101 protein-coding genes, 1 tRNA gene, 1 other RNA gene and 3 pseudogenes are annotated in these 115,343 nt (G+C 42.5%); 50 read left to right on the top strand and 56 right to left on the bottom strand.

The annotated features are described in order from the left end of the window. Window positions 1–140 precede the first annotated feature (140 nt). Window positions 141–857 carry an aspartate/glutamate racemase family protein gene (locus tag BM100_RS09270; RefSeq protein ID WP_092510182.1) on the top strand — a complete coding sequence of 239 codons (717 nt, stop codon included), beginning with the start codon at window positions 141–143 and terminating at the stop codon, window positions 855–857. Between the two features lie 218 nt (window positions 858–1,075). On the opposite strand, the gene BM100_RS09265 is transcribed toward BM100_RS09270, so the two are convergent. The 8 genes from BM100_RS09265 to xseB form a co-directional block, all read right to left on the bottom strand. Next, entirely contained in the window at window positions 1,076–1,756 is a 681-nt protein-coding gene (locus BM100_RS09265; protein ID WP_092510180.1) for a helix-turn-helix transcriptional regulator, read from the bottom strand. 993 nt (window positions 1,757–2,749) lie between these two features. Beyond that, on the bottom strand, window positions 2,750–4,204 hold the full coding sequence (gene nhaC / locus BM100_RS09260; RefSeq protein ID WP_092510178.1) for a Na+/H+ antiporter NhaC: 1,455 nt from the start codon (window positions 4,202–4,204) through the stop codon (window positions 2,750–2,752). A 34-nt stretch (window positions 4,205–4,238) separates the two neighbouring features. Beyond that, complete coding sequence (locus BM100_RS09255) at window positions 4,239–5,240, bottom strand: LacI family DNA-binding transcriptional regulator (RefSeq protein ID WP_092510176.1); 1,002 nt, start codon at window positions 5,238–5,240, stop codon at window positions 4,239–4,241. Continuing rightward, entirely contained in the window at window positions 5,228–5,974 is a 747-nt protein-coding gene (locus BM100_RS09250; protein WP_092510174.1) for a helix-turn-helix transcriptional regulator, read from the bottom strand. The genes BM100_RS09255 and BM100_RS09250 overlap by 13 nt, the downstream gene beginning before the upstream one ends. A gap of 283 nt (window positions 5,975–6,257) precedes the next feature. Then, complete coding sequence (locus tag BM100_RS09245; RefSeq protein WP_092510172.1) at window positions 6,258–7,484, bottom strand: MFS transporter; 1,227 nt, start codon at window positions 7,482–7,484, stop codon at window positions 6,258–6,260. Between the two features lie 325 nt (window positions 7,485–7,809). Beyond that, window positions 7,810–9,675 (bottom strand): 1-deoxy-D-xylulose-5-phosphate synthase, encoded by a 1,866-nt coding sequence (gene dxs / locus BM100_RS09240; protein ID WP_092510170.1) that lies wholly within the window; start codon window positions 9,673–9,675, stop codon window positions 7,810–7,812. A gap of 185 nt (window positions 9,676–9,860) precedes the next feature. Beyond that, window positions 9,861–10,778, bottom strand: a complete 918-nt coding sequence (ispA, locus tag BM100_RS09235; protein WP_092510168.1) for a (2E,6E)-farnesyl diphosphate synthase — start codon at window positions 10,776–10,778, stop codon at window positions 9,861–9,863. A gap of 4 nt (window positions 10,779–10,782) precedes the next feature. After that, on the bottom strand, window positions 10,783–11,040 hold the full coding sequence (gene xseB, locus BM100_RS09230; RefSeq protein ID WP_092510166.1) for an exodeoxyribonuclease VII small subunit: 258 nt from the start codon (window positions 11,038–11,040) through the stop codon (window positions 10,783–10,785). A 256-nt stretch (window positions 11,041–11,296) separates the two neighbouring features. Between xseB and thiI the strand changes: the two genes are divergently transcribed. Further along, entirely contained in the window at window positions 11,297–12,745 is a 1,449-nt protein-coding gene (gene thiI / locus BM100_RS09225) for a tRNA uracil 4-sulfurtransferase ThiI (RefSeq protein ID WP_092510165.1), read from the top strand. A gap of 66 nt (window positions 12,746–12,811) precedes the next feature. Here thiI and yajL read toward each other — a convergent pair whose 3' ends face one another. Further along, a complete protein-coding gene (gene yajL / locus BM100_RS09220; protein WP_092510163.1) occupies window positions 12,812–13,405 on the bottom strand; it encodes a protein deglycase YajL in 594 nt (197 codons plus the stop codon). Further along, window positions 13,365–14,276, bottom strand: a complete 912-nt coding sequence (gene panE / locus BM100_RS09215; RefSeq protein ID WP_092510161.1) for a 2-dehydropantoate 2-reductase — start codon at window positions 14,274–14,276, stop codon at window positions 13,365–13,367. Before panE ends, yajL begins: the two co-directional genes overlap by 41 nt. A gap of 174 nt (window positions 14,277–14,450) precedes the next feature. Here panE and BM100_RS09210 point away from each other — a divergent pair, with 174 nt between their 5' ends. Both BM100_RS09210 and BM100_RS09205 read left to right on the top strand, forming a co-directional pair. Further along, window positions 14,451–14,942, top strand: coding sequence for a YajQ family cyclic di-GMP-binding protein (locus BM100_RS09210; protein ID WP_092510159.1), 492 nt, complete (start codon window positions 14,451–14,453; stop codon window positions 14,940–14,942). 535 nt (window positions 14,943–15,477) lie between these two features. Beyond that, window positions 15,478–16,974 (top strand): glycoside hydrolase family 18 protein, encoded by a 1,497-nt coding sequence (locus BM100_RS09205; protein ID WP_092510157.1) that lies wholly within the window; start codon window positions 15,478–15,480, stop codon window positions 16,972–16,974. Between the two features lie 194 nt (window positions 16,975–17,168). Here the strand turns inward: BM100_RS09205 and BM100_RS09200 are convergent, their stop codons facing one another. From BM100_RS09200 to BM100_RS09160, 9 genes are all read right to left on the bottom strand, one after another. Next, window positions 17,169–18,536 carry an MFS transporter gene (locus BM100_RS09200; RefSeq protein ID WP_092510389.1) on the bottom strand — a complete coding sequence of 456 codons (1,368 nt, stop codon included), beginning with the start codon at window positions 18,534–18,536 and terminating at the stop codon, window positions 17,169–17,171. 146 nt (window positions 18,537–18,682) lie between these two features. Next, a complete protein-coding gene (gene cyoE, locus BM100_RS09195) occupies window positions 18,683–19,567 on the bottom strand; it encodes a heme o synthase (RefSeq protein ID WP_092510155.1) in 885 nt (294 codons plus the stop codon). Between the two features lie 12 nt (window positions 19,568–19,579). After that, window positions 19,580–19,912, bottom strand: coding sequence for a cytochrome o ubiquinol oxidase subunit IV (locus BM100_RS09190; RefSeq protein ID WP_092510153.1), 333 nt, complete (start codon window positions 19,910–19,912; stop codon window positions 19,580–19,582). Continuing rightward, window positions 19,912–20,523, bottom strand: a complete 612-nt coding sequence (locus BM100_RS09185; RefSeq protein WP_092510151.1) for a cytochrome o ubiquinol oxidase subunit III — start codon at window positions 20,521–20,523, stop codon at window positions 19,912–19,914. The genes BM100_RS09190 and BM100_RS09185 overlap by 1 nt, the downstream gene beginning before the upstream one ends. After that, on the bottom strand, window positions 20,523–22,505 hold the full coding sequence (cyoB, locus tag BM100_RS09180; RefSeq protein ID WP_092510149.1) for a cytochrome o ubiquinol oxidase subunit I: 1,983 nt from the start codon (window positions 22,503–22,505) through the stop codon (window positions 20,523–20,525). The genes BM100_RS09185 and cyoB overlap by 1 nt, the downstream gene beginning before the upstream one ends. A gap of 4 nt (window positions 22,506–22,509) precedes the next feature. After that, on the bottom strand, window positions 22,510–23,475 hold the full coding sequence (gene cyoA, locus BM100_RS09175) for a cytochrome o ubiquinol oxidase subunit II (protein WP_092510147.1): 966 nt from the start codon (window positions 23,473–23,475) through the stop codon (window positions 22,510–22,512). A 351-nt stretch (window positions 23,476–23,826) separates the two neighbouring features. Next, on the bottom strand, window positions 23,827–24,594 hold the full coding sequence (locus tag BM100_RS09170) for a nucleoside-specific channel-forming Tsx family protein (protein ID WP_092510145.1): 768 nt from the start codon (window positions 24,592–24,594) through the stop codon (window positions 23,827–23,829). 252 nt (window positions 24,595–24,846) lie between these two features. Further along, on the bottom strand, window positions 24,847–26,364 hold the full coding sequence (gene ampG, locus BM100_RS09165; RefSeq protein WP_092510143.1) for a muropeptide MFS transporter AmpG: 1,518 nt from the start codon (window positions 26,362–26,364) through the stop codon (window positions 24,847–24,849). Between the two features lie 70 nt (window positions 26,365–26,434). Further along, complete coding sequence (locus BM100_RS09160; RefSeq protein WP_092510141.1) at window positions 26,435–27,022, bottom strand: lipoprotein; 588 nt, start codon at window positions 27,020–27,022, stop codon at window positions 26,435–26,437. Between the two features lie 239 nt (window positions 27,023–27,261). Here BM100_RS09160 and bolA point away from each other — a divergent pair, with 239 nt between their 5' ends. From bolA to BM100_RS09110, 9 genes are all read left to right on the top strand, one after another. After that, complete coding sequence (gene bolA / locus BM100_RS09155; RefSeq protein ID WP_092510139.1) at window positions 27,262–27,585, top strand: transcriptional regulator BolA; 324 nt, start codon at window positions 27,262–27,264, stop codon at window positions 27,583–27,585. A gap of 386 nt (window positions 27,586–27,971) precedes the next feature. Continuing rightward, on the top strand, window positions 27,972–29,276 hold the full coding sequence (tig, locus tag BM100_RS09145; RefSeq protein ID WP_092510137.1) for a trigger factor: 1,305 nt from the start codon (window positions 27,972–27,974) through the stop codon (window positions 29,274–29,276). Window positions 29,277–29,537: 261 nt separating this feature from the next. Continuing rightward, window positions 29,538–30,161, top strand: a complete 624-nt coding sequence (gene clpP / locus BM100_RS09140; RefSeq protein WP_092510135.1) for an ATP-dependent Clp endopeptidase proteolytic subunit ClpP — start codon at window positions 29,538–29,540, stop codon at window positions 30,159–30,161. A gap of 141 nt (window positions 30,162–30,302) precedes the next feature. Next, the gene (clpX, locus tag BM100_RS09135) at window positions 30,303–31,574 is read left to right on the top strand and encodes an ATP-dependent protease ATP-binding subunit ClpX (RefSeq protein ID WP_092510133.1); all 1,272 of its coding nucleotides are present in this window, start codon (window positions 30,303–30,305) and stop codon (window positions 31,572–31,574) included. A gap of 331 nt (window positions 31,575–31,905) precedes the next feature. Then, a complete protein-coding gene (gene lon, locus BM100_RS09130) occupies window positions 31,906–34,260 on the top strand; it encodes an endopeptidase La (RefSeq protein ID WP_092510387.1) in 2,355 nt (784 codons plus the stop codon). Between the two features lie 248 nt (window positions 34,261–34,508). Beyond that, window positions 34,509–34,784, top strand: coding sequence for a nucleoid-associated protein HU-beta (gene hupB / locus BM100_RS09125; protein ID WP_169924704.1), 276 nt, complete (start codon window positions 34,509–34,511; stop codon window positions 34,782–34,784). A 174-nt stretch (window positions 34,785–34,958) separates the two neighbouring features. Beyond that, complete coding sequence (gene ppiD, locus BM100_RS09120; protein WP_092510129.1) at window positions 34,959–36,839, top strand: peptidylprolyl isomerase; 1,881 nt, start codon at window positions 34,959–34,961, stop codon at window positions 36,837–36,839. Window positions 36,840–36,987: 148 nt separating this feature from the next. After that, window positions 36,988–37,380 (top strand): ComEA family DNA-binding protein, encoded by a 393-nt coding sequence (locus BM100_RS09115; RefSeq protein ID WP_092510127.1) that lies wholly within the window; start codon window positions 36,988–36,990, stop codon window positions 37,378–37,380. 160 nt (window positions 37,381–37,540) lie between these two features. Then, a complete protein-coding gene (locus BM100_RS09110; protein ID WP_092510125.1) occupies window positions 37,541–37,939 on the top strand; it encodes an acyl-CoA thioesterase in 399 nt (132 codons plus the stop codon). Window positions 37,940–38,017: 78 nt separating this feature from the next. On the opposite strand, the gene queC is transcribed toward BM100_RS09110, so the two are convergent. Further along, complete coding sequence (gene queC / locus BM100_RS09105; RefSeq protein WP_092510123.1) at window positions 38,018–38,716, bottom strand: 7-cyano-7-deazaguanine synthase QueC; 699 nt, start codon at window positions 38,714–38,716, stop codon at window positions 38,018–38,020. Window positions 38,717–38,748: 32 nt separating this feature from the next. Then, window positions 38,749–39,801 (bottom strand): PLP-dependent cysteine synthase family protein, encoded by a 1,053-nt coding sequence (locus BM100_RS09100; RefSeq protein WP_092510121.1) that lies wholly within the window; start codon window positions 39,799–39,801, stop codon window positions 38,749–38,751. Window positions 39,802–39,923: 122 nt separating this feature from the next. On the opposite strand from BM100_RS09100, the gene BM100_RS09095 reads away from it, so the two are divergent. The 5 genes from BM100_RS09095 to amtB all read left to right on the top strand — a co-directional run bounded on the left by BM100_RS09095 (window position 39,924) and on the right by amtB (window position 45,765). Further along, complete coding sequence (locus BM100_RS09095; protein ID WP_092510119.1) at window positions 39,924–40,394, top strand: Lrp/AsnC family transcriptional regulator; 471 nt, start codon at window positions 39,924–39,926, stop codon at window positions 40,392–40,394. Between the two features lie 56 nt (window positions 40,395–40,450). After that, window positions 40,451–42,199, top strand: coding sequence for a SmdA family multidrug ABC transporter permease/ATP-binding protein (locus BM100_RS09090; RefSeq protein WP_092510117.1), 1,749 nt, complete (start codon window positions 40,451–40,453; stop codon window positions 42,197–42,199). Then, a complete protein-coding gene (locus BM100_RS09085) occupies window positions 42,183–43,961 on the top strand; it encodes a SmdB family multidrug efflux ABC transporter permease/ATP-binding protein (protein ID WP_092510116.1) in 1,779 nt (592 codons plus the stop codon). Before BM100_RS09090 ends, BM100_RS09085 begins: the two co-directional genes overlap by 17 nt. Window positions 43,962–44,131: 170 nt before the next feature. After that, window positions 44,132–44,470: a P-II family nitrogen regulator gene (gene glnK / locus BM100_RS09080; protein ID WP_092510114.1), complete on the top strand. Its 339-nt coding sequence runs from the start codon at window positions 44,132–44,134 to the stop codon at window positions 44,468–44,470. A 14-nt stretch (window positions 44,471–44,484) separates the two neighbouring features. Next, on the top strand, window positions 44,485–45,765 hold the full coding sequence (gene amtB / locus BM100_RS09075; protein ID WP_092510112.1) for an ammonium transporter AmtB: 1,281 nt from the start codon (window positions 44,485–44,487) through the stop codon (window positions 45,763–45,765). Window positions 45,766–45,925: 160 nt separating this feature from the next. Here the strand turns inward: amtB and tesB are convergent, their stop codons facing one another. Continuing rightward, on the bottom strand, window positions 45,926–46,783 hold the full coding sequence (gene tesB / locus BM100_RS09070; protein WP_092510110.1) for an acyl-CoA thioesterase II: 858 nt from the start codon (window positions 46,781–46,783) through the stop codon (window positions 45,926–45,928). Between the two features lie 703 nt (window positions 46,784–47,486). Here tesB and ffs point away from each other — a divergent pair. After that, an RNA gene (gene ffs / locus BM100_RS09065) (signal recognition particle sRNA small type) lies at window positions 47,487–47,583 on the top strand. Window positions 47,584–47,671: 88 nt separating this feature from the next. On the opposite strand, the gene BM100_RS09060 is transcribed toward ffs, so the two are convergent. The 4 genes from BM100_RS09060 to BM100_RS09045 form a co-directional block, all read right to left on the bottom strand. Beyond that, window positions 47,672–47,875, bottom strand: a complete 204-nt coding sequence (locus BM100_RS09060; protein WP_010845060.1) for an HHA domain-containing protein — start codon at window positions 47,873–47,875, stop codon at window positions 47,672–47,674. 47 nt (window positions 47,876–47,922) lie between these two features. Next, window positions 47,923–48,291 carry an Hha toxicity modulator TomB gene (gene tomB / locus BM100_RS09055; protein WP_092510108.1) on the bottom strand — a complete coding sequence of 123 codons (369 nt, stop codon included), beginning with the start codon at window positions 48,289–48,291 and terminating at the stop codon, window positions 47,923–47,925. A gap of 669 nt (window positions 48,292–48,960) precedes the next feature. Next, entirely contained in the window at window positions 48,961–52,110 is a 3,150-nt protein-coding gene (locus BM100_RS09050) for an efflux RND transporter permease subunit (RefSeq protein ID WP_092510106.1), read from the bottom strand. A gap of 14 nt (window positions 52,111–52,124) precedes the next feature. Next, window positions 52,125–53,324, bottom strand: coding sequence for an efflux RND transporter periplasmic adaptor subunit (locus BM100_RS09045; protein ID WP_092510104.1), 1,200 nt, complete (start codon window positions 53,322–53,324; stop codon window positions 52,125–52,127). A gap of 141 nt (window positions 53,325–53,465) precedes the next feature. Here BM100_RS09045 and acrR point away from each other — a divergent pair, with 141 nt between their 5' ends. The 3 genes from acrR to mscK all read left to right on the top strand — a co-directional run bounded on the left by acrR (window position 53,466) and on the right by mscK (window position 58,063). Further along, on the top strand, window positions 53,466–54,116 hold the full coding sequence (acrR, locus tag BM100_RS09040) for a multidrug efflux transporter transcriptional repressor AcrR (protein ID WP_139216948.1): 651 nt from the start codon (window positions 53,466–53,468) through the stop codon (window positions 54,114–54,116). A 19-nt stretch (window positions 54,117–54,135) separates the two neighbouring features. Further along, window positions 54,136–54,489: a DsrE/DsrF/TusD sulfur relay family protein gene (locus tag BM100_RS09035; protein WP_092510100.1), complete on the top strand. Its 354-nt coding sequence runs from the start codon at window positions 54,136–54,138 to the stop codon at window positions 54,487–54,489. Window positions 54,490–54,631: 142 nt separating this feature from the next. After that, the gene (gene mscK, locus BM100_RS09030; protein ID WP_092510098.1) at window positions 54,632–58,063 is read left to right on the top strand and encodes a mechanosensitive channel MscK; all 3,432 of its coding nucleotides are present in this window, start codon (window positions 54,632–54,634) and stop codon (window positions 58,061–58,063) included. Between the two features lie 35 nt (window positions 58,064–58,098). On the opposite strand, the gene rsmS is transcribed toward mscK, so the two are convergent. After that, on the bottom strand, window positions 58,099–58,263 hold the full coding sequence (gene rsmS / locus BM100_RS09025; RefSeq protein ID WP_092510096.1) for a pleiotropic regulatory protein RsmS: 165 nt from the start codon (window positions 58,261–58,263) through the stop codon (window positions 58,099–58,101). Window positions 58,264–58,284: 21 nt separating this feature from the next. Then, a complete protein-coding gene (gene priC, locus BM100_RS09020) occupies window positions 58,285–58,827 on the bottom strand; it encodes a primosomal replication protein PriC (RefSeq protein ID WP_092510385.1) in 543 nt (180 codons plus the stop codon). A 208-nt stretch (window positions 58,828–59,035) separates the two neighbouring features. Here priC and apt point away from each other — a divergent pair, with 208 nt between their 5' ends. From apt to BM100_RS08975, 9 genes are all read left to right on the top strand, one after another. After that, entirely contained in the window at window positions 59,036–59,587 is a 552-nt protein-coding gene (apt, locus tag BM100_RS09015) for an adenine phosphoribosyltransferase (RefSeq protein ID WP_092510094.1), read from the top strand. Between the two features lie 121 nt (window positions 59,588–59,708). After that, window positions 59,709–61,721, top strand: a complete 2,013-nt coding sequence (gene dnaX / locus BM100_RS09010; RefSeq protein WP_092510092.1) for a DNA polymerase III subunit gamma/tau — start codon at window positions 59,709–59,711, stop codon at window positions 61,719–61,721. 48 nt (window positions 61,722–61,769) lie between these two features. Beyond that, complete coding sequence (locus tag BM100_RS09005) at window positions 61,770–62,099, top strand: YbaB/EbfC family nucleoid-associated protein (protein WP_092510090.1); 330 nt, start codon at window positions 61,770–61,772, stop codon at window positions 62,097–62,099. Then, on the top strand, window positions 62,099–62,707 hold the full coding sequence (gene recR, locus BM100_RS09000) for a recombination mediator RecR (protein ID WP_092510088.1): 609 nt from the start codon (window positions 62,099–62,101) through the stop codon (window positions 62,705–62,707). The genes BM100_RS09005 and recR overlap by 1 nt, the downstream gene beginning before the upstream one ends. A 306-nt stretch (window positions 62,708–63,013) precedes the next feature. Next, window positions 63,014–64,903, top strand: a complete 1,890-nt coding sequence (gene htpG, locus BM100_RS08995; RefSeq protein ID WP_175494936.1) for a molecular chaperone HtpG — start codon at window positions 63,014–63,016, stop codon at window positions 64,901–64,903. Window positions 64,904–65,072: 169 nt separating this feature from the next. Continuing rightward, window positions 65,073–65,720 carry an adenylate kinase gene (adk, locus tag BM100_RS08990; protein ID WP_092510084.1) on the top strand — a complete coding sequence of 216 codons (648 nt, stop codon included), beginning with the start codon at window positions 65,073–65,075 and terminating at the stop codon, window positions 65,718–65,720. Window positions 65,721–65,909: 189 nt separating this feature from the next. Continuing rightward, a complete protein-coding gene (hemH, locus tag BM100_RS08985) occupies window positions 65,910–66,875 on the top strand; it encodes a ferrochelatase (protein ID WP_092510082.1) in 966 nt (321 codons plus the stop codon). 164 nt (window positions 66,876–67,039) lie between these two features. Continuing rightward, entirely contained in the window at window positions 67,040–68,143 is a 1,104-nt protein-coding gene (wzz(fepE), locus tag BM100_RS08980; RefSeq protein WP_092510080.1) for an LPS O-antigen length regulator Wzz(fepE), read from the top strand. A 162-nt stretch (window positions 68,144–68,305) separates the two neighbouring features. Then, entirely contained in the window at window positions 68,306–69,616 is a 1,311-nt protein-coding gene (locus BM100_RS08975) for an inosine/guanosine kinase (RefSeq protein WP_092510383.1), read from the top strand. A 100-nt stretch (window positions 69,617–69,716) separates the two neighbouring features. Here the strand turns inward: BM100_RS08975 and ybaL are convergent, their stop codons facing one another. Together ybaL and BM100_RS08965 are read right to left on the bottom strand one after the other, a co-directional pair. After that, window positions 69,717–71,435: a YbaL family putative K(+) efflux transporter gene (gene ybaL / locus BM100_RS08970; RefSeq protein ID WP_092510078.1), complete on the bottom strand. Its 1,719-nt coding sequence runs from the start codon at window positions 71,433–71,435 to the stop codon at window positions 69,717–69,719. 229 nt (window positions 71,436–71,664) lie between these two features. After that, window positions 71,665–72,894: an MFS transporter gene (locus tag BM100_RS08965; RefSeq protein ID WP_092510076.1), complete on the bottom strand. Its 1,230-nt coding sequence runs from the start codon at window positions 72,892–72,894 to the stop codon at window positions 71,665–71,667. A gap of 305 nt (window positions 72,895–73,199) precedes the next feature. On the opposite strand from BM100_RS08965, the gene ushA reads away from it, so the two are divergent. Then, complete coding sequence (gene ushA, locus BM100_RS08960) at window positions 73,200–74,858, top strand: bifunctional UDP-sugar hydrolase/5'-nucleotidase UshA (protein WP_092510074.1); 1,659 nt, start codon at window positions 73,200–73,202, stop codon at window positions 74,856–74,858. 540 nt (window positions 74,859–75,398) lie between these two features. Here the strand turns inward: ushA and ybaK are convergent. Next, window positions 75,399–75,875: a Cys-tRNA(Pro)/Cys-tRNA(Cys) deacylase YbaK gene (gene ybaK / locus BM100_RS08950; protein WP_092510070.1), complete on the bottom strand. Its 477-nt coding sequence runs from the start codon at window positions 75,873–75,875 to the stop codon at window positions 75,399–75,401. A gap of 399 nt (window positions 75,876–76,274) precedes the next feature. Between ybaK and BM100_RS08945 the strand changes: the two genes are divergently transcribed. Continuing rightward, window positions 76,275–77,222, top strand: a complete 948-nt coding sequence (locus BM100_RS08945) for a hypothetical protein (RefSeq protein WP_092510068.1) — start codon at window positions 76,275–76,277, stop codon at window positions 77,220–77,222. 54 nt (window positions 77,223–77,276) lie between these two features. Here BM100_RS08945 and BM100_RS08940 read toward each other — a convergent pair whose 3' ends face one another. Then, complete coding sequence (locus tag BM100_RS08940) at window positions 77,277–78,092, bottom strand: TraB/GumN family protein (RefSeq protein ID WP_092510066.1); 816 nt, start codon at window positions 78,090–78,092, stop codon at window positions 77,277–77,279. Window positions 78,093–78,158: 66 nt separating this feature from the next. Further along, window positions 78,159–80,930, bottom strand: coding sequence for a copper-exporting P-type ATPase CopA (gene copA, locus BM100_RS08935; RefSeq protein ID WP_092510064.1), 2,772 nt, complete (start codon window positions 80,928–80,930; stop codon window positions 78,159–78,161). A 79-nt stretch (window positions 80,931–81,009) separates the two neighbouring features. On the opposite strand from copA, the gene cueR reads away from it, so the two are divergent. Beyond that, complete coding sequence (gene cueR, locus BM100_RS08930; protein WP_092510062.1) at window positions 81,010–81,414, top strand: Cu(I)-responsive transcriptional regulator; 405 nt, start codon at window positions 81,010–81,012, stop codon at window positions 81,412–81,414. Here the strand turns inward: cueR and BM100_RS08925 are convergent. The 5 genes from BM100_RS08925 to tesA all read right to left on the bottom strand — a co-directional run bounded on the left by BM100_RS08925 (window position 81,411) and on the right by tesA (window position 85,282). Further along, complete coding sequence (locus tag BM100_RS08925) at window positions 81,411–81,866, bottom strand: NfeD family protein (protein ID WP_092510060.1); 456 nt, start codon at window positions 81,864–81,866, stop codon at window positions 81,411–81,413. The genes cueR and BM100_RS08925 overlap by 4 nt on opposite strands. A 2-nt stretch (window positions 81,867–81,868) precedes the next feature. Then, complete coding sequence (locus BM100_RS08920; RefSeq protein WP_092510058.1) at window positions 81,869–82,798, bottom strand: SPFH domain-containing protein; 930 nt, start codon at window positions 82,796–82,798, stop codon at window positions 81,869–81,871. A 47-nt stretch (window positions 82,799–82,845) separates the two neighbouring features. Beyond that, window positions 82,846–83,724: a co-chaperone YbbN gene (locus BM100_RS08915; protein WP_092510056.1), complete on the bottom strand. Its 879-nt coding sequence runs from the start codon at window positions 83,722–83,724 to the stop codon at window positions 82,846–82,848. Window positions 83,725–83,809: 85 nt separating this feature from the next. Next, complete coding sequence (locus tag BM100_RS08910) at window positions 83,810–84,586, bottom strand: SDR family oxidoreductase (RefSeq protein WP_092510381.1); 777 nt, start codon at window positions 84,584–84,586, stop codon at window positions 83,810–83,812. Between the two features lie 63 nt (window positions 84,587–84,649). Next, window positions 84,650–85,282, bottom strand: a complete 633-nt coding sequence (tesA, locus tag BM100_RS08905; RefSeq protein WP_175494934.1) for a multifunctional acyl-CoA thioesterase I/protease I/lysophospholipase L1 — start codon at window positions 85,280–85,282, stop codon at window positions 84,650–84,652. Between tesA and ybbA the strand changes: the two genes are divergently transcribed. Beyond that, window positions 85,253–85,939, top strand: a complete 687-nt coding sequence (gene ybbA / locus BM100_RS08900) for a putative ABC transporter ATP-binding protein YbbA (RefSeq protein WP_092510052.1) — start codon at window positions 85,253–85,255, stop codon at window positions 85,937–85,939. The two genes, tesA and ybbA, sit on opposite strands and share 30 nt — an antisense overlap. Beyond that, window positions 85,936–88,368, top strand: coding sequence for a putative ABC transporter permease subunit YbbP (gene ybbP / locus BM100_RS08895; protein ID WP_092510050.1), 2,433 nt, complete (start codon window positions 85,936–85,938; stop codon window positions 88,366–88,368). The genes ybbA and ybbP overlap by 4 nt, the downstream gene beginning before the upstream one ends. Window positions 88,369–88,421: 53 nt before the next feature. Here the strand turns inward: ybbP and BM100_RS08890 are convergent, their stop codons facing one another. The 8 genes from BM100_RS08890 to ppiB form a co-directional block, all read right to left on the bottom strand. Further along, the gene (locus BM100_RS08890; RefSeq protein WP_092510048.1) at window positions 88,422–89,489 is read right to left on the bottom strand and encodes an LLM class flavin-dependent oxidoreductase; all 1,068 of its coding nucleotides are present in this window, start codon (window positions 89,487–89,489) and stop codon (window positions 88,422–88,424) included. Window positions 89,490–89,557: 68 nt separating this feature from the next. Next, the gene (locus BM100_RS08885) at window positions 89,558–90,811 is read right to left on the bottom strand and encodes an MFS transporter (RefSeq protein ID WP_092510046.1); all 1,254 of its coding nucleotides are present in this window, start codon (window positions 90,809–90,811) and stop codon (window positions 89,558–89,560) included. Between the two features lie 46 nt (window positions 90,812–90,857). Next, window positions 90,858–91,670, bottom strand: coding sequence for an outer membrane protein OmpK (locus BM100_RS08880; RefSeq protein WP_244590623.1), 813 nt, complete (start codon window positions 91,668–91,670; stop codon window positions 90,858–90,860). A 276-nt stretch (window positions 91,671–91,946) separates the two neighbouring features. Beyond that, a complete protein-coding gene (locus tag BM100_RS08875; protein ID WP_139216944.1) occupies window positions 91,947–92,276 on the bottom strand; it encodes a hypothetical protein in 330 nt (109 codons plus the stop codon). A 617-nt stretch (window positions 92,277–92,893) separates the two neighbouring features. Next, the gene (gene purK / locus BM100_RS08870) at window positions 92,894–93,961 is read right to left on the bottom strand and encodes a 5-(carboxyamino)imidazole ribonucleotide synthase (RefSeq protein ID WP_092510042.1); all 1,068 of its coding nucleotides are present in this window, start codon (window positions 93,959–93,961) and stop codon (window positions 92,894–92,896) included. Then, on the bottom strand, window positions 93,958–94,482 hold the full coding sequence (gene purE / locus BM100_RS08865; RefSeq protein WP_175494933.1) for a 5-(carboxyamino)imidazole ribonucleotide mutase: 525 nt from the start codon (window positions 94,480–94,482) through the stop codon (window positions 93,958–93,960). The genes purK and purE overlap by 4 nt, the downstream gene beginning before the upstream one ends. Window positions 94,483–94,670: 188 nt before the next feature. Next, a complete protein-coding gene (gene lpxH / locus BM100_RS08860; RefSeq protein ID WP_092510038.1) occupies window positions 94,671–95,393 on the bottom strand; it encodes a UDP-2,3-diacylglucosamine diphosphatase in 723 nt (240 codons plus the stop codon). A gap of 29 nt (window positions 95,394–95,422) precedes the next feature. Beyond that, on the bottom strand, window positions 95,423–95,917 hold the full coding sequence (gene ppiB, locus BM100_RS08855; protein ID WP_092510036.1) for a peptidylprolyl isomerase B: 495 nt from the start codon (window positions 95,915–95,917) through the stop codon (window positions 95,423–95,425). Window positions 95,918–96,189: 272 nt separating this feature from the next. On the opposite strand from ppiB, the gene cysS reads away from it, so the two are divergent. After that, window positions 96,190–97,578, top strand: a complete 1,389-nt coding sequence (gene cysS, locus BM100_RS08850) for a cysteine--tRNA ligase (RefSeq protein ID WP_092510034.1) — start codon at window positions 96,190–96,192, stop codon at window positions 97,576–97,578. A 143-nt stretch (window positions 97,579–97,721) separates the two neighbouring features. Here cysS and sra read toward each other — a convergent pair whose 3' ends face one another. From sra to folD, 4 genes are all read right to left on the bottom strand, one after another. Next, entirely contained in the window at window positions 97,722–97,952 is a 231-nt protein-coding gene (gene sra / locus BM100_RS08845) for a stationary-phase-induced ribosome-associated protein (RefSeq protein WP_092510032.1), read from the bottom strand. A gap of 201 nt (window positions 97,953–98,153) precedes the next feature. Then, window positions 98,154–98,759 carry a hypothetical protein gene (locus tag BM100_RS08840; RefSeq protein WP_092510030.1) on the bottom strand — a complete coding sequence of 202 codons (606 nt, stop codon included), beginning with the start codon at window positions 98,757–98,759 and terminating at the stop codon, window positions 98,154–98,156. A gap of 147 nt (window positions 98,760–98,906) precedes the next feature. Continuing rightward, a complete protein-coding gene (ybcJ, locus tag BM100_RS08835) occupies window positions 98,907–99,119 on the bottom strand; it encodes a ribosome-associated protein YbcJ (RefSeq protein WP_092510028.1) in 213 nt (70 codons plus the stop codon). Then, window positions 99,119–99,994, bottom strand: a complete 876-nt coding sequence (gene folD / locus BM100_RS08830) for a bifunctional methylenetetrahydrofolate dehydrogenase/methenyltetrahydrofolate cyclohydrolase FolD (RefSeq protein ID WP_092510026.1) — start codon at window positions 99,992–99,994, stop codon at window positions 99,119–99,121. The genes ybcJ and folD overlap by 1 nt, the downstream gene beginning before the upstream one ends. A 190-nt stretch (window positions 99,995–100,184) precedes the next feature. Here folD and BM100_RS08825 point away from each other — a divergent pair. The 13 genes and pseudogenes from BM100_RS08825 (at window position 100,185) to BM100_RS08770 (ending at window position 112,475) form a co-directional block, all read left to right on the top strand. Beyond that, window positions 100,185–100,261 (top strand) — tRNA-Arg (locus BM100_RS08825). Between the two features lie 175 nt (window positions 100,262–100,436). Then, a pseudogene (locus BM100_RS08820) lies at window positions 100,437–101,633 on the top strand (tyrosine-type recombinase/integrase); the annotation flags it as partial. Window positions 101,634–101,983: 350 nt separating this feature from the next. Beyond that, window positions 101,984–102,190 carry a helix-turn-helix transcriptional regulator gene (locus tag BM100_RS08815; RefSeq protein WP_086955681.1) on the top strand — a complete coding sequence of 69 codons (207 nt, stop codon included), beginning with the start codon at window positions 101,984–101,986 and terminating at the stop codon, window positions 102,188–102,190. 108 nt (window positions 102,191–102,298) lie between these two features. Next, window positions 102,299–104,737 carry a toprim domain-containing protein gene (locus BM100_RS08810; protein WP_092510377.1) on the top strand — a complete coding sequence of 813 codons (2,439 nt, stop codon included), beginning with the start codon at window positions 102,299–102,301 and terminating at the stop codon, window positions 104,735–104,737. Between the two features lie 647 nt (window positions 104,738–105,384). Further along, window positions 105,385–107,391, top strand: a complete 2,007-nt coding sequence (locus tag BM100_RS08805; RefSeq protein ID WP_244590624.1) for a type VI secretion system Vgr family protein — start codon at window positions 105,385–105,387, stop codon at window positions 107,389–107,391. Then, window positions 107,388–108,197, top strand: a complete 810-nt coding sequence (locus BM100_RS08800) for a DUF4123 domain-containing protein (RefSeq protein WP_092510024.1) — start codon at window positions 107,388–107,390, stop codon at window positions 108,195–108,197. Before BM100_RS08805 ends, BM100_RS08800 begins: the two co-directional genes overlap by 4 nt. Before the next feature lie 45 nt (window positions 108,198–108,242). Then, entirely contained in the window at window positions 108,243–108,512 is a 270-nt protein-coding gene (locus BM100_RS08795) for a PAAR domain-containing protein (protein WP_092510022.1), read from the top strand. Between the two features lie 123 nt (window positions 108,513–108,635). Beyond that, the gene (locus BM100_RS08790; protein ID WP_092510020.1) at window positions 108,636–109,427 is read left to right on the top strand and encodes a peptidoglycan recognition protein family protein; all 792 of its coding nucleotides are present in this window, start codon (window positions 108,636–108,638) and stop codon (window positions 109,425–109,427) included. Then, on the top strand, window positions 109,399–109,785 hold the full coding sequence (locus tag BM100_RS08785) for a hypothetical protein (protein WP_169924705.1): 387 nt from the start codon (window positions 109,399–109,401) through the stop codon (window positions 109,783–109,785). Before BM100_RS08790 ends, BM100_RS08785 begins: the two co-directional genes overlap by 29 nt. 459 nt (window positions 109,786–110,244) lie before the next feature. After that, the gene (locus BM100_RS23015; RefSeq protein WP_169924706.1) at window positions 110,245–110,421 is read left to right on the top strand and encodes a hypothetical protein; all 177 of its coding nucleotides are present in this window, start codon (window positions 110,245–110,247) and stop codon (window positions 110,419–110,421) included. 232 nt (window positions 110,422–110,653) lie between these two features. Further along, window positions 110,654–111,529, top strand: coding sequence for an integrase domain-containing protein (locus tag BM100_RS08780; RefSeq protein ID WP_092510016.1), 876 nt, complete (start codon window positions 110,654–110,656; stop codon window positions 111,527–111,529). A 255-nt stretch (window positions 111,530–111,784) separates the two neighbouring features. Next, complete coding sequence (locus BM100_RS08775) at window positions 111,785–112,051, top strand: helix-turn-helix domain-containing protein (RefSeq protein ID WP_092510014.1); 267 nt, start codon at window positions 111,785–111,787, stop codon at window positions 112,049–112,051. A 94-nt stretch (window positions 112,052–112,145) separates the two neighbouring features. Further along, entirely contained in the window at window positions 112,146–112,475 is a 330-nt protein-coding gene (locus BM100_RS08770; RefSeq protein ID WP_092510012.1) for a hypothetical protein, read from the top strand. Between the two features lie 416 nt (window positions 112,476–112,891). Here BM100_RS08770 and BM100_RS08765 read toward each other — a convergent pair whose 3' ends face one another. The 6 genes and pseudogenes from BM100_RS08765 to BM100_RS08750 form a co-directional block, all read right to left on the bottom strand. Further along, window positions 112,892–113,167 (bottom strand): DUF6966 domain-containing protein, encoded by a 276-nt coding sequence (locus tag BM100_RS08765; protein WP_092510010.1) that lies wholly within the window; start codon window positions 113,165–113,167, stop codon window positions 112,892–112,894. Between the two features lie 447 nt (window positions 113,168–113,614). Further along, window positions 113,615–113,713 (bottom strand): annotated as a pseudogene (locus BM100_RS24055) (RHS repeat-associated core domain-containing protein); the annotation flags it as partial. A 94-nt stretch (window positions 113,714–113,807) separates the two neighbouring features. Continuing rightward, window positions 113,808–114,200: a hypothetical protein gene (locus BM100_RS08755; RefSeq protein WP_092510005.1), complete on the bottom strand. Its 393-nt coding sequence runs from the start codon at window positions 114,198–114,200 to the stop codon at window positions 113,808–113,810. A gap of 10 nt (window positions 114,201–114,210) precedes the next feature. Next, window positions 114,211–114,606, bottom strand: coding sequence for a hypothetical protein (locus BM100_RS24050; RefSeq protein ID WP_338066830.1), 396 nt, complete (start codon window positions 114,604–114,606; stop codon window positions 114,211–114,213). Window positions 114,607–114,627: 21 nt separating this feature from the next. Then, window positions 114,628–114,720 (bottom strand): annotated as a pseudogene (locus BM100_RS24045) (RHS repeat-associated core domain-containing protein); the annotation flags it as partial. Next, on the bottom strand, window positions 114,695–115,343 hold a 649-nt coding region (locus BM100_RS08750), incomplete at its 5' end, for an RHS repeat domain-containing protein (protein WP_422645739.1). The pseudogene BM100_RS24045 and the gene BM100_RS08750, both read right to left, overlap by 26 nt.

Below are 115,343 nucleotides of genomic sequence, written 5' to 3'. Positions count from 1 at the left end.
GTAATATGGGGGGGTTAGTATATTTTAAATATAGTTATAGAATGCTTTATTTAATATTTTTGTTGCTATTTTAGTTATCTCTTTTATTCTTTTGATATCATGTCTGGCTAATTGGTGTGTCAAAATAGATAGGTATTTTAATGTATTATTCAATTGGTGTACTTGCTGGTATGGGGCCAAGATCTACTGCACCTTTTGTCAATATGCTGGTGGATGCTTCTCAGTCTCTGTATGGCGCAAAATATGATATGGATTTTCCTAAAATGCATATACTTTCTTTGCCTACCCCTTTTTATCCGGGGCAGACCATTGATGATGTTCAAATGATACAGGCATTACAGGACGGTATTGCAGATTTAGTCAGAGCAAAGGTCAGTTTGATTGTCGTTCCATGTAATCTTGCCCACAGGTATTACTCTTATATGATCCAAGCCAGTGCAGGTATACCGCTCTTACACATAGCTGATTGCGCCCTAACAAAAATCCCTTTTGATTATACAAAAATAGCGGTTGTCGGCACTGAGCCTACAATTGACGCAGGATTTTATCAGGAACGCATTTATGCGGCAGGCAAAGAGCCTGTTTTATCTGTAGAGTTGCGCAATCGTACAACAGAGTTAATTACACTAATTAAAGAAAAGGGATTTGACAATAATGAGGTGTTGAAGAGTTGGAATTCAGTATTGTCATGTACTGAGGATTTAAAAGCCGAAGTGTTACTCATAGCTTGTACAGATATCAGCCCCTTGATAAAGCACAGTGTGATAAATCGGCCATTGGAGATAGTGGATGCAGCGTTAAGTTTAGCTGAGGAGGCAATTCATATGTTTTATCAGTTGAGATCTATATCTAAATAATGAATGATTGTTAATCAGAAGACAGCTAAGCAATCATTTTATTTTTTTTATTTAGGTATCCGGTTTTGTAAAAGTGCAACAAATTTATCGACGGGAAAAATCAGCTTCTCAACGTTGTATTTTAATCGAAGCTGATTATTCAATTTTATCATAGTAATGCAGTGGCTAATATATCAGGCAATTCAAGTTTCATAATATTGAACAAAAGGTTTTTTGTATTAACCTAAAAGATGACTTCCTCGGCGTAGAAATCGTTCTGGAACATAGAGATCATAATTATTAAATCGACAATAATCTTCTAATTGTTGAGCAGAACTGACGCCAACCTTTTTATATATTTGCGCTGTATAGTTCTCTACGGTACGATAGGAAATATTTAATATTCTGCCAATTTGCTTACTGGAATATTTATGTAAAGAAAGAAAAATAATATCCCACTCTCTTTGAGTAAATAAATTAGTTGGGGGCTGAAACATAATGGAAGCAGGAAGTTTTCCATGATAAAGGCGGGTTAATGAATAATCCTGAGCCTTCCATAGATGATATATAATACCTATGCAATCGCCATTCTCTTGATAAATAGGTGTTTTTTCACAAAAGTAAGATGATAGTGTTTTCTCTTCTCCCCAAATATGTGTTTCAAGTGAAACATATGATCTTTCTTCATTCATTACCTTTTGGTCATGGTGAATATATTCTTTTGCAAACTCAGCGCCATTCCAAGGTAATTCGTCATCATAATATCCTTCAAAATCAAATGACTTAGAAAACCCCTTAATGGTACTCAATGCTTCATTTCCATAAATAAAGCACGAATCTTTGTCTTTTATGCCCCAGGGATCATTACTTACTGCTAGAGTATTAATTATTTGAGGTGAAATGATAAGTTTATTACTCATGTTATTATTCCTTGAGGAAATATATCAGATCCATATAACTAAACGTTTTAAATTTTTATGAATTTATTATACCTGAAAGATAAAAAAATATTGGTGGAAATATGTTGGATTGACAATATTTTTATTCATATATTAATGATGTTCAAACGCAAAAATTAGTTTCAATTTAATATTGTTTTATATGCTATATTTTACATGTGAATTATCTTTTAGGTAATTGGTGATGAAGGGTTATAGTATTTTAATTTTTTAAAGATATCCTAAAAAACATGGATTGGATAGTGAAGTTGGATGTGTTTAATAATTTTAATATGATATATTTTAATATAAAATATTACTTATTTTTTTTGGTCATGGAATTGACGGAATAAAATTTGTATGAATTAAAATTGGTGAGTGGTTGATTATTGATATTTCGTGTGATTGTATTGTTTACGCCCCTAAAAAAATAATAAATTAAAGTATTTTTTACGCTTCCAATACTTACAAAAATTAATAAAATTATAAGTGGGTCATCATCGTAAAACATCTTTTTTGAATTTTGTTATTAGCAGGTTAACTAACTTTAAATAGCCAAGTGTGTAATTCTCGTATAAAAGCGCTGGCATCAGGGAAAATAATTATTAGAATATAATTCTAATACGATAAAAATATAATAGTTGATATTTATTTCATTAACTTAGAGTCTTTTTTAGGAAAAGAGTGTACTCATCAAAAGCATAGAGCACTATATGCTTATAACATTGGTGACTAGGTGAGAAAGTATAGCCAGTAAGCATGTGGTTGGAAATATAGCGTATATACCCAAATTTAATTTGTTGAATAAACCATCGATTCTATTTTTAGAATCAAAGATATATGGAGCCGGAGTGCTAAAGAGGCTCGAACTAATAATAGTTTTCAGGCAAATAATTTGTGTTTAAGTTTAAATAACAGCCTAAAAAACTCCACTGAATAAAGCCGACACTTTGGCGGCTTATTCTCAAAGCGAACCTAGGTAATTTTATGGTTGATATTTTTTTCATTCGGGAAAGTTTTCGATGTAGATTTTGCTATACCGAAACCAGTAAAACCATAAATAAGGGCCAGAAAAGCAGCGGCGTAGCACTGGATTGCCCAAGGCAATAAATCAAGTGTACTGACACCTAATGTAGTAGCCATGTAAATTCCAGCGGAAGTCCAAGGAATCAGAGGTTCGATGACAGTACAACCATCTTCAATGGTTCGTGAGAGATTTTTATTATCCAGCCCCATCTTACGATAAGCCTCCTTGAACAGTTCTGCCGGGATTAGAAGAGCTAATCTTCCATCACAAGTTGTTCCGGTTAGAAGAATCGTTGTACCAAGAGTGGTTGCGATGAGTTTTCCGGTTGTATGGACAGCTTTAAGGAGTTGACTAATGATAATAGTCAAAGCGCCTGTGAGTACTAAAGGACCGGCAAATGCGAATGCACAAAATATAAGTAATGTAGTCCCCATCATTGAGAGCATACCGCCGCGGTTAAGTAAGCGGGGAACATCACTAACAATGCCTGCAGTGCTGTGTCCCTGTTCAGAGAACATTGAGAGATTGAAACCATCAATTAATACATTAAATCCTTGTTTAAGTGTGAATCCTTGAAGAGTGATACCGATTACAATCGCCAATACACACGCAGCCAATATGGTCGGAATTACGGGGCGTTTTGTCACCGTACTCCATAAAATCAGTATTGGTGGTAAAATCAGCAATGCGTTGAAGTGATACAAATTTTCAAGAGAAGTTATGATTTCGGTTATTTTCTCAGGTGTTGCCACATTGCCCGTGAAGCTTGTATATCCCGCAATAAAATAGACAATAGCGGCTAAAATGAAGCTTGGGATAGTGGTATACAGTAAATGTTGAATATGATTGTTAAGATCAGTATCAGCAACGATAGCTGCGAAATTGGTTGTGTCAGATAGGGGCGAAATTTTATCACCAAAATACGCACCTGAAACAACGGCACCAGCTGCTGCAGGCAAAGAGACATCAAGACTAACAGCAACCCCCATAAGGGCAACGCCGACAGTACCGGCCGATCCCCATGAGGTTCCAGTACAAACAGAAATAATACTTGTGATAAAGAAAGCAGTTATGAGTATATATTGAGGGCTAATAAGTTTTAACCCCCAATAAACCATATAAGGTATTGTACCGCTGAACATCCAGGTGCCAATTAACCCCCCGACACAAATCAGAATTATGGTTACTGGCATCGCCTTGGTAAGTTTTGACACAATCGAATCAATAATGTCATCCCAACGGTAGCCTTGCCAGTATGTAAGGGCCGCGGTGATGCCTGCTGATATGAGCAACAAAGATTCAATGCGTAATCCCAATTGACCATAGCCAATAATTAGCAGGGGGAGCATCGCTGCAAGCGGTAATATAGCGAGCCCTAGATTGAGTTTTTTCTTACCATACATATACAAATCCAGTCTTAAGTCATTTATTGAAAAATTATTTTATTAAACAGACAGAATCCCTAACGATAAGCTCAGCGGAAAACATATTCATTTGTGGGGCTATTTCTTTTGTTGAGCTGAGTTGTAATGCCAGATTTGCCGCGCGTTGAGCCATCTGTTCTATTGGGTTGTGTACGGTAGTTAGGGAGGGATAAAGATATTGGGCTGTAACAATATCATCAAATCCCACGATAGAAAGCTGTTCTGGCAAGTTAATTTTTCTCCGATGCAGGGAGCGCATCATCCCCGCCGCCATAACATCATTGAATGTTAATGCTGCAGTAAAATCGATACCGCTTTCTAAGAGCTTTTCTGCTGCTTGCTCTCCGCCTTTTTCATTGAATGGAGCACTGATAATCCAATTACTAGGCACTGTAATCCCGGCATCAGCCATTGCAGTGTAATATCCCTCCAGACGGAGCTTTCTATCATCGATTGGTATGTCTGCTGTGATATAAGCAATTTTCCGATGCCCATTCTGGAGAAGATAATTAGTTGCAATGTGAGAAGCTCTGACATTGTCTAACCAGATACATCGGTTGGCGATGGCGGGTAAATATCGATTGATGATAACTAATCCAGGCATATGGGCTGCATAGCGTAATATATCTGCATCACTCATCCTACTAACATGAGCTACTATCGCTTCACAACCTTGGTTAATCAAAAACTCTAAGGCTGATTTTTCGAGTTCTTCCAGATGCCCACCACTACATACCATTAATTTGGCACCTTCTTTTCTGGCTATTTTTTCAACTCCTTTTGATAGAAGGGCAAAAAAAGGATCTGCCAAATTAACAGTCAATAACCCCAACATATTTCCACATCTTTTTGCTAGGGCAAGTGCAGCAGAATTACGGCGGTAGTTGAATTCGCGCATAGCTTTTTCGACGCGCTCACGAGTGCCAGGTTCAACGTAAGCGGTATTATTAATGACACGGCTGACCGTTGCGACAGACACACCCGCTTTATATGCGACATCTTTCATTGTGGCCATGCGCTCTCCTCAGTTGTTATGCATGGTAAATTGTCGTCGCTTTGTAATTCTAAATTGTTTTTTTGTAAAAAATAATGATCAATATATTTGAAATAATTTGGTGGAATATATAGATCGTAGTTGTTTTCCTCACATAACATTTTCAGCTCAAAAATTGAATTTATTGATAGTTTTTCATAGATATTTTTAAAATATTTTTCTAATGTACGAACTGAAATCTTCATTTCATCAGCAATACCTTTATTACTGATACCACGACAGAATAAAAAAATGATCAACCACTCTTTTTCTGCTAGGGAGTTGTTCGGTGGCGTAATATTAACAGATATGGATTTGTTATTATTAATATAATGATGTACCGAAAAGTGATTTATTTCTTTAATGTGACCGATTACTCCAATGCATTGATGATTTTCATCCATCAATGGATACTTTTCGCAAGAATAGGGTCTTATTTGCGCATTATTACTTTGAAAATAAGTACCAATAGATGATATGCGCTGCATGAATTGCAAAACATTACGATCATGTTCTTCAAATAGATGTGCAAGATGGCTATACGATGTAGGTAAAGTGCTTGTGGTACATCCTGTGATGTCAAAATTTTCAGGTAAATTGCTCAACTTAAGGAACACCTTATTTGCATATATAAAACGATGCTTTTTATCTTTTATGAACCATGAATCGTGACTTTTATCCCACATAGTTGTTAACTGAGGGGTGATTTGATTCATATATGACCTTCAATATTCATTTAATACATATCCCGTCCTTTTCCCAGATTACATTTTTATTGGTTGAATCCTGTTCGCTTCTATAATTAGTTTTAAATTGAAATTATTCTTAATCAATATATTGTAAATTCCTGCTATGAATTGACATAGCAGAGAGAATAATGAATTTATTGCTGACGAAATGTGAGAGGTGCTTACTATCCATGTAAGCGCTTTCATGAGGTATGACAACGTGATGTAAATCACGTTTTGGTTTGATATTAGAATCTGCGGGATAATAAATTTATTTCTTAAATGCCATCAAATGCTTTCCCCATATTAGGAGAATTATTAACACCGTCAGCGGCAATCCATGGAATATCAGAATAACGATAGAAGGTGGCAGCCAGACGTAAAACGGGGCGACAAGTAACATACCAATCCCGAATCCTGTCATCTGCAACAATGTCAGCAAACTGAAAATCGGCAATCGTAAGTTTTCCGGTTCGCTTTGCACTCGCGATATCAGGCTAACTTCGGCGATCCCATCTCCAATTCCCGCCCAAATGGCAAACAGCAGCAGCCAGAATAGGTTGCTTTGTTGAAAGGTCAGGATAAATCCTGTCGACATCAGAGCAATTCCGATAAAGAAGAGTTTTTCCATTTTCGGCAGTTCGCGACGGCGGAGTAAATAACTGGCCAGCCGTGCACCACCGAATTTTCCTATTGCCCATGTTGCCAGAAGTAGCCCCATGGTCGTACTGACATTATCGGGCGTCAGAAGTTTGGAAATGATGGGAAAACCAACGTTATGGGCCGCACTGCCCAGCGTATCAGCCAAACTGAGGAAGAGCATGCCCGCCAATACGGGGGCACCGCGCAAGCCAAGGCGTAATTCACGCCATTCGTTGCCGGGGTCCCTTGATGTTTTTTGTTCCGGTAAGGAAATAAAACGTAAAGGCATAATCAGGATTGCAGCCAGCAAGTAGGTGATTATGTTGACAGTAAACACCATCTCATAACCACTGGCTGCGACCAAAAGCCCTGAGACAAGGCTGCCAAATACGGCCCCCGTTGCAGCAACGGAGGTAAGCCAGGAGTTTGTTGATATGCGCTGTGAAGCATGTACCCAATACGGCAATTGGCTGTTAAGCCCGATGGCAAACATAGAGTTGCCCAAGCCAATGCCAAAGGCGATCATCGGTAGGATCAGTAATTGCTGTGAGATAGGGATCACCAATAACAGGGACAGTAAGATAACACGTACGAGATCAAAAAAGACCAACGGCCATCTTCCTGTAAATCGCCTGAAAAATGGCGTTCCGATCAGGCTGGCAATAATGCCGCCCGCAACACGGCAGGTGAGAAAAATGCTGACATGCATAACGCTGTTACTGAGCAGGTACACATAGGTGGAGAGTGCCACCATATTCAGAAATGCACCAAAATCGGAGACGAATCGAGCACTGACAATAAATAAGGCATTAAAGCCGGAGTAACGCAAATTCAAACTTTCTTCCTGGCTTGACATTATTATTCGCTCTTTTGTTGTTCAGGAAGTTGCCGGAAGGTGACCAGCAATAGATCCCGAAATGCCACGGTTGAAGGAGATACTTGCCGAACACTGCTTGCTCGATGATAAAGTTGTTTATTATTTATTGCGAATGTTTCAAGAAAGTATTCCATTGCGATGTGGTTTATATACACCTTATAGATGATGAATGAGCGATATTGAGTATCCTTCTTTAACGGAATGGCTTTTTTGCATTAGGGCGATAATGTTTGGAAGAAAATAAGTATAGATATAAAGAAAAATGGATGCGTGTTTGCAATAAACACGCATCCATTATAAGAGGTTATTTAGCCAGATATTTCTCGATACTACTCTGGATGCCAGTGGCATCAAGTCCTAAATCAATATACAGCTCTTGTTGCGTGCCTTGCGGTATAAAGTAATCCGGTAAGCCAAGGTTTAATACGGGAATCGGCAGTTTTTCCTGCATCAGCAGTTCATTCACGCCACTGCCCGCACCGCCCATAATGGCGTTTTCTTCCAGTGTTACCAAAACATCATGGCTGGCTGCCGTTGCCAGTACCAACTCTTTATCCAATGGCTTAATAAAGCGCATGTCGATAACTGTTGCGTTCAGGTTTTCGGCTGCTTGCAGTGCATAAGGCAATAATGTACCGAAGTTCAGAATCGCGATGCGTTCTCCTTGACGGCGGATTACGCCTTTACCAATAGGTAATGCCTCCAGTGGTTGCAGTTCAGCACCTGTACCGGCTCCGCGGGGATAGCGGACAGCAACGGGGCCGGCTTGATAGTGATGTCCGGTATGCAGCATCTGGCGGCATTCATTTTCATCGCTGGGAGCCATGATGATCATATTCGGGATACAACGCAGGAATGAGAGGTCAAATGCACCTTGGTGCGTTTGACCATCCGCCCCGACAATACCGCCACGGTCGATGGCAAAGAGGACGGGCAAGTTCTGAATTGCTACGTCGTGGATAACCTGATCATAAGCACGTTGCAGGAAGGTGGAGTAAATGGCAACGATAGGTTTGTAACCACCGATAGCCAGCCCTGCCGCAAAGGTGACAGAATGCTGTTCTGCAATGGCAACATCAAAATATTGTTCAGGATATTCGCGGGAGAAGCGCACCATGCCAGAGCCTTCTCGCATGGCAGGGGTGATTGCCATCAATTTGTTATCTTGGGCGGCTTCTTCACACAGCCAGTCACCAAATATCTTGGAGAAGGTTGGGCGGGTATCTGTACTTTTTGGCAGAGAGCCGATAGCCGGATCAAATTTTGGCACCGCATGCCAACTAATCGGGTCTTTTTCCGCAGGGGCGTAACCACGACCTTTTTTGGTCATGATGTGCAAGAACTGCGGCCCTTTCAGGTCACGCATATTTTTTAGGGTTTGGGTCAGAGCCAGTACATCATGGCCATCGACAGGCCCGATGTAGTTGAACCCAAGCTCTTCAAATAATGTTCCGGGAACCACCATCCCCTTGAGGTGTTCTTCTGTCTTTTTCAGCAGCTCTTTAATTGGAGGCAGATTGGAAAAGACTTTTTTTCCACCTTCACGCAGGGTGGTATACAGCTTGCCAGACAGCAATTGTGCTAAATGGTTGTTCAATGCGCCGACGTTTTCAGAAATAGACATCTCATTGTCATTGAGGATGACCAGCATATCAGGGTCGATATCTCCCGCATGGTTCATGGCTTCGAAAGCCATGCCCGCAGTAATGGCTCCATCCCCGATTACGCATACTGTTTTTCGGCCTTTGTCTTCATGTTTTGCCGCGATGGCCATCCCCAATCCCGCGCTGATTGAAGTGGATGAGTGACCGACACATAAGGTGTCATATTCACTTTCATCTCGCCACGGGAAAGGGTGCAGGCCATTTTTTTGGCGAATAGTATTGATGCGTTCACGCCGTCCCGTCAGGATCTTATGCGGATAGGCCTGATGACCAACATCCCAGACCAAATTATCAAAAGGGGTTTTATAAACATAGTGAAGTGCGACGGTTAATTCGATTGCGCCAAGGCCGGAAGCAAAGTGACCACTGGAGCGGCTAACACTGTTCAGCAAAAATTGACGCAGTTCATCGCATAACTTTGGCAAAGTGTCTTTAGGTAGCAGGCGAAGCTCTTCAGGAGTTTCAGCCAATGCCAATGTTGGATATTTCGCTATATCAATGCTCATGCTATGCCTGTATAAAATGCTATATCCGTTAGAAGTTGAATGTAAAGAACCCTGTTATTATCGGTATGTAATTTTCGGGTTCACCCCATAAGATACTTTATATTGATTTTTTGGGTAGTCAGATAACTCATTTGCCATATTAAGCTGGGGGCCAATATGGCTGATTATATTAATGGTTGACTGCTTTAGCTGTTTCTTTCAATGACAAAACGAGCCAATCTTTTTAATGTTGTAGTGTTATAGGATTTTTTTTCCAGCTCTTCGAGTGCATTGATGGCTTCTTCATACAGCCCATAGGCTTTTTTCTGTGCTTGTTCCAAGCCCAATAGTGCAGGATAGGTGCTTTTGCCCAATTGCTGATCGTTACCCTGACGTTTACCAATCACTTCGGTATTGCCAATAACATCCAAAATATCATCTTGCACTTGAAACGCGAGGCCAATGGCATGGGTATATTGATCCAATAAAGAAAGCACGTCACGCCCGCGTTGCCCAGCGGCATAAGCACCCAACCGAGCGGCAGCTCGTATTAAGGCTCCTGTTTTATGACGATGGATTTGTTCCAGTGAAGCCAGTTCTATTTGCTTTCCTTCCGCTTCCAAATCCAGTGACTGTCCACCACACATGCCCGCAAAGCCACTGGCACTTGCCAGTTCAGCAATCATTGCAAGGCGATCTAATGGGGCAACATCTGGCATATCTTGTGTGGCTAGAATCTCAAAAGCCAGCGTCTGTAATGCATCTCCCGCCAAAATAGCCTGACTTTCACCGAATTTAATGTGGCAGGTAGGCTGCCCACGGCGCAAATCATCGTTGTCCATTGCCGGCAGATCATCGTGGATCAATGAATAAGCATGAACGCACTCTAATGCCAGAGCCGCGGCATCAAGGCTCTGTTTCGAAAGACCCAACATTTCGCCTACGCTGTAAACTAAAAATGGACGCAGACGTTTTCCTCCCAGAACAGCACCATGCTGCATTGCTGTGCCTAATGGGCTGTCCAAAAAAGGCAATGAAGAAAAGGTTGCCACCAATTTGTCATTAATGTGTTGTTGGCAAGCACTCAATTGTTCTTCGAAAGGAATATCATATTGTACGGACATAAATTTACTCAGCGTCGGACGAAAATTCATCAAGAGGAGATTGTGCGTCAGGGTTCAATAAAATTTGTACTCGTTGCTCCGCTTGCTGGAGGGTTTTTTGGCCTTGTTTTGCAAGTTGAATGCCGCGTTCAAATTCATTCAATGCATCTTCCAATGGGAGTTCCCCGGACTCCAGCCGAATAACAATTTCTTCCAGCTCTTTCAAAGAAGTCTCAAATGCTGGGCTTTTTTCGGTTTCTGATGTTTGATTTGCTTTAGACATAATGAGTTAACTTATGGTTATTTAACGAATCACAGCAAAGAAGTTCGTTACAGAATTGCAGAGTACCCTACTACACCAAGAAAAATAAATCATGCGTTACCACTGTTTTTTTCCGGTGATTTTTTTACAGGCGATATAGCGAGATGGTGTTATACTCTGCACCCTATCCAACTGAACATTTGAACAGCCATTGATTAATATCAATCATTGGGATTGTTTGTGATAGTTCAATATTGAATGACTACTATATCTTACTATGAAGTTTATCATTAAATTATTCCCAGAAATTACGATTAAGAGCCAGAGTGTCCGGTTACGTTTCATTAAAATTCTTGCCAGCAATATCCGCAATGTGTTGAAAACTTTTGGCGAAGGAATTGCTGTTGTTCGCCATTGGGATAATATCGAAGTTCGAGTTAAAAATGATAATCTCGGTGCAGAAATTTGTGACGCACTAACACGCATTCCAGGTATTCATCATATTCTTCAAGTTGAAGAGCGAGATTTTCGTGATTTACATCATATCTTTGAACAAGCCTACGAAACATATGGCCATTTATTGCATGGGAAAACATTTTGTGTTCGCGCCAAACGCCGTGGTGAGCACAGTTTTACCTCCAACGAAGTTGAGCGTTACGTCGGCGGTGGCCTGAATCAACATATTGAATCAGCTAAAGTGAAGCTGACACAGCCTGATGTGACTGTGAACCTGGAAATTAACCAAGATAAATTGATTTTGGTTAAGGCTCGCCATGAAGGGATCGGTGGTTTCCCGATTGGTACTCAGGAAGATGTGCTGTCGCTGATTTCCGGTGGGTTCGATTCCGGTGTTTCCAGCTATATGCTTATGCGTCGTGGCTGTCGCGTACATTACTGCTTCTTTAACCTCGGTGGCTCTGCCCATGAAATCGGTGTAAAGCAAGTTGCCCATTATTTATGGAACCGATTCGGCAGCTCCCATAAAGTTAGATTTGTTGCTGTTGATTTTGAGCCTGTTGTGGCTGAAATTTTGGAAAAAGTCGATGATGGTCAAATGGGCGTTGTTCTGAAAAGAATGATGGTCAGAGCGGCATCTAAAGTTGCAGAGCGTTATGGTGTACAGGCTATCGTGACAGGTGAAGCTCTGGGGCAGGTATCCAGCCAGACATTGACCAACTTAAGGTTGATTGATAATGCTTCGGATACGTTAATCCTTCGTCCGCTGATTTCCCATGATAAAGAGCACATTATTAAGTTGGCTCGTGAGATCGGCACCGAGGATTTTGCCCGTACCATGCCTGAATTCTGTGGCGTGATCTCGAAAAGCCCAACAGTAAAAGCGGTTAAGGCCAAGATTGAAGCGGAAGAAGATAACTTCAATTTTGAGATCTTAGAGCGAGTGGTGAGTGAAGCTCAGAATATAGATATTCGCCAGATTGCAGAACAAGCCAGTGAGCAGGTTGTTGAAGTCGAAATGGTGACGGAATTTTCCGCCAATGATATTTTGCTGGATATCCGCTCCCTCGATGAACAGGATGAGCGCCCATTAAATATGGATGGCATTGAGATCCACTCGTTGCCTTTCTATAAACTGGGCACCCAGTTTGGTGATTTGCCAAAAGAAAAAACGTATTTGCTGTATTGTGAGCGTGGAGTGATGAGCCGATTACAGGCGCTGTACCTGCGTGAGCAAGGTTTTGAAAATGTGAAGGTTTATCGGCCTTAATGTAAGCATCATGATATCGGGCTGCTGATGGGAGTAACCTAAAAGCAGCCCGGTATTGTTCATTAATTACAGACTTTGGTAATTATTGATGCCAGGCGGTAAAACCAGTTGAGCGGCAACGTTTGCTGCCTGCTCTTTTCCCTTCAACAGTTCAATGAGTTTCAAGGCAAAATCAAAAGCAGTTGCAGGCCCTTGGCTGGTCAACAAATTGACTCTGTCATCAAAATAAACTCGTTTATCAATCCACTTTTCCGGTGAAATTTTATCTTTCAGGCTGGGATAGCCAGTCATATTTCCGATGGGAAAAAGCTGGTGGTGTTCTAATACGATGGCTGGAGATGCGCAAATTGCGGCAATGATTTTTCCCTGACTTTGTGCGATACGTATTTTTTCGACCACTAATAAGCTGTCACGAAAACACTCTGCGCCCTTTATTCCGCCGGGAAGGACAATAGCATCGAAATCTTCGTCGACAACGTCAACCAAAGGCACATCAGCGACAATTTTGACACCCCGTGAGCAGGTTAATACAAGAGAACCGTCTGATTCAGTGCTCGCGACTGTAACCTTGATACCCGCTCGGACAAGTAAATCAATGGTTGTAGTTGCTTCGATTTCTTCACTGCCGTGAGCCAAGCAAATGAGTGCTGAGGCGTTCATATTCTTCCTCCTTGCTCTTAATGTATTGGTAAATTTTGGTATTTTCTCTGGCTTGCAGGCCGTGTATACGTGCCCGGTGCAATAGAAAACCAGTGATGTAATCTATTTCTGTATGCCGCTGCGTCCGTATATCTTGCAGCATGGATGAATAATTTTCCGAAGTTTGTTCAATCACATTCATGACGTGTTCAAGAAGCGTTTGTTTGGTTGTATGAATACCATCGCATTCCATGACTTCGTGAATTTCGTCGCACAATACTTGAATTTGTGCGCGATGATGTCGTAAATCGCCATTTTTGCAATCATACATGACTGTCAGTGGATTGATGACACAGTTGACGGCAAGTTTCATCCAGCAGACAGAGTGTATTTCATTATGCCAGGCAACATCGGGTAGGGCTTGATGAAGAATATCTGCCAGGTAATTGAGTTTATACGCATTGCTTGTTACTGCACCAATGTGAGTCATACCTTGTGATTTGTGGTAAACAACGCCATTTTCCTGATAAGCGCCATGAGTTGTCACGCCAACTAAAATAGGGTTGGGCAAAGGAAAAAACTCTTCTTGTGAACCCATGCCATTATGTAAGAGCAAAATCGGGCAATGGGGAGACAGCTTGTCTGCCAGGTGATTGATGGCGTCAGACACTTGCCATGCTTTTAGACAAACGAGAAGCAACTCACTTTCAGCAAGAAATTGCTCATTATTGGCCGGCAACTGGCGTTTATACACCCCTTTGGCGCTTTCGATCTGGACGGAGATAAAAGGATGTGGAATTTTCAGCCATGCCTGCGTATCGTGATTTTGTTGAGATAAGGCAGCGAGCCACAGTTTGCCTATAGCACCACAGCCAAGAACGGTTATTTTCATATTTCTTCCTTGAGGGATGCTTTCATGGGGACCTCGGCACGTAATGTAATACTGAATGACCTCAAAAATTAAGATAAATTCCAAAAGATTGCCGAGCCCTTGAGTATAGAGCTTTTGCCAATAATGGAAAGCGGTTATCATGCCGACTTATTGATTAGCAGGAGGTGACGGATAATGCCATCATTTGATATTGTTTCAGAAGTTGATATGCAGGAAGTGCGTAACGCAGTCGAAAACGCACAAAGGGAATTAACCAATCGCTGGGATTTCCGCAACGTCAACGCGAGTTTTGAATTGAATGAGAAAAATGAGTCGGTCAAGATTGCGAGCGAATCAGATTTTCAGGTAAACCAATTAGTTGACATTCTACGTGAAAAATTTGCTAAACGTGGGATTGACGGTTCCGTGCTCAATATTCCTGAAAATATGCTTCACAGCGGGAAAACATACAGTGTAGAAGCAACGCTGCTGCAAGGTATTGATACACCGCTGGCGAAAAAGATTGTGAAACTCATCAAAGACAGTAAATTGAAAGTCCAAGCCCAAATTCAAGGTGAACAAGTTCGTGTAACCGGCAAAGCGCGTGACGATCTGCAAAGTGTGATCGCGCTGGTGCGAGGGGCAGAGCTGGGACAACCTTTCCAGTTTACTAATTTCCGCGACTAAAATTGGCAAAATTGCCAGCAATCGTGAATTAATCCAGAGCGAAGGTTGCTAAACTTTCGCTCTGGGTTTGCTTTTACCATTTCTTTCACTGCAAAATAAATAAGCATCAGGAATGTTAATTTAATATTCTTTTTCAACTTAAAAGTTTATTCATATTCATGAATCAATTTTTAGGGAATTATTGGCATGTTAAAGAATGTGAATTATTGTGGCGGTAATTTATTCTATGTTTGATTATTTAAAGACGGTTAATTATTCCTGTCTGGGATTTAAATTAATGAGATGTGTTTAATTCTATACTCTATTAACTCCAAGTTTCAGGAAGCAACGTATCATCATCCCGCGTCGCGGGATGATGATACATGCACCTTGAAGTACGACGCGTATATGCATTTCATAACAGGTATTTCATAACAAGTATTTCATAACATAGTGCTAATAAATGATGAGGTGTTAAATAAAAACTATATGAGTTAATGTTATTTTTGAAGTTATAACGTTAGACATGTAATTCTAATTTTAAAAAGGAAAGTATATGTCAAAGATAATTCAACCAGATAAACTGACTTGTGAATCATATTGCGTAGACCGTTTTAATCCGGCAACGGCAACCACAAAATTCAGTTATACTTCAGGACGGGTTGCTTTACCTGTTTACAATAAATATGACGTTAAAAATAAACCTAAAGTTATAGGTTATTATACCGATTGGGCTCAATATGATGGGCGCCTGCAAGGTCATCAGCTTCCTCAGGCGAGAGGACGGGGGATTGACCTGCAACACTTGCTGGATAATCCTTTTGCCTATGATAAGTTGATTGTTGGTTTTTGCGGAATATTGGGCGATAAAGGTGAAAAGGGGTATGCAATATCCAATGCAGCACCTAAATTTGCGCGTTATAGGAAAGGGGAAGTCACTTTTACTGATGAATGGGGGGACTGCCAATCTTATGTAAATTGTACTTTCCCTGCTTGGAAAGACATCAAAATGCCCAGAGATTTTAATCAGGCGGCCTCAATGGGAATATTGGGGGGATTGGCAAAAGTACAGGGTGCGGCAAGGGCACAAGGCCATGATTTGGCAATCTCGTTCAGTGTTGGTGGTTGGACGATGAGTAATGGTTTCTACCATATGGTCAGAAACAAAGAGCTGAAAGCTAATTTCATATCTAGCTTGGTTGATATATTCACGCGTTTTCCTATGTTCACTGAAGTGGATATTGATTGGGAATATCCGGGAGCAGCAGGGAATAATAACCCGTATGACGAAGATGATGGTAAATACTATATTAGCCTAATTCACGATTTATCTCAGGCTTTCAAGAGAGAGGGGCGTCCTGATATTAAAATCAGTATTGCCTGTTCTGCTTCTCCGGCAATTATGAAAAAATCCAGAATACCTGAATTGCTGAATGCCGGTTTATATGGTGTGAATGTCATGACTTATGATTTTTTTGGCACGCCATGGGCAGACAAATTAATGCATCATACTAATTTACGGCGTTATCCCAATAGTGAACACAGTGTAGAAAATGCTGTAGAGTATTTATTAAGTGAAGGCGTTCCTCCTCAAGTTATTAATATTGGTTATGCCGGTTATTCCCGCAATGCCAAGAATGCCAATATTACAAGCCATTCCCCGCTGGTTGGGCATTATAATCCTGGGACAGATACGACGACAGGAACATTTGAATCGGGTTCAACAGAATGGTATGACACAATATATAATTATCTCGATTTGGAATCCCGACAAGATTTAAACTATTTTACACTTTATACCGATGAAATTGCGGATGCTGATTATCTTTATAATCAAAATAGTAAGCTCTTTCTGTCAATCGATACGCCTCGTACAGTAAAAGCGAAAGCACAGTATGCACTGGAAAAAAATCTGGGTGGTGTTTTTACTTGGACTGCGGATCAGGATAGTGGGTTATTGGTAAATGCCGCGCGTGAAGGTTTAGATTGTCCTTTGCTGATTAGAAAAATCGATATGGAACCGTTCTATTACAAAGGCAAAACAAGTAAGTAATCACTTTTATAGGCAAATATAGGCTGTCACTTATGAAGTCTTATGTGTAATTTTTTGATGAAATAGTACGGTGTTTATATCTGATAAATTTCAAACTATGACCATCGATACAGCAGTCAGTTGAAATAGATAACAGTTATGATTAGACACCGTACTCTTCTCTCACAAATTTTATTTGTTGCTAATCCAAACGATTATTTGTGGCATGCGACAATCTTTTCTAATTGTTCTCGGTCAGTTTGTTTTGTATCAACTTTGATATAAGCACTGAGTTCTTCGGAGACGATAACAACGTCTTTCACTCCAGCTTGTGCCAACATCTCTTTTGCTAAAATATCTGGATTGCTCAATTGATGGGGTAAAACAAGCCTAATGCTGCTGACATAAGGTGGCTGCCGTAAGGTAAGGCTGATAATAAACCAAAGTGCAGTCAGCGCGATCCCGCCGATAAAGACTAATGATGCCCCTTGTAGTTCATAGAGCATCCCGCCAAGGCTGCCTCCCAACGCAACCCCAAGGAATTGGCTGGTTGAATAGACTCCCATAGCCGTACCTTTGTAGCCAGCAGGAGCTTCTTTGCTGATAAGTGAAGGTAAGATGGCTTCCATGATATTAAATGCAAGGAAGAAAATTTGAATACCAACAAATATGCCCCAAAGATGTACTTCTTGCGACCACAAGACAACTTCAGCAATGAACAACATGCCAATGCAAAGTAAAAAGACTTGCTTCATCCGGCGCTTTACTTCGGCGTAGATAATGAAAGGCAGAACAGCGACGAAAGAAATTAATGTTGTGGTTAAATATACTTTCCAGTGTTGTTGCGGAGGAAAACCCACTTTTTCCATGATAAGCGGCAAGGCAACAAAACTCGACATCAATAAGGTATGCAGGCTTAGAATACCAAAATTGAGCTTCAACAACTGGGGATCAGAGAGGACACGTTTAAAACTGCCGCGGGCAATACCTGATTCGCGGTTTAATAAGTGATTATGTGTGTTGGGTACAGCAAATAGAGTAATTAAGATCCCTAAACCTGCAAGAACAGCGATGGCTCCAAACAGGCCATTCAAGCCGATGTGATGAGTAATAATAGGGCCGACAACAATAGCAAAAGCGAAAGTAATACCAAAACTGATGCCAATAAATGCCATGGCTTTTGTTCGATTTTGCTCCCGGGTCAGATCAGAGAGTAATGCCATGATTGCTGCTGATATTGCCCCTGTGCCCTGTAAGGCTCGCCCAACGATAATACCCCAAATAGAATCGCTGCATGCGGCAATTATGCTGCCCAATACAAAAATAAGCAGTCCACCGATTATCAGCGGTTTTCGGCCAATTTTGTCTGAAAGTAGCCCAAATGGAATTTGGAATATTGCTTGTGTTAATCCGTAGATACCAATGGCAATTCCGATAAGTGCTTCGGTTGCATCATGTAATTCCAATCCATAGGTCGTCAGAACGGGTAGAACCATGAACATGCCTAGCATGCGCAGAGAGAAAATTGAACCTAAGCCCCATGTTGCCCGGAGTTCAAGCGGAGTCATTTTATTATCGTTCATGGATACCTCAACAAATCTGATATGACATTTTACTTGGGGAAGGAAAACATGAAATGTATGTTTTTGACCGAATAAATTGTCATTGAATACAGAAATAGGGGGGAAAGGAAAAAAAGATGACAGGGCGAAACCTGTCATCTTTGATATTACCAGACGTAAGTCAGAAGGCTTTCTGGTGATGCCGATGAATCTACAGACATCATAACGCTCAATGACATGATGGCGATGATAGAAAACATAAATAACTTACGGGCCCAAATACGATCATCAGAAGTTTTGTAACCTGATAATGCCATACCCAGCCACCAGAGACTTACTGCTGCTGCCACGATAAGGTATTTATAACCAGCATAACCACTGATGGTCAGCATCAAGGTAGCAACCATAAAGGCCAGAATGTACAAAGTGATGTGGTTCTTCGCGACGGAAATACCTTTAATCACCGGTAATACTGGAATATTGGCGGCTTGATAATCTTTGAACCGAAAAATAGCAATGGCGTAAGAGTGGGGCATTTGCCATAAGCTGAATATCAGCAATAAGATCAGCGCACCTGTATCAAAATGCCCTGTTACCGCACAGTAGCCAATAACTGGAGGAGCTGCGCCTGACAAACTGCCAACCAGCGTGCCATAAACAGATTTCCTTTTCATGTAGAGGCTATAAACCCCGACATAAATGATAAATCCGATAAACGCTAACCACATTGCTAAGGCATTGGCTGCTACATAGAGCAGCACCATGCCAGCAATACCTAACACTGAGGCGTAAATCAGGCTGATTTTCGGATCGATAAGCCCTTTTACAAGGACTCTTTCTTTCGTTCTTTCCATGATACGGTCGATATCGCGGTCGATATAGTTGTTGAATACACAACCTGATGCTACCACCAGCGATACCCCGACCATCGTTGCAAAGAATAAGGGGTAATCTATTACTCCCTTGGAAGCGAGTAGAAAACCACCAATCACAGAAATTAGATTCCCGAAAATAATTCCTGGTTTGGTCACTTGCAGGTATTGCTTAATCATTCAACTCAACCCTTAATCAACCATCATATTGATGTTCAGGTTGTACATAATCCACAGGGAGCCAACAACAACGATAGCGATGACCAGTAATGTGAATAGTAAAGCAAGAAGGTTCCAACGCTCTTCAGACGATGTATTCATATGCAGGAAGCAGACGAAATGAACAAAGATCTGAATAACTGCCATCACAAGCACGGTTATGAGGATGGTGCTCTGTGAAGCAGTACCTTCCATCACCATCCAGAATGGGATCACGGTCAGTATGACTGACAGTACAAAACCAATCATGTAGGTTTTGAAACTACCGTGGCTGGCGCCGGAATGAGAAGTATTTGGATGACTCATTACATAGCTCCCATCAGATAAACGATAGTAAATACGCAGATCCACACAACGTCAAGGAAGTGCCAGAACAAGCTCAGGCAGTTCAAACGAGTACGGTTCACTTCAGTCAGACCACGACGTGCAACTTGAACCATCAGAACGATAATCCAGATCAGGCCGAAGGTTACGTGCAAACCGTGAGTTGCAACCAGTGCGAAGAAGGAAGACAAGAATGCACTTTTATCTGGCCCATAACCTTCTGAGATCAGTTTATGGAACTCATAGACTTCCATTGAAACGAAGCCAAGGCCAAACAAAAAGGTAATGAACAGCCACAGGTTGACCTGAGCGGCTTTACCTTTATTCATGCACAGCATGGCGAAACCATAGGTGATACTACTGAATAGCAGCAGGAAGGTTTCGACCAGCACAAAGTCCAGTTCAAAAATTTGTTTACCTGTTGGGCCATCAGCAGTGCCGTTAACCAGCACTGCATAAGTAGCGAACAGACTTGCAAACAGAACCAAGTCACTCATCAGGTAGATCCAGAAACCAAATACTTTGTTGGCTCCTGCATCGTGGTGCCCATGAGCGTCATGGGCGGCTGTGTTGTTAAGGGTTTGAGTCGACATTATTTCACACCTGCCTTTCTCAGTTCTTCGTAACGCTGATTTTCAACTTTCTCGACTTCAGCTACAGGGACGTAGTAATCAACGTCTTCGTCAAAGCTTTTCACGATGCAGCTGATAATGATGCCGGCAAAGCTTCCAATCGCCATCCACCAGATATGCCAGATCAAAGCAAAGCCCAATATCAAACAGAATGCACTGATGACCACGCCAGCGGCTGTATTTTTAGGCATATGAATTTCTTCATATTTAGCAGGACGTTTGTACTCGTTGCCTTTTTCTTTCATATCCCACCATGCATCACGAGACTGGATGTGTGGAACTTCAGCAAAGTTATAGAATGGAGGCGGGGAAGAAGTTGCCCACTCCAGAGTACGTGCACCCCATGGGTCACCGGTTAGATCGCGGTTTTGATCGCGGTCACGGATACTTACATAGAACTGGATAACCTGACACAAGATGCCCAAGGCAATCAGAACCACGCCGCCAGCTGCAACAACCAGCAGTGGGTGGAATTCAGGGTTGATATCTTGGCTCAGACGACGGGTCATTCCCATGAAGCCCAATGCATACAAAGGCATGAAGGCAACGAAGAAACCAGAGATCCAGAACCAGAATGCACGGACGCCCCATTTTTCGTTCAGTGTGAAACCAAACGCTTTCGGGAACCAGTAAGTTGTACCTGCGAAGCAACCGAATACCACACCACCAATGATAACGTTATGGAAGTGAGCAATCAGGAACAAACTGTTGTGCAGAACGAAGTTCGCGCCAGGTACTGCCAGCAGAACACCAGTCATACCACCAATGGAGAAAGTGACCAGGAAGCCAACAGTCCACAGCATTGGGGTTTTGAATTCGATACGACCACGGTACATGGTAAACAGCCAGTTGAAGATCTTAACCCCGGTTGGGATAGAGATAATCATCGTAGCGATACCAAAGAAGGCGTTGACGTTCGCGCCGGAGCCCATGGTAAAGAAGTGGTGCAACCATACGATGAACGACAGAATGGTAATAACGATTGTCGCCCACACCAGTGAGGTATAACCAAACAGGCGTTTTTTCGAGAATGTTGCAGTAACTTCAGAGAAGATACCAAAGACAGGCAGAACCAGAATATAAACTTCAGGGTGACCCCAAGCCCAAATCAGGTTGATGTACATCATCATGTTGCCGCCCATATCGTTGGTAAAGAAATGGGTGCCCAGATAACGGTCCAGAGTTAACAGTGCAATAGTGACTGTCAAGATTGGGAACGCAGCGATGATAAGTACGTTGGTGCACAGTGAAGCCCATGTGAAGACAGGCAGTTTCATCATGGACATACCTGGTGCACGCATGCGCAGGATGGTCACGAAGAAGTTAACACCTGTCAGCAATGTACCGACACCGGAGAGTTGAAGACTCCATATCCAGTAATCGACCCCGACTCCCGGGTTGTACTCCAGACCGGACAGAGGCGGATAAGCTAACCAACCTGTTTGTGCGAATTCACCAATACCCAGAGAGATGTTGATCAGTGCGACACCAACAACAAACAGCCAGAAGCTCAGCGAGTTCAGGAATGGGAATGCTACGTCACGTGCGCCGATTTGCAGAGGAACAACAATGTTCATCAGGCCGACAACGAAAGGCATCGCCATAAAGAAGATCATGATAACGCCGTGGGCGGTAAAGATCTGATCATAATGGTGCGGAGGCAGGAAACCTGCTTCGCCAGCGGATGCAAGAGCTTGCTGTCCACGCATCATGATGGCGTCAGCAAAGCCACGAAGCATCATGACCATAGCAACGACGATGTACATGACACCGATTTTCTTATGGTCAACGCTGGTTAACCATTCACTCCAGAGCCATTTCCATTTACGGAAATAGGTTAGGGCACCAACAACGGCCAGCCCCCCAAGCAAGATCCCCAGCAATGTCACCACAATAATGGGTTCATGTAATGGGATCGCATCCAGTGTTAATTTTCCCCACATGCCTTTATTCCTCAACACCTGCATGAGCCGGGTGGCTCATATGCATATTATGATCCGCAGTTTCGCCATGCTCTTGTTTGCCATGGCCTGATACACCAAACATACCACTGTGGCCCATGTCGCCCATGAATTTGGCGATAGTTTCTTGGAACAGATTTGGCTTCACTGATTTGAAAAGTTCAACAGGATTGTTTTGGCTAGGTTTAGCTAACTCATTGAATTTTTCTGTGGTATCCAGAGTTTTCTCAGATTGTTGTACTTCTTTCACCCAATTTTCAAAACCTGCACGATCTTCTGTTGCGGTTGCAGTGAATTTCATGCCTGAGAAGCCATGACCGCTGTAACTTGCTGAGAAACCATCGTATTTGCCTGCCGAGTTAGCAATTAAGTGCAGTTTTGTCTGCATACCTGGCATTGCATAAATCTGACCACCTAACTGTGGGATGAAGAATGAGTTCATCACAGAGTCTGAAGTGATCTTGAAGTTAATTGGAACATCTTTAGGGAATACGATTTCATTTACGGTAGCAATACCCTGTTCCGGATAGATGAACAGCCATTTCCAGTCGAGAGAAATAACTTCTATCGTTACCGGTTTAACATCGCTGTCCAACGGCTTATATGGATCGAGCTCATGAGTCGTTTTCCATGTAATTGAAGCCAGAACGATGATAATCAGGATAGGCACAGTCCAGACGACAAGCTCAATTTTATTTGAGTGTGCCCAGTCTGGACGATAGGTTGCAGATTTGTTGGCTTCCCGGTAACGTAAAGCAAAAATGATTGCCATTACAATTGCCGGGATAACAACGATCAGCATCAAGCCAAACGCCGTTAGTATCAGTGTTTTTTGCTCAACACCGATCGCCCCTTTGGGATTCATCAATACCATATCACAACCACTTAGCATTAAAGTGGCTGCAAGTAGCGACGATAACCCAATAGTTTTTTTGTATTTCATAAGTCTCATTAGAGCGACCCCAGATAACAAAAGCTTTATTGTCGTTTCATCAGTGGGGGCATTCTACGGTAAGGTTACCGGGGTGTAAACAATTGTAATGGAAGCAGGTTAGCTTGCGGGCTTTTTATGCTAGAGGGATCACATGTAATACTGAATTTAACAAAATGTTAACTTCAGTCTGTTATTTTAACCAAAAAATCAAAATAAACAATTTATTTGTGCTAACTATTTATTTTTTAAATAAAATCTTTAATCAAAAGCAAAGGAAAAATAACTTAAATGTGCTCTGTGATTGATAAGGTGGTTTCTATTATTGGCGATGATGGATAGAAATGAGCTATCCATCATCTAAATTAGTTATTAGAAGTTATATTTCACACTATAAACAATGCCATCCTGCAAGAAATCTTCTCCCAATTTGTTATCTGCATAACGATATTGGATCCCAGCTGTAAATGAAGGATGTGGTGTCCACCATAATCCCAGTGCACCGTTAACGCCGTCGCGACCACCATTGCCGTAGCGTTTGTTACGGTTTAATTCAATCTCATTCCAGTTTGTTACGCTGAATTTTTGTTCCCACAGATTGAAATCGTATCCAGCTACCCAGCCTATGACATAGCCGTTATTTCCAGAGTAGAAAGTTTGGTCAACATAGTGCAGTGCGACGAATGGTTTGAACCAGACACCTGCAAGAGTGGTGTTATAACCCAATCCATAGAGTGTATTGACTTCGTGGAAGTTTCCGCCGTTTGCTTTTCCTGGCAATGAGTAGGTTCCATAAACATGGCCATAGAGGTTGAATCCAGTATCACCCAGATAGAAACGACCCGTTGTTTTGAAAGTATAACGTTGGTTATCGCCTGGCTGTGCCGTTTTGCTGTTAAATGCGTTTTCTAAATCAGCAAAGCCATATAGCTCGCCCCAACTGAATCCTGCTCCACCTTCCAACTCCAGGTAGGCAAAATCATCTTTATGAGAAGTGTGGCCAGTTTTTTGGGTTGTATGCTTGGTCCAGTCTAGGTAGTTCATGCTGACATTGGCAAATCCCCACTGGTATTCTGCGTTGGCTGAAGCAGAAACTAACGCTGCGGCAATTGCAGTGAGTGTTAAAATATGTCTTTTCATAAATTCCCTTTATATGGTTTTAAGGTGGCTAACAATATTTCGAATAGTTTGAAATAAAATGTGTTCAAATAATAATATTTGTTAGTGAGAATATAAATAATTTCCCTCTGAAAAAGATGTTTTCCAAGTCACATAATTGAGGGTTTTTATTTTTTTTGTGAAGTAGATCACTACAAAAGAGCAACAAAAGACTGAACTTTATCAGCCTTTTGTTGTAATAAGCGTTGAAATCTATTGAAGAGAAAGCATTTATTAAGCAAGTTTACTTCTTTTCAGGGCTAAATAATCCAATATTCCACCCAAGAGAAGTCCTACTACGCCAACGATAATACTCCAAGATAACATGGGTGAGATCCAATCACTGAAATTGTTAATTGATTGAATATACTCTGGAGATATAGGGTACAGCAGAGGTACAAAATGAGTTATGGCGAATATCAGAATGGTGATAATTAGCCAGATAATAAATACCGCTGCTGCCAGTAACGCGATCAAAAAGATAGAGCGGTAATATTTTTTGAATAACGTTCTTGGGATAAAGTTCTCGTCAGCCAGAGTATTGCGGCAAATTAGCAATAATAATAACCCCGGTATCCCGACAATAACCGAAAACAGATAAAACATCGGCCAGCCATGCTCTTCTGCTAGCCATCCTGCTACAGGGCCGACATAAACCCGACCAACAGCCGACAGTGCTGATAACAGGGCAAATTGTGTGGCGGAGAATGATTTATTGCACAAAGCCATCAGTAAGGCGACAAATGCCGCGGTTCCCATCCCGCCACAGATATTTTCGACAAAAACAACGATACCCATGACATAGATGTCTTTCGGCGTAACAGAAAGTACCCAGTAACCAAAGTTCGATACAGTTTGGAGAATGCCAAATATCATCAAGGCACGAAATAAACTCCACTTATGCATCAAATAACCACCATACAAAGCACCAACGATGGTGGCAGCGAGTCCCAGCGTCTTATTGATCGCACCGACTTCAGCAGTGCTGAAACCAACACCGCGGATTAGAAAAGTTGTGCTCAGCGAGATAGCAAACGCATCAGCCAGTTTGTACAGTATGATCAATAGCAGGATAAGCCAGGCATTGTTTCGATTGAAAAAATCAGCCAAGGGTTCTAATACTGCTTGGTGTAACGTTTTTGGCGGCACAGTATTTAATTGAGGTTCTTTGGCTGTTAACGTTGCATAAACACCAATCAGCATCATGCCAGCCATAATCCAATACATGTTTTGCCAGCCAATATAGGTGGCCATCAATAAAGCTAACCCACCGGAAGTCAACATTGCCAGCCGGTACCCCAGAACAGAAATAGCGGCTCCTGAGCCACGATCTTCCGGTGACAGCAAGTCGGTTTTATAGGCGTCGAAAATAATATCCTGAGACGCAGAAAAAAACGCAACAGCGACAGCCAATGCCGCAAGCCACCATAAATGTTGTGATGGTTGGAGGACACCCATCGCAGCAATGCAGACAATGAGTAAAAGCTGGGTAATCAACATCCATCCTCTTCTCCGCCCTAAAAATGAGGGGGAGTATCGGTCCATTGCAGGGGCCCAGAGGAATTTAAAAACATAGGCTTGACCAACCAAGGTAAAAAAACCGATAGTTTTGATATCGATATTTTCTACAGTCATCCATGCCTGCAAGGTGCCTGCTGTAAGTGCAAGAGGAAGGCCAGAAGCAAACCCCAGTAATAGAAGGGTACGATAGTTACGTAATGCAGATAAGTTTAAATAACGATGGCTAGTCATGAGCCTCCTCAAACTTTCTGCACGTTATCTAACGTGTCAGAATCCGGCAGAAAGTTTATTTATTATCCGGTTAGCGAACGTTTTGTTTGATGAAGGTACTGATTGACGAATCTTGGGCCATATCTGCAATTACGTCAGATAAGACAGTATTTACCGCATCAGCAATTTTTGCATTGGTCGCTCCCAGTGGCCCTTGAGCATTGTAGCTGGTACGATAGTTTTTGATTTGTTTACTGCCGTCTTTCGCATAAACAATAATAGAGATGTCTGCTTTTGTTAAAATATCATGACGCAAGCTCCCTTCTTTTATATTGGCTTGAAGCTGGTTCACAATAATTTGTAAATTGGCATCGGCAGGAGAACCAATCATATAACCACGCGCAGTCATCTGTTTTTCCAGTGCTTCTTGCAATAAAAAACGTAAGTCGCGGGAAGGGACTAATGTGACTAGCCGTGCATCACGATTAATTTGGGCCAGAGCTTGAGATTGGCGATGATCGACCCCACTAATGCTGACTGTGATCGCTTTCATTGTCGGATCAGAAGGTGGCAAGGTAATTTTAGGCTGAATTGCTAAGGTATTTCCTGTTCCTGCGCAGCCAGATAAGCCGGCCAGAAAGAAAAGCGTAATCAATGGAATAAGTATTTTCTTTAACATTTGTTTTTCTCAACTCAAGATTTGGATATTCGATGTATTCATGTGGGTAGTATAAATTACCGTAATCATAACATCGTCATTGTTAACGGCATATCCCTGATGATTGAGATATAGGTCGAAATACCTCAAGAAAATTTTGTTAAAGAGATTTAATTATTCCGATGTTATAAATTACGGGAAATAAACTAAAATCAATAATGTGGTTGATAAATAACCTTTGGTGATTGAAGGAGAATGAGATGGTTCGTCAGGAAATAGAAACAAAGTTACGGGCGGCATTTAAGCCTTCTCATCTGAATGTGATTGATGAAAGCTATCGCCACAATGTGCCTGCTGGTTCTGAAAGCCATTTTAAAGTTATTTTAGTAAGTAATGATTTTTCTGAACAAAGGATGCTTAGCCGCCATCGCTCAGTGTATAGTGTCTTGGCACAGGAATTGGAGGAAGGAGTGCATGCTTTGGCACTTCATACATATACGGAAAAAGAGTGGGCAGAATTGGGTGATACTGTTCTGGCTTCTCCTGCATGTCGTGGCGGGAGTACAACGACATCAACGTTATGATTTTTCCGAATAATCCAATAAACCACCTGGTTTTATTTTATTAATCTAGATCTTATTTTAGATAACAGCCTTCGGGCTGTATTTTTGTTTTTATACATTAAATAGATGGCGCATAGACAGTATGGTGATGTATTCATTGAGCAACACTTATCACATAAGTCAACGAATCATGCATGCTTTTGTCTGCAATTCTCGACTCACACTGTCTGCATCGCTATAATGCTGCGTCTAAATTTTTAGAATGGTTTCGGGACGCTTCTGATCAAGGGATTCTCGGTTTTTAAATGCGACCGCCCCGGTTCTTAAAGAGTGCTGCAATCTGCTTTGTTAGGTATTGCAGTCATTCTGAAGTTGACCGAGCACTATGATTTTTTTGAGGTAACAAGATGCAAGTTTCTGTTGAAACCACTCAAGGCCTTGGGCGTCGTGTGTCAATCACCGTTCCTGCTGCCGATATCGAAAAAGCAGTTAACGGTGAATTGGTTAATGTAGCAAAGAAAGTTCGTATTGATGGCTTCCGTAAAGGTAAAGTGCCAATGAATATCGTTCAGCAGCGTTACGGCGCTTCTGTTCTTCAAGATGTTCTGGGTGATCTGATGCAGCGCAATTTCATCAATGCGATCATTGAGCAGAAAATCAATCCAGCTGGCGCACCAAGCTACAAACCAGAACAGTTTAAACAAGGTGAAGACTTCACTTACGCGGTTGAGTTTGAAGTTTATCCAGAAATTGAACTGAAAGGTCTGGAAGAAATCGAAGTTGAAAAACCTGTTGTTGACGTAAAAGATGCAGATCTTGACAACATGTTGGATACCCTGCGTAAACAGCAGGCTGACTGGAAAGAAACAGCTGAAGCAGTAACGGCAGAAGATCGTGTAACTGTTGACTTCACTGGCTCAATTGATGGTGAAGAGTTCGAAGGCGGTAAATCAACTGACTTCGTTCTGGCTATGGGTCAGGGTCGTATGATCCCTGGCTTTGAAGATGGTATCGTTGGCCGTAAAGCAGGCGAAGAATTCACCATCGATGTAACCTTCCCAGAAGATTACCACGCAGAAAACCTGAAAGGTAAAGCAGCGAAGTTTGCTATTAACCTGAAGAAAGTTGAACAGCGTGAACTGCCAGAATTGACTGAAGAGTTCATTAAACGTTTTGGCATTGCTGATGGCACTGTTGAAGGTCTGCGTACCGAAGTTCGTAAGAACATGGAACGTGAACTGAAAAATGCCGTTCGTAACAACATCAAAACTCAGGTTCTTGATGGTCTGGTTAAGGCTAACGAAATTGAAGTTCCTGCTGCTGTTGTTGACGGTGAAATCGATGTGCTGCGCCGCCAGGCTGCTCAGCGTTTCGGTGGCAACGAAAAACAAGCGCTGGAATTGCCTCGTGAATTGTTCGAAGAGCAGGCAAAACGCCGCGTTGTTGTTGGTTTGCTGTTAGGCGAAGTTATCAGTAGCAATGAGCTGAAAGTAGACGAAGATCGCGTTAAGACGCTGATTGAAGAAATGGCTTCCGCTTACGAAGATCCAGCAGAAGTGATTGAATACTACAGCAAAAACAAAGAAATGATGGACAATGTTCGCAACATCGCTCTGGAAGAGCAGGCTGTTGAACTGGTTCTGAGTAAAGCAAAAGTTTCTGAAAAAGAAACTGGCTTCAATGATCTTATGAACCAAAATCAATTGGCATAAGTTTCATTTATTGATTGCCTGAGATGATGAAATCTCACTCTCAATAAAGTAAACCCGCAGGCAATGCTTGCGGGTTTTTTTATTTTTCTTGAAAAAAACAGATTTAACCTCATATCCTTTCTTACTATTATGTAAGAGCTTACTACTTTTTAAAGGGGGAAAAGCCCCTTATTAGTTAACCTTGGATCATGGTCATCATCGCTTATCTCAAGTAGAATCAGTTATGAATGGCACCAGCGTGAGTTCTATTAGGAGACGGAAATGTCATACAGTGGCAAGCAAGATCAATATGCACCTAACATGTCTTTGGTGCCGATGGTGGTTGAACAAACAGCACGTGGGGAGCGTGCATTCGATATATACTCCCGCTTATTGAAAGACCGCATTATTTTTCTAACTGGCCAAGTCGAAGACCATATGGCGAATTTGATTGTCGCCCAAATGTTATTCTTGGAAGCAGAAAATCCAGAAAAAGATATTCATTTATATATCAATTCTCCGGGTGGGGTTATTACAGCTGGTATGTCTATTTATGACACGATGCAATTTATCAAACCAGATGTGAGTACTATTTGTATGGGGCAGGCTTGCTCAATGGGCGCGTTTCTGCTGACTGCTGGAGCTGAAGGCAAACGTTTTTGTCTGCCGAATTCTAGGGTTATGATTCACCAGCCATTGGGTGGTTTCCAAGGGCAGGCGACTGACATTGAGATCCATGCGCAGGAAATACTTAAGGTTAAAGCTCGCATGAATGAATTGATGGCAAAACATACAGGCCAACCACTTGAAAAAATCGCAGTGGATACAGAACGTGATCGTTTCTTATCCGCTTCGGAAGCCGTAGAATACGGGCTGGTTGATAGCATATTCACCCATAGAAACTAATTTTAAGACAATTATTATTACTTTATTCTGGTCTTTTCTGAGCACATTTTATGTTAGCGCCAGACCGGGTGGAGTAATAACAGCGTTTTTTCTGTTATGCCAGACAAACTGGGATAACAGCTCATAAAGTGAGGTTGACTGATGACAGATAAGCGCAAAGACGGTTCAGGAAAGCTGCTGTATTGCTCTTTCTGCGGGAAAAGCCAACATGAAGTTCGTAAACTAATCGCTGGCCCGTCAGTGTATATCTGCGATGAATGTGTCGATTTATGTAATGATATCATTCGCGAAGAAATCAAAGAGCTGGTACCGCATCGTGAGCGTAGTGCATTGCCTACCCCTCACGAAATTCGCCAACATCTGGATGACTATGTCATTGGGCAAGAGACGGCGAAAAAAGTACTGGCAGTAGCTGTTTACAACCATTACAAGAGATTGCGTAATGGCGACACCAATAATGGTGTCGAGTTAGGTAAAAGTAATATTTTGCTGGTTGGCCCAACCGGTAGCGGTAAAACTTTGCTGGCTGAGACGCTGGCTCGCTATTTGGATGTGCCGTTTACTATGGCCGATGCCACAACATTGACTGAAGCAGGCTATGTTGGGGAAGACGTAGAAAACATTATCCAGAAACTTCTGCAAAAATGTGACTACGACGTGCAGAAAGCACAACGTGGTATCGTGTATATTGATGAAATAGATAAGATTTCTCGTAAATCAGACAATCCTTCAATTACACGTGATGTATCAGGTGAAGGGGTTCAGCAAGCGCTGCTGAAACTGATTGAAGGAACTGTGGCGGCGGTACCGCCTCAAGGTGGCCGTAAGCATCCGCAGCAGGAATTTTTGCAGGTAGATACATCTAAGATCTTATTTATCTGTGGTGGCGCATTTGCTGGTTTGGATAAAGTTGTCAGCCAGCGTTTAAATGTCAGCTCAGGTATTGGTTTTAATGCTACAGTTAAAGGTGAATCGGAGAAAGCAACCGAAGGTGAATTGCTGGCTCAGGTTGAACCGGAAGACTTGATTAAATTTGGGTTAATTCCTGAATTCATCGGTCGTTTGCCAGTTGTAGCAACACTGACTGAACTTAGTGAAGAAGCATTGATTCAGATCCTGCAGGAGCCGAAAAATGCACTGACTAAACAGTATCAAGCCCTGTTTAATCTTGAAGGTGTTGAGCTGGAGTTCAGAAAAGAAGCATTGACAGCTATCGCGAAAAAAGCAATGGCGCGTAAAACGGGTGCACGTGGTCTTCGTTCGATTGTTGAAGGTGCTTTGCTGGATACAATGTATGATCTGCCATCAATGGAACACGTGGAAAAAGTTGTCGTTGATGAAACGGTTGTTGAAGATAATTCCGCACCATTATTGATATATAGCAAACCGGATGCCCAAGTTTCTGGTGAGTGAATAAAATAGGGTAGGGAATACCGATTATCAGTATGCATTGAAAAAATAAAATGAGGGAGAATCCCTCATTTTGCTTTTTGCAGCTATAGGCTATTGAATGTCAGATTCTTGTCCCCATATATTTTGTATTCTTTGAAGTGAAACTCGTGAAAACCGTGTTTCACGAGATTCCTAAAAACTGGCGAAAGCTGTACCCGATAGATTTCGAGTTACATTACGACGGCAAAGTGAATGAATCCGCGGCAGTATAATCAATGATGCAGCTGGAAAAATGAGCGCAGCCAACAAAGAGAACTTGAAAGATGAAGGGCATAAACGAAGAGAGAGCTCTATGAATCCTGAGCGTTCCGAACGCATAGAAATCCCTGTATTGCCTTTGCGCGATGTAGTGGTTTACCCACATATGGTGATCCCTCTGTTTGTTGGGCGTGAGAAGTCGATCCATTGTCTGGAAGCAGCAATGGATCATGACAAACAGGTCATGTTGGTCGCGCAAAAAGAAGCATCTACTGATGAGCCAGGAGTCAATGATCTTTTCTCCGTAGGTACAGTAGCTTCTGTTTTACAGATGTTAAAATTGCCGGATGGTACGGTAAAAGTGCTGGTAGAAGGTTTGCAACGTGCTCGTATTACTACTCTGACGGATAACGGCGAGTATTTTTATGCGCAGGTTGAATACCTTGAATCCCCTGAAGTTGATGAACGCGAACAAGAAGTTCTGGTGAGAACCGCGATTAATCAGTTTGAAGGTTACGTCAAACTGAATAAAAAAATCCCGCCAGAAGTTTTGACATCATTGCACAGTATTGAAGATGCAGCAAAATTGGCAGATACCATTGCTGCTCATATGCCTTTAAAAATAAACGATAAACAGTCTGTTTTAGAAATGTCTGATATCGTTGAACGCATTGAATATCTGATTGCGATGATGGAGTCAGAAATCGATCTTCTACAGGTAGAAAAGCGCATCCGTAATCGTGTTAAAAAACAGATGGAAAAAAGCCAGCGCGAGTACTATCTGAATGAACAAATGAAAGCAATTCAGAAAGAATTGGGTGAGATGGACGATGCACCTGATGAGTATGAAATGCTGAAACGCAAGATCGAAGATGCGAAAATGCCGAAAGAGGCGCGCGAAAAAGCAGAAGCTGAATTGCAGAAACTAAAAATGATGTCTCCGATGTCAGCTGAAGCAACGGTCGTCCGCAGTTATATTGATTGGATGGTACAAGTTCCTTGGGTCGCACGCAGCAAGGTTAAAAAAGATTTAGTCAAAGCTCAAGAAGTGCTGGATATAGACCATTATGGCTTGGAACGTGTTAAAGAACGTATCCTTGAATATCTTGCAGTGCAAAGCCGTGTTAGCAAGATAAAAGGGCCGATTCTCTGTTTGGTAGGTCCGCCGGGTGTGGGTAAAACCTCATTGGGTCGTTCCATTGCACGAGCAACTGGACGTAAATACGTACGTATGGCATTGGGCGGGGTACGTGATGAAGCGGAAATTCGCGGGCATCGCCGTACTTATATTGGTTCCATGCCAGGCAAATTAATTCAGAAGATGTCCAAGATTGGGGTTAAAAACCCACTGTTCTTGTTGGATGAAATTGACAAAATGTCATCAGACATGCGTGGCGATCCGGCTTCAGCCTTACTGGAAGTGCTCGATCCTGAACAAAACGTGGCATTTAACGATCACTACCTTGAGGTAGATTACGATTTGTCTGATGTGATGTTTGTGGCGACGTCGAACTCGATGAATATTCCTGCGCCATTGCTGGATCGTATGGAAGTTATTCGTCTGTCGGGTTATACCGAAGATGAAAAGCTCAATATTGCCAAGCGTCACTTGTTGCCAAAACAAATTGAACGTAACGCCCTGAAAAAAGGCGAGCTGACTATTGATGATGGCGCAATTATTGGCATTATCCGTTATTACACTCGCGAGGCTGGCGTTCGTAGTCTGGAACGTGAAATCTCTAAACTGTGTCGTAAGGCCGTCAAAGCCTTATTGATGGATAAGAAGATCAAGCACATTGAAATCACGGCAGAAAACCTGAAAGATTATTTGGGTGTACAGCGTGTGGATTATGGTCGTGCTGATACAGAAAACCGTGTGGGTCAAGTAACAGGCCTGGCATGGACTGAAGTTGGTGGTGACTTGCTGACAATTGAAACTGCCAGTGTCCCGGGTAAAGGTAAATTAACTTATACCGGTTCATTGGGTGAAGTGATGCAAGAATCCATTCAGGCAGCATTGACCGTTGTTCGGGCTCGTGCAGATAAACTGGGCATCAGCTCTGATTTCCACGAAAAACGCGACATTCACGTTCATGTACCTGAAGGCGCAACACCAAAAGATGGCCCAAGTGCAGGTATTGCAATGTGTACGGCACTGGTTTCCTGCCTGACAGGCAACCCGGTCCGCGCTGATGTGGCTATGACAGGGGAAATTACTCTGCGTGGTTTGGTTCTGCCAATTGGTGGTTTGAAAGAAAAACTATTGGCGGCACATCGTGGCGGAATTAAAACAGTGCTTATCCCAGATGAAAATAAACGAGATCTAGAAGAGATCCCGCAAAATGTCATTCAAGATCTGGAGATCCATCCTGTTAAGCGCATAGAAGATGTTTTGTCTATAGCTTTGCAAGATCCCGTATTTGGGGCTGAGTTAGTATCATTAAAGTAGTACAAAAAGAGTGAGCTAATTCAAGAACTTTGTATAAAAAATAGGTTGGCAAGTAAATTCAGACTTGTCAGCCTTTTTTTGTGCTATTAAGTTAGATTAGTCTAATTATCCGATTAAATATTTTGCTGTTCCATGATTTCTTGCTAATACTGGAAATGATTGATATGGCGGTATGGTCTGCCATAAATCGGTTTTGTTACAAGGTGTTTGTTACAATAGTAAAGTAAAACTAAATGGGGATGATAAGAGTGAATAAATCACAACTGATCGACAAAATTGCAGCTGATGCGAACATTTCTAAGGCAGCAGCTGGGCGTGTAGTAGATGCATTCATTTCTTCCGTATCTGAAGCATTGAAAAGCGGTGATGATGTCGCTTTAGTGGGGTTCGGTACTTTTACTGTGCGTGAGCGTGCTGCACGTACAGGGCGCAACCCTCAGACAGGCAAAGAAATCAAAATTGCGGCAGCAAAAGTGCCAGCTTTCCGAGCCGGAAAAGGTCTAAAAGACGCAGTTAATGCCTAACGAATAGAACCTGGCCTTTTATTTTTGTTATTGCGGTAAACTTCAACTGACGATGCAAGAGTGATAGGTTAGAATATAAGCGCATCAATCGATTGGTGCGCTTTTTTTCTCTTAGCGTTTGAATTAGCGTAATATGACAGTTTCTTTTTCACTAAAGCGGAGTTTTACGTCTTTATGATGGACAACCTACGCACGGCGGCAAATGGTCCTGTGCTCAAAATTGTATTGGCTCTAATTATCCTGACCTTTTTGCTGACAGGTGTAACAGGTTACCTGTCAAATGAAAATGGTAGTTACGCTGCCAAAGTAAACGGTCAAGCTATTAGCCGTGTTCAGTTGGAGCAGGCATTTCTGCAAGAAAAAAATTCGTTGCAGGAGAGACTGGGAGATCAATTTTCAGCTCTGTTAAGTGATGAGCAGAAAATACGTCAGATTCGAGGCCAGTCATTGGAGCGCCTCATCAATTCGACTCTGATTGAGCAATATGCCAATAAGCTAAATTTATCAGCCAGCGATGAGCAAGTGGCTGCGGAAATACGCAACTTACCTTTCCTCCAAACTGACGGTAAATTTGATAACAAGAAATATCAGGGTTACCTGGATTCGCTTGCTCATTCAAACATCAGTCCTGATATCTTTGCGGAGCAGGTTCGTAAGGAACTGATTAATCGTCAACTACTGCAGGCATTGATGGGATCGGAAATCGCATTACCGACTGAAATCAAGCAAGAAGTGCAGGTTGCTCTTCAAGAAAGAACAGTGCGTTTTGCAACGCTTGAATTGAAATCAATTGAAGCACAGCAAACCGTTACGGATGAAGAGCTGAAAAAATACTACGACACAAATAGTAAACATTTTACTGTGCCAGAAAAAGTTAAAATCAGTTACATCAAGATGGATGCTGCAGATGAGCTAAAAAACATCACTGTATCTGATGCTGATATTGAAAAATATTATAAAAGCAACTTGGCAAAATATACTAAGTCTGAGCAGAAAAAATATAGCTTTATTCAACTGGATTCAGACGCAGCTGCTAAATCCGTTTTGGATGAATTAAACAAAGGGGCTGATTTCAGTCAGCTGGCATCTGAAAAATCGACAGATAAATTCTCGGCTCAAAAAGGGGGCGATCTTGGTTGGATGGAAGAGCCTTCTATGCCTGATGAGCTAAAATCTGCTAATTTGACAAAGAAAGGGCAGCTTTCTGGTGTTGTCAAATTATCCAATGGATATGCTATTTTCCGTCTGGACGATATTAAACCTCAAGTCATTGAGCCACTGACTGATGTGCGTTCAGAAATAGAGAAAATCGTTAAGCAGGAAAAAGCCGTTGATGCATTCTACGCGTTGCAGAGAAAAGTTAGTGATGCAGCTGCGAATGACAATGAATCCTTGGCCGCAGCGGAAAAAGCAGCGGGTTATAAAGCGGTAACCACCGATTGGTTTGATCGTGCCCATATCCCAGCTGATATTAACTTCAGCCAAGTCGTTCAGGCTATTTTTTCCGGCAATCTAATTGATGATAAAGGAACAACAGGAACTAACTCTGATGTTATTTCTGTTGAAGGTGACAGAGCCTTTATTATTCGTGTTGATGAGTTTAAACCGGAATCAGTTCAAACATTTGAACAAGCTAAAAATGAAGTGACTGAGCTGGTTAAACGTCAAAAAGCGGAAAAACAACTCCAGGTTGAAAGTGAAAAATTGCTGGCATCTTTGAAAGAAGGTAAAGGCGAACAAGCATTGAAAACTGCGGGAATTCAATTTGGTCAACCAACAATAATAAAACGTCTGGAGCAAACGAATCAGGCTTCTGATGTCGCATTCTCTTTACCGCATCCTAAAGATGGGAAGGCAGAATATGGCTTGGCTCAAGACGAACTGGGTAATGCGGTACTGATTGAACTGGATAAAGTGACTCCTGGCTCTATCTCTGACGATCAAGTTAAACAATATATGGACGGTTACCAGTATCAAACCGGTAATATCATGCTGGAATCACTCATGCTTAATTTGCGTGATGAGGCTGATATTAAATATGGTCAGATAGAATAAAATTGCGAAGTCATTCGCAACTATTTTTGTAATAGAGTAATTTTGAAAGGCCACATTCGTGGCCTTTCGCATATTCAAATCTTGCTTGTTGTTTTGAAATACCGTTATGGCAATCTCTCCTCCGTCAATAAAACATGGAGAGATTTACATGAAGTATTTAAGGATAGTATTCAATTCATTCATTATGGCCTTGTGTCTCAACACATCGTTGTCTTATGCCGCTACGACGGATGGAACTGTCGATAAAGCGGTGAAACCGCCAATTAATCAACATATAGCCACAATTAAAAATCAGGACACAAAGGTGGGAGGCGAGGCTGCTGCTGGTCAACAAATATCAGGGAAGGAATTACTCAATATCAATACCGCGAATGCTGAAGAATTGGTGAAAGAACTCAATGGCATTGGCGTCAAAAAAGCACAGGCAATCATTGAATATCGTGAAAAATATGGCCCCTTTACAGCAATAGAGCAATTACAGGAAGTACAAGGTATTGGCCCCATTTTTATAGAAAAGAATCGAGGTAAATTAACTCACTAAAGATTAAAAAAGCATTATGCCCTCTTGTTATTCATCCATACTCTTAATCAAGAGGGCTGTGATACTGATCAAGAATAACTCATCAAATGCTATTGTAATTAAATTGTTTTGCTATTGTTACATTTTGTCTGGTCTGATGAGTGTAAGGATGAAGTGAACAATGAGTACGATTATAAAAGTCAGGGGTTATCATATCGATATTTTCCAGCATGTGAATAATGCGCGCTATTTAGAGTTCTTGGAAGCCGCCCGCTGGGATTTACTGACGGATGATGACACTCTGGAATGGTTAAATAGCAAAAATATTGGTTTTGTCGTAGCCAACATTAATATTAATTACCGGTATCCAGCCGTGTTGGCCGATGAATTGGAAGTGAAATCTTCCTTGCAGGAATTACGTACGAAAAGTGGAACATTTTTTCAGGAAATTATACGTAGAAGAGACAACCAAATTATTGCTGATGCCCTCACTACCTTTGTCTGCCTTGATCTGAAAACGAACAAAGCACTGGTTTTGGAAGGTGAGTTGAAGGACAGAATGGAACTTTATAAGAAATAACACAGCTGAGTGAGAGGTTAGTTAAACCTCTCACAGAAGTCATCTCACAAAATAGTGAGAAGTAATAAAACAGGTTAATTAGCTTAAATGTGTTTTGGATTTCATATCCAACATTATGGATTGGGCATTATTTAAATAATCGTTTAAGCCCTTGGCTCGAAGATGACAGGCTGCGCATTCGCCGCACCCATCACCTTGGATGCCGTTATAACAAGTAAGAGTTTGGCTGCGGATAAAATCTAGTTGTTGATAGTAATCGGCCAGTGCCCAAGTTTCCGCTTTGTTTAGCCACATTAAAGGCGTTTCGAAACGGATATCACGGGCTATACCAAGGCTGACAGCTTTGTTTAGTGCTTTAACAAATTCATCTCGGCAGTCTGGGTAGCCTGAAAAATCAGTTTCACAAACACCAGTAATAACGGCTTCGGCTTCAACTTGGTAGGCATAAATAGCCGCCAAAGTTAAAAACAGAATATTGCGCCCAGGTACAAAAGTACTCGGGAGGCCACTTTTTTCACTTGTGTTGAAATCTGGTACCGGAATGTTGTCTCTTGTTAAGCTGCTGATTGCAAGCTCATTCAACAAAGTAACATCCAGTACCTTGTGGGCAGCAGCTCCTAGCTCTTTGCTGATACGACAAGCTACATCAATTTCAGCACGATGACGCTGCCCATAATCAAAAGTAACACAGTGAACCTCGTCATATTGACGAAGTGCCTGAATTAAACAAGTGGTGGAATCCTGCCCACCACTGAATACTACAACGGCTCGTTTCATGATACCTACCTTTGCGAATTGAAGGAGGTATGTTACTCATAACCATTTAGTTTGGGTAGTTGTGTTAGATATTGTGTGATATCGCCGATATTATTGCGAATCCACTCAGGGTTGTAATAAGTATCAAGATAGCGTTCCCCGCTATCACAAATTAACGTCACGATTGCTCCTTGCTGGTTGTTATCACGCATTTGGTTAGCAAGTTGCAGAGCACCCCAGACGTTAGTTCCTGTAGATGCGCCAGTTTTTCTGCCAATTAATTTTTCAAGCCAGTAAATGGTAGCAATGGAAGCAGGATCGGGAACTTTTAACATGTCATCTATCACAGTGGGAATAAAGGAAGGTTCGACACGTGGACGCCCAATGCCTTCGATTTTGCTGCCGGTATTTCCGCGGATCTCTCGGCAATTCTGGTTATAGCAGTCGTAGAATACTGAATTTTCTGGATCGACACCGATGAGCTTGGTGTCATATCCCTGATAGCGAATGTAGCGGCCAATTGTTGCGGATGTTCCTCCGGTTCCGGCACTCATAACGATGTAAGTTGGCTCAGGAAATGGCTCTAGCTTCATGTGGTGGAAAATACTTTCAGCAATATTATTGTTTCCTCGCCAGTCAGTAGCTCGTTCGGCATAGGTAAATTGGTCCATATAATGACCATTTAACTCTTTGGCCAGCCGCTCTGATTCTTGGTAAATAAGGGCGGAATGCTCAACAAAATGGCACTTTCCACCGTAAAACTCAATTTCCTGAATTTTACGTTTAGCCGTGCAGGAGGGCATAACGGCAATGAAAGGCAATCCAAGTAAACGAGCAAAATATGCTTCAGAAACAGCAGTACTGCCGGATGAGGATTCAATGATCGGCGTCCCTTCATTGATCCAACCATTGGTGAGGGCATAGAGAAACAGGGAACGAGCGAGTCGGTGTTTCAAGCTGCCTGTAGGATGAGTGCTCTCATCTTTGAGGTAGAGATGAATACCCGGAAACATAGGGAGATTGAGACGAATCAGATGTGTATCTGCACTGCGTTGGTAATCTGCTTGGATGGCCCTTATTGCATTTTTGGCCCATAAAGACGACATAAATTGACCCTGGATAATAATACAGTAATGGCATATAGATTACCCTTACATTTAGAGAAATAGATTGTTATTTTTCTGATTTTATTCGTTATATTTGGGAAAAATTTCTACAGGAATTAAATATGCTAGATAAAATAGACCGTAAACTGCTGGGGCTGCTCCAACGAGATAGCAGTTTATCTTTGAATGCGTTGGCTGAAGCTGTCAATTTGACTTCTACACCTTGCTGGAAACGTCTTAAAAGGCTTGAAGATGATGGCTATATTGTTGGAAAAGTGGCACTGCTGAATGGAGAAAAACTCGGGCTGGGGTTGACGGTGATAGTCATGATCAAAACTCAGCAACACAGTAGTGAGTGGTATGAGCAATTTGTTTCCTTTGTTAAAGAAATGCCGGAGGTCTTAACATTTTATCGCATGGCAGGTGAGTATGATTACTTAATGCATGTAGAAGTTATTGATATGAAAAGTTATGATCGGTTTTACAAACGCATGGTTAATGGGATTCCGGGTTTAATTGATGTAACCTCCAATTTTGCAATGGAGAAAATAAAATATACAACGGCGTTGCCGATACCAGAATCAGCAGTATGATGCCTTCTCTGGTATGTAGGCGCTAACTTTTCATTTTCTAGCTTGGGAATAGGTGTGTGAGATTATTTTCACAATTAGGCTGGTATTTTATTAGTGAATGGCGGCGTTATTTAGGCGCTGTAATATTCCTCGTTATGATTGCTGTGCTGCAACTCATTCCACCTCGTTTGGTTGGCGTGATTGTCGATGGGATCAGATCAAATACTATGTCATCTCGTCAGCTATTGATGTGGTTGGGAATAATACTAATTATAGCATTAGCGATATATGGATTACGTTATGTCTGGCGTGTGTGGCTGTTTGGCGCTTCCTATCGACTGGCCGTTAAACTGCGTAGTGATTTTTACCAGCGGTTAAGTAGCCAGAATCCTGAGTTTTATCTGCGCCACAGAACAGGAGATTTAATGGCGCGGGCGACAAATGACGTTGACCGAGTTGTCTTTGCGGCGGGTGAGGGAGTACTTACTTTAGTCGATGCCTTAGTTATGGGCTGTGCTGTCCTTGTCGTAATGAGTGTGGAAATTAGTTGGCAGTTAACGTTGCTATCACTACTGCCTCTGCCCATTATGGCCTTAGCGATCAAACACTATGGCGACCAGCTTCACCACCGTTTTAAGTCAGCACAGGGCGCATTTTCCACCTTGAATAACCACGCCCAAGAAAGTTTGACAAGTATCCGCATGATCAAAGCGTTTGGATTGGAAGAATTGCAATCCAATCAATTTGAAGAAGTCGCTATTGAAGCAGGGCGTAAGAATATGCACGTTGCCCGTGTGGATGCACGTTTTGACCCAACCATTTTCATTACCGTCGGCGTTTCAAACCTGTTGGCTGTTGGTGGCGGCAGTTGGATGGTTGTACATGGAACTTTAACCCTTGGTGAACTGACCAGTTTTGTCATGTATCTGGGGCTGATGATTTGGCCAATGCTGGCCTTAGCATGGATGTTCAATATTGTTGAACGAGGAAGTGCGGCATATACGCGTATCCGCAGCTTGCTGCAAGAACCGCTGGTAATCTCGGATGGTTCGCAATCTTTATCCTCAGGTCGTGGAGTTTTGCAGGCAAATATCAATACGTTTACTTACCCCAAAAATGATAAGCCCGTGTTGCATGATATCGGCTTCCAATTAAAGCCGAGCGAGTTATTAGGCCTTTGTGGGCCGACGGGATCAGGGAAAAGTACTTTGCTGGCTTTATTGCAGAGGCAATTTGATGTAACCGATGGGGAAATTCTTTTTCAGTCACAAAATATATCCACTCTTAGAATGGATGAATGGCGCTCGCGGTTGGCTATCGTCAATCAGACACCATTTCTGTTCTCAGATACTGTGGCCGGCAATATTGCGCTGGGAAAGCCTGATGCAACCCAAGCGCAAATAGAAGAAGTTGCTCGTTTGGCAAATGTGCATGATGACATTTTACGGTTGCCTCAAGGCTACCAAACCGAAGTGGGAGAGCGTGGTGTAATGCTTTCTGGCGGGCAAAAACAGAGAATATCCATTGCTCGGGCTTTGCTGCTGGATACAGAGATTTTAATTCTTGATGATGCTTTATCGGCTGTAGACGGGCATACCGAGCATCAGATCATGAAAAACCTCCACCAATGGCGGCAAGGACGCACAATTATTATTAGTGCCCATCGATTGTCAGCATTAACGGAAGCAAATAATATTTTGGTCATGCAACATGGAACAATTGCACAGCAAGGCCTGCATAAACAACTTATCGCTCAATCTGGTTGGTATTCTGATATGTACCATTACCAGCAATTAGAAGCCGCATTGGATGGGGAAAATGACTAATACTCATAAGCGTAAGCTGTGGCCATCGTTAAAGCGTCTGCTTTCTTACAGTAAAAATCACCGTAAACCGATTTTAATTGCAGTGCTCATGTTATGGGTGGCATCACTGGCGGAAGTCAGTGGTCCGCTTCTTGTGAGCTATTTCATTGACAATATGGTCTCTACGGGAAATTTGCCACTTGATGTTGTTGGAGGCCTGGCGGCCGCTTTCTTGGTGTTACAACTTATTTCTGCTGCATTGCATTATTACCAGACTTTATTCTTCTATCAGGCGTCGGTGGGAGTTGTGCAGCAGCTTCGTACTGATGTGATGAACTCAGCATTGCGCCAACCATTAAGTGCTTTTGATAATCAACCCGTTGGTCAATTGATATCTCGTGTAACGAATGATACTGAAGTCATCAATGATCTGTTTGTCAATGTGATCCCAACTGTCTTTCGCAGTATTGCGTTGATTGGGGCTATGTTGATAGCCATGTTTGTCCTTGATTGGCGTATGGCATCGGTTTCAATCGTGATATTTCCAGCGGTTTTGCTGGTTATGCTTATTTATCAACGCCTCAGCACCCCGATTGTTAGACGTGTTCGCAGTTATCTGGCTGATATTAATGATGGTTTTAATGAAGTCATTAGTGGAATGACCGTGATCCAGCAGTTTCGTCAGCAAGCCCGTGTTGGTGAAAAAATGTTGGCAGCCAACCGGGCACATTATCAATCCCGTATGCAGGCATTGCGGTTAGATGGGGTTTTATTAAGACCATTATTGAGCTTTTTCTCTACCGCAATATTGTGTGGCTTGCTTTTGTTGTTTGGAATAAAGGGCACGGAAGTTATTGGTATTGGTGTTCTGTATGCCTTTATCAACTACCTCGGTCGGTTAAATGAACCCCTGATTGAGCTAACGGCGCAGCAATCTTTATTGCAGCAAGCCGTGGTTTCCGGAGAGCGGGTTTTTGAGCTGATGGACAGCCCACAGCAGCAATATGGCAATGATCAGCAAGCATTGGCAAGCGGCCAGATTGATGTTGAAAACCTGAACTTTTCTTATAGAGATGACAAACGAGTCTTGAGTGACATTAACCTGCATGTTCCTACATGTGGATTTATCGCTTTGGTTGGTCATACAGGAAGTGGGAAAAGTACCTTAGCTAATTTAATTATGGGCTACTACCCGTGGCAAGATGGTGAAATTTATCTTGATGGGCGTCCGGTATCTTCACTTTCTCATGCTGTATTGCGTAATGGTGTGGCTATGGTACAGCAGGATCCTGTTATTTTAGCAGCCTCATTTTTTGACAATATTACCTTGGGACGGGATATCAGTGAGGAAAAGGTATGGGAAGTGCTGGAATTGGTTCAACTCACGGAGTTTATCCGTAATTTACCCGAAGGCTTAAATTCCAGACTTGGTGAACAAGGTAATACCCTTTCTGCAGGGCAAAAACAGCTTTTGGCAATGGCTCGGGTCTTAGTGCAGTCGCCACAGATCCTTATTTTGGATGAGGCAACAGCAAATATTGACTCGGGAACTGAGCAATCAGTCCAAAAAGCGTTGAATATGATCCGCAAGCAAACAACATTAGTCGTTATTGCTCACCGTCTTTCAACTATTGTTGAAGCTGATTCCATATTAGTGCTGCATCGTGGTGCAATTGTAGAGCAAGGGCAGCACCAGCAATTATTAGCAAGACGTGGACGCTATTATCAAATGTACCAACTTCAACAGGTTGGAGAGACATTGAATGAACCTATGCACGCTTAGTGTGCATATAGGGAGTAGCTGCTGTTAGCTGCTCCTTTTTTTACCCTTCCTTACTGATACTCCTTTCAATAATAGATTGATTACACACCATTTTTAATTTTTGGCATATCCCTTGCAATATACCCCCAGTAAATAGCTTTTGTGTGAACACAGTGAAGGATGGGGGAAATATGAAACTAATCACTATCATCATAAAGCCATTTAAATTGGAAGAGGTGAGAGAAGCACTGGCTGAGATAGGCGTACAAGGGATGACTATGTCGGAGGTAAAGGGCTTTGGGCGCCAAAAAGGCCACTCTGAACTTTATCGGGGAGCCGAATATAACGTCAGTTTCCTGCCCAAAATTAAGATTGATATTGCTATCAATGACGAGCGAGTTGAAGAAGTTGTCAATATTGTTCAACAGACTGCTTTCACGGGAAAAATGGGGGACGGAAAGATTTTTATCTTTGAATTACAGCAGGCTATCCGGATTAGAACCGGTGAAATAAATGAATCCGCCCTCTGAGGGGAGAATGAAAAATGAAAAAACAATTTTTATTCGTAGTTGGTATTGTGGCCAGTTTACCTTCATTCGCCTTTGCTGCGGAAAAAAATCTCGATAAGGCAGATACAGTATTTATGTTGGTGAATACTGTCTTGGTGCTCTTTATGACAATTCCCGGAATCGCTCTGTTTTATGGAGGATTGTTGCGTCGCAAAAATGTTTTGTCACTGATGTCACAAGTACTTGTCAGTTTTTCTCTGGTTTATGTGCTTTGGGTTATTTATGGCTACAGCATGACTTTTGAGACCGGTAACCGCTTTTGGGGTGGGTTAGGTCAATTTATGCTGAAAAACATCGTGATGACTGATTTGAGTGGTAGTTTCTACCAGTTAATACATGTTGTCTTCCAAGGCGCATTCGCCTGTATTACTGTCGCTTTGGTGGTTGGAGCCTTGTGTGAAAGGATCCGCTTTTCAGCATTGTTGATTTTTAGTGTGCTGTGGCTGACGGCATCCTATATCCCCATGGCGCACATGGTATGGGGAGGCGGTTGGCTTGCCAAGGATGGTTCTTTGGATTTTGCTGGTGGAACCGTTGTGCACATTAATGCGGCAGCAGCAGGTTTGGTGGGGGCATATTTACTTGGGAAACGCTCAGGCTTTGGGCGGGAGGCTTTTAAACCTCATAGCTTGCCGATGACTTTTATTGGCACGGCCATACTATATATCGGGTGGTTTGGTTTTAATGTGGGATCGGCTGGGGCGGTGAATGCGATTTCAGCACTGACGCTGGTAAATACAGTAATAGCCACGGCAGGTGCCGTGTTATCGTGGGTCTTCTCTGAATGGTTATTCCGTCAAAAACCTTCTCTTTTAGGTGCATGTTCTGGGTGCATTTCAGGTTTAGTGGCAATTACACCGGCTGCGGCAACAGTGGGCATTGGCGGAGCTTTGGTTATAGGATTGATTGCCGGAATAGCTGGATTATGGGGAGTGGTGATATTAAAACGTTGGTTACGTGTTGATGATGTTTGTGATGTATTTGGCGTTCATGGAGTATGTGGCATTGTGGGGTGTTTGCTGACGGGTATTTTTACAGCGACTGCTTTAGGCGGCACTGGATTTGCTGAAGGCATGACAATGCTGAGGCAATTAGAAATGCAAATTATCAGCATATTAGTATGTATCGTCTGGTCATCTGTGGCTGCTTATATCTCATTTAAAATTGCAGATAAATTGGTTGGCTTGCGCATTAGTGTTGAATCAGAAAGAGAGGGATTAGATATTACTTCGCATGGCGAAAGTGCTTATAACTGATATATTTTCCATCCTTAGCATTACAGCCCGAGATGAATGAACACTTTCTGGTGTTGTACCGTAATAGCAGGCAAAAAATTATGTAGCCGTAGGCAAGTGCCGTGGCCAAACGCTGACTTAATTGTACTCACTGCTGTTATTACGGTACGTAATGCATCAATCATGACAGCTTGCGGATGACTCCTTCCTGCACGGCAGAAGCGATGAGTAGGCCTTCACGGTTATAAATCTGTCCACGAACAAAACCACGGGCACCTGATGCTGATGGGCTTTCGATGGCATAGAGTAGCCAGTCATTCATATCAAAAGGGCGGTGATACCACATTGAATGATCAATCGTAGCTACCTGCATGTTGCGTTCCATAAATCCAACTCCATGAGGAAGCAAGGATGTCGGAAGGAAATGGAAATCTGACGCATAGCCCAAAAGACAGCAATGAATGAATGGATCGTCAGGCATTTTTCCATTACTGCGGAACCAGACATAACGAACAGGCTTATTAGGTAAATAATTAGGGACGTTTTGGGATGGAACCAGCTTCATTTCCAACGGCGGTGTAGAAAAAGCCTTTTTAAATTTGTCAGAAAAAGAGGAAGACATTTTTTTGGCGATTTCTTCCTGAGATTCTAACTCTTCAGGTTGCGGAACATCAGGCATGACATCTTGGTGTTCAAAGCTTTCTTCTTGGCCTTGAAAAGAAGCCGTCATGTAGAAAATAGGTTGGCCGTGTTGTATTGCACTGACTCTACGTGCACTGAAACTTTTACCATCACGCAATGTTTCAACATCATAAACAATGGGTTTATGGCTATCTCCCGGGCGTAGAAAATAGCTGTGAAAAGAGTGGATCATTCGATCATTGGCAACGGTTTGCTTTGCTGCATATAGTGCTTGACCGATGACCTGACCACCAAAAACTTGGGGGAATCCCAAATCTTCACTTTGTCCCCGATAAATTCCTTCTTCTATTTTTTCCAGATGTATCAGGTTAATTAAATTTTGTAATGCCTGGTTCATAATGTGACTTTGCTTTTATAAGAGCGATTAAAATGTATAAATGGATGATTATAGATATAAATTTTTATTTATTCGAAAGGAAATAAATTAAATTATAAATCAAAATTACCCTTATGTTTTTATTTCGGCATTAAATTATCACTATTAGTTTTATCAATACTTGTCAAATAATGCGGATAATTTTGTTTCTATTGTTTATTTATTGATTTGTATGGCTATTTTTCTAAGTTAGAAAGTTGTTAATATTTTATTCAGATTGGCATTGTAGCTGATATAGGGACAATATTTAGTTTTTCATATGATATAAAAATGATTCATTAGAGTTATTGGATTTTCCCTATTATTTTATCGAACTATTTTTTCTTGTGAGCCGTGGGCACACAGTTGTTATGGTGAGTTTCTATTCTGTTGAAAAGGGTGATTAAATTTAATCCAAGTATAACAGTTGGAGAGTCTTTTTCTTAAGCAAGAATATTCATTTATGATAAATGAAACAGCATGATAAACAAAATACACGATGTGAAAACAATAATGGGGGGGGGAAGTAAAGGGTCTGGAGAAATATAAAATCCGGCATATAGGCCATTTTTTAATCGCCTTGAGCAAGGAATCGCCATTTAAATGAGAGTGCCTTGCTATTTCATTATGTATGAAAGATAATGTGCACCGCTTCGAAGCTTGAAGCATACGTCAATGGGGGCTCTGTTGGTTCTCCCGCAACGCTAACTTGTTAACTTGGTCAGGTCTGGAAAGAAGCAGCCATAGCAGGGGATGTGTGTGCCGGGATGTCGCTGGCAGAGCCCTCACCAGTTTTAACCTTCAGTCAACTCGCACATTTAGCCGATAATCGCTACCGGCTTCAGTCACTTTCTATCTGATCACTACAGCTTAACGGACAAATTTCCAAACAGATGATGGAATTTTATCATAGAGTTTATTCATAGTCAGTTCGGCTAAACGGTGGTCAGCAGCGGAGTAGAACAATTCAAGCTCGTCATCCGAAAGTTCATATTTATTTTTTTCAATTACACGTTCCAGTGTTTCAATAGAAGTGCATTTTCTCAAACGCATCAGATAGTCAGTTTTAGTCATGGTCGCCTTATCTTTTTTGGTATAAAAAATAGTTAGAAATATATTTATCAGGTTTTGCTTAAAGAAGCGTTTAAATCATGTAGAAGAATGTTAGTTAAGTGTTCGTTTGTTCTTTGCCATTTTGTCAGTTCAAGAAAGCTTATCTTATCGCTTCCAAACAAATTATATGTTTCATCCAGATATTCATCAATTAAGGTGCTGAGATCGTAGTTATCTGTGTATTTTATTTTAAAGTTCCAGACAAAAGCTGCAATGTGTTCGATCAATTCGTTTAACTTTAAGCTTTTCTCTGAGGTCAGATCATGAATCCAATGATTATCAGTACGATTCAAGACTGAAAGTGCTTCGTGAATTAATTTTTCACATAAGTATTTTAATTCAGCAATATCATGTCTTCTTGGTGAATATTCATCCATAATCACCTCCGTAAACGGCACACGGTTTATTTGAACTAGGGCTTATACATGCTAATTATTATAGTCTTTCTTTTAGAATAGAGCCTATCAAAACATGATTATTATTTATTAATATTAAAGTGCTATTTTGTTCATTTGCCAACTGAGATTTATAAACAAAGACGTAATTTACGTTTGGTTCAAGTAAAAATCTCGATTCTAGCAAATTTTAACTTTAGATAAACGACCGCAATTCTACTATAAAGGTAGTGAATAAAGGTAGTCAAAATCTACGTATGTCATTAACTATATTGAATTCTACTAATATAGTAGAAACTGTAGCAATAGCACAGAGGTCATTATAGGCGATTGTATAGCGACTTTCAAAATCAATATAACGCCATTATTACATATGTCACTATCGAGATGGAACACTTTTTACCATTAAAGGTGTAATTAGAAGAAAAACAAGTAAAGTTACCAATTAATCTTCTATTTATTATAAAAAACAGAAAGGCGCCCTTCTTTAAAGATAGGCATTTTTCATAAGTATTTATTTTTAATTAGATTATGAATAGTTGTTAAAGTAGCGATGTAATCAGTGAGATGAGAAAGGTGAAAAATGATTTTTCCCCGTTAAAAAGGCCACTTAGGTGGCCTTTTTAATATGGTTAAATTAAATGAAGAGGGTTAGTGATGAGTAGTGACGTGCTCTACGTCTTCACTTTTCTTCATAAATCGGCGTTTGATGACAACGAAGAATACAGGGATAAAAAAGATTGCCAATGATGTTGCTGCAATCATTCCACCCAATACCCCAGTACCTACGGCATTTTGAGCACCTGAGCCAGCGCCGTTACTCAATACCAGTGGCATAACCCCGAGCATAAAGGCAAGCGAAGTCATCAAGATTGGACGGAAACGCATTTTAACTGCATCCAATGTAGCTTCTATTAACCCTTTTCCTTCTTTCTCTATCAAGTCCTTGGCAAACTCTACAATAAGGATGGCGTTTTTCGCCGATAACCCGATGGTCGTCAACAGGCCAACTTTAAAGTAGACGTCATTGCCCAAACCACGCATTGAGGTTGCCAGCAATGCACCGATAACCCCCAGAGGAACGACCAGCATGACCGAGAATGGGATGGACCAGCTTTCATACAGTGCCGCCAGACAGAGGAACACGACAACTAATGACAGCGCATATAATGCCGGAGCCTGATTGCCTGACAGACGTTCTTGATATGACATTCCAGTCCAGTCATAACCTATACCTTGCGGTAATTGTGATGCCAGTTGTTCCATCAGTGCCATTGCATCGCCGGTACTTTTACCTGGAGCCGCTTCTCCCATGATTTCCATAGAAGGGAAGCCGTTATAGCGTTCAAGGCGTGGTGAGCCATAAACCCACGGATCTTTTGATGTATCCATGAATGCAGAGAATGGCACCATTTTTCCATAGTAGTTGCGGACGTATAGCTTACTGATATCGCTTGGCAACATACGGTAAGGCGCGTCAGCCTGAATCATCACTTTTTTGATTCGGCCACGGTCAATGAAGTCATTGACGTAAGCTCCACCAAACATGGTATTCAATGTTGAGTTGATATTTGCTGTGGATACACCCAGAGCCTCGGCTTTTTCCTTATCAATATAGATATGGTATTGCTGTGTATCATTTTGTCCATTAGGACGAACAGCGCTGAGTATATCTGGATGCTGCGCAGCCATGCCGAGCAGTTGGTTACGTGCATTCGTCAATGCTTCATGACCAAGGTTTCCTTTGTCCAGCAATTGGAAATCAAAACCACTGGCTGAGCCTAGCTCTACAATTGAAGGAATATTGAACGCAAATATAATCGCTTCCTTGATTTGAGAAAGTTCAGCGTTTGCTCGATTAACAATAGCTGGAACTTTATCTTTTTTATCTTTGCGTTGATCCCAATCTTTTAAGCTAATAAATGCCAGACCATTATTTTGCCCTTGACCGGAGAAACCAAATCCGTTGACCGTAAATACGGATTTAACAAGATCGCCCTCTTTGGTAGAGAAATAGTCATTAACTTTTTCCAATACTTTTTGGGTCTGCTCCTGAGTTGAACCAGGTGGCAATTGAACCATCGCCAGCAAAACACCCTGATCTTCTTCAGGCAGGAAAGAAGAAGGCATACGGGTAAACATAACGGCCATACCTGCGATCAACAGAACATAGATCACCAAGTAGCGCCCTGTACCTCGCAGCATTCGACCAACGCTGTCAGTATAATGACGGGTGCTGTTTTCAAACAGTTTATTAAACCAGCCAAAGAACCCTTTACTCGAACCATGACTACCTTTGGCAATCGGTTTAAGCATGGTCGCACACAGTGCTGGTGTCAGGATTAAAGCGACCAGTACAGACAATATCATTGCAGAAACGATAGTGATCGAGAACTGACGGTAGATAGCGCCTGTCGCGCCGCCGAAGAATGCCATTGGTACGAATACCGCAGAAAGTACCAGTGCAATACCAACCAGAGCACTCTGGATCTGCCCCATAGATTTTTTGGTGGCTTCTTTCGGGGATAGCCCTTCTTCTTGCATGACACGTTCAACGTTTTCTACAACAACAATGGCATCATCCACCAATAAGCCAATGGCCAGTACCATGGCGAACATCGTCAGTGTGTTAATCGAGTAACCGAACGCAGCAAGTATGGCGAATGTGCCGAGCAATACCACCGGAACCGCAATGGTTGGAATCAATGTGGCTCGGAAGTTCTGCAAGAACAGGTACATGACCACAAATACCAACAGGATCGCTTCTGCCAGAGTTTTCACCACTTCGAAAATAGAGATTTTAACGAATGGTGTTGTGTCATAGGGATAGACAACTTCCAACCCGGATGGGAAGTAAGGAGACATCTCAGACAACGCTTTTCTGACAGCTTTAGAGGTATTTAATGCGTTGGCGCCTGTTGCAAGCTTGATAGCAATCCCCGCAGCGGGTTTCCCATTGAACCTGCCTATTATGCTGTAACCTTCAGCTCCGATTTGAATGGTTGCCACATCACTTAAAGTAATCTTCGAACCATTGGAGTTAACGCGCAGCAAAATTTTGCCGAATTCTTCCGCTGAGGTCAGACGGGTTTGAGCGACAATAGAGACGTTCATACGTTGACCCGGGACTGGAGGGGTTCCCCCTAATTGTCCGGCTGCAACCTGATTGTTCTGGGTTTCAATTGCACTGATCACATCCATTGTGGTCATTTTATAATTGACCAGTTTTTCAGGATCGAGCCAGATGCGCATTGCATATTGGGTGCCGAACAGTTGCGTTTCACCTACACCACTAACGCGGCTCAGGGGATCTTTGATATTGGCGCCGACATAGTCGGCTATATCATCTTGATCCATTGAACCATCTTCAGAAATAAAGCCCGCCACCATCAAAAACGAACTGGTCGTCTTCTCAACTCTAACCCCTTGCTTCTGGACTTCTTGGGGCAGCAGAGGCATAGCTGCTTGCAGTTTATTTTGAACCTGAACCTGAGCGACATCTGGATTTATGTTCGCTTCAAAGGTAAGCATGATGTTCACGCTACCTGCGGAATCACTGGTGGAAGACATGTACACCAGGTTATCGATTCCATTCATGTTCTGTTCAATAACCTGTGTTACAGTGTTCTGCAGCGTTGTCGCATCAGCGCCGGGATAGCTCGCTGAAATGGAAATAGCTGGTGGCGCAATTGCAGGGTATTGCTCCACGGGTAATTTCATGATTGCCAGCAAGCCAGAAAGCATGGTGATAATCGCGATTACCCATGCAAATATTGGCCGCTCGATAAAAAACTTAGGCATGAATCACCAACTCCTTATTGAGGCTTTTTTGCAGACTCAGCTTGGTTAGCCGCAGGCTTGGCATCCAAATCAGTTTCTGTTGGCTTAACCGTTACGCCTGGTGCTATTTTTTGCAACCCAGTGACGACCACTCGATCTCCTGCTTTCAAACCTTTTGTCACCAACCATTTGTTGCCAATAGCTTGAGCCGCAGTGATGTTACGCACTTCCACTTTATTATCTTTATTGACAATCATTGTGGTGGCTTGGCCACGAGGTGTTCTGGTTACAGCTTGTTGAGGGATCAAAATCGCATTTTGACGAATACCTTCTTCCAGTTTGGTACGGACAAACAGGCCTGGAAGTAATTCTTCATTTGGATTTGGGAAAATAGCCCGCATAGTGATGGAACCTGTTGATTCATCAACGGTAGCGTCTGAAAACTCAAGATAGCCAGTCTGGCTGTATTCTTGACCCGATTCAGTAACTAGGCGGATTCTTGATTTGCCATGCTCCTTATGAACGGTGCCGTTGGCTATTTCATTTTTAAGGCGCAGGTAATCATCACTTGATTGAGTGATATCCACATAAATAGGATCTAATTGCTGAACGGTTGTCAGGGCTGTTGACTGGCCCGCAGAAACCAGTGCTCCTTCTGTGACGGTGGATTTACCCGCGCGCCCAGATATTGGGGAGCTGACTTTGGTATACGCCAGGTTGATTCTGGCACTTTCCAATGCGGCTTGAGCGGACTGAACATCAGCCTTTGCCTGTGCGTAATCAGAGTTTGCTTTATCGAATTCCTGTTTACTTACATATTGTGTTCCTAACAGCGATTTATAGCGCTCGACGGTTAAGTGAGAAACGGTTTCATTCGCTTTCGCTCTTGCCAGGTTTGCCTGAGCTTTGCTGTATTCAACCTGATAGGTTGCAGGATCGATTTGATATAACGATTCGCCCGCAACAATATCGCTACCTTCTTTGTAGTTACGTTTTAGGATGATACCGCCGACTTGGGGGCGAACCTCTGCAACACGGTAAGCCGTAGTACGACCTGGTAATTCCGTGATGACTGTCAGAGGTTTTGCTTTCAGCGTTACGATACCTACATCAGGAACATGTTGGCCCGTAGCCCCTTGCTGTGCATCTTTATTGTCATTGCATCCAGACAAAAGAAGACTGCCTGAAAGCAGCAGTACTGTGGCCAGAGGTAAAACTCCCCTGTTTATATGCATAAGTAAACCTCAAATTTTCAATGTTGATTCTCTAAGCTAACGACTGAAATCATTACTTCATTGATTAAGGGTGCTATAGTACAAACATACATGAATGTATGTAAATCAGCTTCAGTTAAAAACAAAGTTTATGGCAAGAAAATGGCACGAAATAATAAACAACAAGCACAACAAACCCGTCAACAGATCATAGATGCTGCAATAAAGACCTTTTCTGAACGTGGTGTCTCAGCGACTTCATTGTCTGATATTGCTACTGCGGCTGGTGTAACGCGTGGGGCAATCTATTGGCACTTTAAGAATAAGACAGATTTACTTTCTGTTGTTTGCAAGATACCAAAGCATAAAACAGCCGAACTAGAGAAAGAGTATCAGGCAAAATACCCTAATAATCCACTCATTGCATTGAGATATTTATTGATTTCGGTATTAAAAATAATGGTAGGCGATCTCCAAAGTTGCCTACTTATGGAAATTTTTTTCCATAAATGTGAGTTTGTTGGAGAAATGTCTCCATTAGCAGATGAGCTTCGGGAGATATGTATTTCCGATTATGAAAGAATCGAAAAGTTATTAGGGTTTTGTATTCAGTCTGGGGAATTACCGCATAATCTCGATCTCAAGCGCTCCTCTATCATGCTGAGGGCGTTAATGACAGGGGTATTGGAGAACTGGTTATTCGCGCCAGACAGTTTTAATATTCAAGATCAATCTGTATATCTGGTGGATAGTTTCATTGACACACTGAAATATAGCCATCATATGCGGCACAGAGATGAAAATGAATCTTGAATAATTAGGACAAATAATAATGAAATCTATTTTGATTATTGCTAATGGCGCGGCGTATGGCAATGAATCTCTTTTTAATGCCTTAAGATTATCTATAGCTCTTAAAGAACAGGAACCTGACTGTGGACTGAAATTATTTTTGATGTCTGACGCTGTGGTTGCTGGTTTAGCCGGGCAAATCCCCAAAGAAGGCTATAATTTAAAACACATGCTGGAAATTTTGACGGCACAGGATGTCGAAGTAAAATTATGCAAAACCTGCACGGATGCCAGAGGCATCAGCGAACTGGCGTTGGTTGATGGAGTGAAAATCGGTACATTGGGTGAGCTGGCTCAATGGACATTGGCAGCATCTAAAGTATTATCATTTTAATTAAAATTAATGTATCAGGAAGTGCGGGAGCAGATTATAAATGCCGCAGTACTTTTCTAATACCAGTACTTCCTTAATACCTGAACTGCCTAATATTAAGCATTATCATTCCATTATCTGCATATGATGAGTAGATGAATTCATGGTTTCAGTTAACCGATATTTGAGTATTTTGCTCAATGAGGGAGGCTTGTGCAACAAACTCCCCGATAGATTATTTTCTCGATTTGTTTTGGTGGTAGGGCTGCTTTTCATCCTATCGTCTTTTTTTTCTCCTGCAAATGCCGCTTTTGGCGGTGATGTTCCAACCCGCAATGATATCCAAAATCAACTTAATGCTTTGACAGAGCGCAAGGAGCATACTGTCGAAGAAAAAGCATCAATAGCAGATTTGGAAAAAGCCCTCTCTTTCTTTGACAAAATTGATCAAGTGAAACAAGGCGTTAACTTGCTGAAGAAAAACCAGCAAGAGGCCCCTCAAAAATCGCGCCAGATCATGCTAGAGATGGAAGATCTGAAGAATAATACGCAGCAAGATGAAAACGAATATAAACAGTCATTGGACACACTGTCGCTAAAGCAACTTGAGGCGAAATTAAATAGCACATTGAGTAGCTTGCAGAAAGCATTGGAAGATCTGGCCAGCTATAACAGCCAATTCATTGGGCTGCAAACGCAACCGGAACGGGCGCAAAATATACTCTTCCATAATGTGCAAAGATTGCAGCAAATTCGCAACCAACTTAATAATGCATTGGCTGAACAGCCGGAATCGTATCAGACCAAAACGGAACTGTTATTGGTAGAACAATCCTTTTTGATGCAGCAAAATGAATTTCAAAGAGCTGCCTTGCAGGCAAACACCCAGCTGCAATCGCTTTTGCAGCAACAGCGGGACTATACAACACTCCAAATTAAGCAGCTAGAAGATTATGTTCTGTTGATTCAAACTGTCGTGAGCGGAAAACGGCTCATTATTTCTGAAGAAACGGCAAAAGAGGCGCAGACTCAAGACGGGCAGAATTCACACATTCAGGATAATCCTCTGATCAGTAGGGAGTTGGAAAATAATCGTGAATTGAGTGAGCGGCTTGTTGCAGCGACTCGGGACAACAACCAACTGGCACAGAAAAACATCTATGTGAAGACGCAGTTGGATAGAGCAATTCAATCTGAGCGAAATTTAAAAGAACAAATTAAGGTGTTGCGTGGCAGCTTATTGTTATCGCGCATTTTGTTTCAAGAGCAGTTGAAAATACCCGCTGACGCTTTGACAAAAGATTTGCCGACAAAAATTGCTGACCTGCGTCTGGAACAATTTGAAATTACTCAGGAGCGGGATTTACTGTATCAGAATAATGATTACGTCAAAAATTTACTGTTTGAAAACCATAATAAAATCAAAGGAGAATCCTCAGAAACGGTGGGTGAAATCCGTAATGCCCTCAATCAGATTTTGGATATTCGCCGTGAGCTTCTGGATCAACTCAACAACCAGTTAGGCAATCAGATTACACACTCCATCAATTTGCAGATGGATCAGCAACAATTACTGGATGTGATGGGATCATTGCAACAAACGCTTGTTCAGCAAATTTTCTGGGTAAACAGCAATAAGCCGATGAATTTAACGTGGTTGCAATCTCTGCCTGAGCAAATTAGGGATGAATTGAACCATCTAAACGTTCAAGTGACTCTCAATGGCCTCGTTACCGGGCTGGAAAATTCTATCCATTTCGTTATTCCCCTTGTTTTGGTTGGTTTGTTTTTGCGTTGGCAAACCAAAGGCATTAATGAGCAACTGAAGAAAATTGCCGGTGAGGTGGGGCAATTTCGCCGTGACAGCCAATTGCATACTCCATTGGCTCTGATTCTGACTGTGATAAAAACGCTGCCACTTGCTTTCATTGTGCTGGCTGCCGGTTATTGGTATTTAAAATCAGGTGATGATTTGGGGGAGTTGATTTGGGGGTACTCGCGCCAGTTGGCGTTATTTTGGGTTATGTACAGCACCTGTTACCAAATACTTTCCGCAGGCAGGATCGGAGAACAGCATTTTGCCCTGAACAAAGCAGACTGTACTTTATTCCGAAAAAACCTTGTCCGCCTGTCTATTGTATTGTTGCCTGTTTTATTTTGGATAACATTGGGAGTGAAACACCCGCTGCAACTGTCTGATGATGTGATAGGCCAGGGCATTACTTTAGTCTGCCTATTCTTTGTCTTCTTATTTGTCTTCCCATTCTGTCGTTATATCTGGCGTGAGAAAAACTCACACATGATACGCCTGATTGTGGTAACAACATTAACTTTTGCACCACTGGTCATGATGGTGCTGATGGTCTCAGGCTATTTCTACACAACCTTGCATTTAGCTGAACGTTGGTTATACAGCCTATATTTACTGTTGCTCTGGTATATCAGCTATCAAACATGTTTGCGGGGATTGGGCATTGCTGCCCGCCGGATTGCCTATCGACGCGCTGTCGCCCGGCGTCAATCTCTGACCAAAGAAGGTATAGAAGGCGAAGTATTGGAAGAGCCACCAATGGCGTTGGATCTCATTAACCAACAATCATTGCGTTTGACCACAATGGTACTGTTTCTGGTCTTTTTAGGCGCATTTTATTGGATTTGGTCTGATCTGGTAACCGTATTTTCTTACCTTGATGGGATCAATTTGTGGCAATACAGCACCACAAATGAACTGGGCAATGTGCTGAAATACATTACCTTGAAAGATTTGGTTCTATCGATAGCGATGTTGGTGATTTCATGGATCATGATGAGAAACTTGCCGGGATTACTGGAAGTTCTGGTTCTATCCCGCCTGCAATTGCAACAAGGTGCCTCATATGCCATCAAAACGACATTGACTTATCTTATCATTGGCGTTGGCGGTATCACTGCATTGGGAACTCTGGGCCTTTCATGGAATAAATTACAATGGCTGGCAGCTGCGCTTTCGGTCGGTTTAGGTTTTGGGTTACAGGAAATCTTCGCTAACTTTGTTTCGGGCTTGATTATTTTATTTGAGCGTCCGGTTCGCATTGGCGATACGGTTACTATCGGAACTTATTCCGGATCAGTCAGTAAAATTCGTATTCGTGCGACAACAATTACAGATTTTGACCGCAAAGAAGTGATTATCCCCAATCGGGCATTTGTAACAGAACGCTTAATCAACTGGAGTCTTTCCGATACTGTCACGCGGATCATTATTAAAGTTGGTGTCGCATATGGCTCTGATCTTGATAAGGTGAAAGAAGTGCTGTTAAAGGCCGCAAACGATAATAGCCGAGTGATGAGCGAACCCGGGCCACAAGTCTATTTTATGAGTTTTGGTGCCAGTACATTGGATCATGAATTGAGGCTTTATGTTCGTGAGGTGGGTGATCGTAGCCGTACCGTTGATGAAGTAAATAGAAGCATTGATAAATTATGTCGGGAAAATGACATTAATATTGCCTTTAACCAATTGGAAGTCTATTTACACAATGGACAAGGTGATACTTTGCAAGAGGTACAAAAACCATTAAACGGCGGCAATCACCATCCTGATGGGCATTTTTAAAAAATGTGGCCTGATGAAATAAGAATGGATTGAACTTATTTATCAGGCTGCTGAGTCTGTTTTTCCAGTTTCCCCTGAAAATCGTGTTTAACAATTTCTAATGCGGCCAGTGCAATATCAGGGGAAACTTCATTACACTCAAGGAGGTAAATAAGATCTACCGCGAGCTGGACTTCAGGTGGTGCTTGTTCGAGACTCATGATGATTATTTATCCTTGTGATTAATCAGAGTTTTCTTGTTTTTCTATTGTTCTTTCAATGCGCATTAATGCTTGGCGGCAGCGAGTCAACCTGCCTGCCAGAGCGGCGATTTCTTTTTGCAGTTTATATTTATTTTCAAGGGTAACTTGTTTATTTAACTGTAATTCTCGGTCATCAACCATTGCCATTAAACGGCGCTCATAATCCTGATGTTCTGCCAGACGTTGGTAAAGATCCCGTTCCTGTGAATGGCGTTCAAATTTATCTTCTTGCTTTCGTAACGTCTGGGTTGCTATTTCCCGTTTCAACGCCTCTATTTGTGTCACCAGACGTTCAGAAAGGAAGGTGACCTGTTCAATGCGATGGCTGGTTACACTCGTTTTCAATTGTTCCATATTTTGTTTGATCTCCAGCATGTACCCACCCAGTTTATTACTGTGGTGATGAAACAGCGATTGATCAAAACGGGCGATGGAAAAAGGCGTATCAGGGAGCTGTGCGAGATCTTTTTCCAGACTGCTTATCTGTTTTTCAAGTGCGCTTAATAAACTTTGTATACCCATCTGCCACCCTTTATCATTAATAATCTGCTCGTCAAAGAGCATTTCGTTAAACTCTCTTATTTGGCTATAGAGCCTTTCTGGCGTGATAGATGCAAGGCTTGACGTAAGTCAACAAAATATAAGCTGCAATTTGTATCACAGTTGCTTTTTTCTGGTAGTTTGAATAAATTCCTCCGTTTCCCTTTTTTATAACTGGCTGGCATCGATTATGACCGCTAATGCACAACAACTGCAATTAATTAAAGATAGTATCGAAACAATTCCTGATTATCCAAAAGAGGGGATCCTTTTTCGTGACATTACCACCTTGCTGGATAACCCTGCGGCTTACCAAGCTACAATCGATTTATTGGTAGCTCGTTATCAGGATAAAGGCATTACGAAAATTGTCGGCACTGAAGCCCGTGGTTTCTTGTTTGGTGCACCTGTTGCACTTCGTCTGGGAGTGGGTTTTGTCCCTGTCCGCAAAAAAGGTAAGTTACCCCGTGAGACGTTAAGTGAAACCTACGATCTGGAATATGGTACCGACACGCTGGAAATTCATAAAAACAGCATCACAGAAGCTGATAAAGTTCTGGTTATTGATGACTTACTCGCAACAGGCGGCACGATTGAAGCGACAGTAAACTTGATTCGTCGCCTTGGCGGAAACGTGTCTGAAGCAGCATTCATCATTGGTTTGCCGGATCTGGGTGGTGTTGAGCGTTTGAAAAAACAAGGTGTGGAAAGTTATACGATTGTCGAGTTCCCAGGACACTGATTTCCTGCCTACTGTAACGATTGATTGTTCTGATTTTTGCATTATTGGTACATCAGCCTCGCCGTTCATAGCGAGGCTGTGCTAGCATGATAGACAGTCATGTTCAATTTCCTCGGTATTCATGAGCTATCAGGTACTTGCCCGTAAGTGGCGCCCACAAATATTTTCTGATGTGATCGGTCAGCAACACGTGCTGACTGCATTGGCTAATGGTCTTGAGCACCAACGCCTCCATCACGCATATCTTTTTTCCGGCACTCGCGGTGTAGGTAAAACCACGATCGCACGTCTGTTGGCAAAAGGACTGAATTGCGAAACGGGTATAACAAAGACTCCGTGTGGTCAGTGTGCAAACTGTCTTGAAATTGAGCAGGGGCGATTTGTCGATCTGATTGAGATCGATGCCGCTTCCCGAACAAAAGTAGAAGATACCCGTGAACTGCTGGACAATGTCCAGTATGCTCCTGCGCGCGGCCGTTTTAAAGTTTACCTCATTGACGAAGTTCACATGCTTTCCCGTCACAGTTTCAATGCCTTGCTGAAGACATTGGAAGAACCGCCGGAACATGTGAAATTCCTTTTGGCAACGACCGATCCACAAAAGTTGCCTGTAACTATCCTTTCACGTTGCCTGCAATTCCATCTGAAAGCTCTCGATGTGAATCAAATCAGCGGCCAACTGGAACATGTGCTTAATGCCGAACAAATAGAGAGCGATGCTCGCGCTCGTCAGCTTCTTGCCCGCGCTGCGGATGGCAGCATGCGTGATGCACTGAGCTTAACAGACCAAGCCATAGCACTTGGGGGCGGAGTACTGACATCAGATATCGTCAGCCAAATGCTGGGAACGTTGGACGATGAGCAGCCATTGGCGATGATTGAATCGTTGGTTCGTGCCGATGGGCAGAAAATGATGGCTTTGGTTGAACAAGTTGCATCCCGTGGTATGGACTGGGAAAACTTGTTGATTGAAATGTTGTCATTGCTGCATCGCATTGCCATGCTCCAGCTCTTGCAGCAGCAACCAGAAAATGACTCTTCTTCAATGGAAGAGCGCTTACGCTTGCTGGCAAGATCTATTTCTCCCACTGATTTGCAGGTTTATTACCAGGCATTATTGGTTGGGCGCAAAGAACTCCCTTATGCACCAGAGCGCCGGATGGGCGTTGAAATGGCATTGTTGAGGGCGTTGGCATTCCATCCCAAAGCGGTTATTGAAGAAACACCGCCATCTGCGCTGGAAATACCTGTAGCGCCCATTTCGCCCCAAGTTACGCCGAATAATGCAGTTCCCGCAGGTCGTACCGGAAATGTCGGTAATACAGGAAATATAGGTAGTGCAGGAAATGTAGGTAGTGTCGGAAATGAACCCATGACGCAAAGCGCGCCACAAACAATGGATACCGCGCCTACTGCCAACAGCCCAACCGAGAAATTATTGCAAGCAAGAAATTTGCTGACTCGTCAAGGGAATACACCACCAAAAAAGCCTAAGCCGGCAGAGTCTGCGAAGGCTAAGCCGGCAAGTTCGGCGCTGGAACGATTGGTATCTGTGGCTGAACAGCGTCCCCAGTCTTATGTTCCTAAAGCACAGGAACCTAAGCCGATAAAGAAAGAAGCATATCGCTGGAGAGCCACGAATGTTCATGTTGAAGAAAAACAACAATCGGTTGCCACCCCGAAAGCGATAAAAGCGGCACTTGAGCATGAAAAAACCGCTGAATTAGTTGCCAAATTAGCCGTTGAATCGAAACAAAGGGATCCATGGGCTGCGGAAATTGATAAACTGAATATTCCTAAATTGGTTCAGCAGGTAGCATTGAATGCCTTCAAAGAACAGATTGATGAAAATCGGTTCTGTTTGCATTTGCGTTCAAAACAGCGTCATCTTAATTCTGCATCGGCACAAAAATCATTGTCCGAAGCGTTGAGTGAATTGCATGGGAAACCTATTGAACTCAATATCATTGAAGATGATAATCCTGCGGTAAAAACGCCTCTGGAATGGCGACAGGCTATTTATGAAGAAAAATTAGCACAAGCTCGCCAATCCATTATTTCGGATAAAACGATTCAAACACTTCGGCAGTTATTTGATGCAGAATTGGATGAGGAAAGTATCCGGCCTGTTTAACCGTCACAGCGTATTTGTATGTTGTGTCTATAGCGAAGAGAGATAATTATGTTTGGTAAAGGTGGTTTGGGTAATTTGATGAAACAAGCCCAGCAGATGCAAGATAAAATGCAGAAAATGCAGGAAGAAATTGCAAGCCTTGAAGTCACTGGCGAATCCGGTGCTGGTATGGTGAAAATCACTATCAATGGTGCACATAACTGCCGTCGTGTAGAAATCGATCCAAGCTTAATGGACGATGACAAAGACATGCTGGAAGATTTGATCGCTGCGGCATTCAATGATGCGGCCCGTCGCATTGAAGAAACCCAGAAAGAAAAAATGGCCAGTGTTTCCAATGGAATGCAGTTGCCACCTGGCTTTAAGATGCCATTCTAATGCAAACCAGTCCTCTTCTTGAATCGTTGATGGAAGCATTGCGCTGTTTGCCCGGCGTAGGCCCCAAATCTGCCCAGCGGATGGCATTTCATCTATTGCAGCGAGATCGCAGCGGTGGCATGAGATTGGCTCAATCGTTGACTAGGGCGATGTCTGAAATCGGTCATTGCCAGGATTGCCGGACGTTCACTGAACAAGAACAGTGTACTATTTGTGCAAATTCCCGTCGTCAGCAAAATGGTCAGATTTGCGTGGTAGAGAGTCCGGCGGATATCCATGCCATTGAGCAAACCGGTCAATTTGCGGGGCGTTATTTTGTCTTGATGGGGCACTTGTCTCCTCTGGATGGTATTGGGCCAATGGATATCGGGTTGGATCGTTTGGAAGAACGGTTATCAACTGAAGCTTTATCAGAAATCATTCTGGCAACGAATCCGACTGTCGAAGGAGAGGCAACGGCAAATTATATTGCGGAAATGTGTTCGCAATATGGTGTAACGGCCAGCAGAATCGCTCACGGTGTCCCTGTGGGGGGAGAACTTGAGATGGTGGATGGTACAACCTTGTCTCATTCACTGGCTGGTCGTCAACGAATCACTGATTTGTGATCTATACCTCAGGATTTCGCGTTGCCCAGCCAACGAAGCGGCAACCCGAAAGACGGCAGGTATATAACCAATCCCACATGAAAAATTGCAATGGATGGTGTTGCGGATAATGCCGCCATCCATAACTGATTTCACTCCTACCAGACAGATTTTCACTGCCTCCAAACCAATTTTTACGGCTTCCAAACTAATTTTTGCATTCTTCTTGTTGTCCTAACTTGAAACTCTCCGGATCTATCCCCATTTGATTACCATCGTCCGATTTTACATATCTGAACTGGATTTAGATTGAGGTAATAAATGAGCATGAAAGGTCAGGAAACTCGTGGATTTCAGTCTGAAGTCAAACAACTGTTGCAGTTGATGATTCATTCTCTCTATTCCAACAAAGAAATTTTTCTCCGTGAATTAATTTCAAACGCATCTGATGCTGCTGACAAATTGCGTTTCCGTGCATTATCAGCGCCGGAACTGTATGAAAATGATGGCGAACTGCGTGTTCGTCTGGCTTGTGATAAAGAGCAGAAAACCATCACTATCAGTGACAATGGCATCGGTATGTCCCGCGATGAAGTGATTGATAATCTGGGAACAATTGCAAAATCCGGTACTAAAGCATTTCTTGAATCCATCGGTTCTGATCAGGCTAAAGACAGTCAATTAATTGGTCAATTCGGTGTTGGGTTCTATTCAGCATTTATCGTTGCGGATAAAGTAACCGTACGTACCCGTGCAGCAGGAGCAGCGGCCGATCAGGGCGTGTTCTGGGAATCAACGGGTGAAGGTGATTACACTGTCGCGGATATTGAGAAAGCAGGACGTGGTACAGAAATCACCCTGCATTTGCGTGATGGAGAAAGTGAATTCCTCAATGACTGGCGTCTTCGTTCAATCATTGGCAAATATTCTGATCACATCGCTTTGCCGGTTGAAATCGAAACCCAAACTAAAAATGAAGAAGACGATACAGTTACTGTTGCTTGGGAAAAGATCAACAAAGCTCAGGCGCTGTGGACTCGTGGTAAAGCCGAAATCAGCGATGAAGAGTACCAAGAATTCTATAAACACATTTCCCATGATTTTGCTGACGCCCTGAGCTGGAGCCATAACCGCGTTGAAGGTAAACAGGAATATACCAGCCTGCTGTACATCCCTTCTCAGGCTCCGTGGGATATGTGGAACCGTGAACACAAGCATGGCCTGAAACTGTATGTACAGCGTGTCTTCATCATGGATGAAGCTGAACAGTTCATGCCAAATTACCTGCGTTTTGTCCGTGGTCTGATTGACTCCAACGATCTGCCGTTGAACGTTTCCCGCGAAATTTTGCAAGACAGCACAATTACCCGCAACTTGCGCAGCGCACTGACTAAACGTGTATTGCAGATGCTGGATAAATTGGCAAAAGACGATGCAGAAAAATACCAGACTTTCTGGCAGCAATTTGGTTTGGTGCTGAAAGAAGGGCCTGCAGAAGACGGCTCAAACAAAGAAGCAATCGCTAAATTGCTGCGTTTTGCTACAACGCACAATGACGCTTCGGCACAAACTGTTTCTCTGGAAGAGTACATTGGCCGCATGGTTGAAGGGCAAGATAAAATTTATTACATCACTGCCGATAGCTATGCTGCTGCGAAAAACAGCCCTCATTTGGAACTGTTCCGCAAAAAAGGCATTGAAGTACTGTTGCTGTCTGACCGCATTGATGAGTGGATGATGAGCTACCTGACTGAATTTGATGGTAAATCATTCCAGTCTGTTAGCAAATCTGATGAATCTCTTGAAAAACTGGCTAACGAAGATAGCGCTGAGCAAGAAGATGCAGACAAAAAACTGGAGCCATTTGTTGAGCGTGTGAAAACCCTGCTGGGTGAGCGAGTCAAAGAAGTTAAATTAACTCGCCGTCTGACAGATACACCTGCGATCGTAACAACTGACGCTGATGGCATGAGTACTCAAATGGCGAAGTTATTTGCGGCGGCAGGTCAATCTGCACCAGAAGTGAGCTATAACTTTGAACTGAATCCAGAGCATGATCTGGTCAAGAGAGCATCTGACATTCAAGATGATTCGCAATTTGCGGATTGGGTAGAATTGCTGCTGGATCAAGCTTTGTTTGCAGAACGCGGTACGCTGGATGATCCAAACCAATTCATTCGCCGAATGAATCAATTATTATTAACTGAAAAAGCGTAATCTCTTTGAGATCATGATAAAAACCACGCTTCCATAGAAAATGGAGCGTGGTTTATTTTTTTATAATGCGAAAACGTTTACCTGTTTTCTTGAGCCACACCCCATTCAAATGGTATGGTGGTTCGTTTTCTTTAAAATACGAAAAGCAAATAGCAAGGGGATTTACGCAATGCGTATTATTCTGCTGGGCGCGCCAGGCGCCGGTAAGGGGACTCAGGCGCAATTTATCATGGAGAAATATGGGATCCCTCAGATTTCGACAGGTGACATGTTGCGTGCGGCAGTGAAAGCTGGCACAGAGTTGGGTTTGAAAGCAAAAGAGTTGATGGATAATGGTAAGCTAGTGACTGATGAATTGGTCATTGCTTTGGTTAAAGAGCGCATCAAACAAGATGACTGCCGCAATGGCTTCTTGTTGGATGGGTTCCCGCGCACAATCCCTCAAGCGGATGCGATGAAAGAAGCGGGCATTAAGGTTGATTCTGTTCTGGAATTTGATGTTCCGGATGAAATCATCGTTGAACGCATCATCGGCCGTCGCGTACATGCTCCATCGGGTCGTGTTTATCACATTAAATTCAACCCACCAAAAGTGGAAAACAAAGATGACGTTACAGGTGAAGAACTGAGCATCCGTAAAGATGATCAGGAAGATACTGTCCGTAAACGTCTGGTTGAATACCACACACAAACAGCACCTTTGGTTTCTTACTATCAGAAAGAAGCTCAGGAAGGTAATACACAATACTTCAAACTTGATGGAACTCGTCAGGTATCTGAAGTCAGCGCAGAATTGGCTAACATTCTGGGTGAATGATTAATCATTGCCGGATAATAATTTCCTGATCTGCCAGAGCAGGCGGTATTTTTTTGCCGCCTGTCTTTTATCTTTATCTCATTCCTCTTATTTTTCATTACAAGTTTCATTCACTTGAATGAAGAATTATATGTGACCATCACTTATGCCTTATACTAGGCCGTCAGGTTTTTAATGGAGCACTGAAGAATGAGTCGTAATAAGTATGGTGTCCTGCTCGTAAATCTTGGTACGCCGGAAGCACCCACACCAACAGCAATTAGGCGTTATCTGGCACAGTTTTTGAGTGACAGAAGAGTTGTTGATATTTCTCCATTCATTTGGAAACCCATACTGTATGGTTTTATTCTGCCTTTCCGCTCTCTTCGGGTTGCCAAGCTCTATCAAGAAATCTGGACAGAAGAGGGATCGCCCTTGCTAGTTTATGGTCGCCGCCAACAGAAATTATTGGCTGAGAAATTGGCGGAAATCCCTGTTGCCTTGGGCATGACTTACGGCACCCCCTCTTTGTCGCAATCCATTGATGACTTGCTGCAACAAGGTGTGGATGAGTTGATTATCCTGCCACTGTATCCCCAATATTCCAGCACAACGTCAGCCGCAGTATTTGATAGTGTCAGTAAAATATTGCAGGGATATCATACGATTCCAAATCTGCATTTTATCCGTAGTTATGCGACTCACCCGGCCTATATTGAGGCATTAAAAAAAACCATCGAGCTGAGTTTTGCGAAACATGGTCAGCCTGACCGTTTGCTGCTTTCCTACCACGGAATACCTGAACGTCTGGCAACGATGGGCGATATTTACCCACAAGAATGTGAAGCAACGACTAAACTATTGACGCAGGCATTAGATTATCCTGAAGATAAAGTAATAATGACGTATCAATCCCGTTTTGGTCGTTTACCGTGGTTATCACCTTATACAGATAAAACAATGGCATCCTTGCCAGCTCAGGGAGTGGAACATATTCAGGTGGTATGTCCCGGTTTCTCAGCGGATTGTTTGGAAACATTGGAAGAAATTGAGCAACAGAATAAAAATATCTTTTTTAATGCGGGTGGGAAAAAGTTTGAATATATCCCGGCTCTTAATGATAATGAGTCCCACATTTTACTGCTCGAAAAGTTAGTAAATAATATCATCAAATGATTTTTAACTATTTGTTCGGCGACTTTATCTAACACTGTAAATGGTGGGTGTTAGTAATTGTATGATTTTTTAAGGATATTGTTTAAATCAATGGTTGCCGTGAGCGGGATAGCGAGCTTACCTATCAATGAAAAACAAAACTATTTGGATTGGATATACAGATAATGAGTGATAAACCTATTAAACACCCCGATTTTTATACAGAGAATTCAAGTTATCATCATTTGCCTCAAGAAGATGAAATTGATTTGTTTGAATTATTCTCCGTTCTTTTCCAATCAAAATACCTGATTATTGCAGCCTCTTTTGCCTTCGCCTTGGTTGGTTTTGGTGTTGCATCATTTCTGCCACAGAAATGGACCAGTACTGCGGCTGTGGTTAAACCTGAGCTGGAAGAATATCAACCATTGAAAAATGTCTTAACGGATTTGCGTGTTCTGAATCTTGAGCCGAATGTCACAGAAGGCTCACTGTATAAGCGCTTTGTTGATAACTATAATTCACGTGTATTACGTGAAAAATATTTGGTCAGTACTGATTATTTTAAAAACTTGCTTGCCAAGAAAGATGATACCTCTGAGCAAGAAAAAAGACGCTTGATTGAGAAGATCGTGAATAAAAACATCACATCTTCTTTGCCTAAGAAAGATGATGAAATTGATGAAGTCACGCTTTCTTTCAGCGCAGACAATGCGAAAGAGGCTTACGCTCTGTTGGGTGGTTACATCAAATTTGTCTCTTCGGTTGTTCGTGATCAAGTCAAAGATGAATTGAATGATATGGTTCATCAGAAATTGGCTTATTCGCAAAAAATGTATGACATTGACTTATCGCGTATCGCCAATATGCGCAGTGTAGATATTGAACGTTTAAAGTATGCGATTTCCATTGCAAACTCTGCCGGTGTTAAAAAACCAGTTTCGAATGGTGGCGCAATGATCAAAGATGACCCGGATTACTCAATTGCACTGGGCTCTGATGCGTTGCAACGTAAGCTCCAGATTACTGAAGAAATTACCGATCCAACGAGAATTGATGCTGATCTGCGTAACCGCCAGTTATATATCCAAAATCTGGAAAAAGTAAACATCGATAAAGTTAACTTCGAGCCATTCAAATACATGCAAGAACCTTATGAGCCAACATCTAAAGACTCACCCAAGCGTTTGCTGATTCTTATTGGTGCGGGCTTTATCGGATTTATTCTATCCATCATGTTTGTGTTACTGCGTCATATGGTACGTAGTCGCCAGAAACAAAACGCTTAATATTATTATTGAGTAATACAGCGTGAATATATGGCAGCCAATGTTGTGGTGACATTGGCTGCTTATGTTTTTATCATTTCGTTTTTTGTTTTGCTCCAGTATTGCACTACATGATGTTGTGCTAAAATGCCGCATGTTTTGGCTCTATTGCAGCAATTAATTATGAAATTCCCTGGTAAACGTAAATCGAAACACTACTTTCCTGTTAGTTTAAGAGACCCTCTCCTTCAGCCCATCAAAGAGATGATGGATACCGAAAATAACCGGGCTTACATTGTTGGCATTGATCAAACTTTGGTGGATATTGAAGCTAAAGTCGATGAAAGCTTCATTCAGCGTTATAACTTGAGCCAAGGACATTCCCTCGTTATTGAAGATGATGTTGCAGAAGCGCTCTACAAGGAACTGACAGAGAATAACCTTATCAGTCACGAATTTGCAGGTGGAACCATTGGCAACACTTTGCACAACTACTCTGTGCTGGCAGATGATAAATCTGTTTTGCTCGGCGCAATGTGCAATAACATCCAGATAGGCAGTTATGCCTATTGCTATCTGTGCAATACATCCAGCCGCATGGATCTGAATCACCTGCAGGGTGTAGATGGCCCCATTGGCCGCTGCTTTACCTTAGTGACAGAAAATGGCGAAAGAACATTTGCTATTAGCCCGGGTCTAATGAATCAACTTCATCCGGAAAGCATTCCTGAGCACATTATTGCGGAAGCCTCGGCATTGGTACTTACCGCATATTTGGTGCGCTGTAAGCCAGGTGAACCCATGCCGGAAGCGACGATGAAGGCCATTGAATATGCGAAGAAACATGATGTGCCAGTAGTTCTGACATTAGGGACAAAATATGTCATCGCTGATGATCCTCAATGGTGGCGTGACTTCCTGGCTGAAAACATTTCTGTTGTCGCAATGAATGAAGATGAGGCATATGAATTAACCGGTTTCAGCGATCCATTGCTGGCGGCTGATATGGCGCTCAATTGGGTCGATTTGGTACTGTGTACAGCGGGGCCTGCTGGATTGTACATGGCGGGTTATACAGAAGAAGAATATAAACGCCAGACATCTCATCCTCTGTTACCTGGTGCAATTGCGGAATTTAATCGCTATGAGTTTAGCCGGGCGATGCGCAAAGTAGATTGTCAAAATCCGACGCGCGTTTATTCTCACATTGAGCCTTTTATGGGTGGCCCTGAAAAAATCATGAATACCAATGGCGCTGGAGATGGGGCATTATCGGCTTTATTGCACGATATCACCGCTAACAGTTACCACCGGATGAATGTGCCAAATTCCAGCAAACATATGCGTTCTTATTTGACCTACTCCTCATTGGCGCAAGTATGTAAATATGCAAATAGGGTGAGCTATCAGGTATTGAGCCAACATGCCCCACGTTTAACCCGAGGTTTGCCGGAAAAAGAGGATAGTCTGGAAGAGTCTTATTGGGAGCGTTAATACTGGAATTTGCACCAGTATGTCGTTTTAAATATTCCCACTTAAATATCCCCACATAGTGGGGATATTTTTTTGCGAGGAAACTCTTTCAGGCCGTAAATTATGCCGCAGATGATGGACTGGTTGGCAAAGGTGATTGTGGTGGCTCTACCGGACAACCTGCCTCATAATTTTCAGGAAGTGCATCAGCCATGGCCCGTGCTATTTCGTGTTCACCAATAATGATTTGGTTTGCGCCACGCTCTGCAATATAGGTGACCTCTTCATCATAATGGGCGCGAACAATAATATTGATATCAGGCCGGATCTCTCTGGCATTCGCAACAATTTCACCGGCGGCATAGCCATTGGGGATTGTCAGGAGTAGCGTACAAGCGCAATCGAGCCGTGCCAGTGCCATAATATCTTTCTTGGCTGCATTTCCCACCACCGTACTGATTCCGGCATCTCCCAGCTCTTCAAATCGTGCACGAGTATCTTCAATGACGACTACCGGGAAACTCCTTTCTTGTAAACGCTGACAGAGCAGGCGGCCAACCCGGCCATAGCCGACGACGATGGCATGACCACAGATATCGACAGGGATCTGCGTTTCCTCTTCCAGCGTTTCTTCGATTAATTGTTCTTCAAGAGTCTCTGTTTTTTCCAGATAACGATCCAGTAAACTAAACAGGACAGGGTTCAGCATAATGGAAATAATAGCGCCAGCCAGAACAAGGTTGCGTGCTTCTCCATCCAACAGCCCCAGCGTGATGCCAAGCCCTGCCAGAATAAAGGCAAATTCGCCGATTTGGGCAAGGCTGACTGAAATGGTTAAGGCGGTTCGTCGTGAATGCCCAAACATTCTTACCAACAGCATGGCGGCCAAAGATTTGCCGATCACAATAATGGCAAGAGTTCCTAAAATAGCGAGAGGTTGCTGGAATAACACCATCGGATCAAACAGCATACCTACTGACACGAAGAAAAGAACGGCGAAAGCGTCTCTCAGTGGCAAGGTATCTTGTGCCGCTCGATGGCTCAATTCTGATTCATTCAATACCATGCCGGCGAAGAAGGCTCCCAAGGCAAATGAGGCATCAAATAATGTAACAGCGCCATAGGCAATACCCAGTGCTATGGCCAGTACAGCCAATGTGAATAATTCACGGGAACCTGTGCTGGCAGTTTTCGCCAGTAACCAAGGGATTAAGCGCCGGCCGACAAAAATCATCAATAAAATAAAGGCAATGACTTTGCCGATTGTAATGGAGAGTTCGAGCAACAACTGGCCGATATTGGCGTTCTGGTTATCAATAATGCCTGCTGCTGCCGGCAGCAATACCAATGCCAAAACCATTGCCAGATCTTCGACAATCAACCAACCAATGGCGATTTGCCCTCTTTGGCTATCAATAAGCTGCCGCTCTTCCAATGCCCTGAGCAATACCACTGTGCTGGCGGTAGACAGGCAGAGCCCGAAGACAATGCCGCTGAATAGTCCCCAACCGAGTAATGTGGATAACCCGACTCCAAGCAAGGTTGCAACGGCAATTTGAGCGATGGCTCCTGGAATGGCGATTGATTTGACGGCTAACAAATCTTTAAGCGAAAAGTGAAGACCGACACCAAACATCAGTAATATCACGCCAATTTCTGAAAGTTCTGGAGCCAAAGAGGTATCGGCCACAAAACCGGGGGTAAAAGGACCTGCTAATACACCGGCGACAAGGTAGCCTACAAGAGGCGAGATTTTAAAGCGTTGTGCAAGCATGCCAAGCAGATAGGCGAGAACAAAGCCGCCAACAATGGTCGTGATCAGAGGTGTCGAATGCTCCATCAAGGCTCCTTCTGAGTGAGGTTAAAATAAATTGTATGATTAGGTGAGGTAATAATATATTTTATAAATAATTCAAGGTAAGCGTGTTAAAAAATATACTGAGTGGTGAAAATGAGCGTGATCTGCATAAACGCTATTTTAATGTAATTTTATGCAGATCTTGTTATTCTTTACGCTTGTTTACAAAGAAGGAATCTGTAAGGTTTTGGTTAAAAGTAATTAATGTATTCTACTGATTATTTTGATTTTTATTTTCCATGTTAGGCAGTAATAGCGTGAATATGCCAAGAAGTGGCAAAAAGGCGCAAATTTTATAAACTAACTCTATACTGGTTTGATCTGCAATATAACCAAGTACAGCGGCACCAATACCACCCATTCCGAAAGCCAGACCAAAGAATAGGCCAGAGACCATGCCTGTTTTACCAGGAAGGAGTTCTTGGGCATAGACTAAAATGGCAGAAAATGCAGATGCCAATATGACACCAATGACGACAGTCAGTATGCCAGTCCAGAATAAAGATACATAAGGTAGCATTAGAGTGAATGGCGCAACCCCAAGAATTGATCCCCATATGACATATTTACGGCCAATTTTATCGCCAACCGGCCCGCCAATCATCGTGCCCGCAGCGACAGAAAATAAAAAGACAAATAGGTGGATTTGGGCATCTTGTACAGATACGCCGAATTTTTGGATTAAATAGAAAGTGTAGTAGCTACTGATACTGGTGAGATAAAAATATTTTGAAAAAATCAGTATTAATAGAATGGCAAAAGAGCCCACGATTGTTTTCTTGGAAAATCTTGCTGGAGAGGCATGATGCGCAGATTGAGACGAACTGGCCCGATGCTGCATTTTATACCATTGACTGACCTGCAATAGAATAACGATTGCCAACAGTGCCGCCAGAGAAAACCAACCGACATTTCCCTTGCCGTAAGGTGCAATGAAAATGGCTGCCAATAATGGCCCAAGCGAAGCCCCTAAATTTCCGCCCACTTGAAATACAGACTGCGCCAATCCGTGGCGTCCACCGGATGCCATGCGGGCAACTCTGGACGATTCCGGATGAAAAACGGATGAGCCCGTTCCGACCAGCGCGGCGGCCAGCAATATGACTGGAAAACTTTCTGCATAAGCCAGCAGAAGCAGCCCTGATAAGGTAAACCCCATACCGATTGGCAATGAATAGGGTTGGGGATGTTTGTCTGTATACAAGCCAATAAGGGGCTGTAACAGCGATGCGGTGACCTGATAAGCCAGAGTTATCATACCAATCTGAATGAAACTCAGGGTAAATTCAGATTGCAGCAATGGGTAAATCGCCAATATCAGTGACTGAATCATATCATTCAGTAGATGAGAAAAGCTGATGGCACCGAGTATTGAGAAAACAGTACGATGTGTTTTTTTGGATGAAGCTGACAAGGATTTTATATTGCTTTGTTCACTCATATTTATTCGCTTATCAATAGAAGTCGGTAGGGAATGGCAGATGACCAGTGTTGAATCTTTGTTTACTTTTCACACTTTAATCCATCTTGGATTGTGAATAAAATCTTTATACCTATGAAGATAATTTGACAGTTATCTCAAAAAAATGAAAGAAGGCATTATTTTATGGTGCAACTATGTAATCCTGAACAAAAAATACGATGAACGTTGTGTACCTATTGGATTTCAAGGTGCAGCCAATAAAACTGCGGCTTGAAAGACGCAGATGTATATCAGTAACACTATTACAGGACATGGAGATACCCATGAAGTTTTCAATTAAAGCATCAATATGTGCTCTTTCAGTTTCTCTGTCGTTATTCCCCCTAATTGCAGTAGCTTGGGAAAAAGACAAAACTTACGATATTACAATTCTGCATACTAACGATCATCATGGCCATTTCTGGAATAACGATCATGACGAATATGGTTTGGCCGCTCAAAAAACGGTGGTTGATTCCATTCGTCAGGAAGTTGCCAAAAAAGGGGGAAGTGTATTGCTATTGTCGGGTGGTGATATCAATACCGGCGTACCAGAGTCAGACATGCAAGATGCTGAGCCAGATTTCAAGGGTATGAATTTAGTGGGATATGATGCTATGGCGCTGGGCAATCATGAATTTGATAAGCCTCTTAGTGTGTTGCAACAGCAGCAAAAATGGGCAAACTTTCCATTTTTATCCGCCAATATTTATCAAACCAGTACGGGCAAACGGTTATTTAAACCTTATGCCATCTTTGATAAACAGGGAATAAAAATCGCGGTACTGGGTTTAACGACTGATGATACGGCCAAAATAGGCAACCCAGCTAATTTCCCGGGTGTTGAATTCCGCCCCCCTGCTAAAGAAGCCAAAAAAGTTATCGAACAGCTGAAAAAGAACGAGAAACCGGATGTGATCATTGCGGCTACGCATATGGGGCATTATGACGATGGTCATCATGGAACCAATGCACCGGGCGATGTTGAAATGGCGCGTAGTTTACCTGCGGGGTATTTAGACATGATCGTGGGAGGGCATTCACAAGATCCTGTTTGTATGTCTAAAGAAAATAAAAACTATAAACTGGTGGATTACGTTCCGGGAACGCCTTGCTCTCCAGATCGCCAAAATGGGACATGGATTGTTCAGGCTCATGAATGGGGAAAATATGTTGGCCGTGCTGATTTCCAATTCCGTAATGGTAAATTCAAGCTGGTTCATTATCAGTTGATCCCCATTAATCTGAAGAAAAAAGTGAAAAAGGAAGATGGCAGCACAGAGCGCGTTTACTATACTCATGAAATTCCGAAAAACCCGGATATGCTTACACTGCTGACCCCTTATCAGGAAAAAGGCAGCCAGAAATTGGGGGTTAAAGTCGGTTCAGTGGATAACAAACTGGAAGGCGATCGAAATAAAGTTCGTTTCGTGCAAACCAATATGGCGCACCTTGTATTGGCTGCCCAGATGGAACGCACAAACGCAGATTTTGCTGTAATGAGCGGTGGTGGTATTCGTGATTCCATTGAGCCAGGCGATATCACTTACAAAGACGTATTGAAAGTACATCCGTTTGCTAACCAACTCGTTTATGTCGATTTCAAAGGGAGTGAAGTCTTACCTTATTTAACCGCCGTTGCGAATATGCAAAAAGATTCTGGCGCTTATGGTCAATTCTATAATGTCAGCTTCGTGATGAACGGCAAAAATATCAGTGACGTAAAAATTGGCGGCAAGCCGTTAGATCCCAATAAAACGTATCGCATGGCAACGCTGAATTTCAATGCGATTGGGGGCGATGGTTACCCACGGGTTGATAATTTGCCGGGTTACGTTGACACGGGTTTTGTCGATGCTGAGGTATTGAAAGGATATATTGAAAAACATTCACCACTGAAAGCGGCTGATTATGAGCCAAAAGGTGAAATAGTCCATAAATAAATCGCTATTAGTTAATATACGATTATTTATTTTTTGGCGATATAAAAAGACCATCTGAAAAGCAGATGGTCTTTTGCTTAGTTACATAGGAGTAGTGATGTAAAATCTAAAATATACACTTCGTCTTTCAAGCAGCCTCTTTGTTGGTTCCTGGTCACATAATTATCTATGCTCCCCCTTGCCGCCACGATGCAACTTTAAATCCATTGTGTATAGAGACGGTTGGTTGAAACTAAAATAATATATTTATTGAGTAATGTAGTAATTAATGAAAATATTTCTCCTTATGTTAATGGTTATAAATTCCGTTTTTTATTTTTCAAATAGCAAAGTGACAAAGATGGCAATATTACAAAGGAATGATAGAGCGTTATTTTTTCTGTTTAAGAAAACTCAATTAATTAAAATATTAACTGAAGTTTTTCGCGATGAGGAAAGTATATCGACATTCTTTTTCGGCACAAAGCCCTGCTTTATAAAAAACAGAGCCGGCTCGAAAAAATTAATGGAAGTTGCATTTATCATGCAAATCCAAGGCCTTCAAACCTTGGCAATGTCCGAAAACGAGCAGTTAAGCAATTGACATAAATCAGCGGGAGATAGCTCAATATCCAGCCCACGTTTCCCCCCTGAGATGAATAGAGTGGGTAACGTTTCTGCTTGGATATCGATAACGGTTGGAAGGCGCTTTTTCTGCCCCAACGGGCTAATGCCGCCAACCAAATACCCAGTCACCTTTTGTGCCAAAAGGGGATCAGCCATATCCGCTTTTTTCGCCTTGAAAAATTTCGCTATTTTCTTTAAATCGAGTTGCCCGGAAACTGGCGTTACTGCAACAGCCAGATTTTTGGGATCCCCATTCAAGGAAACCAGCAGTGTTTTAAAGACCTGTCTGGCATCTAAGCCGAGTTTTTTGACGACTTCATCACCGAAGTTGTTTTCATTGGCATCGTGCTCATAAGGATGGAGTTTGAAATTAATTTTTTGCTTTTCCAATAAGACAATGGCGGGAGTCATATTTTTTCCTGTAAAAATTTTCCTGCAAAGATAAAACATAGGGTAGGGTAACCGCTTCGTTGTTCTGTCAGTTTAACAAAATTTGCCGTATCTTGTTGTCACCGTGGAAATAGTTATCACCTTGAAAAAGTAAGGCTATTACAATAGCCAGGCATATACCGTTTGGCAACGATTTCATTTCTTCAATATCACTTAAACCATCTCTATATAGATTGGTTTGTAGCAGATTTGTGTAAAAAATGCACTACACTTTATCTAAAGTAATATTGGTTATCCATCCATAATTTTTCAAAATGGAACTTTATTTCTATAGGTAGATTTCCTTTAAAAGGTTTTATCATTATGAAAAATTATTTTAATACATCTGCATCAGATTAAATGATACCGAGGAAGATAAATATGGGTTTCACTAAAGATAAATTTAAGCTAATTTTTGAAACAGGCGATCTAGCTTATGGTTTGAATTCGTCTAGGTCGAAATATTTTAATGGTGTGTTTAAATATGTTAAAGAATATGGAATAACTTTTCCACCAAAAATAGTTGATAGTTTTTTAACTCCGGCTGAAATAGCGTGGGATGAATCCTTAGAAAAACTTAAAGTTGCTAATTATCGTCAAACCGTAATGGAATATAATAAACGCATTAAATATACCAAAAATCCTGAGTTTCAATCCTACAATGAAAGAATTAATAAATGTTTTTCTGAGCATGATAAATATCATACGGTTGCTGAAACTCATGTCTTCACAGATACAGAGATGAAGACGTTAAAATCAATTAAGAAAATGAAAGATAAAGAAAAAAAGAAGATGATGAGGTATGATGATGCAAGGCAAAATAAAAGTAGGAATATTAATAAATATACAGAGTTATATAATAAAGCAGAAAGGAAAGAAGAGGGTATAAATAATCTTTTGATCGCATATATTAGGGATAAATATAAAAATACATATTTTAGAGATATAGGCAGGAAATGCAAAGGAATATTAGAATTCGCATGCCGAGAAGAAAATGACTTTATAACTTATATACATTTTTTACTTGATGAGCTTGATATGGATCAGGTTACTAAGAAAATTCCTGTAAAAGATTCTGGGGATCCTAGTATTACGGGGCAAGAGTTGAGGTGGATATATAGAAACAGAGAAAATGGAAATGTAGCAAACAAAATACAATTCTGGCTAGATGAAAAGCCTATTGTCCCTCCTTGGGAAATAGAAAAATGGAAGAGCCTATGGGAAGACTATGGTAATTCACGCAAAGATAAACCTGCTAAGCCCATTAAACCCACTAAGCCCATTAAATCCACTAAATCGGTTCTTAGCTGCTTCAAATGGAGAAAATAACTCCTTTAAAATAAACATGAAATATCAAAGAACATATTGAGCGCTATAGATTAGTCAATATCGTGGCGTTAACAAAATCTGCCGTAAGTTATTGTCACCGTGCAGATGTAAGGCTCCCACAGCAACCACATACTTTCCTGCCGGCAATTGGTGTAATTGTTGGCTCCACCGTTGATTACGCTCAGTCATTAAAATTTGGTAAATGTCCTCACAGAATGTTGTCGGCAACATCTGATTTGTTGATTCAGAATGATAGTTCATCCACCAGTTGATCATCGTTTGCAAAGTTTGGGCATTGGTATGCCAATGGGTAATAGTGTCTTCGAGCAGAGGAAGCCCGTCGTTTGGCAACTGGGTCAGCAAGTCTATCTGTGCATTAGCGCCCTCTAATTCAATAATGGGTTTATTGATGGCTTTCGCACTGTTCAACAATTGATAATCGATACCATATTGAGGACGCAAGCCCAAATATTGAGCTTGTGTAGCTTGTAATATCAATGAGACTTGCCAAGACGGCAGGGGATCCAGCAGGGTCGCAGGGTATTGGATTTCCCGGCAGTAATTCTGCAAGCAGTCAAAATGCTCAGGAGATAAACGTTGTGACAGTGGCGCAACCTGCTCGGAAAATTGCTCTTGGAAAGGGGATTCTGCCTGCGTTATATCAGCTTCGACAATAAGGGCATCAGATTGATCCAACTGTTCCAGCAGTATTTCAGAAAGTGGGAACATGTTTCTTGTTCCCATATGGATACTGCCAACAATGTGCAATTGTCTGTTTTGGCTTAGATTAATATCGAACGCGGGGTAAGGATAATGCGGTTGGCGGTTTAGCCCTAATACATTACCGACATATGTCATCAATTTTCCCATGTTCCATACTCCTAAGGTTGGCAGTAAGTCAGTAGGTTAGCATAATCGATCTGTGAAAATCTCACTTCAGGATTTAGGCTTGAAGCGCAAGAGCCGATTGGCGTTGCTAACGACGGTAATGGAAGATAACGCCATTGCCGCACCTGCAATCACCGGATTCAATAATGTCCCCGTGAAAGGATATAAGATGCCTGCCGCAATCGGGATGCCCAGCGTATTATAGATAAATGCGCCAAACAGGTTCTGTTTCATATTGCGCAATGTGCCTCTGGATAATTCAACCGCATCCGCCACCCCATGCAGGCTATGACGCATGAGCGTAACTGACGCCGTTTCAATGGCAATATCACTTCCCCCTCCCATTGCGATCCCGACATCGGCTTGTGCCAGTGCGGGAGCATCATTAATACCGTCGCCTATCATCGCCACTTTTCGCCCTTCCGCCTGAAGTGACTGGATGGCTGCTGCTTTGCCGTCAGGCAAGACTCCGGCAATAATGTGGTCGATACCGGCTTCTTTAGCAATGGCATTCGCTGTTACAGGGTTATCCCCGGTTAACATGATTAAACGATAACCTTGATGGTGCAAGCGTTGCAGGGCTGAAACCGTATCTTGGCGCAGAGGATCGCGGATAGAAAACAGAGCCGCGACTTTCCCATTAGCCGCTAGGATAACGGGCGTGATGCCTTTTTCTGCCTGGGCTGCAATTAATGGTTTTAACTCCGTGGTATCAACCTGATTTTGCTCAAGCAAGTTTTGATTGCCCAACAGCAGAGAAGCGTTTTCAACTTTTCCCTGTATTCCCAGCCCTGCTAATGTCCGAAATTCCTGAACCTCCGGTAATGTTTGCCCTTCAACTTTCAGCAAAATAGCTTTTGCCAGAGGATGGCTTGAGCCATTTTCCAATGCGCCAGCCCACATCAAGACCTGTTTATCCGTAAGGCCGTTGAAGGTGTGGATTTCCGTTACCTGTGGCATGCCTTCTGTCAGTGTGCCTGTTTTATCGAAGACTATCGTATCCAGTTGGCTGGCTTGCTGCAGGGCATCGGCATCACGAACCAAAACACCTAATTCGGCTGCCCGCCCAACGCCAGAGATGATGGACATGGGGGTTGCCAGTCCGAGTGCGCAAGGACAGGCGATAATTAATACCGTGGTGATGATAACCAGCGCATACATGATTTGTGGCGCGGGGCCGACAAAATACCAGATGGCACCTGAGATTAAGGCAATGGCAACGACAACCGGCACAAAGATGGAGGAAATTTTATCAACCAATTGGCCGATTTCCGGCTTACTGCTTTGAGCCTGACGAACTAGCTTGATGATGCGAGCCAGCGTTGTTTGGCTGCCAACTGCATTCGCGTTAAACGATACGCTGCCATCTTGAACCACAGTACCTGCATGAACAGTATCACCTGCTGATTTTTGCTGGGGGACTGGTTCACCGGTCAGCATGGCTTCATCCAGCCAGACTGTGCCCTGAATAATTTCACCATCGACGGGAACACGATCCCCCGTTGTCAGGCGCAGTGTCATGCCGGGAAGCACATCGGACAATGGCAGTGTTTTTTCACCTTCAACGGTAATCACTCGGGCAGTGGGGGGAGTTAAATCCAATAATCGTTCAAGTGCTTTAGACGAGCGCTGGCGAGCACGCTGCTCTAAGGCATGCCCGAGGTTGATTAACCCAATGATCATGGCACTGGCTTCATAATAGAGATGGCGAGACTGGGGAGGGAACAAATCTGGCCATAAGTTGACACTCATGGAATACAGCCATGCTACACCAGTACCCAGTGCAACCAGTGTATCCATTGTGGCGCTGCCATTTTTCAGGCTTTGCCACGCACTGCGATAAAAATGCCCGCCTGCAAATATCATGACAGCCAGTGTAATCAGGCCAATCGTGAGCCAAATAGCATGGTTTGAAGGAGAAAGCATCATGTTGTCGCCTATCATGCCCCAAATCATGACAGGTACACCAACCGCCAAAGCCAATGCGGATTGCCAACGGAAACGGCGCATATTGGTTTGTGCAACCTGCTGCTGGCGCTCACGTCGCTCCGTTTCATCTTGGATGATTTCCGCACCATAGCCTGCCTTGCTCACCGCTTCAATCAGGGCATTTGGTGACGGGCTGCCAGTTACCAAGGCGCTTCTTTCGGCGAGATTGACTCTGGCATGCTCAACGCCATCAACAGACAGCAGCGCTTTTTGCACTTTACTGACACAACTGGCGCACGTCATGCCATCCAATAAAAGTTGAACACTATTATCATCAGAAATTAAATTATCATCAGAAATTACATTTTGATTGTGCTCACTGGGCGTTTTTACCGGAGGCATTTTCATTGCTGATGCGTTTGCCGCTGCCAAAGGCTCCGGTATTTGTGAGGCAGGTATTGCCAGCGGCTCAGTTTTTGGGAAATCGGCTCCGGTGGCAAATTCAGCGTGATAACCCACTTGTTCTACGGCATTAATTAACGCAGCGCTTTCTGCATGGCCGTAAATTTTTGCTGTTTGGGTATCCACTTCTGCCACGATGACGCCTTCAACCGCTTCCAGTGCTTTTCTGGTCTTATTTGCACATCCCATACAGCTTAAACCTGACAGTTGTAATTCTGTATCGGGATTCGTAGTAACAGTGGCTTGATAACCGGCTTCAACAATGGCTGCAATTAACACATCGGGTGAAACATCACTGATCACTTTGGCATAATTCAGACTGACAGTTGTCTGCTCAACACCGGGTATCTTTTCCAGTGCTTTCTTGACACTGCCGACACAATGCATACAAGTTAAGCCTTGCAGTGCAAGAATGGTGGTTGTGGACATAATGATATCTCCTGATACAAAGTAGTATACTTATCATTAAGGCTAAACCTTCCTGCAAGGGGAAGGTCAAGGGGGAATGATGAACATTAGTGAAATTGCCCAAAAAACGGGTTTAACCAGCAAGGCTATCCGGTTTTATGAAGAAAAAGATCTTATCACTGCGCCAGTGCGGGGAGATAACGGCTATCGTTATTACCAGCAAAAGCATATTGAGGAGCTGATGCTTCTTCGTCAGGCGAAAGAGGTTGGGTTTACGCTGGAAGAATGCCGGGAATTATTGCGATTATTCCGCAATCCCAGTCGTCACAGTGCAGATGTAAAAACAGCGACGCTGCAAAAAGTGGCCGAAATCGAAAAGACTATCGCTGAATTACAAAAAATAAAGGAAAAATTGTTGGTACTGGCGGCTGAGTGCCCGGGAGATGATGGGGCGGATTGCCCCATCATTGAGCATTTATCAGGCTGTTGCATGCATCACGCTTAATGACGAACAGGCCTGACTTGTAATGTAATTCCGTCGACAGCGATGATTTCTACTTCGGTATTAGCTGGGAGTTCTTGGTTACAGTGAACACGCCAGCTGCCATCGGCCAATTTGACTCGTCCATAGCCATTTTCGGTATCTGTAATTAAGTGAGTGCGGATACCGATTAACTGATGATCTTTCTGATTGAGGGTCTTATCGCTTGCTTTCTGTGGGCGACGGCGCAACCAGCTGCGCCATGCAATAACAGAAACTAAGGTCAGGACAGCAAATAGAACACCTTGCAGTTCCCAAGCCATATTGGGGAAAATCCATGTGAGCAGGGCAACAACAACCGCCGCTGTCCCTGTCCACAAAAGATATCCACCTGTTCCCAGTAATTCTGCAATCAGAAGCAAGCCACCAAAACAGAGCCAGAACCAGACAGGTTGAGCGGCGATCTGTTCAATCATGGTTATTTATCCTGTTTGCCTTTCTTGCTTTCGTTAATTAACTCAGCAATGCCTCCAATGGCACCCATTAAATTGCTGGCTTCCAGCGGCATCATAATGACTTTGCTGTTATTTGAGGCACCAATGTTAGTCAGGGCATCTGTATATTTTTGGGCAACAAAGTAGTTAATTGCCTGCATATCACCACTCGCAATCGCATCAGAAACCATTTTGGTTGCACGGGCTTCTGCTTCCGCCGCACGTTCACGGGCTTCTGCCTGAAGGAAAGCGGATTGACGTTCACCTTCTGCTTTCAGGATTTGTGACTGTTTTTCCCCTTCCGCTCTCAGAATGGCTGCCTGGCGAATACCTTCAGCCTCAAGAATATCTGCACGTTTGGTACGCTCTGCTTTCATCTGGGCATTCATCGCAGAGATTAACTCTTTAGGTGGTCGAACATCGCGGATTTCAATACGCGTGATTTTCACACCCCAAGGGTTAGTGGCTTCATCGACGATGGTCAGCAGGCGGCTGTTAATGGAATCGCGCTGGGATAACATTTCGTCCAGCTCCATTGAACCCAGCACAGTACGGAAGTTGGTCATAGTCAGGTTAATGATGGACAATTCCAGATTACTGACCTCATAGGCTGCACGTACAGGATCGACCACCTGAATAAAGCAGACAGCATCAATCGTGACATTGGCGTTATCGCGAGAAATGACTTCTTGCGATGGGATATCCAATACCTGTTCCATCATATTGATTCTGCGGCCGATGCGATCGACGAATGGCATAATGATATGCAAGCCGGGTGTCAGTGTGCGGGTATAGCGGCCAAAGCGTTCAACAGTCCATTGATAGCCTTGCGGAACCGTCTTCACACAAGTAAAAACGATAACGACAGCAATAATGATTAAGATCGGTACAGCACCAAAAGACAGTAAATCCATAATAATTCCCTTATTAGCTAACTATGGAATATATAAACGTTTCTTACTTAATAGAGCAAAGAGTATACATGACGACGGTATTTAGATGCCAGCGAATCTCCAGCGCCCAAAGTAGAAATGATATCCATCAACATTTTTTTCACTGCGCCATCCGCAGCCGCAAGATCTTTTTTCAGGAAACCGAACAGTAATTCAAGCGCCTCTTCATTACGGCCGACTTCGTGTAATTTGGCTGCCAGTTTAATCGCCAATTCAGCATTTTCTGGTTGGGTTGCCAACTCTTGCTGAAGTTGTTGGATCTCGGGTGAATCAGCCGCTTCTCTTTGGGCCTTAATACCTGCCAGCAACTCATGATAATGCTCATCCTGCTCTTCCAATGGCACGGTATCCAACAGATTTTGGGCGTCATCAAGGTGATTTAACGTCAGGTTTACTTGAGCCAGCAGCAAAGTGACATTTGTATCTTGGGGATTTTCCTGATGGATCGTTTTCAATAAAACTAAGGCTTCCTGATTGTTTCCAGCGACAAGCAGGTCATTGACTTGTTCCAATGGTGATTTTTCTTCCTGGCCGAGGAGCTTGGCGAACATGTCCCGGATTGACTCATCGGTCTGGATACCTTCAAAGGCGTGCACAGGGCGGGCTTCTTGCACAAACATGGTGGTAGGTAAACCACGTATACCGAATTGTGCCGTGATATGGGGAAGCTGGAGGCTGTTAACTTTCGCTAAAATAAATTGCCCGGCATATGCGTGCGCTATCTTATCAAGAGTGGCTTCCAATTCATGACAATGAAGGTCTTGCGGAGACCAGAAATAGAATACGACGAGTTGATTAAGTGATTGTTGAACTATCTCAGCAATATTAGATTCATCAATGTTAACAATATAACCTGCGTTACTGTTTGTATTCAATGTAGCTTCCATTGGGCATTCCTCTCTGGTTCGTTGCAAGGTTTATACCAATAAATAAGACTCATTTATTCGTTTTTCAATGTTTATTGGCTGTTTATTAGCTTTGCCAACGAATAATTTTATCCAGCCATTTATCAGGGAGTATACGACGCATAACTTTTACTGCGTGAGTCAATAATGTAACAGGATAACGTAATTTTGGATTGGGACTTTCCAGTGCGTGAATGAGTTTAGAGACAACATCTTCAGGTTTTAGGGTAAAGCGGCTGGCAAGTCCCGGGTTTTCAACAGGATTATTCTGCTGTGTTTGATTTACATTATCGGTAAAACGCGTATGGATTGGGCCTGGCTCCAGCAGGGAGACTTTGATATTCGTGTTCGCCAACTCTCCCCGCAAAGCATCAGACCATGCTTCAAGCGCATATTTACTGGCGGCATAGGCACCACGGCGAGGTGTAGAAATGAGCCCCATCACTGAACTGGTCTGGACAATTCTGCCTGCGCCATAAGCCCGTATGGCTGGCAATAACAGACAAGTTAGCTGGTGAGTGCCGAAAAAGTTAGTGGAAAACTGCTTTTCCATTTGCTCGCGGGAAACACTTTCCAATGGCCCATAAACACCGAATCCGCCGTTATTGAAAAGCCCAAACAAGCGGCCATCGGTTAATTCGATGACTTTTTTGGCTGCAAGCTCCACACTTTCTTTGTCATCTAAATCTAATTCAACCGGCTCAAACCCCAATTCACGCATGTGTGCCAAATCGGCGGCCTGACGGCAGGCTGCGAGTACACGATAACCACGTTGGTGCAGTGTCTTGGCAGCAGACAAGCCAATTCCACTAGAACATCCAGTAATGAGAATTGCTTTTTGCATAACTTTACCTGTTTTTTGCATCAATTATGGAAATAAATGATTACTATTGAGAAATACCTTTACTTAAGGATGATTGATGTATTTTGATAGGTTATGGGACATCCAGTTTGCAATGAAGGGCTGAGCATTTTTATTTGGGTGCAGCCCATCATCCTGCATCCATTCCGGTTTGTCTGCAACCTGCTCCATGAAAAATGGCAGTAGGGGGATTTGGTTGCGCTCAGCAAGGGCTGGATAAATTTTTGCAAAGGATTCGGTATAGCGTTTCCCATAATTAGGTGAAATTCTGATTTGCATTAACAAAGGTTGTACTCCAGCTTGCTTAATCAAAGTGATGCCCTGTTGCAAATCTTGTTCTATGTTTTGAATAGGAAAACCACGCAGGCCGTCATTGCCGCCAAGCTCTAGCAGAACCCACTTGGGATTGTGCTGTTTCAATAATTCAGGTAGGCGCTTAAGCCCCTGAGAAGCGGTATTGCCACTGATACTGCCATTGACAATGACTGTTTTTTTACCGGCTTGTTGCCACTGTTTTGCCATCAGAGAAGGCCAAGATTGCTCAACAGGCAAGCGGTATCCGGCACTGAGACTATCGCCCAATATAAGCAAAGTATCAGCCGCTGCTGCTCTGGCGCTGCATAGCATCAACAATAAAAGGAAAAATACATGGCTGTAGAAAATATTCTTGAAGTTCATCATCTCACTAAACACGTTGGTCAAGGGGAACAGGTAATTAATATATTGCAAGGTGTTGAGCTGATTGTCGAGCCAGCACAGACAATTGCATTAATTGGCGAATCTGGATCAGGTAAATCAACCCTCTTAGGGATAATAGCGGGGTTGGATGATGGCAATGCAGGTGATGTTCATTTATTGGGACAGAATATCAGCCGGATGAACGAAGAGCAGCGGGCGCAGTTGCGGGCAGAAAACGTCGGTTTTGTATTTCAATCATTTATGTTGATCCCAACTTTAAACGCGTTAGAAAATGTTCAGCTTCCGGCACTGTTGCGGGGAGAGGCTGAAAGTAAAAGCCGACAGCAGGCGATTGAATTACTCGAACAACTGGGCTTGGGAAAACGCCTGAAACACATGCCGGCCCAACTTTCGGGCGGAGAGCAACAACGGGTGGCTTTAGCTCGGGCATTTTGTACCCGTCCCAAGATTCTGTTTGCTGATGAACCAACAGGAAATCTTGATCGGCAGACCGGGGATCGCATCGCTGATTTGCTGTTTTCCCTCAATCATGATTATTCCACGACATTGATTTTAGTCACCCATGACAGCCAACTTGCTGCCCGCTGCCAGCGTCGTTTGCGTTTGGTGGATGGAAAATTGAGGGAAGAAGCATGATTTGGCGCTGGTTTTGGCGTGAATGGCGCACGCCTTCTCTCCTGATTGTTTGGTTATCCCTGACGCTGGCGGTTGCTTGCGTACTCTCTTTAGGCCGGATTAGTGATCGCATTGATCAGAGCGTGCATTATCAAAGCCGGGATTTTTTGGCGGGAGATTTGGTTTTAAGGGCGTCGTACCCCGTTGATGAAACTTGGCTTAAAAGGGCGCAGGAACAAGGGCTGACCTTGAGCCGTCAAATTTCATTTTCGACTATGACGTATGCAGGGGATATTCCGCAGTTGGCTCAGGTGAAAGCGGCAGATAACCGCTATCCGCTGTACGGTGAGCTGGAAACCAATCCCCCAAAATTAAGGCCCGAACAAGGTACGGTGCTGGTTGCACCCCGTCTCCTGAGATTGTTGGGCGTTGAGGTTGGCGATAATCTTGATGTGGGGGATACCACATTGAAGATCAGCGGAGAGTTATTGCAAGAGCCGGATAGTGGTTTCAGCCCATTCCAGATATCGCCCCGAATTTTAATTAACATTGCTGATGCTGAAGCAACGGGAGCAATCCAGCCGGGCAGTCGTTTGACCTATCGCTATATGTTCTCTGGTTCTCCGGATGCTGTTGAATCATTCCGGCAATTTGTTGATCCACAATTAAAAGCCGATCAACGTTGGCTGACGCTAGAACAAGACAATAGTGTCTTGGGACAATCCATTGAGCGCGCCCAGCAATTTTTATTGTTGTCGGCGTTGTTGACCCTGTTGCTTGCTGTCGCCGCGATGGCGGTTTCAATGAGTCACTATTGCCGCAGCCGACATAATTTGGTTGCCATTCTGAAAACGCTGGGGGCAGGTCGCTGGGCTTTGCGACAGTGGATTATTGGGCAATGGTTAGTCATATTGATTGCTGCCATAGTGCTGGGCTCCATTTTAGGCCTGATGTTTGAATCGGCACTGATTCGTATTCTGGCAGGAATGCTGCCCAAGATGTTACCAGCGGCGGGCATGTGGCCTTGGGTATGGGCGATCGGAGCATTACTGGGGATCACCTTGCTGGTGGGCATTCGCCCTTATCATCAATTAATGGCAACTCAGCCTTCTCGGGTATTGAGGAGCGATATCACTGCCGCGATTTGGCCATTGCGTTATTACCTGCCGGTTGTGGCAATAATTTTGACTGGCGGATTGATCCTGCTGGCGGGCACCAAGCCCATGTTATGGGCATTGTTGGCAGGGATTCTGATTATCGCGCTATTATTGGCGATATTGGGGTGGGGCGGGTTATGGTTGCTGAGACGAGTGACATTCCGTCAGTTAAGTTTGCGTTTGGCAGTCAACCGTTTGATATGTCGCCCATTTCAAACCATGACTCAGTTGGCGGCATTTTCTCTGTCATTCATGTTATTGGCCTTGCTTGTCATGGCAAGGGGCGATTTATTGAATCGTTGGCAACAGCAATTACCGCCGGACAGCCCGAATTATTTCCTGCTTAACATTACTCAGTCACAAATTACTCCGGTTAATGAGTTGCTGGCTAGATACCAAGTGCAACCCACCGAGTTTTATCCAGTGATCCTTGCACGTTTAACTGAAATAAATGGGCAATCTGCCATTGAATGGGCCGATAAAAAGCACCCCAATAGTACAACGGTGCGCCGCGAACTGAACTTAACCTGGAAATCAGATCTGCCGCCTTTTAATACCGTTATTAAGGGAACATGGCCACCGAAACCGAATGAAGTCTCTATGGAACAAGGGGTTGCTGAACGGTTGCAAATTGATGTGGGAGATCAACTGACCTTTACGGGGGATACCCGAACATTTCATGCCACAGTGAGCAGTATCCGCAAAGTCGATTGGGAAAGTGTGAACCCGAATTTCATTTTTATCTTCGCCAAAGAGACGTTGGAAAACCAGCCTGGCATGTGGCTGACCAGCTTCCATTATGAAGGCAATGGAAAGCTGTTGACGGAGGTCAATCGCCATTTTCCAACCATCAGTATGTTGGATATCGGTTCGATAGTTAAACAGGCACAAGGCATTTTGCAGCAAGTCAGCAAGGCGCTGGAGATTATGGTTGTCTTGGTCATGATCTGCGGCACATTGCTTTTGCTGGCACAAATTCAGGTAGGCATGAGTCAGCGCCAGCTTGAATTGGTGGTGTACCGCACGTTGGGGGCGAGCAAAAAATTATTGCGTCGCACATTGTGGAGTGAGTTTGCACTGCTTGGCTTTATGGCAGGTTTAGCGGCGGCATTTGGCGCTGAAGTTGCACTTTGGTTATTGCAGACTCAGGTCTTTGATTTTCCTTGGCAACCGCAATGGCAAATGTGGATTTTGCTTCCCGTCATGAGCAGCTTGCTGCTTTCACTTTGTGGTAGTTGGTTAGGAATTCGGTTATTGCGGAGGCAAAGCCAGTACCGACGTTTGCCGGAGTAATGTTTGAGATGGGGAAGGCATTAAATGGATGTCTTCCCCATTGCCGGAAGTTATTACCGGATATTCTCCGAATATTCTTCTCTGAATCTAGGGAGTATATGATCACCAAACATTTTCAGTCCCTTGATGTAATCAGTGAAAATCAACATAACACCATCCAGCTCACAATTACGCATTAAATTTGACAGCTGCTTGTAGCAATTTTCTGGCGTTCCGATAATCGTTTGAGTCATAAAGGCATGCTTGGAACGCTCAACCATCGCAATATTTTTTCCGCTCGTATCAATGCCATAACTGTTCATCATATTTTGGACACCTTCTGCATCCACGCCTTGGCGGTAAAATTGGGCAAGGGTTTCCGCATGGGCATCTGTTTCGGCGAAAATAATGGTGCACAAGCTGAAAGTTTTGGTTGGTTTGTTATATTCAGCAGCGATACGCTTGGCCGTTAAACTGATTTTCCGGGTGTCTGCTTCATCTCTGCCACTGATAAAACAAACATCAGCATTCTGTACACTGAAGCGAAGCCCCCGTTCAGATTGACCTGCACAAAACAGATAAGGGCGAGGATTGGAAAGGGGCTTGGGTTCAGAAACACACTGTTTAAGGTGAAAATACGCTCCTTCATGATCCACCCGTTTTTCACGCCAAAGCCGCTTGATAAGCTGTGTCCACTCTGCTGTCATGGCGTAGCGTTGGGCATGATCCAAGCTGTTATCCCATGCCCCCATTTGTTCAAACTCATCCCGGAATGAGCCAGAAACAATATTCAGGCCTGCCCGCCCTTGGCTGATATGATCCAACGTGGTGATCATTTTAGCTGTCACTGCCGGGTTATGCAGGCCAGCATGGACTGTAGCTATCAATTTTGCGCGGTGTGTGACCTCAGCAATGCCGGACAGCATCGTAACCGCTTCCAGTGAAGTGCCCCAGTGATCAGTCTCACCGCCAAAACCTTTCCACTTGCCTATAGCCATAATGTAATCGAGGCCGATTTGGTCGGCGAGAATAGCAGCCTCACGGTTTTGTTTATAAGACGCATCCAATGGGGGCGTGTTTTTGGAAACTATCCACCCACCATTGGCGATGGGCAGAAATACACCGAACTCTTTCTTCGACATTATTATTTCCTTGTTTTTGAGTTGGTTCAGTTCATTTATTCCCCCTGTTCAATAAATTGAGCTTCTTTTTATGGCTGTTTTGTCAGCTTTTGAACGGGAGGTTTCATCATCAACGTGACGACAATAACAACAAATACAGGAATAATGATGATTAAAAATGCTAAAGTAAAACTGCCTGAATAGTCTTTAATGGCCCCAGTAAAGAAAGGCGCCAGACAAGCCAGAGTGGAAATCAGGTTCATGATGGAAAAGAGTTCCAGATAAGGTTTTCGGCCAAAATAGTTAGCCAGCAACACACTGGATGCAAGAAACGTCACGCCATATCCCATGCCGACACACACTGCGAATGCAATTAAAAACGGCCAGGAAGACGCAATACTGAGTGCAATCAAACCAAGAATGATAATCGTCAGGCTGCCAATCAGTAATTTTTTAGGGTCTATCCATTCGCCGACAGCACCGCCAGCTAATCGGGAAAAAGCATTGATAAAGGCCATCGAGCTTAATAAGCCTGCGGCGATCGCTTCACTGAAACCATTTTCGATGATATGGGCAACGGCGAAACTATTAACGGTAATCCCACACCATAAAAATGCCGTATAACTTGCGGCAATCACATAAAATTGCCATGTCCGCAATGCGTGATGCACAGTCCAGTGTTGTTGAGTGCGATAAATACTGGGCGTGTCTTGATTATAATGTTTTTGGTTTACGGCCTTGGCATGAGCGACTTCCCGCTTTCCTTCCTGAAGAATAATAATTGTCAGGAGCACGAAAATGGTCAGGACGATTGCGGAGATCATCCAGTGCATCCGCCACGTACCCCAGACACGGGTTGCCAGAAAATAGATCCACGGGCCAATCACGCCGCCCAATCCTCCAATCGTAAAGTAGAAGCCGAAGGCAAGGGATTGTTTTTCATATAGACGTGAGATGACATAAGTGCCCGGAACGGTAGCCAAAAAAGTAAAGCCAACACCAATCAGAGCCGTACCGATAAAGTACGATAAAATTGCGTGTGTATTATAAAGACTGTAGAAACCCGCCAAAAAAACCAGCAGACCAATCGCCAAAGTGAAACGAACACCAACCTTACGGATAAATATCGTTGGCAGAAAACTAGATAGCCCACAAGTCAAGCCAAGTAGTGTGAAACCTAAACCGGCATTAGTCCAACTCCAGTCCAACTCATTAATCATGCTGGGAAGAACAACACCCAATGAGGTAAACGTTGTTGCGGTGGATAAAAAATAGACCATGCCTAAAAGTATCAGCACAACCCACTGATAAATGCGCCCGAATTGCTCGTGTTGAGTGGACATTATGACCCCATCAAGGAATTAAAAACGACACTATATTAAGTGTTTATTAGAAAAAGCTGTACCTAATAAATACCCCATAGCTAAATTGATTGGTGCGAAAGTAAGGCGTATCTTTAATTTTGTACTTATTTTTGCTGAGGTTTACGACAACGCCTGTCCATAGATGACCTGATTGATAGCCCAATTGTTTTCCTAAGTCATAATGCAATTCAGGTTTGAATTCGAGCATCTCAGGATTGTCCCGTCGCCCCAGAGTGTAATCGAACGTTCCGACAATGCGGAAATCCCCCAATCGATTCTCGAAAGGTAAACCATAATCAATATGGATACGCTGATCGTTCCAACTGCCTTTGGCATTGTTTTCAACATAAAAGATCGTACGCAGCCAACTAAACCCGCCTACCTGCCAATCAAGGCTGATACCCGGAAAATAGTCATATTTCATGTTCTTGGTCTTGGCAATCCATTGAGTGAATAAGATATCTTTCAATGGGCCATAGGAAAAATCATGCCCTGTAATTTTGCTGGCACTGAGCCTTGGCACAAATTTATAGTAATAGGTGCTTTTATCGCCGTTATAGTCATGCTGCAAAGAATTTTGCCAAATGCTGTAAACATACATATCACCGATTTTATAATCGCCAAAGGCCTCTACAATGGGGGATATGGTCTTTTGAGGATCGATTCTGTTGTCAAATTGAACGTAAAGGCTGGTATCAATTGATTGAAAATTAACAAAATCATTAGATTGCGCAGGTGAAGAAAAAAGAAAACATGATGCCATCGCAGACAGCGCTGAGTTTGTCGTTACCCTTGCTCTGAATGTTTTGTTTTTTTCTTGCTTGGTTAGAAATGGCACTGAGTTGCTCCTCGTTATTTTATGGACAATGAGGTTACTTCCTTTGTGCCCTATAAATTAACGTTATACTCAGCGAAGTACCAGTATTAAAAATTAGTAATTTGGTTGAGGGGGATGCAGCCATTTCATTCAACGATTTTATGCAATAACGCTCTCTAAATTTAAAGGAAATATAATAAAGTGCTGAAATTAAAATCAGCACCTTATTAAAAATAAACGTGGTTTTGACCGCGTGAAATGGTATGTTTTCCTTTATTTTAAATTGTATATTAATGGCTAACTATCAACATCGGATAAAATCAATTTATTCACAATACCATTACTGCACTCTATCTCAACTTGTATTCCAGAAGACTTTGCAGTAAGCAACAGAGTGAACAATGCTCTGCCATAATCGGTGTTTATTCCGTAATTTGGTGATAATTGCATCCAGTTTTCCGGATCTCCTGATAATGTAAAAGTTGGACTATAAGATGCGTTATAATATTGAATAGAACCGATATGTCCTTTATTTTCTTTAGAGCAAGTATGAGCATGAGCGGAACCAACAGAGAAAGAAAAAGTGGTTAACAGCATAACGTAACTGAGAAGGCATCTATATTTCATGATTATTATCTCTCTTGTTTTTAGTATGGCTATTATGAGTCATGTACGATTGTTTTTTTTAATCTAATTAAAGCATCTTGAAAAAATACAATGAAGGTATGATGTTACCTCTTAAAGGAGGATAAACTCGGCTGCTTTGCCCACTTTGTGTTTTTCATTCATCAACAAAAGTTTTAAATCGCTTATTAAGCCTTTTAGCTATAATTTTTCCATTCTTAGGTTCTTTATAAGCAAAAAAAATTGGCGGTATAAATAGAATGAATGCAGCTAAATTTTTTTAAATTTAAGTTTCATTATTTATATCCTTTTTTGATTCTTTTATTCTATGGTTTTTTATTGATTTTATATTCTTTGTTGGGTTTAATTTAATTATTATAAATAAAGGATTGTTTTTTATAATATACGGAGAACCATATCTGAAATGGAAATTGGCTTATAATGAAAAAAAGTTATCAGGTGATAAGCTGAAGTTATTGCTTTCGAAAAATAAATCTGATGGGTTAAAATTTAAAAGAGTACTATATATATGGGTTTTATAATGTGGCTATAGTCTTTTTATTACTTAATAATAAGCGGTAAGCTATTTTGATGCATTACCGCTTTTTCTGAAATGTTATTTAATTTAGTTTATCTTGTGCCCATTCCAGCCCGCTTTGATATTCTTCAGGCAATAACGGGATTAATTTTTGTAAGGTTGTTTTTAATATATTGCAGTCAGAATGAGCCATATTCAGATGGCCTACTTTACGAGCAGGGCGAACTTCTTTTTCATACCAATGTAAATGAACCAAAGGCAAACTTAGCCATGCGGGGTTTATTCCGGTGCCTATTAAATTAATCATGACTGATGGCGCAAATATTTCTGGTTGCGGCATAGGGAGATTTAGAATTGCTCTCAGGTGAAGTTCAAACTGGCTGATAGACGCGCCATTTTGCGTCCAGTGGCCGCTATTATGAACCCGTGGAGCCAATTCATTGATCAACAAATTATCATCGACAATAAAGCACTCCATCGCCATAACACCCACATAGTTCAGGTGATCCATGATGGCAGACAGCATTTTTTCTGCTTGTTGCTGTAATTTTTTATTTGTATCAGGCAACGCAACGCTGGTGCGTAAAATACCGTCCTGATGCAAATTGTGGGTCAATGTATAGAATACTGATTCACCTTTGGCATTACGGGCGCCAACCAAAGAGACTTCTCCTGAAAATGGAATGCCTTGCTCTACAATGCATTCTCCGTAAATTTCAGGGGGCAATTCAGTTTCATCACCGGGTCGAATACGCCATTGACCACGGCCATCGTAGCCGCCTGTTCGGCGTTTAACAATGATAAAATCCCCCAATTCAGCGAACAGCTGCGGCCATTGGCTGGGATCGGAAAGCAGTTTCCACGGCGCCGTTGCCAGACCTAAAGTGTCCATAAGTTGCTTTTGCGGTAAGCGATCGGCTAATTGTGGAAAAATATCACGATTGATAAAAGCGTTATGGTGCGCTAATTCACGCGTTAACGCCGTTTCTGGCCAGCGTTCAATTTCTGCGGTAATGACACTGCTTTGATAGGGCACCGCTTCCGGCTCTGCATCCAATCCAACGGGGTAAACGGCAATCCCCAACGGTTCGCCTGCCTGACGCAACATTCGGCCTAATTGGCCATTTCCTAATACACAAACGGGTTTCATGCATCCTCCCGTGGGTCAGGATTATCCAAAACATCCTGCGTTTGTGTCTGGCGCCACGCTGACAAACGTTGAAACACGGTGTCATCATGCAAAGCCAATATCTGGGCTGCCAACAATGCAGCATTTGCTGCACCTGCTTTGCCTATTGCCAATGTACCTACAGGAATACCCTTTGGCATTTGGACAATAGAATACAGGCTATCAACACCACTTAGCGCGGCGCTTTGAACAGGAACCCCGAATACAGGAACCAGTGTCTTGGCTGCCAACATTCCCGGCAAATGAGCTGCCCCGCCTGCTCCTGCGATAATGACATCAAAACCACTTTCTTTTGCTTGCTCAGCAAACTGGAAAAGTTTATCTGGTGTTCGGTGCGCCGAAACAATTTCAACATGAAAGGGGATGGCAAGGTCGGTCAGAATATCCGCGGCATGTTGCATGGTTGCCCAATCACTTTTTGAACCCATGACAATGGCAATTTTGGCGTGATATTGCTTGGCATCGTGTTGTTTTGCTTTCATTGATATAGCGGCTGTGGAAATAGCGTTTGTGGGATCTGAGCTGGCCGTCATAAATCAGATGCTCCTGTATTGGCTGTCTACCAGAACAAAGATGGTGTTTAAGTTGGCCGATCATATCACGCAGATTCCGTTAGGAAAACGTTTGCGTATTTTGATTTTGCTATTTTTCTAAAAAAATTAAGTCAGATTCAAAAAGGAAAAGATATCAGTTCAATAGCGTTTTCTGTCACCTTGAACATAGATCCCTTATCATGCCAAGCTCCCAACACGCCACGATGCACGGTTTTGTCTCCCAATTGAATATCATGTATTGCCGGGCGATGGGTATGCCCGTGGATTATCCAATCGACCCGATGACGCGCAAAATTTTCAATAACCGTTTGTTGGTTGACATCCATAATTGATTCGGATTTTTGACGATTAGCGTATTGGCTATTCGCGCGCATTTTGGCTGCGATTTTCAAACGGATAAATAGAGGGAACAACAAAAAGAGCCGCTGTATCCACGGAGTATGGACTTTCTTGCGGTACTGTTGATAACTGATGTCATCAGTGCAAAGCGTATCGCCATGCAGGATCAGAATACGCTTGCCATACAGTTGCAAAACTTTTTCCTGTGGCAGCAAAATTAGGCCGCTGTTTTTGGCAAAACGCGAACCCAGCAAGAAATCACGGTTACCATGAATGAAATAACAAGAAACCCCTTTCTGCTTCAATTTATAGAGTGCTTGGGCTATTTGAGCGTGAAGCGGGTTGGGATCATCATCACCAATCCAGTAATCAAAAAAATCACCGAGAATATAAAGACTTTCAGCGTGGATCGCATCTTCACGTAAAAAACGCAGAAAACCGGCAGTAATTGCCGGTTCTTGCTGGCTGAGATGCAAATCTGCAATAAACAGCGTACTCATATAACGATTAACTATTCATTTCAGAATGATTATTCGCTGATAGTAACGCGTTCGATGATCACATCTTCACGTGGCACATCTTGGTGCATACCGCTGCGGCCAGTGGAAACACCTTTGATTTTATCAACCACGTCCATGCCTTCAACGACTTCAGCGAATACGCAGTAACCCCATCCATCAGGACGCTCTGAGCGGAAGTTCAGGAAATCGTTGTCAACAACGTTGATGAAGAACTGGGCCGTTGCTGAATGTGGATCATTTGTACGTGCCATCGCGAGAGTGCCACGGTTATTTTTCAGGCCATTGTTGGCTTCATTCTTGACTGGAGCCTTAGTGACTTTTTGATTCATGCCTGGTTCAAAGCCACCGCCCTGAATCATGAATCCATTGATAACACGGTGAAAGATTGTGTTATCATAAAAGCCTTCAGAACAGTAACTTAAGAAGTTTTCTACAGTTACAGGCGCTTTATCTGCAAATGTATTAATTACGATATCGCCAAAATTGGTGTGGAAAGTCACCATAATAGAAATCCTAATAATAGTTTTGATTGACCCTGTTTTCAGGGTATCGGAGAACGCTGTTATACCATATCTGTGATTTTGAGTCAGTATTCTGAAGCTGCATCAAAAGAAGGCTGATTTGCAGTACTTGCAATACATGGCATATCAAGGTGAAATATCTCACTTGGCTTCTCTGCATGTTAGTCTATTTATCTTCTTAATGAAGAAGCCTATACCCAATAAATTTATTTGATTTTATTACACGTACATCAATTTTTACGGAAAACCCACTGATGCTAAAAATTTTCAATACTCTCAGCCGCCAAAAAGAAGAATTTAAGCCGATTCATGAAAAGAAAGTGGGCATGTACGTGTGTGGTATTACCATTTATGATTTGTGTCACATTGGTCACGGCAGAACATTTGTTGCATTTGATGCTATTGCCCGTTACTTGCGCTACCAGGGATATGATCTCACGTATGTGCGTAATGTGACGGATGTGGATGATAAAATAATCAAACGTGCCATTGAAAACAGTGAAAGTTGTGACGATCTGACCACTCGCATGTTGGCAGAAATGCATAAAGACTTTGATGCATTAAATATTCTACGCCCAGATTTAGAACCACGGGCAACCCAACATATCCCTGAAATTATTGAAATAACAGAAGCGCTAATCAAACGTGGTCACGCTTATGTCGCCGCTAACGGCGATGTTATGTTCTCCATTGATACCAATCCGAATTATGGCCTCCTTTCCCGTCAAGATTTAGATCAATTACAAGCGGGGGCGCGTGTTGAAGTTGCTGATGTAAAACGCAATCCAATGGATTTTGTCCTGTGGAAAATGTCCAAGCCGGGTGAACCTAGCTGGGAATCTCCTTGGGGAGCGGGGCGTCCGGGCTGGCACATTGAATGTTCAGCGATGAACGGCAAGGCATTGGGGCATCATTTTGACATCCATGGTGGTGGCTCTGATTTGATGTTCCCGCATCATGAAAATGAAATTGCACAGTCTACTTGCGCCCATGACGGCCCATATGTTAACTACTGGATCCACTCGGGTATGGTCATGGTGGATAAAGAAAAAATGTCCAAATCATTGGGCAACTTTTTTACTATCCGTGATGTACTGAAATATTATGATGCTGAAACTGTGCGCTATTTCTTGTTGTCCGGCCATTATCGCAGCCAGTTGAACTATACAGAGGAGAACCTCAAACAGGCACGTACTGCTCTTGAGCGTTTGTACACTTGTTTACGCGGTACTGACAAATCGGCTCAACCTGTTGGCGGAGAAGCATTTGAAGCGCGTTTCATTGAAGCCATGAACGATGATTTCAATACACCGGAAGCCTATTCTGTGCTGTTTGATATGGTGCGTGAGATCAACCGACTGAAAGCCGAAGACATGGCGGCGGCGAATGGTCTGGCGGCTGAACTTCGTAAACTGGCGGGCATTCTCGGCCTTTTGGAACAAGATCCAGAACATTTCTTACAAAGTGGAGCTCAGTCTGACACTGACGATGATGTGGCTCAAATTGAAGCACTGATTAAGCAACGTAACGATGCTCGTAAAAACAAAGAGTGGGCGCTGGCTGATGCAGCACGTAATCAGCTAAATGAATTGGGAATTGAGCTGGAAGATGGTCCACAGGGGACAACGTGGCGTCGTAAATAATCAATTCTTGATTGACTGTGTATTGTCAACATCTCATAGAACCGCCCGCATAAGGGCGGTTCAGTCTTTTATCGTATCAACGCTTTCACAGCGGTATCTTTTCGCTGTCTAGCAATCGCATATAAGCGAAATAACAGACCGATTTATTGACGAACACTCATATATGCAGGATAGAAAATGTTTCCGGAATGATACGTGGTTTTTCCTGAAACTGCGTTTCGTTTCATAACAACAAAAGAAGAATTACTCAGATGTTCTGGTAGTTGATGTGTATTATCACCAGACTTGAGAAGAGAAACAGTCACTCTACGTTTAGAATTACTTACCTTATAAGACATACCCAACAACCTTCTTGCAGCTCTATTACTTAACATAATCAACTCCTTTTCAGTTGTAAGCCAGTCTCTGAGTATAGCGATTAATTAGAAAACCAAAAGGTTGTCGGACTGTTTATTTATTAATATATTGCCTGTGTCACATAAGTGACATTCCAAAATCGTCATTCATTTCCTTACCCTTCGCATCGCTAGGAGTAAGGAATTTCTAAAATCGAAGAGTATCACTATGATTAAATCTTATTTATTATTTTTCGGATAAAACCAGACAAATTGACGTTCGTAAATATTGATATCATGCCGTGGATTATTATCAACGGGTATTTTTTTATTGTAATCTTTAACAATGATAGAGCGATTGGTTTTAAATTCTTTTTTAGTAAATTCACCTATTGTATGTAGTGGCCCGGTATAAGCTTTCACTGGCTTATTTGTGATATTGGCAAATTCTTGAGCGAAACCTGTTTTTCCTAGATGGCAACAACAAAGTCTTATGCTATTAATATTATAAACATAGATTAGTGTTCTTATACAATCAAATAGATCTTGAGGCTTTAAGTGAAAGAGACGAAAATCAAGAGTGGAATAGGTATTATGGTGCCGGTTACCATGACCGACAATATTTAACCTTATAGGTAATTCATTTTTAGGAATGTCAATGAAATAAATAATTCCATTATTGAGGCGTTGAAATTCAACACTGTGTTCATTCCATTTTAATATTTCGCTTTGCCTTATCCTTGGGGTTGTCCATGGATTTATACGCTTGGACTCTGTTGCTCGTGTTTTATCTATTTTTCTTATTAAACTTATTGGTATTTCTTCATCTTCACGATATCTACCCATAATATAACCCTCATTATTTTCAGTGTATTATTTTAATTATTTTAATTATTTTAATTAAACAAAAATTTCATGAAATTATTTCATTGAAAAATAGCACGTTTATAAATCTAACGTGCTATTTGCTTGTGATGATATTAGCAATATAGATTATTTTTCTACTCGAACGAATTCACCGTTAAAAGAAACAATTTTACCCTCAATAATTTTACAACGCTTACGGGTCTCAATTTGGTAATCAACTTCGACCAAACCTTCTGCAATTACAGCCTTTGCAGCAGCACCACTTTCACTCCATCCCTGGAATTTCAGCAAATCACACAGTTCCACATAAGGGTGCCCATCTAAAGAAAAAATTTCCATCAGTAACCTTCAGTTGTATCTATATCATGATATTCCTCGCAAGCCTGCAAGGTATTTTGAATCAAAGTTGCAACAGTCATTGGGCCGACACCGCCGGGTACCGGAGAAATCCAGCTGGCACGTTCGGAGGCTTTATCAAAATCCACATCTCCAATAACCTTGCCATTGTCCAGTCGATTAATGCCGACATCAATCACAATTGCTCCCGGTTTGATCCACTCACCGGGAATGAAATTGGGTTTACCGACAGCAACCACCAACAAATCAGCTTGTTCAACATGTTGGCGCAGATCTTTGGTAAACCGGTGCGTTACCGTAGTTGTACAGCCGGCCAATAACAACTCAAGGCTCATTGGCCGCCCCACGATATTAGACGCACCAATAATAACTGCATTCAGTCCATAAGTATTGATATTGCAGCGCTCAAGCAGAGTGACAATCCCACGGGGAGTACAAGGGCGCAGTTTTGGAGAGCGTTGGCACAGACGACCGATATTATAGGGATGGAATCCATCTACATCTTTATCGGGATGAATACGTTCCAGAACTTTGACATTATCAATACCGGCAGGTAAAGGAAGTTGAATTAAAATACCATCAATTTCCGTATCGGCGTTCAGATTATCTATTAGAGAGAGTAATTCGGCTTCGCTGGTCGTATCTGGTAGGTCATAAGAGCGGGACATAAAACCGACTTCTTCACAGGCGCGACGTTTGCTTGCGACATAAATCTGAGAAGCGGGGTTTTCTCCCACTAAAACGACAGCAAGGCCAGGGGCACGTTTTCCGGTGGCCACACGCTGCCTAACTTTTTCTGCAACTTCGCTTCTGATTGTCTGCGCAATCGTTTTCCCATCAATAATTTTTGCTGACATGTATTTAAGATTCCATCATCAAGTATAGGAATAGATGCTATTTTGTCAGAACATGAACCGCCTGTCAGTTTTATTGATAATCATAAAATGAGCATATGAGCGAAAAGGCCATTGACTCATTTGATTATGCCCGTATAATCCGGAGCTACATCAAAGCATTAACGATGTTGCTTATTCTGCATACCGTAATGCGCCCTTAGCTCAGCTGGATAGAGCAACGGCCTTCTAAGCCGTAGGTCACAGGTTCGAATCCTGTAGGGCGTACCATCCATTCATATCTTAACGTCTTCCAAAGTCCACAAAATCCCAGTAAATACGTGCAGTTAGCCTTTTCCCGTTCTCTCATAGTCTACTAAAGTATGTTGAAATCTACAGATCTCTGGGGGCATAATTGGGGGCATTGTTAGGTTCAATGAAGTAAAATACCCCCAAATGAAGTTGACAGCCAGACACTGCAAAGCCGAAAGAAAAACCCTATAAACTTGCAGATGGTGACGGACTATATCTATTGGTTAACCCTAATGGCGCTCGCTATTGGCGGTTGAAGTACCGGATCGCAGGCAAAGAAAAATTACTCGCACTGGGGGTATATCCTGATATCTCCCTCGCAGAAGCAAGAACCAAGAGAAACGAAGCCCGGCGGATGCTATCGGATGGTCATGATCCGATAGAAGAAAAGAAAGCTGAAAAGGCAGCCAAAGCGTTTGCAGTCAGCAATAGTTTTGAATCTATTGCCATTGAGTGGCACGAACATAAACGTCCCAACTGGTCAAAAGGGTATGCCGAAGACATTCTGGAATATCTGAAAAAAGATATCTTCCCGTATATTGGTAAACGTGCCGTTACCGAGATTAAACCTGCTGAAATGTTGGCTGTGCTCCGAAAAATGGAGCAACGCGGTGTTTTGGATAAATTGAAAAAAACCAGACAGGCCTGTCGGCAAATTTTCACCTATGCCGTGATTACAGGGCGGGCTAAGTTCAATCTTGTTACCGATCTTGCCAGCGCACTTAAAGCACCGAAGCAAAAACATTTCCCACATCTTTTAGCTGACCAACTGAATGAATTCCTCATCGCCTTGGCAGGTTATAGTGGAAGCGAAGTGACTCAATCCGCGACACGTTTACTGATGCTTACTGGTGTGCGTACCATCGAATTAAGAGAATCAGAATGGACTGAATTCGATTTCGATAAGGATATCTGGCAGATACCTGCTGAACGAATGAAAATGCGTCGCCCTCACATCGTCCCGCTATCCAATCAGGTTAAAGCCATTCTTATCAAGCTGCTCTCTATTACTGGGCGTGGGAAATACGTTTTCCCCGGCCGTAATGATGCGGGTAAACCGATGAGCGAGGCCGCCATTAATCAGGTTATTAAACGTATTGGTTATGATGGCAGGGCAACCGGCCACGGCTTCCGTCATACCATGAGTACTATTCTGCATGAGCAAGGTTATAACACTGCATGGATTGAAACTCAGCTTGCCCATGTTGATAAGAACAGCATCCGGGGAACTTACAATCACGCTCAATATCTGGAGGGGCGCAGGGAAATGCTGCAATGGTATGCGGATCATATGGAGATGCTGGAACGCGGTGAAAATGTCTTGATAGGAAAATTTGGCAAAAGGGCGTAAAGGTACGGTTGCTTTTTACACCACGTTGGCAGTGCCAATAGAGCTATTTTTCATACAGCTCATAGATATGTGGTGCTTTTTTATTCTTTGTTGGCAGTGCCAACAAAGTTATTTTTTTATACAGAACATAGATGATGGATGTTTTTTAGACTGTGTTGGAGGCTCCAGCGGTGACTAATTTTCATACAGCATACAATTCGGGAGTTGGTACTCCCTATAAACCGATAAATTTCACAAATGGAGTAAACAATTAACGCTGTTCATTTAATCTTGCTTTTTAAATAATCCGCCTGTCATCAAACAACGTCCACGATGAGCGCTCAAGGACTCGGTAACAGGAGATAAATAATATGACAATGACAGCACCGAAAGAAAATCTTATTCGTTTGCCCGAAGTTCAACGCAGAACGGGTTATAGCAAGGCGTGGATCTACAAATTAATTAGCGATGGGGCATTCCCGAAACAAATCAAACTCGGTTCCCGTTCCATCGCGTTTATTGAATCAGAGATTGATCACTGGATTGCGCAGCGGATCGCAGGATCACGAGCGGCATAACACAGAAAAGAACATGACATAAGACACGTAATATAAAAGAGCAACGCCCCAGTGTGCGACAACACATCTGAGGCGTCTGACCAACAACCGTTATACGGAGTAACGATGATGGCTGATATACAGCATACCCAAACTCACCCTAAATTTACACTTTCAGATAAGACCACTCATCAAAAACCGCTCGACCTGATCCAGACCGTGAAAAAATCCGCCATGTATCATTGGGAAAATCTGCTGCCTGCCTGTGGTATTGATATTCCGTCAAAAGACAAGCATGGTGCCTGCCCGATTTGCGGCGGCACTGACCGTTTTCACTTTATTGATGATCACCATCATGGCAACTGGTATTGTCGCCAGTGTGACATGCCGAACTACGGCGATGGGCTGGATTTGGTGGCAAAAACCAAAGGAATTTCTATTACTGAGGCCGCGAAAATAGTTGCGAATGTACTGGCATTACCTTTGCCCGAACCCAAGCTAGCCAGAAAAACCATTCAAACAACACAGTCAATTGCCGACAAAGTAGCAGCACTGATGGCGCAAACTGTTGCCGGACAATCTCCCTATCTGATGGTAAAGGGGTTGCACTATCCTAATCAGAGGTTGTTGGCCGATAATTCGACAGTGTTGCGACTCGCAACACTGGATAAAAAAGCAACCGGCGCACAGATCATCAAACCGAATGGCGAGAAAAAATTACTCACTGGCAGCCAGAAGAAAGGTGCATTTATCACTCTGTCAGCGCTGGCAGAAAGTCCCGATGCAGTCATCATTACCGAAGGTTACGCCACGGCACTCACGGTTAACCAACTCTGTAACGGGACTATTCTGGCTGCACTGGATGCAGGCAATTTGCTCTCCGTTGCCCAATCAGTCAGAGAACGCTGGCCGGACACGAAAATCATTATTGCCGCCGATAACGACTGGCATCATTCCGGTGAACTGGATAAGAACGGTAAACCGAAAGTGAATACCGGCAAAATCTCGGCAGAAAAAGCGGCTATTGCAGTAAATGGCTGGCTCACGTTACCGCCGACAGAACATAAAGCCGATTGGGACGACTATCGCCAACAACACGGTGTAGAAACGGCAAAGCTGGCGTTTGCTCAAGGGCTTTATCAACCGGCACCCATAACGAAAAAGGCGGTCATTCATCCCAATGATGCCGAATCGTCAAAACTAACCTTATGCCAGATGGGAGCCAGTCAGCGCGGTGAAGTGTTACTGGCACGTTATGACGGTGATTTGGCACTGGATGGCGCTTCGGAAACCGTTTATCACTATGATGGTATTGTCTGGTGTCCGGTCAGTAACCGCGATTTACAGCGGGAAATGGTGGCGGCTTTTATGGAAGAGAAAATGCCGTACTCACCGCATGGTATTGGCTCTGCTGTGGATGCCCTGAAATTACAGCTTCCCATGATGAACGCACCAGAGCGCCATTTAATCGGGTTTCATAATGGGGTATTTGACCTGAAAATCGGCCAGTTCCGGCCTCATCACAAACATGACTGGTTGCTGCTTGCTAACGACGTTGAATTCAATTCCCCCGTTTCGGGAGAAACCCTGCAAAGCCATGCGCCTCAATTCTGGCACTGGCTCAAGCGGGCAACCGCTAACTGTGAAAGCAAAGCAGAGAGAGTGATGGCCGCACTGTTTATGGTGCTGGCAAACCGTTACGACTGGCAGTTATTTCTGGAAGTCACCGGTGCCGGAGGCAGTGGAAAAAGCATCTTTGCTGAAATCTGCATGATGCTGGCAGGGAAAGGCAATACCGTTTCTGCCAGTATGGCTGCGCTGGAAACCCCACGGGAGCGGGCACTGATTGTCGGGTATTCGCTGATTATTTTGCCTGACCAGACCCGCTATGTGGGCGATGGCTCTGGCATCAAGGCCATTACAGGTGGGGATGAAGTCGCTATTGACCCGAAGCACAAACAGCCTTATTCAACGCGCATTCCGGCGGTGGTGCTGGCGGTGAACAATAACGCCATGAGTTTCAGTGATCGCAGTGGTGGAGTGTCGCGGCGTCGGGTGATTTTCAACTTCTCCGAAGTCGTGCCGGAAAACGAACGTGATCCGCTTCTGCGGGATAAAATCGCGGCAGAATTGCCTGTGATTATCCGGCAATTGCTTCATCGGTTTGCTGATCCACACACGGCAAGGCGTTTACTGGCGGAGCAACAAAAATCTGAAGAGGCTTTGGATATCAAACGCGGTACAGATCCGCTGGTTGGTTTTTGTGGTTATCTGGTGGCTTCTCATGAAGCTGATGGTTTGTTAATCGGCAATGCGGAAATCATGCCGTTCAATCCTCGCAAATACCTCTATCACGCCTACCTTGCCTATATGAAAGGTAACAATTTGAACAAGCCTGTTTCCGTGACCCGATTCGGTATGGATATGTCGGGCGCATTGGCCGAGTACAGCCAGTACTACCTGCGTAAGAAAAGCAAACAGGGCATTCGCAGCAATCTGAACCTGAATATCGACACGGCCATCGAATGGCTGCCGAAACTGACAAGGGATAACCTGCCAGAAGAATAATTTTTTTTTCACACCGATAAAGATTTCCTAAAAAATATAAAAAGTGTTCACCACTATTCACCCTATGATTTAAATCATATATATCAATGTATTGTAGGGTGAATAGTTATTTTTAAACTGTTCACAAGTCTTCATCCCTGTTCACCTTTTTCTGATTTAGAGGTGAAGGGTTGAGTGAAGAGTGGTGATGAGTTTGATTTCAAGTTATCACCCTTTAACAATATGAATTTAAATAAAAATATTTAGAGGTGAACAGGGTGAACAGTTTTATTACTAATTCTTTAATAGGGAGGGGTTAAATAAAAAGGTTTTTCTGGCGGGTATGGTGTTCTTCAAGATCTCTGATTTGTCTGGTTAATGCATTAGCCAGACAAATCAGAGAAGACAAGCGCAGCGCGTCAGTGTGATTTTAATCTGTCGTACTACACGAAATTAATATGAGGCAATCATCTGATTTTATTTAGTCATAGACGTTAATCACAATTTTCCTGATGTGTTTTTATTTGTACTGGAATAGATAAATAATTCTGTTATATCCTACTCTGCGCTGTACCTAAAATAGGCAATTGCTATTTCATTACTACATTATCTTTATTATTAAGGCATTCACTAAGGATTGATACACCAAAAGATTATGGAGGATACAAATGAGCAGGGTAATGGATAAAATCAACCAACTACTTGATCGCTCAGGGTTAAGATTTACACTAATTACGGAAAATTTACCCGAACAAACTTTCGCGGTTGTTGATTTTTCTCTCAATGAAGCGCTATCTACCCCTTTTCGGCTGGAAGCCACGCTGACCTGTAAAACCCCGGAAATCAATTTTGCCGATGTCCTTGACAGAAATGCCGCTTTTGCCGTACACCGCAACGGACAGGTTGAGCGCCAAATCACTGGGATGATAACCCATTTTTCACTGCTTTCAACCGGGCGGCACAGTAGTCGCTACCATATCACCCTTCAGCCTCCTTTATGGCGTGCATCATTGCGGGTCAATAGCCGGATTTTCCAAAACCAGTCCGTTGTGGATATTGTGGAAAGCCTGCTCAGGGAAAATGGTGTGCGAAACATTTTCTTTTCATTGGGCTATAAACATCCGCCACGGGAATTTTGCGTTCAATACGATGAAAGCGATCTGGCCTTTATCCAGCGCTTACTGGCCGATGAGGGTATTTTTTACTACTTCACCTTCGATCAGGAACAGCATGAACAACGTATTGTTTTTCACGATTCCTGTCTATCCCTTAATCAGGTCATTAATATCCCTTATCGTCCCGAATCTGACGTCACAGGTGGAACAACCTGTGTTCACCAATTTAGCTGGTCAGAGCGCGTTGGTGTTGCCAATATCACTACCAAAGACAGAACTTTTAAGAACCCACGCTGGAACCGGGAATTCTGGTATGAAGGGCGTAACCTTGATAATCAGCGGATACTGAACAGCTATCATTACTACGATTTCCCCAGCCGCTTTAAAGATGATGATTTAGGCCAGCGGGCAAGCCAGTATCGTCTGGAATACCTGCGCCGGGATACGCAGCTTGGCAACGGTCATGGTGACTGTTTTGCCATGTGGCCAGGGCAATTGGTTAACCTGGACGATCACCCCAGAGAGGCTTTTAACGACCAATGGCAGCTGATTCATATCACGCATTCCGGGCGGCAGGCACAGGCAGATGAAACCCGTTCCGGCGAGGGCGGTACATGGTTATCCAACCAATTTACCTTCACTACCCGAAAAAATTCTTACCGCCCTTCACCCTATCCAAAACCCAAAATGGAAGGCCCACATATCGCCACTGTCGTTGGGCCTGAAGGGGAAGAAATCTTCTGTGATGAGCATGGGCGCGTTCGTATCCAGTTCGACTGGGACAGGTATGGTGAATTCAATGACAAAAGTTCTTGCTGGGTACGTGTCAGTCAGGCCTGGGCTGGACAATTAATGGGAATAATTGCTATTCCCCGCATTGGTCATGAGGTTTTGGTTGATTTTGTCCATGGTGATCCCGACCAACCTATTATTGTCGGGCGAGCTTACCATGCGAATAATATTTCACCAAACCGCTTACCCATGGCAAAAACTCAGATGTCGATACGTTCAAAAACTCACAAAGGAGAAGGATTTAACGAACTGCGTTTTGAGGATGAGAAAGATCGCGAAGAAATTTTTATTCATGCCCAAAAGAACCTTGCCATTCAGGTGCGTAATTCGCGGGATGAGCGTATTAACTATGACCGTACAACCAGTATCGGTCATGATGATGAATTGGTGATAGCCAATAACCGTAAGGTGACTGTAGAAGGTCAACAGGATCATAAAACCACAGGCAACTATATTGAGCTAATTGATGGTGATCGTTCATTACAAATCAAAGGTGATTTGGCCGAAAAAATTCAAGGCGTAATCAGTGTTGACGCTCAGGGTGATCTCACACTACAGAGTGGCAGCAAAATCACACTGAGTGTCGGCGGGAGTTTTGTTGTTCTTCATGCGGGTGGGATTGATATTAAAGGCGCAGCTATCAATCTGAATTCCGGTGGTAGCCCCGGAGATTTACTGACTCCCGCCAATCCCGCCATTTTGCTAGCCGCAGCCAGTGAAGGCTCTATGTTTGTCGCCCATTGTCCAATGAAGGAGAATCAAGAATGAGTCAGGAAATATTTTACGCTATTATTGATGGGGCAGCAGAGCAGGACTTATTTTTGATGCTGGAACAATATGATCCACCTTCATCTTGTCTTTATAGTGAACCACTCCAGCCAGAGCTGGTTAAAATCGCGCCTTATTTGATACAGGTGAATGAAAAAGTCAAAGTCTGGTTGGAGTGCCGCAAAACACCATGGGGAATTTTCGTCCATAGTACAGCAGATATGAAAACTGTACGCCAACATTTACGAAAATATCTGCAAGTACTGCTTCCTCAACAGGAAAAACCCGTATTTTTTCGTTTTTATGACCCGCGTAATATCTGGGATTTTCTTGATGTATTGAGTGACTGGGAAATACATTGTTTTTTGGGGCCGATTCAAAAAGTAGCAACAGATTACCAAGGTGAATATAAAGAGGATAATTTTCTAAAAATTAGAGAAAAATATCCTGATAATGCCAAGGGCAGATATAAGATTTTCAAAATCAACGAAGAACAATATGAATTAATAGAAATAAAGCAAAAAGAAAAGTATTTACAAAAACTTTATGTAATTTTGTTATCTGAGTTGGCTGAACTGAGAAAAAGTATCAGCATTGTCAATTCAATGCCATTTTTGGCTTTTTTCTATGAATATCTGCTTGATGAAAAAATAACAGATATGCGTTCTATAGAAGAAATTCTTAAAAAAGTGATCAGAGAAGAAAATTTCGATATTGATGAGTTTGATAAATCAATTTTAACCAGACTTACTGATGATGAAACTCCCGGCTGGTATAGGGCCAATAAATTTCTTCTTGATATTTAATAACAATCTATATATGTATTAAAATTAATTCGGGAGAGAAACAATATGGGAAATGCCGTTAGAATCGGTGATATGGGTACAAAACATGGTGATTGCCCGGGAACACCTGTAATTACCGGTGCTAGAAGCGTTAAAGTAGACGGTGTCTACATAGCCAGACAAGGGGATACTCTGGAATCTCACTCATCGCATTCCAGGATGATAGCTGAAGGTTCTGGATCTGTGTTTGTTGAAGGAAAACCTGTCGCTAGAACGGGTGATGCCGTTGATTGTGGGGGTATTGTTATTGGTGGAGGTAGCGTAAGTATTGGCTGATGATATTTGAAAAAATATATATAAATACACTGTAGTTCATACAAAAAAACACAGGTTATGAACTATATTTAACCAGCACTTCTTACTTAAATTCAGTTAATTTATCGTCAAAAGGAAGATTAGATGGAACCTATCAATGAAAAGGAAAAAACACTGTTAACAGCTCTTAACGATAATATCTGCTTTAACAAAAAAGAGGAGTTAATAAAAAAACTATCTGAACATGATGAAAATAACACATGGAGTGCGGGTAAAGCCTGTGCTACATGTCCACCACCGGAAGCGAGAGAGGATTTTGTTAAGCATGTATTAAGTAAGGTTCCATATGTTAATGATGATGGGTATTTTAAAAATACTGATATAGTTCAAGATGAAGTCAATGCTTTAGAGCATGGTGAAATGAGCACAGTAAATGCTATAGTATTACATAGAACAGGAGGCTCAAGTATGTCAACAGCTATATCTTCGTTCAAATCAACTGGAGTTGGAACACATTTTATTATAGATAAGGATGGTACAATAAAACAAACAGCTAGTTTAAAACAATATACATATCATATAGGAAAAATAAGATCTAAGTGTATAGCAGAAAATAATTGTAATTCAGATGAAGCAAAAAAAATAAAAGGTTGGGGATGGAATCCGAAAAAAATTCATGACCATGAAAAATTAAAAGCATATCCTGACAGATACCCTATGAATGATGATAGTGTAGGAATTGAAGTTGTTGCAGGCTATAATAAGTCATCTAAATCTTGGGATCAAGCTACTGTACAACAAAGTGAATCAATTAAAAAATTAGTTAGTTTATTAAAATGTAATTATAATTTAGATAATGGTGATATATATGAGCATGATAAAATATCTTATAAAACAGAAGGCGAAGGTGCTAATCTTTATTCTAATGATATTTAGTCCTTATGTTTATTCAAAAAACAAAATAGAAATAATTAGCTTAACAGGGTTGGTGATAACCAAAAGTAATGATAAAGATATTATTGATATCTGCAAAAAATGGAATTTAAGTAAGGAGGATGTAAATAATATTTTTAATATTAGCAGGGAATATGATTATTCTCCATATAGTTCTTTCTATCAAACTCCATGTGATATAAATGGAAAGGTAAAAATAAACAATGAGATATGGGATTTTTATATTAATGGGGGAGGGGTGATTACACTTAAGAGTAATAATATTGAGAAATTTTTAGGTTGTGAATCAAAGAAATGTGAAACTTTCTTCATCCTACCTTTCGATGGTATGAATCCATAATTATAATTTATAATCAAGGTGAAAGTAACTTTCAATCTTGATTATAAATAATGCAGTTCAACACATGATTTTTATTATTGCTACGATTATAAAAATCAGTTAATCTAAATTGGATTAAAGCGCTTTTCAGCGAAAATAAAAAACTCCCGTAGCCTGAAAGGGAGAGCAAGTATTGTGGTACATCTGCGCACCTTTGGAAGCAGATATTGTCAGACATAAACCCCTTGTCTAACGATGAAGGTTTTTTAAACTAAAAATACCCCAAAAGAGTATTTTTATGCTGACAGCTAAGTGCATTGAACATTGAATCATGCACTTACGTCAGACCACAAAATTATTCTTACATACGATATTTATACTTCTACAATCTCTGTTTGAAATATTCAGCAGACACCTTTTCTGCATCCAAATAATCAACCCATAACTGCTGTTTGACACTTCACCTTGCGGAGTTCTTCTGTGCCTGCTGGCATTTCAACGTTCGCACGACTTTTGCTGATTGTTTGCGGATTTAAGGCGTCACTTTTTGCCGGTTTACCGCTGAAAGTGACGCCGCAGCAAAAAGATAACCTGACAATGACGGGATCACGCCTGCTTAACCACACAGTGAATCTGACACTGCATTTTATAGATTAAAGAATCATCAAAAGGAGAACCTGACGATATCGAGGCTGGCTTTTAGCCGGTGGGGATGACCTGTTAATACAGGCGGCAGTACCGCGTACTCAACCGATACCCCGCAATACCTCAACACGCGCTCACTCTGGTGCACAGATATTCGTCAGGGGGCAAAGCCGGTATTTCCTGCTTTGTCCGCACTGTCGCGCGCCAGAGATCGCATGTTGAAAGGTTAAGTAAGGAGAAACAGATGAGCGGATTGATTAAGGAATTAAAATTTTTTGCCCGACAGGGCGGTGGCAGCCATAAAACCTGTCATGACCGCATTCGGATCGCGGGGCGTTTGGGCGCGTTGTTATTAAGTCTGAATATTCAGGTTAAAAGCCTCAGCCATTTAAAAACCAAGCATGTAGAGTACTACGTTGATGCCCGTTTATCGCAGGGTGTTGCTAAACGAACAGTGCAAAATGAAATGGCTGCGCTGCGTAATATCTTCCGCATGGCAGGCAGGGAAAAACTGGAAACTTCTCCGCGTTTGAGTAACCAGGCATTGGGATTAAGTAAAGCCAGCCGCGCAGGAACAAAGCAGGCGATCCCTGATGCCACGTTTCAGGTTGTTTACCAGAAAGCCCTTGAATGGGACGCCGGATTTGCAGCCACACTGAAGCTTGCCCGTTTGATGGGGCTGCGTTCTCAGGAAGCGGTGCAGTGTAGTGCTTCATTGAAAAGCTGGCGAAAACAGTTAGAACAACCAGAGCCAAAATTGCATGTTGTTTTCGGTACAAAAGGCGGCCGACCAAGGCAAACCCGTGTATTGGATGTTGTGGCGGTGAAAGAAGCTGTAGCACAGGCCATTGCTGTGGCTGAGCAGAGATGCGGCAGATTAATTGATAAGCCGGATCTCAGGCAGGCCATGAACTATTGGCGAACTCATACCACAAAGATTGGTTTAAAAGGTTGCCATTCTCCTCATAGTTTGCGTTATGCGTGGGCGCAGGATGCGTTGGCGTTTTATCACCAAAATGGCTTTAGTCATCAAGAGTCAAGGGCATTGGTTTCAATGGATTTGGGGCATGGCGACGGACGCGGGCGTTATGTTGAGCGGGTTTATAGTCGTTCAACTTAGCAGTTCAGTTATTGAGTTAGATAAAACAATCAGTTAAAGTAACTCCGCCATTGGCACAATCTAATGGTCAAGGTTTAGCAGCCTTGTGTAACTATATACACTGGTAGGAAGTTTCTGCCAGTGCGTCTGTTATCACCCTTTCAATGGTGGTTCAGGCAGGGGAGGCTTCGGCCTCGCCGGTTATAGTTACCCGGTCTGCTAACCCTGCCTTGAATCACCACCACTAATGTTCAATTAATGGAAGGGGTAGCAGGAATGATTGATATTAAAAAAGACTGGCATCAGGCCAATATTATTGCTGCATTACGTAAGCGTGGTACTACTTTAGCAGCAGTCTCCCGTGAAGCGGGATTAAGTTCATCAACATTAGCCAATACTCTCAGCAGGCCTTGGCCAAAAGGTGAGTGGATAATTGCGAATTATCTCGGAATACACCCTTCAGAAATCTGGCCTAGCCGTTATTTTGATTCATATGATGGTCAGCCTATTGAACGTAAGGCTCGCAAAGCTCTTACTGAATAGTTTGGTTTCAATGAAATAAGCCATGAGGATGAATAATAATTATTTATTTTATATTCATGGCAATATATTTTCCTGAAATATATGGATTTATAAAATGAATGATTATTTTTATTTAAATCTTGAGAATTTATCTAAAGAATTAGATTATCTCTATGCTGATGAACACTCACTCGAAGATAATTACTATTTTAAAAGTAAAGAAATCAAAACTAGAATTATACATTTGATTGTGGAGGCTAAAAGTTTCGGAGAAATTGAATTTATCGATAAAGCATTGCTATTTCTTTTTGAAAATACGGGTTGCCACGAGGATCTTAAGATTTTAAATGAGATAAATAAACCATTGTTTGAGGCTAAAATCCTTAATTGTGAATCTTTAGATAAATATTTGGCTGAGTATTCACCGTTATCTCGGTGGCTGTAATTTGATTATAATGAAATTTGGTTGAGCTACTATTTTAATAAAATAACAGGTAGACCGCCTTGAAACCATTATTTCATTTTTGACAATATTGGTTTTATTGATGACATTTTTGCAATGAAAACCCTGCTATCCACAGTGCCAACCAGATAGAAATCAGGCAAACAGAGACAAAATAATGTGGGGGTATTATAGGGGGTATGGTAGATAATTGAACTAAATAAAATCATTTAAAAACAAATAATTAATTGTTAATGTTGAATCCTGTAGGGGCAATACCAGCGCCAGCAAATCAGTGATATTAAACTGAGAATGCGCGAGCTGATTGGGGACTACAAAAGCAGCTAAGGGAAGGAATTGAGCCTCTCAAAAAACAAGGCTGGAAGATCACGTGGATTTTTCCGGCTTTTTATCTCTAACTACTTAATTATGTGCCGAATAGACACATATAACTCTTTTCTGAGTTCATTTAGCTTATTATTTTCATCTTTTAAAGGTACTCCATTTCTGCTAAGTACTAGATCATTTAGTGATCCCATACCACCAAAGAGTCCTTTTATATCTACAATAGCCTCATCAGGTTTTATATTCATTCGATAACGTAATTTATCTATATGATGAGCCCAATCAGATGCCAAGTTTTGCTCTAAAAGAATTGAAATTTCTTCCAAAATTTTTTCTATTTTCCACATCATCTTAATGGAGATTTTCCTATGATTTTGATACTCGGTACATTCCAAGGTTCTGTTAGAACGATTTGTTCTGTACCACCGAGATAAAATTCTTTCTGTACACCTACTTCCCCGACATAGACTTTTGTACCTTTTGGTATTAATGTATTTTGAACGTGTATGTAGTATCTAATGGAGATTCACCACCATTTGGCCATTTAGGTAAGACTGCTTTGTTTATTCTTGTCTGAAGAACGCTTTGTGGTTTATCTAAGCTAAAGAATCGCCCAAATTCATTAGTAGACCCCCCGCTCGGTGCATGACAGTATCCTGGCTTAAAATTACTTCTTTATATCTTCCACCTGCGAAAGTTTCTGTAAGACCATCATCTAATGGCCTTGGCTTAATTGCCGAATAATGCCCTGTAATTTCACCTAGGTCATCACTAGGTTTCTTAATTTTTGATGTTCCAGAAAGTCCTAATGGATCGCTCCAAGACAATGGGTTATGCACATAGCCATAAGGATTAATACCTCCCGCCAAATTCCGGGGATCGGGCGAGAGGTACTGCGCCGCTCTTAAAAAAACAAAGCCGGAGGATTACGGGGAACTTTCCGGTTTAAATATAACCAATACGAATATAACTTACTGAAAATAATATAAATTATATAGTTAGTATGGCTCTCAGTTTAGAGTAGAATCCGATTAAACTTTGTAAGTCGGACTCTATTTCATATGTTAAAGATGAACTCTCTAACATATCGTTTAATAAACAACCAATTATTTTTACTTTCCCTAGATGATTAATTGAAATATTAATATCAACATTTCCATTTTCATTAATAAAGTTAGATTCAAGTACCTTTTTAGAAATTAATTCATCTAAGGAAATAAGAAATTCTTTAATTCTGTCATACGATGAATCGAAATTTACCTTGGCATGATACCAGCTAGACTTAATATCAATACACGCATAAAAATCTTCTCCTTTAAAATAAAAGTCTTTTAAAACTAAATGACTACTATTATCACCTTTTATTATAGTTTCTGGTGTCATTTTATTCTCCTTAATCAAGTCTTGGTATATCTTCAAGTTTTAGAGGCCAACCAAAACTTCTGCTACGCTGTCCCCAGTTAGTTGTACTTATCATATCTCGATGGCTAATTTTTCCATCCCTAACAACTATGTTATATACAACCTTTTTTCCATTTTTATGGCCTAACATTGCATAGCCTATATTACCGCTACGCAGTACTGTTGGTTTTGTTTTTAAAATTTCTCGGTCGAAACTAAATGGAAAATTGTGCCCGCCAGGATTTTTAACTGCTCGTTGTCTGATTCTTGGTTCATACTCAGGAATTTCTGATAGTGATTTTTTATCATGTGCTATCCCTGCATCCCCTTTATTACCAACCCCGCCTGCCAGACCGTAAGGATCAATCCACTTCGCCGGATTATGCACATATCCGTACGGATTTACCCCGCCCAATAAGCCGATCGGGTCGGGCGAAATGTACTGTGCCGTCTCCGGGGAGTAATAGCGATGAAAATTATAGTATAAACCCGCTCTCCTCATCCTCATACTGCCCGCAGAACCTGAAATTACACCCAACGTGGTAATCCGGGTTATTCGAGGCAATCACCTGCGATTTCTCGGCTTTTCCCCACGTTTTCAGCCGCTGCGCCCAGACCAGCGTGCCGTCCTCATTCAACATCTCGCGCACGGTGCCCTGATGGTCACTCACAATGTAATGCAGCTTGCCCTTTTCAACGCGGGCGGAGGGCGTCCGTGCCCCCGGCTCGTACAGCCAGAGCACGCAGCTGTCCAGTGCCAGCGAGCCGTCGGCGTAAATGGGCGTTTCCTCAATCAGCTGGTCACCGCTCCAGAGGTAGTCCTGACCGTAAATAGCCGTGTTACGCGGGGTCAAGTCTGGTTTTCCGTCCAGCCAGCGTTGCAAGTTTGTCGCCGTCAGCTTTCCGTCATGCACCTTGAGCTTACGTATTCTTCGACCAAAGGCATCGTAACGATAGTGCCAACGCGAGCCGTCCGGCGTTTCGCAATGGGTGAGCTGGTTTTGGCTATCCCAGCGGTAGCGCCAGACTAGTGGCCGGAAGCCATCACGCTGTTCGTTTTTTTCCACCAGACGACCATTGTCATCATAGCGATAGCGGATATTCCCTTGCTGCACGACACGCCCG

This window comes from Xenorhabdus mauleonii (assembly GCF_900113945.1).
GTDB classification, from domain to species: domain Bacteria; phylum Pseudomonadota; class Gammaproteobacteria; order Enterobacterales; family Enterobacteriaceae; genus Xenorhabdus; species Xenorhabdus mauleonii.
The sequence above is the reverse complement of the archived record's forward strand: the minus strand, read 5'-3'. Positions and strand labels throughout refer to the sequence as shown.

What these genes read in the sequence shown, in the direction of transcription:
- BM100_RS08945 (WP_092510068.1), top strand. Translation starts at nt 76,275, where the DNA reads ATGGGTTTCACTAAAGATAAATTTAAGCTAATTTTTGAAACAGGCGAT.
- amtB (WP_092510112.1), top strand. Translation starts at nt 44,485, where the DNA reads ATGAAAAAACAATTTTTATTCGTAGTTGGTATTGTGGCCAGTTTACCT.
- BM100_RS08800 (WP_092510024.1), top strand. Translation starts at nt 107,388, where the DNA reads ATGAGTCAGGAAATATTTTACGCTATTATTGATGGGGCAGCAGAGCAG.
- BM100_RS08770 (WP_092510012.1), top strand. Translation starts at nt 112,146, where the DNA reads ATGAATGATTATTTTTATTTAAATCTTGAGAATTTATCTAAAGAATTA.
- ybaL (WP_092510078.1), bottom strand. Translation starts at nt 71,435, where the DNA reads ATGGAGCATTCGACACCTCTGATCACGACCATTGTTGGCGGCTTTGTT.
- copA (WP_092510064.1), bottom strand. Translation starts at nt 80,930, where the DNA reads ATGTCCACAACCACCATTCTTGCACTGCAAGGCTTAACTTGTATGCAT.
- BM100_RS09050 (WP_092510106.1), bottom strand. Translation starts at nt 52,110, where the DNA reads ATGCCTAAGTTTTTTATCGAGCGGCCAATATTTGCATGGGTAATCGCG.
- dxs (WP_092510170.1), bottom strand. Translation starts at nt 9,675, where the DNA reads ATGAGCATTGATATAGCGAAATATCCAACATTGGCATTGGCTGAAACT.
- BM100_RS08925 (WP_092510060.1), bottom strand. Translation starts at nt 81,866, where the DNA reads ATGATTGAACAGATCGCCGCTCAACCTGTCTGGTTCTGGCTCTGTTTT.
- BM100_RS09250 (WP_092510174.1), bottom strand. Translation starts at nt 5,974, where the DNA reads ATGAATCAAATCACCCCTCAGTTAACAACTATGTGGGATAAAAGTCAC.
- BM100_RS09245 (WP_092510172.1), bottom strand. Translation starts at nt 7,484, where the DNA reads ATGTCAAGCCAGGAAGAAAGTTTGAATTTGCGTTACTCCGGCTTTAAT.
- panE (WP_092510161.1), bottom strand. Translation starts at nt 14,276, where the DNA reads ATGAAAATAACCGTTCTTGGCTGTGGTGCTATAGGCAAACTGTGGCTC.
- BM100_RS09265 (WP_092510180.1), bottom strand. Translation starts at nt 1,756, where the DNA reads ATGAGTAATAAACTTATCATTTCACCTCAAATAATTAATACTCTAGCA.
- ybbA (WP_092510052.1), top strand. Translation starts at nt 85,253, where the DNA reads ATGGCTGTAGAAAATATTCTTGAAGTTCATCATCTCACTAAACACGTT.
- BM100_RS09270 (WP_092510182.1), top strand. Translation starts at nt 141, where the DNA reads ATGTATTATTCAATTGGTGTACTTGCTGGTATGGGGCCAAGATCTACT.
- BM100_RS08790 (WP_092510020.1), top strand. Translation starts at nt 108,636, where the DNA reads ATGGAACCTATCAATGAAAAGGAAAAAACACTGTTAACAGCTCTTAAC.
- yajL (WP_092510163.1), bottom strand. Translation starts at nt 13,405, where the DNA reads ATGAACGCCTCAGCACTCATTTGCTTGGCTCACGGCAGTGAAGAAATC.
- thiI (WP_092510165.1), top strand. Translation starts at nt 11,297, where the DNA reads ATGAAGTTTATCATTAAATTATTCCCAGAAATTACGATTAAGAGCCAG.
- clpP (WP_092510135.1), top strand. Translation starts at nt 29,538, where the DNA reads ATGTCATACAGTGGCAAGCAAGATCAATATGCACCTAACATGTCTTTG.
- BM100_RS09110 (WP_092510125.1), top strand. Translation starts at nt 37,541, where the DNA reads ATGAGTACGATTATAAAAGTCAGGGGTTATCATATCGATATTTTCCAG.
- BM100_RS09100 (WP_092510121.1), bottom strand. Translation starts at nt 39,801, where the DNA reads ATGTCGTCTTTATGGGCCAAAAATGCAATAAGGGCCATCCAAGCAGAT.
- acrR (WP_139216948.1), top strand. Translation starts at nt 53,466, where the DNA reads ATGGCACGAAATAATAAACAACAAGCACAACAAACCCGTCAACAGATC.
- cueR (WP_092510062.1), top strand. Translation starts at nt 81,010, where the DNA reads ATGAACATTAGTGAAATTGCCCAAAAAACGGGTTTAACCAGCAAGGCT.
- htpG (WP_175494936.1), top strand. Translation starts at nt 63,014, where the DNA reads ATGAAAGGTCAGGAAACTCGTGGATTTCAGTCTGAAGTCAAACAACTG.
- BM100_RS08920 (WP_092510058.1), bottom strand. Translation starts at nt 82,798, where the DNA reads ATGGATTTACTGTCTTTTGGTGCTGTACCGATCTTAATCATTATTGCT.
- ispA (WP_092510168.1), bottom strand. Translation starts at nt 10,778, where the DNA reads ATGTCCGTACAATATGATATTCCTTTCGAAGAACAATTGAGTGCTTGC.
- BM100_RS08775 (WP_092510014.1), top strand. Translation starts at nt 111,785, where the DNA reads ATGATTGATATTAAAAAAGACTGGCATCAGGCCAATATTATTGCTGCA.
- BM100_RS09060 (WP_010845060.1), bottom strand. Translation starts at nt 47,875, where the DNA reads ATGACTAAAACTGACTATCTGATGCGTTTGAGAAAATGCACTTCTATT.
- queC (WP_092510123.1), bottom strand. Translation starts at nt 38,716, where the DNA reads ATGAAACGAGCCGTTGTAGTATTCAGTGGTGGGCAGGATTCCACCACT.
- recR (WP_092510088.1), top strand. Translation starts at nt 62,099, where the DNA reads ATGCAAACCAGTCCTCTTCTTGAATCGTTGATGGAAGCATTGCGCTGT.
- BM100_RS08940 (WP_092510066.1), bottom strand. Translation starts at nt 78,092, where the DNA reads ATGGGAAAATTGATGACATATGTCGGTAATGTATTAGGGCTAAACCGC.
- BM100_RS08805 (WP_244590624.1), top strand. Translation starts at nt 105,385, where the DNA reads ATGAGCAGGGTAATGGATAAAATCAACCAACTACTTGATCGCTCAGGG.
- cysS (WP_092510034.1), top strand. Translation starts at nt 96,190, where the DNA reads ATGCTAAAAATTTTCAATACTCTCAGCCGCCAAAAAGAAGAATTTAAG.
- BM100_RS09205 (WP_092510157.1), top strand. Translation starts at nt 15,478, where the DNA reads ATGTCAAAGATAATTCAACCAGATAAACTGACTTGTGAATCATATTGC.
- ampG (WP_092510143.1), bottom strand. Translation starts at nt 26,364, where the DNA reads ATGACTAGCCATCGTTATTTAAACTTATCTGCATTACGTAACTATCGT.
- mscK (WP_092510098.1), top strand. Translation starts at nt 54,632, where the DNA reads ATGGTTTCAGTTAACCGATATTTGAGTATTTTGCTCAATGAGGGAGGC.
- BM100_RS08815 (WP_086955681.1), top strand. Translation starts at nt 101,984, where the DNA reads ATGACAATGACAGCACCGAAAGAAAATCTTATTCGTTTGCCCGAAGTT.
- dnaX (WP_092510092.1), top strand. Translation starts at nt 59,709, where the DNA reads ATGAGCTATCAGGTACTTGCCCGTAAGTGGCGCCCACAAATATTTTCT.
- BM100_RS09210 (WP_092510159.1), top strand. Translation starts at nt 14,451, where the DNA reads ATGCCATCATTTGATATTGTTTCAGAAGTTGATATGCAGGAAGTGCGT.
- BM100_RS08975 (WP_092510383.1), top strand. Translation starts at nt 68,306, where the DNA reads ATGAAATTCCCTGGTAAACGTAAATCGAAACACTACTTTCCTGTTAGT.
- hemH (WP_092510082.1), top strand. Translation starts at nt 65,910, where the DNA reads ATGAGTCGTAATAAGTATGGTGTCCTGCTCGTAAATCTTGGTACGCCG.
- apt (WP_092510094.1), top strand. Translation starts at nt 59,036, where the DNA reads ATGACCGCTAATGCACAACAACTGCAATTAATTAAAGATAGTATCGAA.
- BM100_RS08875 (WP_139216944.1), bottom strand. Translation starts at nt 92,276, where the DNA reads ATGAAATATAGATGCCTTCTCAGTTACGTTATGCTGTTAACCACTTTT.
- cyoA (WP_092510147.1), bottom strand. Translation starts at nt 23,475, where the DNA reads ATGAGACTTATGAAATACAAAAAAACTATTGGGTTATCGTCGCTACTT.
- BM100_RS08890 (WP_092510048.1), bottom strand. Translation starts at nt 89,489, where the DNA reads ATGTCGAAGAAAGAGTTCGGTGTATTTCTGCCCATCGCCAATGGTGGG.
- BM100_RS09185 (WP_092510151.1), bottom strand. Translation starts at nt 20,523, where the DNA reads ATGTCGACTCAAACCCTTAACAACACAGCCGCCCATGACGCTCATGGG.
- tig (WP_092510137.1), top strand. Translation starts at nt 27,972, where the DNA reads ATGCAAGTTTCTGTTGAAACCACTCAAGGCCTTGGGCGTCGTGTGTCA.
- BM100_RS08885 (WP_092510046.1), bottom strand. Translation starts at nt 90,811, where the DNA reads ATGTCCACTCAACACGAGCAATTCGGGCGCATTTATCAGTGGGTTGTG.
- BM100_RS08810 (WP_092510377.1), top strand. Translation starts at nt 102,299, where the DNA reads ATGGCTGATATACAGCATACCCAAACTCACCCTAAATTTACACTTTCA.
- tomB (WP_092510108.1), bottom strand. Translation starts at nt 48,291, where the DNA reads ATGGATGAATATTCACCAAGAAGACATGATATTGCTGAATTAAAATAC.
- BM100_RS08910 (WP_092510381.1), bottom strand. Translation starts at nt 84,586, where the DNA reads ATGCAAAAAGCAATTCTCATTACTGGATGTTCTAGTGGAATTGGCTTG.
- BM100_RS09085 (WP_092510116.1), top strand. Translation starts at nt 42,183, where the DNA reads ATGGGGAAAATGACTAATACTCATAAGCGTAAGCTGTGGCCATCGTTA.
- priC (WP_092510385.1), bottom strand. Translation starts at nt 58,827, where the DNA reads ATGGGTATACAAAGTTTATTAAGCGCACTTGAAAAACAGATAAGCAGT.
- BM100_RS08755 (WP_092510005.1), bottom strand. Translation starts at nt 114,200, where the DNA reads ATGACACCAGAAACTATAATAAAAGGTGATAATAGTAGTCATTTAGTT.
- bolA (WP_092510139.1), top strand. Translation starts at nt 27,262, where the DNA reads ATGGTTCGTCAGGAAATAGAAACAAAGTTACGGGCGGCATTTAAGCCT.
- ybbP (WP_092510050.1), top strand. Translation starts at nt 85,936, where the DNA reads ATGATTTGGCGCTGGTTTTGGCGTGAATGGCGCACGCCTTCTCTCCTG.
- cyoB (WP_092510149.1), bottom strand. Translation starts at nt 22,505, where the DNA reads ATGTGGGGAAAATTAACACTGGATGCGATCCCATTACATGAACCCATT.
- xseB (WP_092510166.1), bottom strand. Translation starts at nt 11,040, where the DNA reads ATGTCTAAAGCAAATCAAACATCAGAAACCGAAAAAAGCCCAGCATTT.
- tesB (WP_092510110.1), bottom strand. Translation starts at nt 46,783, where the DNA reads ATGAACCAGGCATTACAAAATTTAATTAACCTGATACATCTGGAAAAA.
- rsmS (WP_092510096.1), bottom strand. Translation starts at nt 58,263, where the DNA reads ATGAGTCTCGAACAAGCACCACCTGAAGTCCAGCTCGCGGTAGATCTT.
- ybcJ (WP_092510028.1), bottom strand. Translation starts at nt 99,119, where the DNA reads ATGGAAATTTTTTCTTTAGATGGGCACCCTTATGTGGAACTGTGTGAT.
- BM100_RS08765 (WP_092510010.1), bottom strand. Translation starts at nt 113,167, where the DNA reads ATGATGTGGAAAATAGAAAAAATTTTGGAAGAAATTTCAATTCTTTTA.
- purE (WP_175494933.1), bottom strand. Translation starts at nt 94,482, where the DNA reads ATGAAAGCAAAACAACACGATGCCAAGCAATATCACGCCAAAATTGCC.
- folD (WP_092510026.1), bottom strand. Translation starts at nt 99,994, where the DNA reads ATGTCAGCAAAAATTATTGATGGGAAAACGATTGCGCAGACAATCAGA.
- BM100_RS09115 (WP_092510127.1), top strand. Translation starts at nt 36,988, where the DNA reads ATGAAGTATTTAAGGATAGTATTCAATTCATTCATTATGGCCTTGTGT.
- BM100_RS08840 (WP_092510030.1), bottom strand. Translation starts at nt 98,759, where the DNA reads ATGGGTAGATATCGTGAAGATGAAGAAATACCAATAAGTTTAATAAGA.
- BM100_RS09095 (WP_092510119.1), top strand. Translation starts at nt 39,924, where the DNA reads ATGCTAGATAAAATAGACCGTAAACTGCTGGGGCTGCTCCAACGAGAT.
- BM100_RS09160 (WP_092510141.1), bottom strand. Translation starts at nt 27,022, where the DNA reads ATGTTAAAGAAAATACTTATTCCATTGATTACGCTTTTCTTTCTGGCC.
- BM100_RS09035 (WP_092510100.1), top strand. Translation starts at nt 54,136, where the DNA reads ATGAAATCTATTTTGATTATTGCTAATGGCGCGGCGTATGGCAATGAA.
- ybaK (WP_092510070.1), bottom strand. Translation starts at nt 75,875, where the DNA reads ATGACTCCCGCCATTGTCTTATTGGAAAAGCAAAAAATTAATTTCAAA.
- BM100_RS09170 (WP_092510145.1), bottom strand. Translation starts at nt 24,594, where the DNA reads ATGAAAAGACATATTTTAACACTCACTGCAATTGCCGCAGCGTTAGTT.
- lon (WP_092510387.1), top strand. Translation starts at nt 31,906, where the DNA reads ATGAATCCTGAGCGTTCCGAACGCATAGAAATCCCTGTATTGCCTTTG.
- cyoE (WP_092510155.1), bottom strand. Translation starts at nt 19,567, where the DNA reads ATGATTAAGCAATACCTGCAAGTGACCAAACCAGGAATTATTTTCGGG.
- adk (WP_092510084.1), top strand. Translation starts at nt 65,073, where the DNA reads ATGCGTATTATTCTGCTGGGCGCGCCAGGCGCCGGTAAGGGGACTCAG.
- sra (WP_092510032.1), bottom strand. Translation starts at nt 97,952, where the DNA reads ATGTTAAGTAATAGAGCTGCAAGAAGGTTGTTGGGTATGTCTTATAAG.
- BM100_RS09045 (WP_092510104.1), bottom strand. Translation starts at nt 53,324, where the DNA reads ATGCATATAAACAGGGGAGTTTTACCTCTGGCCACAGTACTGCTGCTT.
- BM100_RS08965 (WP_092510076.1), bottom strand. Translation starts at nt 72,894, where the DNA reads ATGAGTGAACAAAGCAATATAAAATCCTTGTCAGCTTCATCCAAAAAA.
- BM100_RS08915 (WP_092510056.1), bottom strand. Translation starts at nt 83,724, where the DNA reads ATGGAAGCTACATTGAATACAAACAGTAACGCAGGTTATATTGTTAAC.
- BM100_RS09190 (WP_092510153.1), bottom strand. Translation starts at nt 19,912, where the DNA reads ATGAGTCATCCAAATACTTCTCATTCCGGCGCCAGCCACGGTAGTTTC.
- ppiB (WP_092510036.1), bottom strand. Translation starts at nt 95,917, where the DNA reads ATGGTGACTTTCCACACCAATTTTGGCGATATCGTAATTAATACATTT.
- glnK (WP_092510114.1), top strand. Translation starts at nt 44,132, where the DNA reads ATGAAACTAATCACTATCATCATAAAGCCATTTAAATTGGAAGAGGTG.
- BM100_RS08780 (WP_092510016.1), top strand. Translation starts at nt 110,654, where the DNA reads ATGAGCGGATTGATTAAGGAATTAAAATTTTTTGCCCGACAGGGCGGT.
- BM100_RS09200 (WP_092510389.1), bottom strand. Translation starts at nt 18,536, where the DNA reads ATGAACGATAATAAAATGACTCCGCTTGAACTCCGGGCAACATGGGGC.
- tesA (WP_175494934.1), bottom strand. Translation starts at nt 85,282, where the DNA reads ATGAACTTCAAGAATATTTTCTACAGCCATGTATTTTTCCTTTTATTG.
- BM100_RS09005 (WP_092510090.1), top strand. Translation starts at nt 61,770, where the DNA reads ATGTTTGGTAAAGGTGGTTTGGGTAATTTGATGAAACAAGCCCAGCAG.
- lpxH (WP_092510038.1), bottom strand. Translation starts at nt 95,393, where the DNA reads ATGAGTACGCTGTTTATTGCAGATTTGCATCTCAGCCAGCAAGAACCG.
- clpX (WP_092510133.1), top strand. Translation starts at nt 30,303, where the DNA reads ATGACAGATAAGCGCAAAGACGGTTCAGGAAAGCTGCTGTATTGCTCT.
- BM100_RS09255 (WP_092510176.1), bottom strand. Translation starts at nt 5,240, where the DNA reads ATGGCCACAATGAAAGATGTCGCATATAAAGCGGGTGTGTCTGTCGCA.
- ppiD (WP_092510129.1), top strand. Translation starts at nt 34,959, where the DNA reads ATGATGGACAACCTACGCACGGCGGCAAATGGTCCTGTGCTCAAAATT.
- nhaC (WP_092510178.1), bottom strand. Translation starts at nt 4,204, where the DNA reads ATGTATGGTAAGAAAAAACTCAATCTAGGGCTCGCTATATTACCGCTT.
- purK (WP_092510042.1), bottom strand. Translation starts at nt 93,961, where the DNA reads ATGAAACCCGTTTGTGTATTAGGAAATGGCCAATTAGGCCGAATGTTG.
- BM100_RS08795 (WP_092510022.1), top strand. Translation starts at nt 108,243, where the DNA reads ATGGGAAATGCCGTTAGAATCGGTGATATGGGTACAAAACATGGTGAT.
- ushA (WP_092510074.1), top strand. Translation starts at nt 73,200, where the DNA reads ATGAAGTTTTCAATTAAAGCATCAATATGTGCTCTTTCAGTTTCTCTG.